Source organism: Pseudomonas sp. R2-7-07, from assembly GCF_003852355.1.
Classification (GTDB): Bacteria; Pseudomonadota; Gammaproteobacteria; order Pseudomonadales; family Pseudomonadaceae; genus Aquipseudomonas.
Genome location: NZ_CP027759.1, coordinates 2,296,465 through 2,411,807, shown reverse-complemented (window position 1 = coordinate 2,411,807; position 115,343 = coordinate 2,296,465). Strand labels below are relative to the sequence as shown.

General features: G+C 61.3%; 88 protein-coding genes and 1 pseudogene (1 of these 89 running past the window's edge). 54 read left to right on the top strand and 35 right to left on the bottom strand.

Going from position 1 to position 115,343, the window contains the following annotated elements; all coding sequences use genetic code 11:
* The first annotated feature begins 3 nt into the window (after window positions 1–3).
* Window positions 4–813, top strand: coding sequence for an ABC transporter permease (locus C4J86_RS11060; RefSeq protein ID WP_124370405.1), 810 nt, complete (start codon window positions 4–6; stop codon window positions 811–813).
* Window positions 814–830: 17 nt separating this feature from the next.
* Window positions 831–1,985, top strand: coding sequence for an ABC transporter ATP-binding protein (locus tag C4J86_RS11055; RefSeq protein ID WP_124366692.1), 1,155 nt, complete (start codon window positions 831–833; stop codon window positions 1,983–1,985).
* Between the two features lie 194 nt (window positions 1,986–2,179).
* On the opposite strand, the gene C4J86_RS11050 is transcribed toward C4J86_RS11055, so the two are convergent.
* Entirely contained in the window at window positions 2,180–3,586 is a 1,407-nt protein-coding gene (locus C4J86_RS11050; RefSeq protein ID WP_124370404.1) for a cytosine permease, read from the bottom strand.
* A gap of 318 nt (window positions 3,587–3,904) precedes the next feature.
* On the opposite strand from C4J86_RS11050, the gene C4J86_RS11045 reads away from it, so the two are divergent.
* The 4 genes from C4J86_RS11045 to C4J86_RS11025 all read left to right on the top strand — a co-directional run bounded on the left by C4J86_RS11045 (window position 3,905) and on the right by C4J86_RS11025 (window position 9,582).
* Window positions 3,905–4,390, top strand: a complete 486-nt coding sequence (locus C4J86_RS11045; protein ID WP_124362446.1) for a flavin reductase family protein — start codon at window positions 3,905–3,907, stop codon at window positions 4,388–4,390.
* Between the two features lie 61 nt (window positions 4,391–4,451).
* Window positions 4,452–5,495, top strand: coding sequence for an LLM class flavin-dependent oxidoreductase (locus tag C4J86_RS11040; RefSeq protein WP_124370403.1), 1,044 nt, complete (start codon window positions 4,452–4,454; stop codon window positions 5,493–5,495).
* 357 nt (window positions 5,496–5,852) lie between these two features.
* Window positions 5,853–8,261, top strand: a complete 2,409-nt coding sequence (locus C4J86_RS11030) for a glucose/quinate/shikimate family membrane-bound PQQ-dependent dehydrogenase (RefSeq protein WP_124370402.1) — start codon at window positions 5,853–5,855, stop codon at window positions 8,259–8,261.
* Window positions 8,262–8,316: 55 nt separating this feature from the next.
* A complete protein-coding gene (locus C4J86_RS11025; RefSeq protein ID WP_124370401.1) occupies window positions 8,317–9,582 on the top strand; it encodes a carbohydrate porin in 1,266 nt (421 codons plus the stop codon).
* Here the strand turns inward: C4J86_RS11025 and C4J86_RS11020 are convergent.
* Window positions 9,579–10,754, bottom strand: coding sequence for a XylR family transcriptional regulator (locus C4J86_RS11020; RefSeq protein ID WP_124370400.1), 1,176 nt, complete (start codon window positions 10,752–10,754; stop codon window positions 9,579–9,581). The genes C4J86_RS11025 and C4J86_RS11020 overlap by 4 nt on opposite strands.
* A gap of 139 nt (window positions 10,755–10,893) precedes the next feature.
* Between C4J86_RS11020 and xylA the strand changes: the two genes are divergently transcribed.
* The 4 genes from xylA to C4J86_RS11000 all read left to right on the top strand — a co-directional run bounded on the left by xylA (window position 10,894) and on the right by C4J86_RS11000 (window position 16,226).
* Window positions 10,894–12,210, top strand: coding sequence for a xylose isomerase (gene xylA / locus C4J86_RS11015; protein WP_124370399.1), 1,317 nt, complete (start codon window positions 10,894–10,896; stop codon window positions 12,208–12,210).
* A 169-nt stretch (window positions 12,211–12,379) separates the two neighbouring features.
* Window positions 12,380–13,381, top strand: a complete 1,002-nt coding sequence (gene xylF / locus C4J86_RS11010) for a D-xylose ABC transporter substrate-binding protein (RefSeq protein WP_124370398.1) — start codon at window positions 12,380–12,382, stop codon at window positions 13,379–13,381.
* A 163-nt stretch (window positions 13,382–13,544) separates the two neighbouring features.
* Window positions 13,545–15,089: a D-xylose ABC transporter ATP-binding protein gene (gene xylG, locus C4J86_RS11005; RefSeq protein WP_124370397.1), complete on the top strand. Its 1,545-nt coding sequence runs from the start codon at window positions 13,545–13,547 to the stop codon at window positions 15,087–15,089.
* Window positions 15,090–16,226 carry a sugar ABC transporter permease gene (locus C4J86_RS11000; protein WP_124366683.1) on the top strand — a complete coding sequence of 379 codons (1,137 nt, stop codon included), beginning with the start codon at window positions 15,090–15,092 and terminating at the stop codon, window positions 16,224–16,226.
* 160 nt (window positions 16,227–16,386) lie between these two features.
* Here C4J86_RS11000 and C4J86_RS10995 read toward each other — a convergent pair whose 3' ends face one another.
* From C4J86_RS10995 to tpx, 5 genes are all read right to left on the bottom strand, one after another.
* Window positions 16,387–17,814 carry an efflux transporter outer membrane subunit gene (locus tag C4J86_RS10995; RefSeq protein WP_124370396.1) on the bottom strand — a complete coding sequence of 476 codons (1,428 nt, stop codon included), beginning with the start codon at window positions 17,812–17,814 and terminating at the stop codon, window positions 16,387–16,389.
* Between the two features lie 155 nt (window positions 17,815–17,969).
* On the bottom strand, window positions 17,970–21,077 hold the full coding sequence (locus C4J86_RS10985) for an efflux RND transporter permease subunit (protein WP_124370395.1): 3,108 nt from the start codon (window positions 21,075–21,077) through the stop codon (window positions 17,970–17,972).
* A complete protein-coding gene (locus tag C4J86_RS10980) occupies window positions 21,074–24,175 on the bottom strand; it encodes an MdtB/MuxB family multidrug efflux RND transporter permease subunit (RefSeq protein ID WP_124370394.1) in 3,102 nt (1,033 codons plus the stop codon). The genes C4J86_RS10985 and C4J86_RS10980 overlap by 4 nt, the downstream gene beginning before the upstream one ends.
* The gene (locus tag C4J86_RS10975) at window positions 24,172–25,470 is read right to left on the bottom strand and encodes an MdtA/MuxA family multidrug efflux RND transporter periplasmic adaptor subunit (RefSeq protein ID WP_124370393.1); all 1,299 of its coding nucleotides are present in this window, start codon (window positions 25,468–25,470) and stop codon (window positions 24,172–24,174) included. Before C4J86_RS10975 ends, C4J86_RS10980 begins: the two co-directional genes overlap by 4 nt.
* Before the next feature lie 231 nt (window positions 25,471–25,701).
* Entirely contained in the window at window positions 25,702–26,202 is a 501-nt protein-coding gene (tpx, locus tag C4J86_RS10970; protein WP_124370392.1) for a thiol peroxidase, read from the bottom strand.
* 159 nt (window positions 26,203–26,361) lie between these two features.
* Here tpx and C4J86_RS10965 point away from each other — a divergent pair, with 159 nt between their 5' ends.
* The 3 genes from C4J86_RS10965 (at window position 26,362) to C4J86_RS10955 (ending at window position 32,513) form a co-directional block, all read left to right on the top strand.
* Window positions 26,362–27,651 carry a glycosyltransferase family 4 protein gene (locus C4J86_RS10965; protein WP_124370391.1) on the top strand — a complete coding sequence of 430 codons (1,290 nt, stop codon included), beginning with the start codon at window positions 26,362–26,364 and terminating at the stop codon, window positions 27,649–27,651.
* Window positions 27,652–27,723: 72 nt separating this feature from the next.
* Complete coding sequence (locus tag C4J86_RS10960; protein WP_124362431.1) at window positions 27,724–28,629, top strand: AraC family transcriptional regulator; 906 nt, start codon at window positions 27,724–27,726, stop codon at window positions 28,627–28,629.
* A 110-nt stretch (window positions 28,630–28,739) separates the two neighbouring features.
* On the top strand, window positions 28,740–32,513 hold the full coding sequence (locus tag C4J86_RS10955) for a hypothetical protein (protein ID WP_124370390.1): 3,774 nt from the start codon (window positions 28,740–28,742) through the stop codon (window positions 32,511–32,513).
* Window positions 32,514–32,598: 85 nt separating this feature from the next.
* Here the strand turns inward: C4J86_RS10955 and C4J86_RS10950 are convergent, their stop codons facing one another.
* On the bottom strand, window positions 32,599–32,868 hold the full coding sequence (locus tag C4J86_RS10950) for a chitin binding peritrophin-A domain-containing protein (protein ID WP_164487769.1): 270 nt from the start codon (window positions 32,866–32,868) through the stop codon (window positions 32,599–32,601).
* Between the two features lie 310 nt (window positions 32,869–33,178).
* On the opposite strand from C4J86_RS10950, the gene C4J86_RS10945 reads away from it, so the two are divergent.
* The 8 genes from C4J86_RS10945 (at window position 33,179) to C4J86_RS10910 (ending at window position 44,271) form a co-directional block, all read left to right on the top strand.
* The gene (locus C4J86_RS10945; RefSeq protein ID WP_372238014.1) at window positions 33,179–34,462 is read left to right on the top strand and encodes a sugar ABC transporter substrate-binding protein; all 1,284 of its coding nucleotides are present in this window, start codon (window positions 33,179–33,181) and stop codon (window positions 34,460–34,462) included.
* Between the two features lie 149 nt (window positions 34,463–34,611).
* Complete coding sequence (locus C4J86_RS10940; RefSeq protein WP_065952553.1) at window positions 34,612–35,502, top strand: carbohydrate ABC transporter permease; 891 nt, start codon at window positions 34,612–34,614, stop codon at window positions 35,500–35,502.
* A 10-nt stretch (window positions 35,503–35,512) separates the two neighbouring features.
* Window positions 35,513–36,343 carry a carbohydrate ABC transporter permease gene (locus C4J86_RS10935; protein ID WP_003233033.1) on the top strand — a complete coding sequence of 277 codons (831 nt, stop codon included), beginning with the start codon at window positions 35,513–35,515 and terminating at the stop codon, window positions 36,341–36,343.
* Between the two features lie 23 nt (window positions 36,344–36,366).
* Window positions 36,367–37,470, top strand: coding sequence for an ABC transporter ATP-binding protein (locus tag C4J86_RS10930; RefSeq protein ID WP_124370387.1), 1,104 nt, complete (start codon window positions 36,367–36,369; stop codon window positions 37,468–37,470).
* 19 nt (window positions 37,471–37,489) lie between these two features.
* The gene (locus tag C4J86_RS10925) at window positions 37,490–38,971 is read left to right on the top strand and encodes a mannitol dehydrogenase family protein (RefSeq protein ID WP_124370386.1); all 1,482 of its coding nucleotides are present in this window, start codon (window positions 37,490–37,492) and stop codon (window positions 38,969–38,971) included.
* Between the two features lie 139 nt (window positions 38,972–39,110).
* A complete protein-coding gene (xylB, locus tag C4J86_RS10920) occupies window positions 39,111–40,592 on the top strand; it encodes a xylulokinase (RefSeq protein ID WP_124370385.1) in 1,482 nt (493 codons plus the stop codon).
* A gap of 12 nt (window positions 40,593–40,604) precedes the next feature.
* Window positions 40,605–41,543 carry a carbohydrate kinase gene (locus C4J86_RS10915; RefSeq protein ID WP_124370384.1) on the top strand — a complete coding sequence of 313 codons (939 nt, stop codon included), beginning with the start codon at window positions 40,605–40,607 and terminating at the stop codon, window positions 41,541–41,543.
* A 118-nt stretch (window positions 41,544–41,661) separates the two neighbouring features.
* A complete protein-coding gene (locus C4J86_RS10910) occupies window positions 41,662–44,271 on the top strand; it encodes an autotransporter outer membrane beta-barrel domain-containing protein (protein ID WP_124370383.1) in 2,610 nt (869 codons plus the stop codon).
* A 66-nt stretch (window positions 44,272–44,337) separates the two neighbouring features.
* Here C4J86_RS10910 and C4J86_RS10905 read toward each other — a convergent pair whose 3' ends face one another.
* The gene (locus C4J86_RS10905; protein WP_124370382.1) at window positions 44,338–44,604 is read right to left on the bottom strand and encodes a DUF1652 domain-containing protein; all 267 of its coding nucleotides are present in this window, start codon (window positions 44,602–44,604) and stop codon (window positions 44,338–44,340) included.
* 358 nt (window positions 44,605–44,962) lie between these two features.
* Between C4J86_RS10905 and C4J86_RS10900 the strand changes: the two genes are divergently transcribed.
* Both C4J86_RS10900 and map read left to right on the top strand, forming a co-directional pair.
* Window positions 44,963–45,166, top strand: a complete 204-nt coding sequence (locus C4J86_RS10900) for a ParD-like family protein (protein WP_124362422.1) — start codon at window positions 44,963–44,965, stop codon at window positions 45,164–45,166.
* Window positions 45,163–45,918 carry a type I methionyl aminopeptidase gene (gene map, locus C4J86_RS10895; RefSeq protein ID WP_124370381.1) on the top strand — a complete coding sequence of 252 codons (756 nt, stop codon included), beginning with the start codon at window positions 45,163–45,165 and terminating at the stop codon, window positions 45,916–45,918. The genes C4J86_RS10900 and map overlap by 4 nt, the downstream gene beginning before the upstream one ends.
* A gap of 3 nt (window positions 45,919–45,921) precedes the next feature.
* On the opposite strand, the gene sfnG is transcribed toward map, so the two are convergent.
* Window positions 45,922–47,007 carry a dimethylsulfone monooxygenase SfnG gene (gene sfnG / locus C4J86_RS10890; protein WP_124370380.1) on the bottom strand — a complete coding sequence of 362 codons (1,086 nt, stop codon included), beginning with the start codon at window positions 47,005–47,007 and terminating at the stop codon, window positions 45,922–45,924.
* Between the two features lie 268 nt (window positions 47,008–47,275).
* On the opposite strand from sfnG, the gene C4J86_RS10885 reads away from it, so the two are divergent.
* Entirely contained in the window at window positions 47,276–48,514 is a 1,239-nt protein-coding gene (locus C4J86_RS10885; RefSeq protein ID WP_124370379.1) for an acyl-CoA dehydrogenase family protein, read from the top strand.
* Between the two features lie 677 nt (window positions 48,515–49,191).
* Here the strand turns inward: C4J86_RS10885 and C4J86_RS10880 are convergent.
* The 4 genes from C4J86_RS10880 to C4J86_RS10865 form a co-directional block, all read right to left on the bottom strand.
* Window positions 49,192–49,977 (bottom strand): sulfite exporter TauE/SafE family protein, encoded by a 786-nt coding sequence (locus C4J86_RS10880; protein ID WP_124370378.1) that lies wholly within the window; start codon window positions 49,975–49,977, stop codon window positions 49,192–49,194.
* Window positions 49,978–50,059: 82 nt separating this feature from the next.
* Entirely contained in the window at window positions 50,060–50,839 is a 780-nt protein-coding gene (locus tag C4J86_RS10875) for a class I SAM-dependent methyltransferase (RefSeq protein WP_124370377.1), read from the bottom strand.
* 52 nt (window positions 50,840–50,891) lie between these two features.
* The gene (locus C4J86_RS10870) at window positions 50,892–52,208 is read right to left on the bottom strand and encodes an ATP-binding protein (RefSeq protein WP_124370376.1); all 1,317 of its coding nucleotides are present in this window, start codon (window positions 52,206–52,208) and stop codon (window positions 50,892–50,894) included.
* A gap of 3 nt (window positions 52,209–52,211) precedes the next feature.
* Window positions 52,212–52,913 (bottom strand): response regulator transcription factor, encoded by a 702-nt coding sequence (locus tag C4J86_RS10865; RefSeq protein WP_124362415.1) that lies wholly within the window; start codon window positions 52,911–52,913, stop codon window positions 52,212–52,214.
* A 288-nt stretch (window positions 52,914–53,201) separates the two neighbouring features.
* Here C4J86_RS10865 and C4J86_RS10860 point away from each other — a divergent pair, with 288 nt between their 5' ends.
* The 5 genes from C4J86_RS10860 (at window position 53,202) to C4J86_RS10840 (ending at window position 59,783) form a co-directional block, all read left to right on the top strand.
* Window positions 53,202–54,344 (top strand): efflux RND transporter periplasmic adaptor subunit, encoded by a 1,143-nt coding sequence (locus tag C4J86_RS10860; RefSeq protein ID WP_124370375.1) that lies wholly within the window; start codon window positions 53,202–53,204, stop codon window positions 54,342–54,344.
* 6 nt (window positions 54,345–54,350) lie between these two features.
* Window positions 54,351–57,449: an efflux RND transporter permease subunit gene (locus C4J86_RS10855; protein ID WP_124370374.1), complete on the top strand. Its 3,099-nt coding sequence runs from the start codon at window positions 54,351–54,353 to the stop codon at window positions 57,447–57,449.
* A 138-nt stretch (window positions 57,450–57,587) separates the two neighbouring features.
* Window positions 57,588–58,229 carry a DUF1345 domain-containing protein gene (locus C4J86_RS10850; protein ID WP_124362412.1) on the top strand — a complete coding sequence of 214 codons (642 nt, stop codon included), beginning with the start codon at window positions 57,588–57,590 and terminating at the stop codon, window positions 58,227–58,229.
* A 72-nt stretch (window positions 58,230–58,301) separates the two neighbouring features.
* Window positions 58,302–59,141, top strand: coding sequence for an AraC family transcriptional regulator (locus tag C4J86_RS10845; protein WP_124370373.1), 840 nt, complete (start codon window positions 58,302–58,304; stop codon window positions 59,139–59,141).
* A gap of 54 nt (window positions 59,142–59,195) precedes the next feature.
* Window positions 59,196–59,783: a LysE family translocator gene (locus C4J86_RS10840; protein WP_124370372.1), complete on the top strand. Its 588-nt coding sequence runs from the start codon at window positions 59,196–59,198 to the stop codon at window positions 59,781–59,783.
* Window positions 59,784–59,836: 53 nt separating this feature from the next.
* Here C4J86_RS10840 and C4J86_RS10835 read toward each other — a convergent pair whose 3' ends face one another.
* The 3 genes from C4J86_RS10835 to C4J86_RS10825 all read right to left on the bottom strand — a co-directional run bounded on the left by C4J86_RS10835 (window position 59,837) and on the right by C4J86_RS10825 (window position 66,484).
* Window positions 59,837–62,092 (bottom strand): autotransporter outer membrane beta-barrel domain-containing protein, encoded by a 2,256-nt coding sequence (locus C4J86_RS10835; protein ID WP_124370371.1) that lies wholly within the window; start codon window positions 62,090–62,092, stop codon window positions 59,837–59,839.
* 237 nt (window positions 62,093–62,329) lie between these two features.
* Window positions 62,330–64,357, bottom strand: a complete 2,028-nt coding sequence (locus C4J86_RS10830) for a hypothetical protein (RefSeq protein ID WP_256681732.1) — start codon at window positions 64,355–64,357, stop codon at window positions 62,330–62,332.
* A gap of 138 nt (window positions 64,358–64,495) precedes the next feature.
* Window positions 64,496–66,484: a hypothetical protein gene (locus C4J86_RS10825; RefSeq protein ID WP_124370370.1), complete on the bottom strand. Its 1,989-nt coding sequence runs from the start codon at window positions 66,482–66,484 to the stop codon at window positions 64,496–64,498.
* Between the two features lie 261 nt (window positions 66,485–66,745).
* Here C4J86_RS10825 and C4J86_RS10820 point away from each other — a divergent pair, with 261 nt between their 5' ends.
* From C4J86_RS10820 to C4J86_RS10800, 5 genes are all read left to right on the top strand, one after another.
* Window positions 66,746–67,801, top strand: coding sequence for a LacI family DNA-binding transcriptional regulator (locus tag C4J86_RS10820; protein WP_124370369.1), 1,056 nt, complete (start codon window positions 66,746–66,748; stop codon window positions 67,799–67,801).
* Window positions 67,802–67,891: 90 nt separating this feature from the next.
* Window positions 67,892–68,674, top strand: a complete 783-nt coding sequence (locus C4J86_RS10815; RefSeq protein ID WP_124370368.1) for a sugar phosphate isomerase/epimerase — start codon at window positions 67,892–67,894, stop codon at window positions 68,672–68,674.
* A complete protein-coding gene (locus tag C4J86_RS10810; protein WP_124370367.1) occupies window positions 68,667–69,608 on the top strand; it encodes a sugar kinase in 942 nt (313 codons plus the stop codon). The genes C4J86_RS10815 and C4J86_RS10810 overlap by 8 nt, the downstream gene beginning before the upstream one ends.
* Before the next feature lie 54 nt (window positions 69,609–69,662).
* The gene (locus C4J86_RS10805) at window positions 69,663–70,958 is read left to right on the top strand and encodes an MFS transporter (protein ID WP_124370366.1); all 1,296 of its coding nucleotides are present in this window, start codon (window positions 69,663–69,665) and stop codon (window positions 70,956–70,958) included.
* A complete protein-coding gene (locus C4J86_RS10800; protein ID WP_124370365.1) occupies window positions 70,958–71,932 on the top strand; it encodes an NAD(P)-dependent oxidoreductase in 975 nt (324 codons plus the stop codon). Before C4J86_RS10805 ends, C4J86_RS10800 begins: the two co-directional genes overlap by 1 nt.
* Window positions 71,933–72,049: 117 nt before the next feature.
* Here the strand turns inward: C4J86_RS10800 and C4J86_RS10795 are convergent, their stop codons facing one another.
* Window positions 72,050–73,675, bottom strand: a complete 1,626-nt coding sequence (locus C4J86_RS10795; protein ID WP_124362401.1) for a methyl-accepting chemotaxis protein — start codon at window positions 73,673–73,675, stop codon at window positions 72,050–72,052.
* 232 nt (window positions 73,676–73,907) lie between these two features.
* Between C4J86_RS10795 and C4J86_RS10790 the strand changes: the two genes are divergently transcribed.
* Together C4J86_RS10790 and C4J86_RS10785 are read left to right on the top strand one after the other, a co-directional pair.
* Window positions 73,908–75,338: a nucleobase:cation symporter-2 family protein gene (locus C4J86_RS10790; RefSeq protein WP_124370364.1), complete on the top strand. Its 1,431-nt coding sequence runs from the start codon at window positions 73,908–73,910 to the stop codon at window positions 75,336–75,338.
* Between the two features lie 12 nt (window positions 75,339–75,350).
* The gene (locus C4J86_RS10785; RefSeq protein WP_124370363.1) at window positions 75,351–75,812 is read left to right on the top strand and encodes an LEA type 2 family protein; all 462 of its coding nucleotides are present in this window, start codon (window positions 75,351–75,353) and stop codon (window positions 75,810–75,812) included.
* Window positions 75,813–75,943: 131 nt separating this feature from the next.
* Here C4J86_RS10785 and C4J86_RS10780 read toward each other — a convergent pair whose 3' ends face one another.
* On the bottom strand, window positions 75,944–76,870 hold the full coding sequence (locus tag C4J86_RS10780) for a carbon-nitrogen hydrolase family protein (protein WP_124370362.1): 927 nt from the start codon (window positions 76,868–76,870) through the stop codon (window positions 75,944–75,946).
* A gap of 92 nt (window positions 76,871–76,962) precedes the next feature.
* Between C4J86_RS10780 and C4J86_RS10775 the strand changes: the two genes are divergently transcribed.
* Window positions 76,963–77,862, top strand: coding sequence for a LysR family transcriptional regulator (locus tag C4J86_RS10775; protein ID WP_124372416.1), 900 nt, complete (start codon window positions 76,963–76,965; stop codon window positions 77,860–77,862).
* Here C4J86_RS10775 and C4J86_RS10770 read toward each other — a convergent pair.
* A complete protein-coding gene (locus C4J86_RS10770; protein ID WP_003190904.1) occupies window positions 77,855–78,109 on the bottom strand; it encodes a hypothetical protein in 255 nt (84 codons plus the stop codon). The two genes, C4J86_RS10775 and C4J86_RS10770, sit on opposite strands and share 8 nt — an antisense overlap.
* Before the next feature lie 162 nt (window positions 78,110–78,271).
* Between C4J86_RS10770 and C4J86_RS10765 the strand changes: the two genes are divergently transcribed.
* Window positions 78,272–78,592, top strand: coding sequence for a YqjD family protein (locus tag C4J86_RS10765; protein WP_124362397.1), 321 nt, complete (start codon window positions 78,272–78,274; stop codon window positions 78,590–78,592).
* Between the two features lie 32 nt (window positions 78,593–78,624).
* Here C4J86_RS10765 and C4J86_RS10760 read toward each other — a convergent pair whose 3' ends face one another.
* Window positions 78,625–79,662 carry an Ldh family oxidoreductase gene (locus tag C4J86_RS10760; protein ID WP_124370361.1) on the bottom strand — a complete coding sequence of 346 codons (1,038 nt, stop codon included), beginning with the start codon at window positions 79,660–79,662 and terminating at the stop codon, window positions 78,625–78,627.
* 178 nt (window positions 79,663–79,840) lie between these two features.
* Between C4J86_RS10760 and C4J86_RS10755 the strand changes: the two genes are divergently transcribed.
* The 8 genes from C4J86_RS10755 to C4J86_RS10720 all read left to right on the top strand — a co-directional run bounded on the left by C4J86_RS10755 (window position 79,841) and on the right by C4J86_RS10720 (window position 91,063).
* Window positions 79,841–84,961, top strand: a complete 5,121-nt coding sequence (locus C4J86_RS10755; protein WP_124370360.1) for a dermonecrotic toxin domain-containing protein — start codon at window positions 79,841–79,843, stop codon at window positions 84,959–84,961.
* 137 nt (window positions 84,962–85,098) lie between these two features.
* Window positions 85,099–86,094 (top strand): FecR family protein, encoded by a 996-nt coding sequence (locus C4J86_RS10750; RefSeq protein ID WP_124370359.1) that lies wholly within the window; start codon window positions 85,099–85,101, stop codon window positions 86,092–86,094.
* A gap of 292 nt (window positions 86,095–86,386) precedes the next feature.
* On the top strand, window positions 86,387–86,836 hold the full coding sequence (locus C4J86_RS10745; RefSeq protein WP_124370358.1) for a hypothetical protein: 450 nt from the start codon (window positions 86,387–86,389) through the stop codon (window positions 86,834–86,836).
* A complete protein-coding gene (locus C4J86_RS10740) occupies window positions 86,836–87,384 on the top strand; it encodes an adhesin (protein WP_124362393.1) in 549 nt (182 codons plus the stop codon). Before C4J86_RS10745 ends, C4J86_RS10740 begins: the two co-directional genes overlap by 1 nt.
* A gap of 68 nt (window positions 87,385–87,452) precedes the next feature.
* Window positions 87,453–88,190, top strand: a complete 738-nt coding sequence (locus C4J86_RS10735; protein ID WP_124370357.1) for a hypothetical protein — start codon at window positions 87,453–87,455, stop codon at window positions 88,188–88,190.
* A 61-nt stretch (window positions 88,191–88,251) separates the two neighbouring features.
* Window positions 88,252–88,932, top strand: coding sequence for a C39 family peptidase (locus C4J86_RS10730; RefSeq protein ID WP_124366640.1), 681 nt, complete (start codon window positions 88,252–88,254; stop codon window positions 88,930–88,932).
* A gap of 37 nt (window positions 88,933–88,969) precedes the next feature.
* Entirely contained in the window at window positions 88,970–89,716 is a 747-nt protein-coding gene (locus tag C4J86_RS10725; RefSeq protein WP_124370356.1) for a hypothetical protein, read from the top strand.
* 48 nt (window positions 89,717–89,764) lie between these two features.
* Window positions 89,765–91,063 carry an autotransporter outer membrane beta-barrel domain-containing protein gene (locus C4J86_RS10720; protein ID WP_124370355.1) on the top strand — a complete coding sequence of 433 codons (1,299 nt, stop codon included), beginning with the start codon at window positions 89,765–89,767 and terminating at the stop codon, window positions 91,061–91,063.
* 514 nt (window positions 91,064–91,577) lie between these two features.
* Here C4J86_RS10720 and C4J86_RS10715 read toward each other — a convergent pair.
* On the bottom strand, window positions 91,578–92,903 hold the full coding sequence (locus C4J86_RS10715; protein ID WP_124370354.1) for a sigma-54 dependent transcriptional regulator: 1,326 nt from the start codon (window positions 92,901–92,903) through the stop codon (window positions 91,578–91,580).
* Between the two features lie 322 nt (window positions 92,904–93,225).
* Between C4J86_RS10715 and C4J86_RS10710 the strand changes: the two genes are divergently transcribed.
* Window positions 93,226–93,486, top strand: a complete 261-nt coding sequence (locus C4J86_RS10710; RefSeq protein ID WP_124370353.1) for a hypothetical protein — start codon at window positions 93,226–93,228, stop codon at window positions 93,484–93,486.
* A gap of 54 nt (window positions 93,487–93,540) precedes the next feature.
* Here C4J86_RS10710 and C4J86_RS10705 read toward each other — a convergent pair whose 3' ends face one another.
* The 3 genes from C4J86_RS10705 to gnd are packed head-to-tail and all read right to left on the bottom strand — an operon-like array spanning window position 93,541 to window position 96,865.
* Complete coding sequence (locus C4J86_RS10705) at window positions 93,541–94,365, bottom strand: HAD family hydrolase (RefSeq protein WP_124370352.1); 825 nt, start codon at window positions 94,363–94,365, stop codon at window positions 93,541–93,543.
* The gene (zwf, locus tag C4J86_RS10700) at window positions 94,362–95,885 is read right to left on the bottom strand and encodes a glucose-6-phosphate dehydrogenase (protein WP_124362385.1); all 1,524 of its coding nucleotides are present in this window, start codon (window positions 95,883–95,885) and stop codon (window positions 94,362–94,364) included. Before zwf ends, C4J86_RS10705 begins: the two co-directional genes overlap by 4 nt.
* The gene (gene gnd, locus C4J86_RS10695; protein WP_124362384.1) at window positions 95,882–96,865 is read right to left on the bottom strand and encodes a phosphogluconate dehydrogenase (NAD(+)-dependent, decarboxylating); all 984 of its coding nucleotides are present in this window, start codon (window positions 96,863–96,865) and stop codon (window positions 95,882–95,884) included. The genes zwf and gnd overlap by 4 nt, the downstream gene beginning before the upstream one ends.
* Before the next feature lie 257 nt (window positions 96,866–97,122).
* Between gnd and C4J86_RS26840 the strand changes: the two genes are divergently transcribed.
* The 4 genes from C4J86_RS26840 (at window position 97,123) to C4J86_RS10680 (ending at window position 101,914) form a co-directional block, all read left to right on the top strand.
* Window positions 97,123–97,299, top strand: a complete 177-nt coding sequence (locus tag C4J86_RS26840; RefSeq protein ID WP_163003427.1) for a DUF6026 family protein — start codon at window positions 97,123–97,125, stop codon at window positions 97,297–97,299.
* Between the two features lie 154 nt (window positions 97,300–97,453).
* Window positions 97,454–99,196, top strand: coding sequence for a phosphoethanolamine transferase CptA (locus C4J86_RS10690; RefSeq protein ID WP_124370351.1), 1,743 nt, complete (start codon window positions 97,454–97,456; stop codon window positions 99,194–99,196).
* A gap of 126 nt (window positions 99,197–99,322) precedes the next feature.
* Complete coding sequence (locus C4J86_RS10685; protein WP_124370350.1) at window positions 99,323–101,560, top strand: TonB-dependent siderophore receptor; 2,238 nt, start codon at window positions 99,323–99,325, stop codon at window positions 101,558–101,560.
* A 141-nt stretch (window positions 101,561–101,701) separates the two neighbouring features.
* A complete protein-coding gene (locus C4J86_RS10680; RefSeq protein WP_124362381.1) occupies window positions 101,702–101,914 on the top strand; it encodes a hypothetical protein in 213 nt (70 codons plus the stop codon).
* Between the two features lie 99 nt (window positions 101,915–102,013).
* Here C4J86_RS10680 and C4J86_RS10675 read toward each other — a convergent pair whose 3' ends face one another.
* The 9 genes and pseudogenes from C4J86_RS10675 to C4J86_RS10635 form a co-directional block, all read right to left on the bottom strand.
* On the bottom strand, window positions 102,014–102,505 hold the full coding sequence (locus C4J86_RS10675; protein WP_124370349.1) for a GNAT family N-acetyltransferase: 492 nt from the start codon (window positions 102,503–102,505) through the stop codon (window positions 102,014–102,016).
* A 147-nt stretch (window positions 102,506–102,652) separates the two neighbouring features.
* Window positions 102,653–103,762, bottom strand: a complete 1,110-nt coding sequence (gene zapE, locus C4J86_RS10670) for a cell division protein ZapE (RefSeq protein WP_124370348.1) — start codon at window positions 103,760–103,762, stop codon at window positions 102,653–102,655.
* 56 nt (window positions 103,763–103,818) lie between these two features.
* Window positions 103,819–104,949, bottom strand: a pseudogene (locus tag C4J86_RS10665) (5-methyltetrahydropteroyltriglutamate--homocysteine S-methyltransferase); the annotation flags it as partial.
* A gap of 132 nt (window positions 104,950–105,081) precedes the next feature.
* Complete coding sequence (locus tag C4J86_RS10660) at window positions 105,082–105,915, bottom strand: phosphodiesterase (RefSeq protein WP_124370347.1); 834 nt, start codon at window positions 105,913–105,915, stop codon at window positions 105,082–105,084.
* Between the two features lie 10 nt (window positions 105,916–105,925).
* Window positions 105,926–106,957, bottom strand: a complete 1,032-nt coding sequence (locus tag C4J86_RS10655; protein WP_124370346.1) for an ABC transporter ATP-binding protein — start codon at window positions 106,955–106,957, stop codon at window positions 105,926–105,928.
* Window positions 106,954–107,748, bottom strand: a complete 795-nt coding sequence (locus tag C4J86_RS10650; RefSeq protein ID WP_124366629.1) for an ABC transporter permease — start codon at window positions 107,746–107,748, stop codon at window positions 106,954–106,956. Before C4J86_RS10650 ends, C4J86_RS10655 begins: the two co-directional genes overlap by 4 nt.
* The gene (locus C4J86_RS10645; RefSeq protein WP_124370345.1) at window positions 107,745–108,563 is read right to left on the bottom strand and encodes an iron ABC transporter permease; all 819 of its coding nucleotides are present in this window, start codon (window positions 108,561–108,563) and stop codon (window positions 107,745–107,747) included. The genes C4J86_RS10650 and C4J86_RS10645 overlap by 4 nt, the downstream gene beginning before the upstream one ends.
* Complete coding sequence (locus tag C4J86_RS10640) at window positions 108,564–109,568, bottom strand: ABC transporter substrate-binding protein (RefSeq protein ID WP_124370344.1); 1,005 nt, start codon at window positions 109,566–109,568, stop codon at window positions 108,564–108,566. It lies immediately after the preceding gene.
* Window positions 109,552–110,571, bottom strand: a complete 1,020-nt coding sequence (locus tag C4J86_RS10635) for a LacI family DNA-binding transcriptional regulator (RefSeq protein ID WP_124370343.1) — start codon at window positions 110,569–110,571, stop codon at window positions 109,552–109,554. Before C4J86_RS10635 ends, C4J86_RS10640 begins: the two co-directional genes overlap by 17 nt.
* Before the next feature lie 352 nt (window positions 110,572–110,923).
* Here C4J86_RS10635 and C4J86_RS10630 point away from each other — a divergent pair, with 352 nt between their 5' ends.
* Window positions 110,924–112,021 (top strand): carboxynorspermidine decarboxylase, encoded by a 1,098-nt coding sequence (locus C4J86_RS10630; protein ID WP_124370342.1) that lies wholly within the window; start codon window positions 110,924–110,926, stop codon window positions 112,019–112,021.
* A gap of 28 nt (window positions 112,022–112,049) precedes the next feature.
* A complete protein-coding gene (locus C4J86_RS10625) occupies window positions 112,050–113,294 on the top strand; it encodes a saccharopine dehydrogenase family protein (protein ID WP_124370341.1) in 1,245 nt (414 codons plus the stop codon).
* Window positions 113,295–113,638: 344 nt separating this feature from the next.
* Here C4J86_RS10625 and C4J86_RS10620 read toward each other — a convergent pair whose 3' ends face one another.
* On the bottom strand, window positions 113,639–115,138 hold the full coding sequence (locus tag C4J86_RS10620) for a CoA-acylating methylmalonate-semialdehyde dehydrogenase (RefSeq protein WP_124370340.1): 1,500 nt from the start codon (window positions 115,136–115,138) through the stop codon (window positions 113,639–113,641).
* 108 nt (window positions 115,139–115,246) lie between these two features.
* On the opposite strand from C4J86_RS10620, the gene C4J86_RS10615 reads away from it, so the two are divergent.
* Window positions 115,247–115,343: the 5' end (the start) of a LysR family transcriptional regulator gene (locus C4J86_RS10615; protein WP_124370339.1), read on the top strand. 842 nt of this gene lie beyond the right edge of the window; the window shows 97 of its 939 coding nt (coding positions 1–97); it begins with the start codon at window positions 115,247–115,249; its stop codon lies beyond the right edge, outside the window.

Sequence of the window (115,343 nt, the reverse complement as noted above, 5' to 3'; positions counted from 1 at the left end):
GTCATGCTCCTGACCCCCAACGCCATGAGCCGCAGGATGCGCCTGGGCCTCTACACCACCACCGGTTTGATTGGCCTGTTCCTGCTGTTGCCGATCGTGTTTATCGTGTTGCTGTCGTTCGGTTCGTCGCAATGGCTGGTGTTCCCGCCACCGGGCTGGACACTGAAATGGTACGGCCAGTTCTTCTCCAACCCCGACTGGATGAACGCGGCAATGGCCAGCCTCAAAGTGGCGGTGCTGACCACGCTGTTCGCCGTCGCGCTGGGGCTGCCGACCGCCTTTGCCCTGGTGCGCGGACGCTTCCCCGGCCGCGAGCTGCTCTACGGCCTGTTCACGCTGCCGATGATCGTGCCGCTGGTGATCATCGCCGTGGCGGTGTACGCGCTGTTCCTCAAGCTCGGCTATACCGGCACGATGTTCGCCTTCGTGGTCAGCCATGTGATTGTCGCGCTGCCGTTCACCATCATCTCGATCATCAACTCGCTGAAGCTGTTCGACCAGTCGATTGAAGACGCGGCGGTGATCTGCGGCGCCTCGCGCGTGCAGGCGGTGTTCAAGGTGACCTTCCCGGCGATTCGCCCAGGGATGGTCGCCGGTGCGCTGTTCGCCTTTCTCGTCTCGTGGGACGAAGTGGTGCTCAGCGTGATGATGGCCAGCCCGACCCTGCAAACCCTTCCCGTCAAAATGTGGACCACCCTGCGCCAGGATCTGACGCCTGTGATCGCCGTCGCCTCGACGTTGCTGATCGGCCTGTCGGTACTGGTCATGGTGATCGCCGCCGCCCTTCGTCGGCGCACTGAAACCAGCGCCTAAGCGCCCAGGAGCAGAACATGAGTGCAGTGATCCAAGATGTCGCGCAGAACCCCGGCCAACCCCTGGTCAGCCTGCGTAACCTGAACAAGTACTACGGCGACTTTGCCGCCGTGGACAACATTTCCCTGGACATCCAGGACGGCGAGTTCCTCACCTTCCTCGGCTCCAGCGGCTCGGGCAAGAGCACCACCCTGTCGATGCTCGCCGGTTTTGAAACGCCAAGCAGCGGCGAGATCCTGGTGAGCGGGCAATCCCTGGTCAACGTGCCGCCGCACAAGCGTGACATCGGCATGGTGTTTCAACGCTACTCGTTGTTTCCGCACTTGTCGGTGCGCGACAACATCGCCTTCCCCCTGGCCATCCGCAAACTGGCCAGCGCCGAACGCGAGAAACGCGTGGACGCCATGCTCAAGCTGGTACAGCTGGAACCGTTCGCCCATCGCCGCCCTTCGCAACTCTCCGGTGGTCAGCAACAGCGAGTGGCCATCGCCCGTGCGCTGGTGTACGAGCCGCGTATCCTGCTGATGGACGAGCCCCTCGGTGCCCTCGACAAGAAGCTGCGTGAAGACCTGCAGGACGAACTGCGCCAGCTGCACCGGCGCCTGGGCATCACCATCGTCTACGTGACCCACGACCAGGAAGAAGCCATGCGCCTGTCCCAGCGCATCGCGATTTTCAGCCACGGCAAAATCGTCGGCCTGGGCAGTGGTTTCGACCTGTACCAGAACCCGCCGAACGCGTTCGTCGCCTCGTTCCTGGGCAATTCCAACTTCCTCAAGCTCAAGGCCCAGGGCAATGCGGCAGCGTCGTTCGAAGGCCAGTCGCTGTCGATCCGCCTGACCAGCGGCCTGCAAACCGAGCAGGATGTATTGCTGATGGTGCGCCCGGAAAAGGCCCTGGCGCTGAGCGTCGAACAGGCCATCGAGCAACCGTTGGCCGCAGGCTGGAATGAGGTCTCGGCGATTGTCGGGGAGGTGCTGTTTCTGGGCGAGAGCCAGACCTGCGCGGTGAAGACCCTCGGCGGTACTTCGATGACGGTCAAGGCGCTCTCGGCGGCGGGCATGCCACTCAAGGCCGGCGATCCGGTGCGGGTGCGTTGGGCCGCGGCGGATGCGTGTGTGTATACGGAGTGGGCGGAGAGTGATTTGAATAAGGCGGCCGGAGCGCACTGAGCCTGCCTTGTAAGACTTCATGTGGCAGCGGCTGGCTCCCGATAGCGGAATATCCGCCAGTTAGTTTGTAGCTGACAGTTCCGCCATCGGAGCGTCGCATCAAGTCTGTACCAAATGATCCAGACTACGTCGCCAGGAAAAACCGACTACAAAAAAATACCCGGCAGCGCCGGGTATTTGATTTGACGTGATGATCAGTCCGAATAACCCAACTTCACCGCTCGGACCTTCTGCGTGTGCTTGCGCGTCGCCAGGCAATAATACAACGGACACGTCACCGCCAACCCCACCAGCCACGACAAATCCGCGCCGTCTACCAGGTTGGCCCAGGGCCCCACATACAACGACGTATTGGCAAACGGCAGTTGCACGATGATCCCAATGAAATACGCCACGATCGCATGCAGGTTAAACCGCCCATACACCCCGCCATCCGCCTGGAAGATCGAGGCGATGTCGTACACCCCGCGTTTGATGATGTAGAAATCGATCAGGTTGATCGAGGCCCACGGCACCAGCACCAGCAACAGCGCGAGGATCAGTCCGATAAATTGCGCGATGAAGTCCGCCGACGCGCCCAGCGCCACCACACAGCAACCGGCGAGGATAATGCCCGAGAGCACCACGCGCACCTTGATGCTGGGGGTCCAGTGGCTGGCGAAGGTCTGGATCGAGGTGATGATCGAAAGCACTGCGCCGTACAGGTTTAGTGCGTTGTGGCTGATGATATTGAGCAGGAACAGCACCATCAGGATCGGCCCCAGCGCGCCGGTGGCTTGTTTGACCGCGACCATCGCTTCGGTGCCTTCCGGTGTCGCCAGCGCTGCCACCAGGCCGAAGGCGAACGACAGGATGGTGCCCAGCGTTGCGCCCAGATAGGTGGCAATAAACGGTCGGGTGATGCCGATGTCCGCCGGCAGGTAACGCGAATAGTCGCTGGTGTAGGGCGAGAAGCTGATCTGCCAGATGATCCCGAGCGACACCGTGGCCAGCCATCCGGCGGCGTTGAAACCGCCGCGGGTGAGGAAGTCGGCCGGCAGGTCATGGGCAAAGATGTAGGCAAAACCGGCGAGCAACGCGCTGCCCATCACCCAGGTGCCGATGCGGTTCAAGGTATGGATAAAGCGGTAGCCGATCACGCCGATGGCCGTGGCGCTGAGAGCGCCGATCAGGATGCTCGCCGGCACCGGGACCGAGGGCACGATGCCGACGATGGATTTGCCGGCCAGCACGATGTTGGAAATGAAAAAGCCGATGTAGATCAGCGCTGCGAAAAACACGATCAGCAGCGCGCCATAGCGCCCGAACTGGCCGCGGCTCTGCACCATCTGCGGGATGCCCATGCGCGGGCCCTGGGCCGAGGCAAGGGCGATCACTACACCGCCCAGCAGATGCCCGAGGGCAATCGCCAGCAGCCCCCACAGCAGGTTGAGATGGAACACTTGGGCCACCATCGCGCCGGTGACGATGGGCAGCGGCGCGATATTGGTACTGAACCACAAGGTGAACAGGTCGCGGGCCTTCCCGTGGCGCTCTGCGAGGGGGACGTAATCGACCGTATGATGCTCGATCAGGGGGTCTTGCCGGGACATCTGAGGCATAGGAATAACTCGCGTTTGTCTGATCTTATAGTTGTTTGACGCCAACCGAGGGGGCTCTACAGCCGCCCAAGATGAACACCATATTATGGTATTCCAACTATTTAACAAGATTGATTCGCTTTTTTCGCCCCGCCTCTGATCCGGTAATCCCGGTCCTTGAAAAACCGCTACCAGAGGATAAACCCCTGTAATAGAGGGCTCTGGTGGTCAGAGACACGTTTTATCGCCCTGTCCAAAAAAGCCCTTGCAACTGCTGTATTACGGTATACCATCAGACCTATAAAATTAAAAACCCGCTTCATAGCAGAGGACCATCCCATGATCGATGCCGCCATCTACAAACAAGTGATGGGTTCGTTTCCGTCCGGGGTCACCGTGATTACTACGCTGGACGACGACGGGCAAATCGTCGGCCTCACCGCCAGTGCGTTCAGCTCGCTGTCCATGGACCCGGCCCTGGTGCTCTTCTGCCCCAACTACAGCTCTGACTCCTACCCCGTACTGATCAAGAACAAGCGCTTCGCCATCCATGTGTTGTCCGGCGGGCAGCAAAGCGAAGCCTATGCCTTTGCGCGCAAAGGCAAGGACAAAGCCCAGGGCATCGAGTGGACCCTGAGTGCTTTGGGCAATCCGATCCTGGCCAACGCCACGGCGGTCATTGAATGCCAGTTGTGGCGCGAATACGAAGGCGGCGACCACGCAATCATGGTTGGCTCGGTCAAGAACCTGATCGTGCCGACACAGCCCAATGGGCCCCTGGTGTATTGCCACGGCAAGATGGGTACCCTGCCGGTGCCTGCCTGATACCCCCCGCCAAAGCCGTTCTTTTTTCGCGGAAAATAACAATAGATCCGAGGTATGCGTCATGAAATTTTCGCTGTTCGTACACATGGAACGCTGGGATGAAAGCGTCAGCCACCGTCAGTTGTTCGAAGACTTGACCGAGCTGACCCTGATGGCCGAAGCCGGTGGCTTCAGCACCGTGTGGATTGGCGAGCACCACGCCATGGAATACACCATATCGCCAAGTCCAATGCCGCTGCTGGCTTACCTCGCGGCCAGGACCACCACTATTCGCCTGGGCGCCGGCACCATCATCGCGCCGTTCTGGCACCCGCTGCGGGTGGCGGGGGAATGCGCGTTGCTCGACGTGATCAGCAACGGACGCATGGAAGTGGGCCTGGCCCGTGGTGCTTACCAAGTGGAATTCGACCGCATGGCCGGCGGCATGCCCGCCTCGAGCGGCGGCCAGGCCCTGCGCGAAATGGTGCCGGTAGTGCGCGCCTTGTGGAAAGGCGACTACGCCCATGACGGCGACATCTGGAAATTCCCCACCTCCACCAGCGTGCCCAAGCCGATCCAACAGCCCACCCCACCGATGTGGATCGCCGCCCGCGACCCCGACTCCCACAATTTTGCAGTGGCCAACGGCTGCAACGTCATGGTCACGCCGCTGATGAAGGGCGACGAAGAAGTCCTGGACCTTAAAAACAAATTCCAGGCCGCCCTGGACAACAACCCTGGCGTGCCCCGCCCACAATTGATGGTGCTGCGTCACACCCACGTGCACGCCGCTGATGACCCGCAAGGCTGGGAAGTCGGGGCCAAGGCGATCTCGAAGTTCTATCGCACCTTCGATGCCTGGTTCGGCAACAAGAACGTGCCGGTCAATGGTTTCCTGGAGCCAAGCCCGGAAGAGAAGTTCGCCGCACGCCCAGAGTTCGAACTGGAGAGCCTGCACAAAACCGCAATGATCGGCACCGCAGCAGAGATCATCCCGCGCATTCGGTACTACCAGGAACTGGGCGTGGATGAGTTCAGCTTCTGGTGCGACAACAGCCTGCCCCATGCCGAGAAAAAGAAGTCCCTGGCACTGTTTATCGAGCAGGTGATGCCCGCGTTTCGTTGACCGGCTGCAGGCGCCCGCTCATCAACCACATCATGAGAGCGGGGTTGCCCGAATGCCAGTCAGTTAAGAAGTAGCAGAAGCGAGAACTAACTTGTGGCGAGGGAGCTTGCTCCCGCTGGGGCGCGAAGCGGCCCCAAACAATGGGACTGCTGCGCAGTCCAGCGGGAGCAAGCTCCCTCGCCACAGGTTCGGTGTCGCCTTAACTGACTGGCATCAGGACTTGCCCGCACCCCAGTGTTTTGGCCTCAGCCCATCATCGCAGCATCGGTAACAGTCTATTGCGCTGCACAATGTACTAACTGGTTACTTATCTTGCTAAAATCGCGCTTTGCCCTCTCTCACTCGAGTCTTTTCGACATGAAACGAGCATCGCGCGCCGCTGGCGTCTCACGTTTTCTTCTGCTGGGCCTGGGCGTAATCATCGCCCTGCTCGGCCTTGCGCTCGCTGTCGGCGGCGCCAAACTGGTCAGCCTGGGAGGTTCCTGGTACTTCCTGGTCGGTGGCGTGGTCATGGCCATTGCCGGGCTGTTGATTGCCCGGCGCAAGCCGGCGGGCGCCTGGTGGTTCGCCGCGTTTCTGGTCGGCACGGCCGTCTGGGCCGTGGCCGATGTAGGCCTGGTGTACTGGCCGCTGTTCTCGCGACTGTTCATGTTCGCGGTGATCGGCATCGTGGTTGCGCTGGTCTATCCATTGCTGGTCGGCAAACCGGCGCGCGGCGCGTATGGCGTTGCTGCCGTGCTGGCGCTGGGCGCGGCGGTGGCGGCGGGCAATATGTTCGTCGCTCACCCAAGCGTAGCGCCGACCGGCGCCGGCCCTGGCATCACCCCGGTGGCTGCGGCCGATGCCCAGAAAGACTGGGCACACTACGGCAACACCGAAGGCGGCAGCCGCTTCGCCGCGCTGGACCAGATCAATCGCGACAACATCGACAAGCTCAAAGTCGCCTGGACCTACCGCACCGGTGACGTTGCCATCAGCGACGGCAACGGCGCAGAAGACCAACTCACGCCCCTGCAGATCGGCAACAAAGTATTCATCTGCACCCCGCACAACAACCTCATCGCGCTGGACGCCGACACCGGCAAGGAGCTGTGGAAGAACGAGATCAATGCCCAATCGGCGGTCTGGCAGCGTTGCCGTGGCATGGCGTATTTCGATGCCAGCGCGCCGATTGCCCAGCCGACCCAACCCAACAGTTCGCCGGTGATCGCCGCCAGCGTGCCCGCCGGTGCGCAATGCCAGCGGCGCCTGCTGACCAATACCATCGATGCACGCCTGATCGCCGTGGATGCCGACACCGGCAAATTCTGCGAAGACTTCGGCAACCACGGCCAGGTAGATCTGAAAGCCGGGCTGGGCAATGTCCCGGACAGCTACTACCAATTGTCTTCCGCGCCGTTGATGGCCGGTACCACCGTGGTGGTGGGCGGACGCGTGGCCGATAACGTGCAGACCGATATGCCGGGCGGCGTGATCCGTGGCTTCGATGTGATCAGCGGCCAGATGCGCTGGGCTTTCGACCCTGGCAACCCGCAAGACAAGCAGGCGCCAGCCGACGGCAGCACCTATGTGCGCAGTACGCCCAACAGCTGGGCGCCGATGTCCTACGACCCGCTGATGAACACGGTTTTCCTGCCGATGGGCAGCTCATCCACCGACATCTACGGTGTTGAGCGCACCGAGCTCAATCATAAATACGGCGCTTCGGTACTGGCGCTGGACGCCTCCACCGGCGCAGAGAAATGGGTGTACCAGACGGTCCACAATGACCTGTGGGACTTCGACCTGCCGATGCAACCGAGCCTGATCGATTTCACCCCGCCAGGCAGCGACAAGGCGGTACCCGCGGTGGTAATCGGCACCAAGGCCGGGCAGATCTATGTGCTCGACCGCGCCACCGGCAAGCCGTTGACCGACGTGCAGGAAGTGCCGGTGAAAGCCGCGAACATTCCCAACGAGCCGTATTCCCCCACCCAGCCTAAATCGGTGGGCATGCCGCAGATCGGCGCGCAGACCCTGACCGAATCGGACATGTGGGGCGCGACGCCCTATGACCAGTTGCTGTGCCGCATCGACTTCAAGGGCATGCGCTACGATGGCCTGTATACCGCGCCGGGCACCGATAAATCCCTGAGTTTCCCGGGCTCTCTGGGCGGCATGAACTGGGGCAGCATTTCCACCGACCCGGTGCACGGCTTTATCTTCGTCAACGACATGCGCCTGGGCCTGTGGATCCAGATGGTGCCGTCGCAGAACAAGGCCCTGGCAGCGTCCGGGGGTGAAGCGCTGAACACCGGCATGGGCGCCGTGCCGCTCAAGGGCACGCCGTATGCGGTGAACAAGAACCGCTTCCTGTCGGTGGCCGGCATTCCGTGCCAGGCGCCGCCGTTCGGCACCTTGACCGCCATCGACATGAAGACGCAAAAAATCGCCTGGCAAGTACCGGTCGGCACCGTTGAAGACACCGGCCCCCTGGGCATCCGCATGCACCTGCCGATCAAAGTAGGCCTGCCGACCCTCGGCGGTACGCTGTCGACCCAGGGTGGCCTGATCTTCATCGCCGGCACCCAGGACTTCTACCTGCGCGCCTTCAACAGCGGCAACGGTGATGAAATCTGGAAAGCCCGCCTGCCCGTTGGCAGCCAGGGCGGCCCGATGACCTACGTGTCGCCGAAAACCGGCAAGCAATACATCGTCGTCACCGCTGGCGGTGCGCGCCAGTCCACCGACCGTGGCGACTACGTGATCGCCTACGCCTTGCCGTAACCACCCTCTGTTCGCGCGGTGCGCCCGCACCGCGCTTTGTGTCTGGAAATCCCCCATGAACCCTACTTCTCATATCGCCCTTGGGCGCCTGGTGCTGGGCCTGGCCTTTGCTGCCGCCCTGCCCGTCCAGGCCGACGACACCACCCTGACCGGCGACTGGGGCGGCCTGCGCCGTGAACTCGACGAACGCGGCGTGCGTTTTACCGGCGACTACAGCGGTGAGACCGCCTACAACGCCCACGGCGGCCAGCATCGCTCGGCGCGCTATTCGCAGAATCTCAAACTCGGTGCGCAGTTCGACCTGGGCAAGCTCTACGGTTTCACCCATGGCGACCGCATCCAGCTGACCGTCAACGATCGGCGCGGCAACAGCGCCTCCGATGACCTGGTGGGCAACCGCCTGCCGATCCAGGAAAATTATGGCGGCCTGTATACGCGCCTCACCGAACTGAGCTATGAGCGCACGCTGTTCACCCCGGGGCTCAACATCAAGCTCGGCTACATGGCCATGGGCAATGACCTCGGCGGCCTGGACAGCGGCATCCTGTGCAATTTCATGAACGCCGGTTTCTGCGGGCATCCGCTGAACATGTCGGGCGGCAGCGGCTGGGCCAACTACCCGAACGCGCACCTGGGCGCGCGGGTTAAATACGACTTTTCGCCGAGCTGGCAACTGCGCGTGGCGGCGTTCAATGTCGACCCGTCCAGCAACGGTAATTCCAGCCGCGCCTGGCACCTGGGGCCCAAGCACACCACCGGCACCGTGGTGCCCATCGAGCTGATCTACAAACACGCCGGCAGCCTGCCGGGGGAATACAAGCTGGGTTACTACTACGACAGCTCCGATGTAAAACGCATCGGCAGTGATAAGGAGGTCAGCGGTCGCGGCGGCCATTACCTGTTGATCGATCAAGCCGTGTGGGCTTCCCGGTCATCCCAGGGCCGCAGCCTGCACGCCTTCGGTCAGTATTCGGCGGCCAGCGAGGCGGCGTCACCGTTCAGCAAGTGGTATGGCGCCGGAGTGGTGCTGTACAAACCGTTCGAGGGCCGCCCGCATGACACCATCGCCCTGGGCTATGGCCGCGCAGTGCCGAACCCGCGCAGTCGCGACGTACAGGCGCTTGCGGCGTTCAATGCCGACCGGCCCTACCCTGGCCTCGACAGCGCCGAGCAGTTGATCGAACTCAGTTATGGCTATCAGGCCACGCCCTGGCTGACCCTGCGGCCGGACGTGCAATACATCATCGAACCCGGCGCGTTTTCCGGGCAGAGCATCGACAATGCACTGATTCTGGGTTTGCAAGTCAAGGCGGTGTTCTAAGCCTCGCCTTTCTGGTACTGCCTCGGCGTACACCCGTACTCACGACGAAACACCGTGTGCAGGTATTGCGCCGATGTAAACCCGCAGGTCTGCGCGATATCGGCAATCGCCAGCGCCTGGTTTTCCAGGCCCTTGGCGGCGGCGGCGAGTTTGAAGCGCAGGATCTCATCGTGCACGCTGCACCCGCGCACCTTGCGAAAGTGCGACTCCAACGATGAACGCGACACCCCGACATACGCCGCCACCTGCGCGGTCTTGATGCCCTGGCACGCATACTGGCGAATGAACAGCAGGGCCTGCATCACATAGGGATTGCCCAACGGTTGATGCAGGCTGGAGGCCTGCACGTTGATCGCGTCCGGCGGCACCAGCACCTGCGTACCTGCACAGGGTTTGCCATGCAGCATCTGGTGCAGCAGCGCGGCGGCGGTGCGGCCCATGGTCTCGGTGCCCTGGATCACCGAACTGAGCGGCACCCGCGTCAGGGTGCGGGTCAACGGGTCATTGTCGATACCGATCAGCGCCACTTCCTCAGGCACTGCAATGCCCGCCGTCAGGCAAGCTTGCAGCAGTTGCCGGGCGCGGGCATCGGTCACCGCAATAATGCCGATGGGCTTGGGCAGGCTGTGCAGCCAGGCGATCTGCTGCTCCACCGCGCTGTCCCATAACGGCGCGCTGGTACCCAGGCCACGGTACACCTCGACATGCAGGCCATCGCGCTGCATCAAGCGGCGAAAGGCCTTCTCACGCTCCTGGGCCCAGCGATTGGCCTGGGCTTCGGGCAGGCTGAAACAGGCAAACCGCGTCAGCCCGGCCTCGATCAGGTGCTCGTAGGCCAACTTCATCAACGCATGGTTATCGGTCGCCACATAGGGAATGCCCTTGGGGTATTGGCCGGCGTCCTCATACGAACCGCCCACCGCCACCACCGGTATTCGGCTCCCGGCCAACGCCTCGCCGATCAGCGGGTCATCGAAGTCGGCGATGATGCCGTCGCCCTGCCAACGCTCGATGCCGCGCAACCGGCAGAGAAAATCTTCTTCCAGAAACAAATCCCAGGACGCCCGGGTGCTGCTCAGGTAATTGCCGATGCCGGCGATGATGCCACGGTCGTAGATTTTGCTGCCGTTGAAGAGCAAGGCGATGCGGTGAACGGGCGGTAGGGTTTTCATTGTTTTTGTCCTGGGGCCGGTTGAGACAGACTAGACCTGACTGCACAAAATCGCACCATCCCTTGGTGATTTTCATAATCAGCAGCCCCAGTGCCGTTGCTAGTATCCAGACACCGCCAAGAACAATAAGGAAAACGCCATGCCGTACTTCCCCGGTGTCGAGCAGGTTCGCTTCGAAGGTCCTGCCAGCGATGCCCCTCTCGCCTTTCGCCACTACGACGCCAACAAGTTGATCCTCGGCAAACCCATGCGCGAGCACCTGCGTATGGCCGCCTGTTACTGGCACACCTTTGTGTGGCCAGGGGCGGATATGTTTGGCGTGGGCACCTTCAAGCGACCGTGGCAGCGCAGCGGTGATCCGATGGAGTTGGCCATCGGCAAGGCGGACGCGGCCTTCGAGTTCTTCTCCAAGTTGGGCATCGATTACTACAGTTTTCACGATACCGATGTGGCGCCCGAAGGCAGCTCGCTCAAGGAATATCGCAACCACTTTGCGCAGATGGTCGATCACCTGGAGCGTCATCAGGAACAGACCGGTATCAAGCTGCTGTGGGGCACCGCCAATTGCTTCAGCAACCCGCGGTTTGCCGCCGGTGCCGCGAGCAACCCCGACCCAGAGGTGTTCGCCTACGCCGCTGCCCAGGTGTTCAGCGCGATGAATGCCACGCTGCGGCTCAAGGGCTCCAACTATGTGCTGTGGGGCGGCCGTGAAGGCTATGAAACCCTGCTCAATACCGACCTCAAGCGCGAGCGTGAACAGCTCGGCCGGTTCATGCGCATGGTGGTGGAACACAAACACAAGATCGGCTTCAAGGGCGACCTGTTGATCGAGCCCAAGCCCCAGGAGCCGACCAAGCACCAGTACGATTACGACAGCGCCACGGTGTTCGGCTTCCTGCATGAGTACGGCCTGGAACACGAGATCAAGGTGAACATCGAGGCCAACCACGCGACGCTGGCCGGGCACAGCTTTCATCATGAGATCGCCACCGCCGTGTCCCTGGGGATTTTCGGCAGCATCGACGCCAACCGTGGCGACCCGCAGAACGGCTGGGACACGGACCAATTCCCCAACAGCGTCGAGGAAATGACCCTGTCCACCTATGAGATTCTCAAGGCCGGCGGGTTCAAGAACGGCGGCTACAATTTCGATTCCAAAGTCCGCCGCCAGAGCCTGGACGATGTGGACCTGTTCCACGGCCATGTAGCGGCTATGGATGTACTGGCCCTGGCCCTGGAACGCGCGGCGGCGATGGTGCAGAACGACCGGCTGCAGCAGTTCAAGGACCAGCGTTATGCCGGCTGGGACCAGCCGCTGGGCAAAGCCGTATTGGCGGGCGAGTTCAGCCTGCAATCCCTCGCCGAACACGCGTTTGCCAACGAACTGGACCCGCAGGCCGTGAGTGGGCGCCAGGAGATGCTGGAGGGTGTGGTCAACCGGTTTATCTACACCTGACTGTGGCGAGGGAGCTTGCTCCCGCTGGGTCGCGAAGCGGCCCCGTCTACAGGTTCTGCGGTTTACCTGATATACCGAGGTGTCTGGTTTTGGGGCTGCTTCGCAGCCCAGCGGGAGCAAGCTCCCTCGCCACAGTGTCTTTCCAACAACAATAAAAGGACGCACCACCATGAAGTCATTCAAACGTACCCTGCTCGCCACCGCCCTGGCCCTGCTCGCCCTGCCGGTGATGGCCGATTCGGCGCACCCGAAAATCGGTTTTTCCATCGACGACCTGCGCCTGGAACGCTGGTCCCGAGACCGCGATTACTTCGTCGCGGCGGCGGAAAAGCTCGATGCCAAGGTGTTCGTGCAATCGGCCGATGCCAACGAGCAGAAGCAGATCTCGCAGATCGAAAACCTCATCTCACGTGGCGTCGACGTGATCGTTATCGTGCCGTTCAATGCCACGGTGTTGACCAACGCGGTCGCCGAAGCCAAGAAGGCCGGGATCAAAGTCGTGTCTTACGACCGGCTGATTCTCAACGCGGACATCGACGCCTACATTTCCTTCGATAACGAAAAGGTCGGCGAAATGCAGGCCAACGGCGTGCTGCAAGCGGCGCCCAAGGGCAATTACTTCCTGCTCGGCGGCGCGCCGACCGACAACAACGCCAAGGTGCTGCGCGAAGGCCAGATGAAAGTGCTGCAGCCGGCCATCGACAAGGGCGATATCAAGATTGTCGGCCAGCAGTGGGTCAAGGAATGGAACCCCACCGAGGCGCTGAGCATCGTCGAGAACGCCCTGACCCGCAATAACAACAAGATCGACGCCATCGTCGCCTCCAACGACGCCACCGCCGGCGGTGCGATCCAGGCGCTGGCCGCGCAGAAGCTGGCAGGCAAGGTGCCGATTTCCGGGCAGGACGCTGACCTGGCGGCGATCAAGCGCGTGATCGACGGTACCCAGACCATGACCGTCTACAAGCCGCTCAAGTTGATCGCCACCGAGGCGGCCAAACTGTCGGTGCAGCTGGCGCGCAATGAAAAACCCACCTACAGCTCGCAATACGACAATGGCAGCAAGCAGGTCGACACCATCCTGCTCACGCCGACGCCGCTGACCAAGGCCAATATCGACGTGCTGGAAAAGGACGGGTTCTACACCAAAGAGCAGATCGCCGGGCAATGATGACTGCCTCGATAAAACCTCGCCCCCTGTAGGAGCGAGCTTGCTCGCGAAAAACCCGAGAGAGCCGCGTTTATCCAGGAAGCGCGCATTATCGTTGACGTTTTTCGCGAGCAAGCTCGCTCCTACAGGGGTGGGGGCCAGCCTATTTGTGTGAGCCTTTCCCATGTCCGACTACTTGCTGCAAATGAACGGCATCGTCAAAAGCTTTGGCGGTGTCAACGCCCTCGACGGTATCGACATCAAGGTACGGCCGGGGGAATGCGTCGGCCTGTGTGGCGAAAACGGCGCCGGCAAATCCACCTTGATGAAGGTGCTGTCGGCGGTGTACCCGTATGGCACCTGGGAGGGCGAAATCCTCTGGGACGGGCAGCCGCTCAAAGCCCAGTCGATCAGCGAAACCGAAGCCGCCGGCATTGTCATCATTCACCAGGAATTGACCCTGGTGCCCGACCTGTCGGTGGCCGAGAACATCTTCATGGGCCACGAGCTGACCCTGCCCGGTGGGCGCATGAATTACCCGGCGATGCTGCACCGCGCCGAGGCGTTGATGCGCGAACTCAAGGTGCCGGACATGAACGTCGCGCTGCCGGTGTCGCAGTACGGCGGCGGCTACCAGCAACTGGTGGAGATCGCCAAGGCCCTCAACAAACAGGCGCGCCTGCTGATCCTGGACGAGCCCTCCTCGGCCCTGACCCGCTCGGAGATCGAGGTGCTGCTCGACATTATCCGCGACCTCAAGGCCAAGGGCGTGGCCTGTGTGTATATCTCGCACAAGCTCGATGAAGTGGCCGCCGTGTGCGACACCATTACAGTGATTCGCGATGGCAAGCACATAGCGACCACCGCCATGGCCGACATGGACATCCCACGGATCATCACGCAGATGGTCGGCCGCGAGATGAGCAACCTCTACCCCACCGAACCCCACGAGGTGGGCGAGGTGATCTTTGAAGCGCGCAACGTCACCTGCTACGACGTCGACAACCCCAGGCGCAAACGCGTCGACGATATTTCGTTTGTACTCAAGCGCGGTGAAATCCTCGGCATCGCCGGGCTGGTGGGCGCCGGGCGTACGGAACTGGTGTCGGCGCTGTTCGGCGCCTACCCCGGCCGCTACAGCGCCGAGGTATGGCTGGAGGGCCAGGTGATCGACACGCGCACGCCGCTCAAGTCGATCCGCGCAGGGCTGTGCATGGTGCCCGAGGACCGCAAGCGCCAGGGCATCATTCCCGACCTGGGCGTGGGCCAGAACATCACCCTGGCGGTGCTTGACACCTACGCCCACCTGACCCGCATCGACGCCGAGGCCGAACTGGGCAGCATCGATCAGCAGATCGCCCGCATGCACCTCAAGACAGCCAGCCCGTTTCTGTCGATCACCAGCCTGTCCGGTGGCAATCAGCAAAAAGCCGTGCTGGCGAAAATGCTGATGGCCAAGCCCAAGGTGCTGATCCTCGATGAGCCCACGCGCGGGGTGGATGTGGGCGCCAAGTACGAGATCTACAAACTGATGGGCGCGCTGGCGGCCGAGGGAGTATCGATCATCATGGTGTCGTCGGAGCTCGCTGAAGTGCTCGGCGTGTCCAACCGCGTGCTGGTGATCGGCGACGGCCAGCTGCGGGGTGACTTCATCAATCAGGGGCTCACCCAGGAACAGGTGCTCGCCGCTGCGCTCAGCCAAAATAACAATGATCGGAAGACCGCGTAGATGAATCAGGTCAAACACCTTTTCACCCGCTACAAAATGCTCGCCCTAGTGATCGCCGTGGCGTTCATCTGGCTGTTTTTCAGCTGGCAGACCGACGGCGGCTTCCTCACGCCGCGCAACCTGTCCAACCTGCTGCGGCAGATGTCGATCACCGGGATCCTGGCGTGCGGCATGGTGCTGGTGATTATCAGCGGCGAAATCGATTTGTCGGTGGGTTCGTTGCTGGGTTTGCTGGGTGGGCTGGCGGCGATCCTGGATGTGGTGTACCACATCCCGCTGCTGGCCAACCTGAGCCTGGTGGCGTTGTGTGGCCTGATGATCGGCCTGGCGAATGGCTACATGACCGCCTACCTGCGCATCCCCTCGTTCATTGTCGGCCTGGGCGGGATGCTGGCGTTTCGTGGGATCCTGCTGGGAATCACCGGCGGCACCACCATCGCACCGGTGTCGCCGTCGCTGGTGTACGTCGGCCAAGGGTACCTGCCGCACACCGTGGGCATCGGCCTGGGTGCAGTGCTGTTCGCGCTGACCCTGTTCCTCACCTGGAAACAACGGCGCAACCGCGCCCTGCATGGCCTGGCCGCGCACTCTCTGATGCGCGACGTACTGCGCGTGGTGCTGATCGGCGCGGTGCTGGCCGGGTTTGTCACCACCCTCAACAGCTATGACGGCATTCCGGTGCCGGTGTTGCTGCTGCTGGTACTGCTCGGCGTGTTCAGCTACGTCACCAGCCAGACAGTCTTCGGCCGTCGCGTGTATGCGGTGGGCAGCAATATGGAAGCCACGCGGCTGTCCGGCATCAATGTGCAGGCGGTGAAATTGTGGATCTTCGGCATCATGGGCGTGATGTGCGCCCTCGCCGGCCTGGTCAACACCGCCCGCCTGGCCGCCGGCTCACCGTCGGCGGGCAATATGGGCGAGCTGGACGCCATCGCAGCGTGCTTCATCGGCGGCACCTCGATGCGCGGCGGGTCGGGCACGGTATATGGCGCCTTGCTCGGGGCGTTGGTGATTACCAGTTTGGATAACGGCATGTCGATGCTGGATGTGGACAGTTACTGGCAGATGATCGTGAAGGGCAGCATCCTGGTGCTGGCGGTGTGGGTGGACGTGAGTACACGGGCGGGACGCCGGTAGACCCTGTGGGAGGGGGCTTGCTCCCGATGGCGGATTGCCAGTCGATATTCATTCAGCTGATACACCGCTATCGGGGGCAAGCCCCCTCCCACATTGTCCTCATTTTTCCACGGGGATGATCGTTCCAACGCAGGAGCGCGGAAACGATCGGTGTCTGCGGTCAATCCTTCTCGACCAGAGCAGTGTTGCCGTCCCATCCGCCACCCAGCGCCGCAATCAATTGCACGCTCGCTACCAGCCGCGACTGCAGCAAGGTCAATACCGTGCGCTCGTTGCTCAAGGCAGTCGCCTGTACGGTGACCACGTCCAGATAAGCGATCAACCCGGCCTTGTACTGGTTTTCGGTCAACCGCAACGACTCGCGGGCAGCCTCCAGCGCTTCGTTGCTGACCACCGCTTCGTCCGCCAGCACTTTGAGCTGCACCATGTAGTTTTCCACTTCGCGGAACCCATCCAGCACGGTCTGACGGTACTTGGCCACGGTCTCGTCATAACTGGCCACGCTGCGGTCGACTTCCGCCGAGCGCTGGCCGCCGTCGAACAGGGTCATGGCCAGCTTCGGGCCCACCGACCAGAAGCGGTTCGGCAGGCTGATCCAGTCTGCATAGGTGCTGCTGGAATAGCCCCCCGCCAGGCTCAAGGTCAAGTCGGGGTAATAGGCAGCCTTGGCTACGCCGATATTGGCGTTGGCCGCAATCACCGAGCGTTCCGCCGAGGCGATATCCGGGCGGCGCTCCAACAGGTGCGACGGCAGGCCGACGGGAATCTGCGGCAGCGCCGGGATGTCTTTGCTCACGGCCAGGCTGAAATTGGCCGGCGCTTCACCGATCAATACCGCAATGGCGTTTTCCAGCTGCGCGCGCTGCCAGATCAGGTCGATCAGGCTGGCCTGGGTGGTCTTGAACTGGGTTTGCGCCTGGGCGATGGCGTCCTTGCCGGCCACACCGGCGCGGTATTGGTTTTCGGTCATTTGCAGCGAGCGCTGGTAGGTGTCCAGGGTGGCTTGCAGCAAACGGGTCTGTTCGTCCATGACCCGCAACTGCAAATAGCTCTGCACCAGCTCCGACTGTTGGCTCAGGCGCATTGCGGCCAGGTCGGCCGAGCTGGCCTCGGCGCTGGCTTCGTTGGCCTCCAGGCCTCGACGCAATTTGCCCCAGACATCGGCTTCCCAGCTCACGCCCAACTGCGCATTGAGGGTGTCGCGAATACCACTGCTGGAACTGCTGAGGCTGGCGCTGCTGCTACCGGTGCCCTGGCTGGCGCGGGTTTTACCGACGCTCAGGTCGACGCTGGGGTAAAACGCCCCGCGAGCACTGCGTACCAGTGCCTGGGCCTGGCGAAAACGCGCCTCGGCCTGGGCGACGGTCTGGTTGGAGGTGTTGAGGCGCACCACCAAGTCGTTCAATTGGCGGTCGCCGTACAGCTCCCACCATGCGCCACGGGCCAGGGAATCGCTTGGATTGGCCTGACGCCAGCCTTGGGCTTGCTTGAATTGTGCCGGTTCGACCACAGGCGGCCGCTGGTAATCAGGGCCGATGGCGCAGGCGCTGAGTAGCACACCAGAGATAACCAGGGTAAGCACCCTCATACCCTTGCCGAGACTGGCGCTGTGGCGAGGGAGCTTGCTCCCGCTGGAGGGCGGAGCACTCCCAGGCGCTTTTGGGGCCGCTGCGCAGCCCAGCGGGAGCAAGCTCCCTCGCCACAACAAGCGGGAGCCTACCGGTGAGGGATTGGTTGAATCGGTCATAGCGCAGTGTCCAGGGCAGCATCGGTACGCACGCCGCGCCAGGCATTGAAGCGGTGGCGCGCGCGGTCAAGATAGAGGTAAACCACCGGAGTGGTGTAAAGGGTCAGGATCTGGCTGAACACCAGGCCGCCGATAATGGTCAGGCCCAGGGGCTGGCGCATTTCCGCGCCGTCGCCGGCGCCGAGCAGCAATGGCAAGGCCCCGAGAATCGCCGCCAGGGTGGTCATCAGGATCGGCCGCAGGCGCAGCAGGCAGGCGCTGCGAATCGACTCCAGCGGGCTCATGCCGTCATGACGCTCAAGCTGCAGCGCCAGGTCGATCATCAGGATCGCGTTTTTCTTCACCACCCCGATCAGCAGGAACAGCCCCAGCAGCGAGATCAGGCTGAACTCCCCGCCCAGCAGGTAAATAGACAGCAACGCGCCAACCCCGGCCGAGGGCAAGGTCGACAGAATCGTCAGCGGGTGGATATAGCTTTCATACAGAATGCCCAGCACCAGGTACACCGCCACCAACGCACCGAGAATCATGAACGGCTGGCCCTTCTGGGTCGCGGCGAACGCGTCGGCGGTGCCGGCCATCTTCGCGATCACATCTTCCGGCAGGCCGACCTTGGCAATCGCGCGTTCGATGGCAGCGGTGCCCTGCTCCACCGTGACGCCGGGAGCCATGTCGAACGCGATGTTTTCCGAGGCGAACTGCCCTTCATGGCTGACGCGGTCATCGGCCAGGCTGTTCTCATAATGGGCAATGGTCGACAGCGGCACGCGCGCGCCATCGGCGGTGATCACCTGCACCTGATTAAGGGTGATCGGGTCCTGAGCATATTTAGGGTTGACCTCCATCACCACCTGATACTGGTTGAGGCTGTCGTAGATCGTGGAAATCTGCCGCTGGCTGTAGGCGTTATTCAGCACCGAGGTGACCATGTCCATGTCGATACCCAGGCGCTTGGCCTGATCGCGGTCGACGATCAGCGTGACCTGGGCCGCGCCGCGTCCTTCGCGGGCGTCGATGGCGGTCAGCTCCGGCAGTTCACGCATGGCGGCCACCACTTTCGGGTACCACAGGCGCAACGCGGCCAGGTCACCGCTTTGCAGGATGTAGGAGTACTGCGCGCTGGTCTGGTCGCGGCTACCACCAAACTGCAGGTCCTGGTCGGCCATCAGGAACAGGCGCCCGCCGGGCACCAGCGGTACCTCCTTGCGCAAGCGCTCGATCACCGCCTGGGCCGAGACCTTGCGCTCACCGATGGGTTTGAGGCGCACCAGCATCACCGCATTGTTGATGCCGCTGTTGCCGCCGATAAAGCCAGCCACGCTGAGCACCGCCGGGTCCTTGAGCACGGCCTGGCGAAAAATTTCCATCTTCGGCTGCATCACATTGAACGACAGCCCGTCATCGCCGCGCACAAAACCGATCAACTGGCCGGTGTCCTGCTGGGGCATGAAGGTTTTCGGCACCACCACGTACAGCGCGATGTTCACGCCCACGGTGACCAGCAGGCTGAGCAGGGTCAGGCGTCGATGGCGCAGCACCCAGTCCAGGCTGGTGGCATAGGCGGCGACCATGCGCTCGTTGATGCGGTGGCTCCAGCGCTGCAACCCGGTCATCTGCCCTTTGACATGGGGCTTGAGCCAGCGCGCGCAGAGCATCGGGGTCAGGGTCAGCGACACGATCAGCGAGACGATGATCGCCGCCGACAAGGTGATGGAAAACTCACGAAACAGGTTGGTGACAATGCCGCCCATGAACAGGATGGAGAGAAACACCGCCACCAGCGATACGTTCATCGACAGCAAGGTAAAGCCGACTTCCTCGGCGCCCAGGTAGGCAGCCTTCATCGGCGGCACGCCCTCGTCGATATGCCGGGAAATGTTCTCCAGCACCACAATGGCATCGTCCACCACCAGGCCGGTCGCCAGGATCAGCGCCATCAGCGAGAAGTTGTTCAACGAAAACCCGTACAGGTACATCACCGCAAAAGTGCCCACCAGCGACACCGGCACCGCCAGGGTGGGGATCAACGAGGCGCGGAAGTTGCCCAGGAACAGGTACACCACCAGCACCACCAGGGCCACGGCAATCAGCAGGGTCATTTCGGCTTCGTGCAAGGTGGCGGTGATGACCGGCGAACGGTCCATGGCCAGGTTGAGCTTGACGCTGGACGGCAACACCGCCTGCAACGCCGGCAACTGCGCCTTGATCTGCCGCACCGTCTCGATGATGTTGGCGCCGGACTGGCGGTTGATCACCAGCAGCACTGCCGAATCATTGTTGAAAAAACCGCTGTTGTAACGGTCTTCGACGCCATCGCTGATCTTCGCCACATCGCTCAGGCGCAGCGCCGCACCGTTCTGGTAGCGAATCAGCAGCGGCTCATAGTCCTTGGCCTTTTCCAACTGGTCATTGGCCTGGATCTGCCAGTTACGCTCGCTGTCTTCCAGGGAGCCCTTAGGCCGGCGCTGGTTGGCGTTGGCGATGGTATTGCGCACATCGTCCAGGGCCACGCCGTACTGGTCGAGGGCCTTGGGCTCCAGTTCGATGCGCACCGCCGGCAGCGAACTGCCGCCGATCTGCACTTCTCCCACCCCCGGCACCTGGGACAGGCTCTGGGACAGGATGGTCGAGGCCAGGTCGTACAGCTGGCCCTTCTGCAGCACGTCCGAGGTCAGCGACAGCACCATGATCGGCGCCTGGGACGGGTTGATCTTCTTGTACGTGGGCATGCTGCGCATGCCGCTGGGCAGCAAATTGCGCGACGCATTGATCGCCGCCTGCACTTCCCGCGCCGCGCCGTTGATATCGCGGTCGGAATCGAACGCCAGGATCACCCGCGTAGAGCCCTGGCTCGACGAACTGCTCATGGTGGTGATGCCGGCAATCGCGCCGAACGAGCGCTCCAGCGGCGTGGCCACGGTAGACGCCATCACCTCGGGGCTGGCGCCGGGCAAGCTGGCCGACACCACGATCACCGGGAAGTCGATCTGCGGCAACGGCGACACCGGCAGCAGGTTGAAGCTGACGCCGCCGAGCAGCATGATCGCCAGGCTCAGCAGCATCGTGGCTACCGGCCGGCGAATGAACGGTCCGGACAGGTTCATGACTCAACCGGCTCCAGGCTCTGTGGCTCTTTGCGCCAGCGCCGTCCCAACCGATCGAAATACAGGTAGATCACCGGCGTGGTGAACAGCGTCAACACCTGGCTCACCAGCAACCCGCCGACCATCACCAGGCCCAGGGGCTGGCGCAGCTCGGCACCGGAACCGCTGGCCAGCATCAACGGCACCGCACCGAACAAGGCGGCCAGGGTGGTCATCAGGATCGGCCGGAAGCGCAGCAGCGCCGCCTGGTAGATGGCGGTCTGCGGGTCAAGGCCCTGGTTGCGCTCGGCGTCGAGGGCGAAGTCGATCATCATGATCGCGTTCTTCTTGACGATACCGATCAGCAAAATGATGCCGATGATCGCGATCATGCCCAGGTCATTGCCACTGAGCAGCAAGGCGAGCAAGGCCCCCACCGCCGCCGAGGGCAAGGTCGAGAGAATGGTGATCGGGTGGATATAACTCTCGTAGAGCACGCCGAGCACGATGTACATGGTCACCACCGCCGCCAGGATCAGCAGCAAGGTGCTCGACAGCGAGGCTTCGAACGCCTGGGCCGCGCCCTGGAACTGGGTCTGCACGCCGACCGGCATGCCGATGTCCTTCTGGGTCTGATTGATCAGCTCGACGCCTTTGCCCAGCGCAACGCCGGGGGCCAGGTTGAACGACATCATCACCGCCGGGAACTGGCCGATATGGGCAATCGCCAACTGTGCCTGGCGCTGCTCCACATGGGCCAGGCTCGACAGCCGTACCTGGCCGCCGTCGGTGGTCTTCACATGGATCTGGTTGAGCGCGGCCGGGCCCAAGGTTTCGCCCGATTGGGCCTGCAATACCACGCGGTACTGGCTGGCCTGGGTGTAGATGGTGGAAATCTGCCGTTGGCCGAAGGCGTCGTACAGCGCGTCGGTGATGGTCGAGACGCTGACGCCCAGGCGCGAGGCGGCATCGCGGTCGATCACCAGGTACACCTGCAGGCCTTTGTCCTGCAGGTCACTGGCCACGTCGGTGAGTTCCGGCAACTGGCTGAGGGCGTGCACCAGTTTGTCGCTCCACAGGGCCAACAGCTCGGCGTCCGGCGAGGACATGCTGAATTGGTACTGGGTGCGGCTGACACGGTCTTCAATGGTCAGGTCCTGCACCGGCTGCATGAACAGGCGGATGCCCACCAGCTTGTCGATTTCCGGTTGCAGGCGCGCGATCACCTGCGTCGCGCTCAAGTCGCGCTGCCCGTGGGCCTTGAGGTTGATCAGCAAGCGGCCGCTGTTGAGCGTGGCGTTATCACCGTCCACGCCAATGTAGGACGACAGGCTTTCAACCGCCGGATCGGCCAGGATGATCTTCGCCAGTTGCTGCTGGCGCTGGCTCATCGCCGCAAAGGAGATCGACTGCGGCGCTTCGGAAATCCCCTGGATCACCCCGGTATCCTGCACCGGGAAAAAGCCCTTGGGCACCACCAGGTACAGCACCACCGTAAGACCCAGGGTGGCGATGGCCACCAGCAAGGTCAGCGGCTGGTGCTTGAGCACCCACTGCAACTTGCGCCCGTAGGCTTCGATCAGCCAATCGATCCAGGCGCCGCTGGCCTTGTAGAAACGGCCCTGCTCCTCTTCTTTCGGCTCACGCTTGAGCAAGCGCGCGCACATCATCGGCGTGAGCGTGAGGGACACCACCAGGGAAATCAGGATCGCCACGGCCAGGGTAATGGCGAACTCGCGGAACAGGCGCCCGACCACGTCGGCCATGAACAGCAGCGGGATCAGCACGGCGATCAGCGACAGGGTCAGGGAAATCAGGGTGAAGCCAATCTGTTTGGCGCCCTTGAGCGCGGCGGCCATGGGCGTCTCGCCTTCCTCGATGTAGCGGGAGATGTTCTCCAGCATCACGATGGCATCGTCCACCACGAACCCGGTGGCAATGGTCAGGGCCATCAACGTCAGGTTATTGACCGAGAACCCCGCCAGGTACATCACGCCAAAGGTGCCGATCAGCGACAGCGGCACGGCGATGGATGGAATAAGCGTGGCGCTGACTCGGCGCAGGAACAGGAACGTCACCATCACCACCAGGACAATGGCGATCAGCAATTCGTGCTGCACGTCCTTCACCGACGCACGGATGGTCTGGGTGCGATCGGTGAGCACCGTCACGTCCAGGCCCGCCGGCAGGTTGTCGGTGATGCTCGGCAGCAGCGCCTTGATACGGTCCACCACCTCGATCACGTTGGCGCCCGGCTGGCGCTGGATATTGAGCAGCACGGCCTGGTTTTCATTGGCCCAGGCGGCAAGCCGTTCGTTTTCGGCGCCGTCGACAATTTGCGCCACGTCTTTAAGGCGCAGCGGCGCGCCGTTGCTGTAGGCCAGAATGAGTTCGGCATATTGCTGGGGCGAGACCAACTGGTCGTTGGCGTCGAGCATCGACACCCGGGTGGGGCCGTCGAAATTGCCCTTGGGCTGGTTGACGTTGGACGCGGCGATCAAGGTGCGCACGTCCGACAGGTTCAAGCCGTTGGCCGCCAGGGCCTCGGGGTTGACCTTGATGCGCACGGCCTGGCGCTGGCCACCGGCGATGCTGACCATGCCGACACCGCTGATCTGCGCGATCTTTTGCGCCATGCGCGTGTCGACCAGGTCATTGAGCTTGGGCAGCAGCATGGTCTTGGAGGTGATGGCCAACGTCAGTACCGGCGTATCCGCCGGGTTGACCTTGTTGTACACCGGCGGCGCCGGCAAATCTTTGGGCAGCAGGTTGGTGGCGGCGTTGATTGCGGCCTGTACCTGTTGCTCGGCGACATCCATGTTGATGTCGAGGTTAAAGCGCAGGGTCAGCACCGACGCGCCGCCGGAGCTGGTGGACGCCATCTGGGTCAGGCCGGGCATCTGCCCGAACTGGCGCTCCAGCGGCGCGGTGACTGCGCTGGTCATCACGTCGGGGCTGGCGCCGGGGTACAGCGTCATCACCCGAATCGTCGGGTAGTCCACCTGGGGCAAGGCCGACACCGGCAACAGGCGATAGGCGATGAGGCCGGCCAATACAATGGCCAGCATGCTCAGCGTAGTGGCGACCGGGCGAAGGATGAACAGGCGCGACAGGTTCATGCGCCGACCTTTTGCGCCTTGCCGCCGTCAGTACCCGTCTCCCCTTTTGCCGCGGGCTTGCCTTGCAGGTGTTCGGTCGGGGTGGTCGGCACTTCGCTGCTGTCGTTGACCACTTCGATTTCACTGCCGTCCTTGAGACGGTCGGTGCCTTCCATGACCACCCGATCACCTGCCGCGAGGCCTTGCTTGATCACGGTGTTGTTGCCATCGGTGTCGCCCACCACCAGCGGCTGGACCTTGACCTTCTTGTCGCCATCGAGCTTGTAGACGAAGGTGCCGTTGTTACCGAACTGGATCGCAGCGGAAGGTGCCAGCACCACGTTGTGCAAGGTGTCGGCCAGCAGATGCACATTGACGAACTGATTGGGGAACAGCGCCTGATCCTTGTTATCGAAGCGCGCCTTGAATTTCAGGGTGCCGGTGGTCACGTCGATCTGGTTGTCCAGGCTTTGCAGCACGCCCACCGCCTGCTTTTTCGCGTCGCCACGGTCCCAGGCTTCCACCGGCAGTTTGTTGCCGGCGTGGTAACGGGCCAGCACGGTTTCCAGGGTATTTTCCGGCAGGGTGAAGGCCACGCTGATTGGTTGGGTCTGGGTGATCACCGCGAGGGCGGTGGTGTCGTTGGCGGCTACCAGGTTGCCGACATCGAGCTGACGCAGGCCGACGCGACCGGCAATCGGTGCGCGGATCTTGGTGAATTCAAGGTTCAGCTTGGCATCGTCGACCGCGCCCTGGTTGGTCTTGACCGTGCCCTGGTACTGCATCACCAGCGCTTCGGCGGTGTCCAGGGTCTGCTTGGCGATGCTGTCCTGGGCATACAGGCCGCGATAGCGCTCGACGTCGACCTGGGCGTTTTTCAGCTGGGCCTGGTTCTGCAACAACGTGCCCTGGGCCTGGAGCAAGGCGTTCTGGTAGCTGCGCGGGTCGATTTCCGCCAGCAAGTCGCCGGCCTTGACCATCTGCCCTTCTTCAAAGGCAATCTTCACCAGCTCGCCGCCCACCCGGCTGCGCACATTAATGGTGTTGAGCGCCGTCACCGTGCCCAACGCCTTGTAGTACACCGGAAAGTCCCCCAGCGCCACCGATGCCACACGCACCGGAATCGGGCCGGTAGCACCGCCGAAACCCGGGCGCGCCATGCCGGTTTTACCGGTGTGCCCGGCCGGAGCGTCCTTATGGGCCGCGCTGCCGGGCCAGAATTTCCAGCACAGGCCGGCGATAACCAGCAGCACGAGCAGGCCGAACAGCCAGCGACGGGAGTTGCGGGGGGAGGATTGCATGGAGTGATCAACCATTGGGCGCGAGAGCTTCTTCTTTGGGAGGCTGAAAGATAAGCACTGGGGTGCGTTTAGAAAAGCACCTTTACCGGCTATTTACCTTGGGCTTACAACTTTTAACTATTGATCTTAGTCCACCGGCTATTTCGCTAAACCGCTGACGCTCAAATAAAAACGGCCTGGACTAGGCCAGGCCGCAATCATGCATCATACGTGTTACTGCCAAACGACAGTCACGCGCAGATACAGTTACTTCAACACCGCCAGGGCGGCGTCGTAGTTTGGCTCTTCAGCGATTTCCTTGACCAACTCGCTGTGCAGCACAGTGTCGTTTTCGTCCAGCACCACCACCGCGCGAGCGGTCAGGCCCTTGAGCGGGCCGTCGGCAATCGCCACACCGTAATCAACGGCGAAATCCGAATCGCGGAAGTCGGACAGGTTCTTCACGTTTTCCAGGCCTTCGGAACCGCAGAAACGCGCCTGGGCGAATGGCAGGTCGGTGGAGATGCACAGCACCACGGTGTTTTCCACATCGTTGGCCTGGGCGTTGAACTTGCGCACCGAGGTCGCGCAGGTTGGGGTGTCAACGCTTGGGAAGATGTTCAGCACTTTGCGCTTGCCGGCAAAGGTGGCCAGGGTGGCGTTGGACAGATCGCCGGCGGTCAGGGTGAAGTCTGCAGCTTTGGCGCCGACTTTCGGCAGTTCGCCTTCAACCTGGACCGGGTTGCCTTTGAGGGTAACTTGAGCCATGAACGGAATCCTTATGCTGGGTTTTGGTTAAACGAAATCGAGAGGCCGAAGTTAACCACAAAGTCCGTTGGCTACCTACCGCCAGACACAAATTGTCATGCCATCTGGTTGTGGTTTAATTGCGCGCTTTTCGCCTGCCCTTCAAGGAAATCAACGCCGATGAATCATCCCGCCACCAAAGTCCTGGTCATCGGTTACGTCTGGCCGGAGCCGCGTTCTTCGGCTGCCGGCGGGCATATGATGCAAATTCTGCAGAGTTTTCTTACACAAGGTTGGGACATAACCTTCAGCAGCCCGGCCACCATCGGCGAGCACAAGGCCGACTTGCCGGCGCTGGGCATCCGTGAATGCGCCATCGCGCTCAATAACAGCAGCTTCGACGACTTCATCCGTGAGCTGGCGCCGGACATCGTGCTGTTCGACCGCTTCATGATGGAAGAACAGTTCGGCTGGCGCGTGGAAAAATGCTGCCCCGAGGCCCTGCGAGTGCTGGAAACCTCCGACCTGCAAAGCCTGCGCGACGCCCGGCACGTGCGGCTCAAGGCGGCGCTCAAAGCCGATCCGGAGGGTGACGACTTTACCGCCCTGTTCGCCCCGGACCTGGAGCAAGAATTCCAACGGATGGCCGACACTGACCTGGCCAAACGCGAAATTGCCGCGATCTACCGCTGCGACATCAGCCTGATGATCTCCGACGTGGAAATCCGCCTGCTCACCGAGCAGTTCAAGGTGCCTGCCGCCCTGCTCCACTGGTGCCCGTTGATGATGGAGCCGCCAACCGCAGCCTTTGCGCCGTTCGAAGACCGCGCGCACTTTCTCAGCATCGGCAACTTCCGCCACGCGCCCAACTGGGACGCGGTGCTGTGGATGAAGCACAGCCTCTGGCCGCTGATCCGCCAGCAATTACCGGGCGCCCAGTTGCACATCTATGGCGCCTACACCCCGCCCAAGGCCACCGCCCTGCACAACCCAACGCAGGGCTTTCATGTGATGAACTGGGCCGAAGATGCGCTGCAAGTGATGACGGCCGCACGCATCTGCCTGGCGCCGCTGCGCTTTGGTGCGGGGATCAAAGGCAAGTTGGTCGACGCGATGCTGTGCGGCACGCCCAATGTCACCACCCCAATCGGCGCCGAGGCCATGGGCGATGACCAGCCCTGGCCCGGCGTGATCGAACACGACGCCCCGGCTCTGGCCGCTGCCGCCGTGAGCCTCTACCAGAACCGCCAGCGCTGGACCGAAGCCCAGGAACACGGTCGCCAGCTTCTGGCCCGGCGTTATGACCAGGCTATTCATGGGCCCGCTCTGGTAGCGTGCCTGGAGCAATGCCGCGGCAACCTCGCCGCCCATCGCCGGGACAATTTCACCGGCAGCATGCTGCGCCATCATGCGCACAAGAGCACCCAGTACATGTCTCAGTGGATCGAAGCAAAAAACCGCAGCCTTTAACGCGCGACGCTGGCAGGGTCGCGCGCAACGGGGCATTATCCTACGCGGCACCCACAATAAAGCGACGGCAACATGACCCGAGCAACGCGCATCACCGACCCTTCCTACGAGTTGATGGACGACCATAACGGCCTGTCCATCATCTATCGCCAGCACGGCTTTCCCTGCCCGCTGGTGCGCTGGCACTTCCATAAGGAATACGAGCTGCACCTGATCGTCGCCAGTTCCGGCAAGGTGTTCATTGGCGACTACATCGGCAACTTCTATCCCGAAAGCCTGTTCCTGACGGGCCCCAATTTGCCGCATAACTGGATCAGCCAGGTGGAGGCCGATGAGACAGTCCCCAAGCGCGACATGCTGGTGAACTTTACCGACGAGTTGCTGGAAAACGGCAGTCAGATCTTCACCGAACTCAGAAGCCTGGCGCCGCTGCTCGAACGCGCCCAGTACGGCATCGAATTCCGCTGCAAAACCACCATCGCGCGAGCCATGGATCTGATGCAGCGCATCGAAGACACCCAGGGCATGGCGCGGCTGGGGCACTTCTTTATCTTGCTGGAAGTATTGAGCGCCTGCGAGGACTACCATCTGCTGTCGGGTGCCACTACACCGCAGCTGGCCGATGAGCACAGCATCGACCGCACCAACCGCGCGGTGGATTATATCTTTGCCCACTACGCCCGCGAGCTACCGTTGGAGGAAGTGGCAGACTACCTGGGCATGAAGCCCACCTATTTTTCCCGCGTGTTCAAACAGGCTACCGGGCGCACGTTTATCGAGTTCGTCAACCGGCTGCGCATCAGCAAGTCCTGCGAGTTGCTGGCCGATGGCGACAAGGCGGTGACGGATGTGTGCTTTGAGTCGGGCTTCAATAACATTTCCAACTTCAACCGGCGCTTTCAGCAGCTCAAGGGCATGACCCCATCGCACTATCGGCGCCTGGCCGTACAACGGTTGACTGAGCGTAACCAGGCCTGAGCCTGACGCAACCCCTCGTCGCTTCTGTCAACTTTGACAGCTATCCGCTCTGCTGCCAGGGGTGTGTGATTTCCTTGCCCGGTCTCACCACTGTACAAGGAGCGCCCACGATGAAAGAACCAACGTCCTCCAACCTGCCCATTCCCCTGTGTGAATCCCCGCCCCACGAACCCCCATCGCCCTCCGCCGTCAACCTTGACCCGCCTTATGTCAACGGCGCACTGCAGCCGAATCTGGATGCTGACGTAGGATTGGGCATTCGACAGATCGATCCGTGGCTGATTGTGACTTTTGAAAAATGGGCGGACTTCAATGTCGGTGACACCTATAAATTTTTCGCCGGCAGTACCAACTATGCTTTGGGTGCAGGCGAGGTTTACCCGGAAGATTTGTACAAGGACCGTGTGCAGTTGGTCATTCCCGCATCGCTGGTGCCCGAAGGCACGATTTATCCCTGCTTCGGTGAAGTGATCAGAGTGGGCAGCGCCACGCCCAGCACATCCCCACCTCAGACCTGGTACACCAAAACCTCACGGCCAGGTGGTCGCAGCATCTACCCATGGTTCCACTCGAACCTGGTAATACACCTGCCTGAAGACCTGGAATACACGCCGCTGGACGCCGAGCGTGCCAAGGCAGGAGTGGACTTGACCTGTGACTTTTATCCGTTCTGCACGGCAGGCGACACTATTGAAGTGTGGTGGAACGGTATCGCTGTTTTTCAAAAAATCGATCAGCAACACGTCGATGGCACCAAGCCCATCATCGTGCATGTACCTGAACAAACGATTATTTCAGGGGGCAGCGGCGCAGTCTCGATTCTCTTCCGGGTGTTTGACCGCGTACTCAACTATTCCGGGGAAGACCCGCAGTGGTCGAAGGTGGTCAAGCTGGAGACCGACCTTGAACCCGGTTTGCTTGATCGGCCGCACTTCGTGGTCGGCGGTGAGTCCGTCGACGAGCTGAATTTTGATACCCATGGAGACGAGGTGTTCACCGCGGAAATGGTCGTTCCTCGGACGCTACCCGCTACGCCCAATGATACCGCCAGACCTACCCCCGCCGGCGCGCTGATCCATGTAACCCTGACCCAGTTTTACCCGGATGGCTCATCCAGCGTGGTGACGCTGCCTGGTTTTCCTGCACGCATCGGCCTTTCGTCCTCCATCGTGCTGGACAATAAGTACCTTGAAGACGTGATCGATGGCCAACTGCGCATCGAATATATCCTGACAACGGCCAGCGGCGCCTTCCTGCGCGCTTCTCGACGCCTGAGTATTCGCGTGTTCGGCACGAAAAAAATGATGCCCCCGATGCGAATCGAGCAGGACGAGGGCGGCCTGATTGATCCGGAACACCCTTTCATCAGAGCCATTTTCCCGGTCTACAGCCCTTACGCCCCCAGCAACAGCGTGACCTTTCGCATGGAAGCACCGCGACCTGGCGGCGGACTGATTGAATACGAAGAAACCGTGAATGCCGGCGCCCCACCGCCACCTGACCGCTTTCGCATCGTACTGCAGGAGGATTTTGCGCCCTTCATTGGCGTGGGACCGGTCAAGGTCTACTACCTCGTCAATGACCATCAAATGCGCGCGCTTGGCCCAGGCGTACAGACGGTGCGCAAGTCCGAAGTGTTGGAAGTCATTTTCGGATCGGTCGTCGCCGAGTTGCCGGCGCCGCAATTGCAGTATGTCGACGTGTTCGACAACCTGGACCCTGCCAGCGTGATCGGAGGTCAGCTCAAGCTGACGTTGCCCTACACACGCACGTTCCCTGGGGACAAGTTCATCTGGGCATGGCTGGGCGCCAACGCCAACGGAACCACTGGAGGGGAAGTCGAACTCTATTCCGACACGGCCGGCAAGCCGGTAGTGGTCCTGGTGGACGAAGCGTTCGTCATTGCCAATGACAATAAGGAAATCCGCCTGAGCTACGCCTTGGCACCCAAGGACGGCAGCCGACGCCGTTATTCGGAGCGCCGGACCATTACCGTGGGCCAGGCGCTGACCCTCAAGCGTCCCGAGGTCGTGCAGGCCACGCGCTATCCCGATCAGTTGGCGGCGGTGGCCGCGATAAAGGGCGCGACTGTCGTCGTCGAGTACCCGCAGATGCTGCCTTCCCATCACGTTCGCTGTTGCTGGACCGGCATTGCGGACATCGGCACTTACTGCGAGACCCAATACGGTAGCTCTTCGAAAGTCCTGCACTTTGATATTGACCCGGAGGTGGTGGGCGCCAACATCCAGGCCCAGGGACACGTCATCCACGTGCAGTACTTCGTCATGCGGGGCGAGCACGAGTCCCCTTCGCCTGTGCTGGCCCTGGAGTTGTTGCCACCGCCGCTGCCTGAACCCTACATAGAAGGCCACTCCTATGATGGCGTGCTGAATATCGGCACATTGAACGGTACCGAACGCGCCATTGAAGACCGCTGGCACTTCAGTCATCGGTTCCAGAGAATGTGGTTCGAGATGTCCGGCACCTACGCTGACGGTTATCCCTTCTATCACACTTTTTACACGGCAGACCTGGTGACACAGGACGGCGAATTGAACGGTATTCGGCCACCGGCGCCGGTCGCTGAATTGCGCAAGCTCAAGGACGGTTCGCCACTGAACATGCGCTTCGGGGTAACGTTCGACCGCAGCGCCGAGCTGGCCAATGCGGTCTGGTTCAAGGAGCGGCGCTATACCATTCAGGCCTTGCCCGCGCAGTTCCCGGTGCCGACGCTGATCGAGGCAACCGGCTCCGGCACACTGGTCACCCTGGCCCCCTTGAACGCACAGTACGGGGCGCATGTGCAAGTGTCCACCAGCCCGATGTATACCAGCGACGTCATCTTCGTGGAGATCGTGGGTAAAACCGCTGCAGGCTCGGCAGTGATCGGGCCGAAGTATGGCGAAACCGATGGCACCGTCATCGTCGACGTGCCCGCTTCAGTGATCGCCGCGAATATCGGCAACACGCCTACGCAGTTCACGATCAGGTATACGGTGACACGAGGCGGGCAAACCCGGCCCTCGGTACCGCTCACGGTCAATCTTGAAAGCCTGCCGCTGAGCGAACTGAGAAAAACCGTGATTCGTATCGATCAAGCATCCGCCAGCGGCGTGATCGATGTGGACGCCCTGCCCGGCAACGCCACCGCAAGGGTGACGACCTTCCCATTCATTGCCCCACACCTGCCCGTATGGCTGTATTTGTACGGTTTCAGAGCCGACGGTACGCCGCATAACCTGACCCTGATGAATGGTTCGAACAAGGCCGAGGTCGACTCGGCCTGGATCAGCCAGGGTTATCACCTGGAAACCGTATTGATCAATTACCTGCGAGACCTTGGCAATCGCAGCCAGCTGACCCTGCAATTCAAAGCGGCGCTCAATGGCGTAAGGGATGAATTGCAAGCGATTGAATTTCCACCCACCCGTTACACGCTGCAAAGCGTGATGATCAAGGAGTGTACGACGTTCAATGACAATTACATGAACTACTGGCTCAGTGAATGGCCGGACGCAGGCATTCGCCGCGAGTCGAATGGCAACTATTTCTGGCAGTCGACACCGACTACCGGCAGGGGCGTCAGTCTGTACAAAGTGCTGACGCCCGCCGCCGAGGGCTACTACCGCGTCAGCTTCCGCTACAGGATCAGCAAGTTTGCCGCGATTGGGGCGCCGACCTTTGTCGAGATTCATCTGGGCACGTTGAAATGGACGCAAAACGTGCCCACGTTGAATACCTGGCTCAGCGTCAATGTGCCGCTCGGTTATTTGCCCGGCAAACCGTTCGAGGCCTCCGTTTCGGTCAGAAACCCAACCACCGGCGGGGTGTATGACATCGATGATATCTGTATCACACAGACGCCGTATCCGACCGTGATGTAGAGGTGAAAAAGGGATCGGTACCTGGGTACCGATCCCTTTTCAATGGCTTGCTGCGGCTTGAAAATGTTGGGGACAGGCAGTTCCGTCAGGGTCTTACACAGGTACGCACGGACTCATCGAACTCCAGCCCGGCCGGGCAGTTAAACGGGTATTGAATATACCGCTGGATGTTGGCGTTATAAACACACCGATGGTATCCACCTACCACATTGGTGCTTTTGAAATAGCCTTCTTTCGTACATGCCGGTTCTCGTGATGCCAACGGCGATTCGGTGCTACAAGCGCTGATAAAACCTGCAATCATCAAGACTAATAGGGCTTTATTGCTTTTGAGGTCTACACGGAAAGGATTCATAAACATCTCCAGGTGGGTGTATGCCACGCCATTAACTCCCCGTTGTTTTTCTGCGTCTACTGTCAGAATTAACAGGTGAGCGCGCCATGACGCTGCGCTACCGCCGTGCCCGTGCAGTGCAAAAAAGTATCAGTCTCAGTGCTCCCAAGGATTTGTCACCGGCGCATTTGAGGGCTGTAATCAACGCACACTCTTCCTGACTCCCTGTGGGAAGACACAACAACAATAACCGTCCTTCTGTAGCCCTCTGGGCGCGGAAATGGAGTGCGCGATGAAGTTCACAGCAAAAGCTCTGCTTGTCTCAACCTGCATGATGACCTGCATGACCCTCAGCGCCGTCAGCCTCGGCGCGCAAACCCTGACCATTGCCACCGTCAACAACAGCGACATGATCCGCATGCAGAAGCTCTCGAAAACCTTCGAGGCCGAGCATCCAGAGATCAAGCTGAACTGGGTGGTGCTCGAAGAAAACGTGCTGCGCCAGCGCCTGACCACCGACATTGCCACCCAGGGCGGCCAGTTCGACGTGTTGACCATCGGTATGTACGAAGCCGCACTCTGGGGCGCCAAGGGTTGGCTGGAGCCGATGAAGGACCTGCCAGCTTCCTACGACCTCGATGACGTGTTCCCTTCGGTACGCGACGGCCTGTCGGTCAAAGGCTCGCTGTACGCCCTGCCGTTCTATGCCGAAAGCTCGATCACCTATTACCGCACCGACCTGTTCAAGGACGCCGGGCTGAGCATGCCCGAGCATCCGACCTGGAGCCAGATCGGCGAATACGCGGCCAAACTCACCGACAAGAGCAAAGAGCAATACGGCCTGTGCCTGCGCGGTAAAGCCGGCTGGGGCGAAAACATGGCGCTGATCACCACGTTGGCCAACGGCTACGGCGCACGCTGGTTCGACGAGAAGTGGCAGCCGCAATTCAATGGCCCCGAGTGGAAAGACGCGCTGAACTTCTACGTCGACAACATGAAAAAATCCGGCCCGCCGGGTGCGTCCAGCAACGGTTTCAACGAAAACCTGGCGCTGTTCAACAGCGGCAAGTGCGCGATCTGGGTGGACGCCAGCGTGGCCGGATCGTTCGTCACCGACAAGAGCCAGAGCAAGGTCGCCGAGCATGTCGGCTTCACCTTTGCCCCACACGAGAAGACCGACAAGGGCACCTCGTGGCTGTACTCCTGGAGCCTGGCGATCCCCACCAGCTCCAAGGCCAAGGACGCCGCCAAGGTGTTCACCACCTGGGCCACCTCCAAGGAATATGGCGCATTGGTCGCCAAGACCGACGGCGTCGCCAACGTACCGCCAGGTACCCGCCAATCCACCTACAGCGACGCGTACATGAAGGCCGCGCCGTTCGCCAAGGTGACCCTGGAATCGCTGAAAGTCGCGGACCCGACCAAACCCACCGAAAAACCGGTGCCATATATCGGTATTCAACTGGTGACCATTCCTGAATTCCAGGCGATCGGTACCCAGGTCGGCAAGTTCTTCTCCGGCGCGCTGACCGGCCAGCAGACGGTGGATGCCGCACTGACGGCCGCACAGACCACCACCGAGCGGGAAATGAAGCGGGCCGGTTACCCCAAGTAGCCCTGCCTCACCACAGTCAAATGTGGGAGGGGGCTTGCTCCCGATAGCACTCTATCAGTTGAAGATTGTGTGACTGACACACTGCTATCGGGAGCAAGCCCCCTCCCACATTGACCGCGTTTGCATGTACCTGACTGGTCTCGAATACCATGAATACAACACCCAAAAACCGCCTGGCCAACCCCGGCTGGTTCCTCGTCAGCCCCTCAGTGGCCTTGCTGCTGCTGTGGATGATCGTGCCCCTGGGCATGACCCTGTACTTCTCCTTGATCCGCTACAACCTGCTCTACCCCGGCGAAAACCAGTTCGTGGGGCTGGAGAACTTCACCTACTTCGTCACCGACTCAGGCTTCCTGCCCGGCGCTACTAACACCCTGTTGCTGGTGGGCAGCGTGCTGCTGATCAGCGTGGTGTTCGGCGTGTTGATCAGTGCGCTGCTGGAGGCCAGTGAGTTCTTCGGTCGCGGCCTGGTGCGGGTGTTGTTGATTTCGCCGTTCTTCATCATGCCCACCGTCGGCGCGTTGATCTGGAAGAACCTGATTTTTCACCCGGTGTCGGGGATTCTCGCTGCGGTGTGGAAGTTCTTTGGCGCAGAACCCGTGGACTGGCTGGCGCACTACCCGCTGCTGTCGATCATCATCATTGTGTCGTGGCAATGGCTGCCCTTCGCCATCCTGCTGCTGATGACCGCCATGCAGTCCCTCGACCAGGAACAAAAGGAAGCCGCACGCCTGGACGGTGCCGGCGCCATCGCGATTTTCTGGCACCTGACCCTGCCGCACCTGGCCCGTCCGATTGCCGTGGTGGTGATGATTGAAACCATCTTTTTGCTCTCGGTGTTCGCCGAAATCTTCACCACCACCAACGGTGGCCCCGGTTACGCCTCGACCAACCTCGCCTACCTGATCTACAACCAGGCGCTGGTGCAGTTCGACGTGGGCATGGCCTCGGCCGGCGGCTTGATCGCCGTGGTCATCGCCAATATCGCGGCGATCATCCTGGTGCGGATGATCGGCAAAAACCTGACTGACAAGCCTTGAGGGCCGCGCCATGACGCTTCAACAATCCCGCCGCCTGCAAAGCCTGTTGCTCGGCACCCTGGCCTGGGCCATCGCCATCCTGATTTTCTTCCCGATCTTCTGGATGGTGCTGACCAGCTTCAAGACCGAAATCGACGCATTCGCCACGCCGCCGCAGTTCATCTTCACGCCGACGCTGGAGAACTACCTGCACATCAACGAGCGCAGCAACTACTTCGCCTACGCCTGGAACTCGGTGCTGATCTCGTTCAGCGCCACCGCTCTGTGCCTGCTGATTTCGGTGCCGGCCGCCTACTCCATGGCCTTCTACGAGACAAAGCGCACCAAGGGCACGCTGCTGTGGATGCTGTCCACCAAGATGCTGCCGCCGGTGGGCGTGTTGATGCCGATCTACCTGCTGGCCAAGAGCTTTGGCCTGCTCGATACGCGCATCGCGCTGATCATCATCTACACCCTGATCAACCTGCCGATCGTGGTGTGGATGGTGTACACCTACTTCAAGGACATTCCCAAGGACATCCTCGAAGCCGCACGTTTGGATGGCGCCACCCTGTGGCAGGAAATGGTGCGGGTGCTGCTGCCGATCGCCAAGGGCGGCCTGGCCTCCACCGTGCTGCTGTCGCTGATCCTGTGCTGGAACGAAGCCTTCTGGTCGTTGAACCTGACGTCATCGAGCGCCGCGCCGCTGACCGCGCTGATCGCCTCCTATTCCAGCCCCGAAGGCTTGTTCTGGGCCAAATTGTCCGCCGTGTCGACCCTGGCCTGCGCGCCGATCCTGATTTTCGGCTGGATCAGCCAGAAACAGCTGGTGCGCGGCCTGTCCTTTGGCGCAGTCAAATAATAATTCCAAGCGGAGGGCCCATCATGGCCAACCTGAAAATCAAGAATCTGCAAAAAGGCTTCGAAGGTTTTTCCATCATCAAGGGCATCGACCTGGAAGTGAACGACAAGGAATTCGTGGTATTCGTCGGCCCGTCGGGCTGTGGCAAATCCACCCTGCTTCGGCTGATCGCCGGCCTTGAGGAAGTCAGCGAAGGCACCATCGAGCTGGACGGGCGCGACATCACCGAAGTGACCCCGGCCAAGCGCGACCTGGCGATGGTGTTCCAGACCTACGCCCTGTACCCGCACATGAGCGTGCGCAAGAACATGTCGTTCGCCCTGGACCTGGCCGGCGTCGACAAGCAACTGGTGGAGAGCAAGGTCAACGAAGCGGCGCGCATTCTGGAGCTGGGCCCGCTGCTGGAGCGCAAGCCCAAGCAGCTCTCCGGCGGCCAGCGCCAGCGCGTGGCGATTGGCCGGGCGATTGTGCGTAACCCGAAGATCTTCCTGTTCGACGAGCCGCTGTCCAACCTCGACGCCGCCCTGCGCGTGCAGATGCGCCTGGAGCTGGCACGCCTGCATAAAGAGCTGCAAGCGACCATGATCTACGTGACCCACGACCAGGTCGAAGCCATGACCCTGGCCGATAAAGTCGTGGTGCTCAACAGCGGGCGCATCGAACAGGTCGGCTCGCCGCTGGACCTGTACCACCAGCCGGCCAACCTGTTTGTGGCGGGCTTTCTCGGCACGCCGAAGATGGGTTTTCTCAAGGGCAAGGTCACGCGTGTCGAAGGCCAGGGCTGTGACGTGCAGCTCGACGCCGGCACCCTGATCAGCCTGCCGCTCAGTGGCCCGACCTTGAGCGTGGGCAGCGCAGTCACCCTGGGCATTCGCCCGGAACACCTGGAAATCGCCACGCCGGGCCAGACCACCCTGACCGTTACCGCCGACGTCGGCGAACGCCTGGGCAGCGACACCTTCTGCCACGTCATCACCGCCAACGGCGAGCCTTTGACGATGCGCATTCGCGGCGACATGGCCAGCCAATATGGCGAAACGCTGCACCTGCACCTCGACCCGGCCCACTGCCATCTGTTCGACACCGACGGCGTGGCCGTGGCCCGTCCCCTGCGCGCCGCCGCCTGATTTCGCGAGTATTGACGCTATGAAGCTGAATAAACAGAACCTCACCCAGTTGGCACCCGACGTGAAAGTGCCGGCCTATGCCATCGCCAATACATCCCAGGGCATTGCGCATATCGGCGTCGGCGGTTTCCACCGCGCGCACCAGGCGTTTTACACCGACGCCCTGATGAACACCGGCGAGGGCCTGGACTGGAGCATCTGCGGCGTTGGCCTGCGGGCCGAAGACCGCAAGGCCCGCGATGATCTGGCCGGCCAGGATTATCTGTTCACCCTGTATGAACTGGGCGACACCGACGACACCGAAGTACGCGTGATCGGCGCCATCAGCGACATGTTGCTGGCAGAAGACGGCGCCCAGGCCCTGATCGATAAACTGGCCGAACCGGCCATCCGTATCGTGTCGCTGACCATCACCGAAGGCGGCTACTGCATCGACGACAGCAACGGCCAATTCATGGCTCACCTGCCGCAGATCCAGCATGACCTGGCGCACCCCGGCGCACCAAAGACCGTGTTCGGCTTTCTCTGCGCCGCGCTGACCCAACGCCGCGCCGCCGGCACCCCGGCGTTCAGCGTGATGTCCTGCGATAACCTGCCCCACAACGGCGCCGTCACCCGCAAGGCCCTGCTCGCATTCGCCGCGCTGCACGATGCGCAACTGCATGACTGGATCGAAGCCAATGTGAGCTTTCCGAACGCCATGGTCGACCGCATCACGCCAATGACCAGCACCGCCCACCGCCTGCAACTGCATGATGAGCACGGCATCGACGATGCCTGGCCAGTGGTGTGCGAACCCTTTGTGCAATGGGTGCTGGAAGACAAGTTCGTCAACGGCCGCCCGGCCTGGGAAAAGGTCGGCGTGCAGTTCACCGATGACGTGACGCCTTACGAAGAAATGAAGATCGGCCTGCTCAACGGCAGCCACCTGGCCCTGACGTACCTGGGCTTTCTCAAGGGCTACCGGTTTGTTCACGACACCATGAACGACCCGCTGTTCGTCGCCTACATGCGCGCCTACATGGACCTCGACGTCACGCCACACCTGGCGCCGGTGCCGGGTATCGACCTGACGGCGTACAAGCAGACCCTGGTCGACCGCTTCTCCAACCAGGCAATTGCCGACCAGTTGGAACGGGTGTGCTCGGACGGTTCGTCGAAGTTTCCCAAGTTCACCGTGCCGACCATCAACCGCCTGATCGCCGATGGGCGTGAGACTGAACGCGCGGCGCTGGTGGTGGCCGCCTGGGCCTTGTACCTGAAGGGTGTCGACGAAAATGGCGTGGCCTACACGATTCCCGATCCGCGTGCCGCGTTCTGCCAGGCGCTGGTCAGTGATGACGCCCTGATCAGCCAGCGTCTGCTGGGGGTTGAAGAGATTTTCGGCACGGCTATTCCCAACTCGCCTGCATTTGTGGCAGCGTTCGAGCGGTGTTATGTGAGCCTGCGTGACAACGGCGTCAGCGCGACCCTACAGAACCTCCTGAACAAACTGGCTTAAAACTGTGGGAGGGGGCTTGCTCCCGATAGCGGTATATCAGTCACAGATTTATCAACTGAACCACTGCAATCGGGAGCAAGCCCCCTCCCACATTTGACTGTATTACCACTCCAACAATAAGACTGCTGAGCAAATCATCATGACCCAGCAAAACCTGTTCCTCGGCATCGACTGCGGCACCCAGGGCACCAAAGCCATCGTCCTCGACGCTTCCAGCGGCAAGGTGCTGGGCCTGGGCGCCGCCGCGCACACCTTGATCAGCGGCGCCAACGGCCGGCGTGAGCAACACACCCAGGAATGGCTGGACGCCTTCACCGAAGCCACCCACCGCGCCCTGCAACAGGCCGGGGTGGACGGCCAGGACATCCTCGGCATCGGTGTTTCCGGCCAGCAACACGGCCTGGTGTTGCTCGATGCCCAGGGCCAGGTGCTGCGCCCGGCAAAATTGTGGTGCGACACCGAAACCGCCGCGGAAAATGAGCGCCTGTTGCACTACCTGGGCGGCGAAAGCGGCTCGCTGGAGCGTCTGGGCGTGGCCATTGCGCCGGGCTACACGGTGTCCAAACTGCTCTGGACCCGCGAACAGCACCCGGACCTCTTTGCGCGCATCGCCCATATCCTGCTGCCCCACGACTACCTCAATTACTGGCTCACCGGCCGCGCCGTCGCCGAATACGGCGATGCCTCGGGCACCGGCTACTTCAACGTGCGCCGCCGTGAATGGGACGTGGCGCTGCTTGAGCACATCGACCCCAGTGGTCGTCTGCAGGCGGCGCTGCCTGAGCTGATTGAAGCCGATCAAGCCGTGGGCACGATCCTGCCGGCCATCGCCGAGCGGCTGGGCATCAACCCCAACGCGGTGGTCGCCAGCGGCGGCGGCGATAACATGATGGGCGCCATCGGCACCGGCAACATCGCCCCCGGGGTGATCACCATGAGCCTGGGCTCATCGGGCACCGTCTACGCCTTTGCAGACCAGCCCAACGTCAGCCCCCAGGCGTCGGTCGCCACCTTCTGCGCATCCAGCGGCGGCTGGTTGCCGTTGATCTGCACCATGAACCTGACCAACGCCACCGGGGTGATCCGCGAGCTGTTCGAGCTCGACCTGCACGCCTTCAACGCCCTGGTCGAGCAGGCCCCCATCGGCGCGGACGGCGTAAGCATGCTGCCGTTCCTCAACGGCGAGCGGGTGCCCGCCCTGCCACAGGCCACCGGCAGCCTGCACGGCCTGACCATGACCAACCTGACCCGCGCCAACCTGTGCCGCGCGGTGGTCGAAGGCACCACTTTCGGCTTGCGCTACGGCCTGGACCTGCTGCGCCAAACCGGCCTGCAAAGCCTGCGCATCCGCTTGATCGGCGGCGGTTCGAAAAGCCCGCTGTGGCGGCAGATGGTCGCCGATATCATGAACACCGAAGTGGTCTGTACCGAACAGAGCGAGGCCGCGGCCCTGGGCGCGGCGATCCAGGCGGCGTGGTGCCAGTCCGGCGAATCCCTGGCCAGCCTGTGCGACAAATGCGTGAGTCTTGACCCGGCCAGCCGTACCGCGCCGGTGCCGGCCAACGTGAGCGCCTATCAACAGGCCTATGAGCGCTATCAACAGCTTGTGGCAACCCTTTAAGAGCGAGTGACTATGTATCTGGTGTGTGGTGAAGCGCTGTTCGATTTTTTCAGCGAGGAGGATGCCGACGGGCGGGCTGCCAAGCTCAATTACACGGCGATTGCCGGTGGTTCGCCGTTCAACGTGGCGGTGGGCCTGCGCCGCTTGGGGATCGAGTCCGGGTTCTTCGCCGGGATCTCCCATGACTACCTGGGCCGGCGCTTGCTACAAGTGCTCAAAGACGAAGGCGTGAGTGAAGATTTCCTGGTGCCCTTCGACGCGCCGACCACCCTGGCCATGGTGGCCGTGGGTGCCAATGGTTCACCGCAATACAGCTTTCGTGGCGAAGGCTGTGCAGACCGGCAACTGCAGATGACGCACCTGCCGCCCCTGGGTGATGAGATTCGCGGGCTGCATGTGGGCTCGTTTTCCCTGGTGGTACAGCCGATTGGCGACACACTGCTGGCGCTGGTCAAGCGCGAAAGCGGCAAGCGCCTGATCAGCCTCGACCCTAACGTACGGCTGAACCCGCAACCGGACATCCAGCTGTGGCGCGACCGTGTGACGGAGTTGGTCAAGCATGCGGATTTGATCAAGGTCAGCGATGAAGACCTGCACCTGCTCTACCCCGAGCAGTCGCCGGAAAGCGTGCTGCAAGGCTGGCTGCAACACCGCTGCCAGTTGGTATTTCTCACCCGTGGCGGCGATGGCGCCAGCGTGTTCAGCCGCCGCCACGGCAACTGGTCGCAACCGGCAATCGACATCGTGATGGCCGATACGGTGGGTGCCGGCGACACCTTCCAGGCGGCGCTGATCGCCTGGTTGACCGAGCACCGCTTGGACTCGGTCGCAGGGCTGCAACAGCTCAGCCGCGAACAGATCGACGCCATGCTCGGCTTTGCGATTCGCGCCGCAGCGCTGACCTGCACCCGCACCGGGCCGGACCTGCCTTACCGCAGCCAGCTCGGCTGAGCGCTCCACAGGCCACGCACTGCGTGGCCTGCAACCTTTTGTCAGAAATTTCACCGATGAACGAGGTGTGTGCTAGACCAAAGAACAGCAGTAATAAAAACACAACGTAGGACACGTTATGACCAAGGTCTCAGGCTTTCCAACCCGAGCCGTTATTGCTGTCGGCATCCTTTCACTGCAGTACATCACCCCCCAGGCCGCGCATTCCGCGTGTGCCTTTACCCCAGGTTTAGGCGACGATACCTACGTCTGCGACAGCGGCACCAGCACCGCCGGACTCACCGATCTTCAGGGCAACAATCGTCTGTCGCTGCCCGCCGGTGGTACGGGAACCGTCAACGGCCCTGTCACGTTCGGCGCGGGCGAAGATCGAATCCGGATTGATGCCGGCAGCATCCTGGGTGCTGTGCAACAAGGCTCCGGCATCGATGACTTCGTTATGAACGGCGGGCGAATTCCTTCTCTGGCCCAGGGCGATGGCCTCGACACCTTCCTGATGACCAACGGCGTCATCGAAAGAGAATTCGTCGACGGTGACGTGGCGAGACAAACCGGCGGCACGATTGGCCGGGTCGACATGAAGCTGGACGATAACGTATACGAGATGACCGGCGGCGAGATCCTCGGCAACCTGGTCACCGGGTTCGGCAAGGACAGGGTCGACATCTCGGGAACAGGCAGCGTAGGCGGCAACATCAGCACCAGCGGCGGCGATGACATCATCAGGGTGAGCGGCGGCGTGACCAAAGGTGAAATCCGCGCCAGTTTCGGCAACGACACGTTCACCTGGCGCAACGGCGGTGAGATCCAGTCTTCAGTATTGATGGGCGATGGTGACGATACCGCCTTGCTCAGCGGCCTTACTGAAAGCCGGTTGGCCGCTACGCCGTCGATTGACGGTGGTCTGGGCAATGATCAGCTGACATTGGATAACACCACCTCCGGCAACGCTGCGCGCTATGTCGGCTGGGAGACGGTCAACCTCAATAACGCCTCGCGTTTTGACCTGGCCGGGGATTTTTTCCTCGGCGACGGCACCAGCAACACCGGTACGTTCAACATCGATGGCAGCAGTACCCTGGCCGTGACGCAAGGCGCCATTCGCCCTTACACCACCGGCCAATTGGCCACGCTGAACAACGCCGGCACGATCGACATGACCACCGGCAGCGCCAGTGCCGCCGATGCGCTCACGGTGCATGGCAATTACGTGGGCAACAACGGTCAACTGTGGCTGCAAACCGTGCTCGGTGACGACAACTCCGCCACCGACAAGCTGGTGGTGTCCAATGGCACGCTCAGCGGCCATACCCAGTTGGCCGTGACCAACCTCGGCGGTGCCGGTGGCTTTACCCAGAACAGCGGCATCGAGGTGGTCCAGGCCGTCAACGGCGCGGTGAGCAGCACGGATGCCTTCGCCCTCAAGGGCTCGGTGTCGGCCGGTGCTTATGAATACCGGCTGTTCAAAGGCGGCGTGACCGCCGGCACGGAAAACAACTGGTACCTGCGCTCCTCGGTGGTGGCCGTGCAGCCACCCGCCGTGCCGCCAGTGCCACCCACTCCGCCGGTGGTGGTGCCGGTTCCGCCGATTCCGCCGACGCCGCCGGTGGTCGACCCCGATGAACCCCCGGTGGAGCCACCGACCGCGCAGCCGGTCGCGCCGATCGAGCCCCCGGCGCCGGCGCCGAGCCAAGTCGCGGCAGCCACTTCACCGCAATCGGCCGCCAGCAACCCGGCCGTGCCGACGGCGGTGCCCGGTGCCGAACCTATCGCGCTGTACCGTTTGGAAGTGCCGGTGTACTCGATAGTGGTCCCCGCCGCGCAAGTCATGACCCGCATGGCCCTGGGCACCTTCCACGAGCGCCAGGGCGAGCAAAGCCTGCTCAGCGAAACCGGCGCGGTGCCGGCGGGCTGGGCGCGGGCCTATGGCAGCGACTTCAACAAGCGTTGGTCGGGCACCGTATCGCCAAGCTTCGACGGCAGCGTCAAGGGCTATCAGGTGGGGCACGACCTCTACGCTGCGCACACCAGCGGTGGGCAACTGCAACGGTTTGGCTTGTTCGTCGGGCAGAGTCGCTTGAACGGCGACGTCAAGGGATTTGCCGAAGGCTTCCAGGACCGGCGCTCGGGACGGGTGAAACTGGATGGCGACAATTTCGGCGCCTACTGGACCCTCACCGGCTCCGAAGGTGGGTACGTCGATGTGGTCACGATGTTCACGCGCCTGGACGGTGAAAACAAATCCGACCGTGGCGTGAAGATGAACACCAAGGGCCATGCCCTGGCGCTGTCCGCGGAAGCGGGTTATCCGATCACCCTGTCCGAGCAGTGGGTGGTGGAGCCCCAGGTCCAGGTGATCCGCCAGACCATCGACCTGGACAGCCAGCACGACGGCATTTCCAAGGTAGCGTTCGATTCCCAGGAATACTGGACCGGCCGTCTTGGCGCACGTCTCAAAGGCCGCTACCTGGTGGGCAACACCCCCGTCGAACCCTACGTGCGCGCCAATGCCTGGCGTACCTTCGGCGGCAGGGACACGGTGACTTACGATGATGTGGACCGCATCAAGAGCGATCACAAGGCGTCCACCGCCGATCTCGGCGTGGGGCTTGTCGCCCGATTGTCGTCAACGGTGAGCGTTTACCTGGCGGCGGACTACACCACCAACCTGGATGGCAACGCCCAGGAGGGCGTGAGCGGCAATGCCGGGGTGCGTATGAGTTGGTAAAGACCGTGTGGTTTGAGGGCCTGGTCAATACCAGGCCCACAGGTCAGCGTTGAACGAAGCACACCCTTAAAATCTGCGCCCTCCTGCTCGTTGCAGGACGGGCGTGTGGCTGTGCTTGAGGTCTTCACGCAGTTCAGCGATCAGGTTGCAAATGGCGCGACTGCTGTCGAGTTTGTCGGCGTTTATACCCTTGACCTCCAAGTCCACTCGATCACGGTCGCGGTCGTCGTACACCTTGATTGTCAGTGAAGCGTCTTCGGCTTTGGTGCACTCACACCGCTTAGGCAGGAAACTTCCTTCAATAATGCTGCGAAGCTCTAGTTCCGAAAGCATGGCTAACCTCTCCTTTGTTGAGACTGCCAATGGTTTTATAAGTATCCGGCAGGCACTTGCCTGCCACGTCTTGCCGGCCCTGGAAGACGCCTACAGAAATAAGCCTACTCGGCAAAATCTCCTGCTGTTGTAACCATTCTTCATAAGCGCTGACGGCGCTTATATATGAAAAAACTGACTGTCTGCATCCTCGTCGAACCACTTCGATTAAACGTTTAACCCACAGGATGCGTGCGCAGGCCGGTTTTTCCAGCAACATATGGCAACCAATTTATCTGTCGCCGTTGGGTCGAGAGGGACTTACGCAAACCATACGAAACATATACGCTTCGTATATCAACCCAACACAGTGAAGCTTATGGGCATCGTCAAGATCACCGACCAACTGCACGAACAGCTGCGCTTGGCCAGCGCCGCGATGGACCGCTCCATCAACGCCCAGGCCGAGTTCTGGATCAAGATCGGCCTGCTGGCTGAACTCAATCCCCACCTGCCCTACAACGAGCTGATCAACAAGCTGTTGCTGGACAAACCCGACCTGATCCGAGGGCGCAGCCAATGATCAAGACGCCACAACAGCTGGTGGTCATGCGCGAAGCCGGGCGCCTGCTGGCCCAGGTGTTCAGCATGCTCGACACCTTTGTCGTCGCCGGCCGCTCCACCCTGGAGCTGGACAGCGCCGTCGAAACCTTCATCCGCCAGGAGCTCAAAGCCCGCCCGGCCAGCCTCGGGCAATATGACTACCCCTTCTGCATCAATACCTCGATCAACGAAGTGGTGTGTCACGGCATGCCCAGCGCCACGCAATTGCTCAAGGATGGCGACATCATCAATATCGACATCACCCTGGAAAAAGGTGGCTTTATCGCCGACTCCAGCAAGATGTACATGATCGGTAATGTCTCCCCCAAGGCGCGGCGCCTGGTAGAGATGACCTTCGAGGCCATGTGGGCGGGCATCCGCCAGGTGCGGCCCGGCGCCCGCCTGGGTGATATTGGCCATGCGATCCAGCACCATGCGCATACCAATGGCTACAGCGTGGTGCGTGAATACTGCGGCCACGGCATTGGCCAGGAAATGCACGAAGAGCCGCAAATCCTGCACTTCGGCCGCCCCGGCACCGGGCTGGAGCTGCGTGAAGGCATGGTGTTCACCATTGAACCGATGCTCAACCAGGGCAGCGCGAAGGTGCGCAGCCTCAAGGATGGCTGGACGGTGGTGACCAAAGACAACAGCCTCTCGGCGCAATGGGAACACACGGTAGCGGTCACGGCCGATGGGTTCGAAGTATTGACGCTGCAAGCGAGCGCTTGAACCTCAAGCCACCTGCTTGATCGCGGCCTTGGCCTCCAGCTCACGCACCAGTGGCAACACGCGTTTGCCGAAGTACTCCACCTCTTCCTGGAAATGCAGGAAACCGGCCAGCACCAGGTCCACGCCCACCGCCTTGAGCGCCACGATGCGCTCGGCGATCTGCTGCGGCGTGCCAATCAGGTTGGTCTTGAAGCCGTCGTTGTACTGCACCAGGTCTTCAAAGCTGGACTTGGCCCAGTTGCCCTCGCCTTCCGGCGATGCCTTGCCCGCTTGTCTGGCCGCGTCACCGAAGGCGTTGACCGCTTCCGGGTCGGCTTGGTCGATGATCTCGGCGAGCACGGCACGCGCTTCTTCCTCGGTGTCGCGGGCGATCACGAAGGCGTTGACGCCGACTTTGACCGAATGGTTATTCGCCGCCGCCTTGGCGCGGATGTCATCGACCTGGGCCTTGATGCCTTCCGGGGTATTACCGTTGGTGAAGTACCAGTCCGACACCCGCGCGGCCATGTCCCGCGCCGCCCGCGAACTGCCGCCCTGGAACACCTCGGGCTGGCCCAGCGGCTTGGGCTTGAGGGTGTAGTTGTTGAAGCGGTAGAAATCGCCCTTGAAGGTGAAATCGTCCTGGGTCCAGATGCCTTTCAAGGCGCGGATGAATTCTTCGGAGCGGCGATAGCGCTCATCGTGTTCCAGCCAGGGTTCACCGATGGCCTGGAACTCGCCCTTGAACCAGCCGCTGACGATATTCACCGCGATACGCCCGTTGGTGAGCTGGTCGATGGTTGCCAGTTGCTTGGCCGCCAGCGCCGGTTGCCACGGACCCGGCAGGATCGCGGCAATCACCTTGAGGGTGGTGGTCGCCGCCAGCAGCGCGTGGCTGAAGGCCACTGATTCGTGCTGGTTCTCGGCGCCGTAGCCGGCAGTGAAGCGGATCTGGGTTAGGCCATATTCGAAGCCGGCGGCTTCGGCCAGTTGCGCCAGTTTACGGTTGTAGTCGATGCCCCAGTGGGTACGTTGTTCGATCTTGCTGACCACCAACCCACCGCTGACGTTGGGCACCCAATAGGCAAATTTCACGGCTTGCTGACTCATTGAACGGTTCCTCGCACACAGGGATGTACCCAGGGCTTGAGCAGCAAGCGTGCCAGCCACGGTTAAACGCCCTGGCCGTGCGGGTCGCGGCGCAAAACCCAGGGTTTGCACGGCGTGCCGCGACTGTCATGGATCGCTGCGCTTTGTCCAAACGCTGTTGCTGGAGCAACAGCGGCGGGCGTCCCCGCGCCGTAAACACGGGCCGGCGTGCCCGGCACGGAGTGTGCAACCACCCTGGGACTTGATCACTGCCCAGGAGCCCACCCCCATGACCGAGCAACACGTCATCAACCCGCTGTCCATCGGCGTCGACTACACCACCCTGGCCGAGCGTTTCCGCCCTATTTTCCAGCGCATCGCCGACGGCGCGGTTGAACGCGAGCACAGCCGCACCCTGCCCCATGAGCCGATCCGCTGGTTGAAGGAAGCCGGCTTTGGCGCGGTGCGAGTGCCGGTGGAATATGGCGGTGGCGGCGCGTCCCTGCCGCAGCTGTTCGAACTGCTGATCGAACTCGCCGCCGCCGACTCCAACGTGCCCCAGGCCCTGCGCGGGCATTTCGCGTTTGCCGAAGACCGCCTGAACGCGCCGCCGGGCGCGGGGCGCGACCTGTGGTTCAAGCGCTTTGTCGACGGCGATCTCGTCGGCTGTGCCTGGACAGAAATCGGCATTGTCGCGATCGGCGACGTGGTGACCCAGGTCAGCCCCAACGGCGACGACTGGGCCCTCAACGGTGAAAAGTTCTACAGCACCGGCAGCCTCTTTTCCGACTGGATCGACGTGTACGCCCGGCGCAGCGACACCGGCGGCGACGTGATCGCCGCCACCCGCACCCGCCAGCCAGGCGTGGTGCAAAGCGATGACTGGGACGGCTCCGGCCAGCGCACCACCGGCAGCGGCACCACGCGCTTTACCGATGCGGTGGTCGAAGCGCACAACGTGATCGACTTTGCCGAGCGCTTCAAATACCAGACCGCGTTCTATCAACTGGTGTTGCTGGCCACCCTGGCCGGCATCGGCCGCGCGGCGCTCAACGACGTGGCCCAGCAGGTACGCAGCCGCAAGCGCATCTACAGCCACGGCAATGCCCCGCACGTCAGCCAGGACGCGCAGGTTCAACAGGTAGTCGGCGAAGTCGCTGCGCTGGTTTACGCCGCCCAGGCCAGTGCGTTGAAAGCCGCGCTGCCGGCGCAACGGGCTTATCTGGCACGTTTCGGTGGGGATGAGGTGGCCGAGCGCGAGGCCAACGTGGCGGCCGAGATCGAATCGGCGACGGCCCAGGTGGTGGTCTCGGAGCTGATCCAGCGTGCCACCAGCCAACTGTTCAACGCGTTGGGAGCCTCGGATGTGCGCCAAGGCAAGGCCCTGGACCGGCACTGGCGCAATGCGCGGACGGTGGCGTCGCACAATCCGCTGATCTACAAGGCGCGGATCGTCGGTGACTGGGTGATCAACGGCACTGAGCCGCCGTTTGTCTGGCAAATCGGCAACGGCCCGTCCAAGGCCTGAGGCCGGTTCCACATGTGGAGGGGCTTGCTTCCGATAGCGGTGGGTCAGTCATGGGTGTGTTGCTGACATCCCCTCATCGGGGCATAGGTATCTACACAACTTTGGCGTAGCCCTGAACCTGTGACGGCTCAGCAGCCGAAGCCTCTCTAACTGCCGCCCCGCGCTCCAAATGTGGGAGGGGGCTTGCCCCCGATGGCGGCCTGACAGCCGACCAGGATGTTGGATCAAGGCGAGTACATATCCGTTGCTGCGGTAACGGCGGCTTAGGGTTCCGCCCTTACGGCGTCTCACTTTTGAAAAGCGCAAAAGTAAGCAAAACGCTCTTGCCCCACCACTCGGCACCTCGCCTAGGCTCGGTGTGCCCGTAATCCGACATTGATTTGGGGGGCCGCCGCCACGCGCCATCCATGGCGCGGGGCGGCTAAACCGGCATCCCTGCCGGTTTACCCCCCAAATCACTGTCGAATTCCGGCCAGCGTGGTTTAACGGGGCGCTTAAGATCAAGATCAAGAGCAAGATCAAGAGCGGCTCGCTTCGCATCGTGGTTAGCGTAGGCTGCTGCTATACAGTTGTGTAGATACGTATGCTCATCGGGGGCAAGCCCCTCCCACATTTGGAACGCGGGGCTTCAGTCAGAAAGGCTTCGGCTCCCGAGCTGTCGCGGGACCGCGCCCCTCTTAGAACGCCAGTTTGTAGCCCACCGCCATCAACATCACCGCCAGGCACGGGCGCAGCACAGCGTCCGGAATCTTGCCGGTCATGTGGCTGCCCAGGTAAATGCCCGGCAGCGAGCCCATCAGCAAAAAGCCCAGCAGGTGCCAGTCCATATTGCCCATGCTCGCATGGCCCAGGCCCGCCACCAGGGTCAGCGGCACGGCATGGGCGATCTCGGTGCCCACCAGGCGGCGGGTGGCGAGGAACGGGTACAGGATGAACAGCGCCACGGTACCCAGCGCGCCGGCACCGATGGAGGTAAGCGCAACCATGGTGCCGAGGACGACGCCCGTCACTACGGTCAGCGCATTCAGGTTGCGCGGGCGCATGTGGTAGTCGTCACCGGCATGGCGCTGGGCGAACGCCAGCAAGCGTTGCTTGAACAGGATCGCCAGGGCCGTCAGCAGCAACACCACACCCAGCGCCTGTTTGATCACCGCGTTCATGGCGCTGGGGTCGGTGTGCAGGCTGGCGAGGAACCACAGGGTCAGCAACACCGCAGGCACACTGCCGAGAGTGAGCCAACCGGTGATGGTCCAGTCGATGTTCCGGTTCTTGCTGTGCACCAGCACACCACCGGATTTGGTAATGGCGGCATACAACAGGTCCGTGCCCACGGCGGTAGCCGGGTTGATGCCGAACCACAACAGGATCGGCGTCATCAGCGAGCCGCCACCCACGCCGGTCATGCCCACGATAAATCCTACGATCAGGCCGGCAACCACGAAACCCACATTACCCACATCCATTACAGCTACCTGCGGCCTTATAAAATTCTGGCGGCAGGATAGCGATTTTTCTTATAACCACTTATATCAATATGATCTGACTTTATGCCTTTCCTGCTAATCGCTGGCAGGCATACGCCTGGGTCTGATACGCAAAAGCCACGGTGTCACGGCCCTTCAAGGCGGGATGGGTGTCGATCAGTTGCTGCAATTGCGCCGTGACGCCAGCTTTTTCTGCAGGAGGCAATGCGGCGATAAAGCTGACCGACAGGATGCGGTCCATGATCACTTCCTTCGGGCTGCCGACATGGTGATAGGCAAAGCAGGTCAGTTCAGGGGCGGAAAAATACTCACCGGTGAAGGCCTCGCGCCAACGTCCGCTATGAAAACGCGGGGTGTCGCCCTCGTAGGGGGTAATGATGGCCGTGATGGCAGCGATCCAGTCCACCGACTCATCGCGCACATTCCACACCAGCCCCAGGCGCCCTTCGGGTTTGAGTACACGGTGGATCTGCGCCAGCGCCGCCTCACTGGAAAACCAGTGGAAGGCCTGGGCGCAGACCACCGCATCGGCGCTCGCCGACGCCAAAGGCATGGACTCGGCCGTGCCATTGACCAGCCGTACGCCCGGCAGCAGCTTGACCAACTGGGCGCCCATTTCCATCACCGGTTCGACGGCGATCAGCGTCGGCGCCAGGCTGCTGAGCAAGCGCGTGAACTTGCCGGTGCCGGCCCCCAGGTCGATCACGGTCGAGTGGGCATCGATGCCCAGCGCGTCGGCCAGCCAGCCGGTGAGTTGTCGCGGGTAGCCGGGGCGGCCTTGCGCGTAAGTACGGGCCTGGGTAGAGAAACCTTGCTGAGCGGACGTGTGGACACCAGTCATTGCCAATCTCTCTTCGGGTAAAGCGGGGGCCACAGTGTGCGCCGTCCCGCGGTTATTTTCTAATCGCTGGATCGACGGCAGGCAACCACACACGAAACCGCGCGCCGCCCAAGGGTGAAGCCTCGGCGGTCAAGCTGCCGCCCTGGGCTTGCAGGGCCCGCCGGCTGATGGCCAGGCCCAGGCCGAAACCACCGGTGGCGCGGTCGCGGCTACGGTCCAGACGGTAGAACGGTTCGAAGATGCGCTCGCGCTGGTCCGGCGGAATGCCGATGCCATCATCCTCCACGAAGATTTCACAGCCGTTGGGGCAGACCCTGACGCCGACCTGGATGCGCTTGTCGCAGTAACGCGTGGCGTTGCGCAACAGGTTCTGCAGGGCGCGGGCGGTCAGGCGCGGGTCGAGACTGAAGCGCTCCACGGCGCAGTCAAGCGCCACGTCGATAACAATCTCGGGGTTCTCCAGTTCATCGTCGACACTGCCCAATACGCTGTCGATGAATTCGTCGAGCACCACCTCCACGCGCTCCGGCTCCTGCGCCGGGTTTTGCAGGCGGCTGTAGGAAAGCAACTCCAGCACCAGCTCATCCAGCTCACGAATATGCGCCACCAGGCTTTGCAAGCGCTCCCGGCTGGCCGCAGGCAAGTCCTCCGCCAGGGCCAGGGCCAGGCCGAAATCCAGGCGGGTCAGCGGCGTGCGCAGTTCATGGGACACCGCGTTGAGCAGGTCGCGCTGTTGATTGAGCAGGTGTTCGATGTCGTTGGCCATGGTATCGAACACCGAGGCGAGGCTGCCGATGCTGGAACTGGCGGGGATCAGCGTGCGCTCGGCCAGGTTGCCCCGCCCCAATTGCGCGGCGGTGCTTTTCAAGCGTTCCAGGTCGCGCCAATGCGGGCGTAGCCACACCAGCAGGCACGCGAGCAGCGCCGCGACGATCAACACGTTGATCGCCCAATACAGCACGTTCATGTCCAATGGATCGGGCGGTACCGTCAGTTTGACCACGAATTGCTCATTGATCGGCGAGCTGATTTCCTCCATCCAGCCCCACTCCCCCAGGCGCACCACCGATTTGCCCTGTTCCAGCAGTTTTTCTTCCGCCGGGGTATAGCGCGCATCCTGGCGCAGCAGCAATTGCACCTTCAACGGCGCAAAATCGCGGCCCAACTGCTCGGTGACCTGTGACCAGCGCTCCACCGGTGCGCGCACGTATTGCTTGACGATCAGCTTCTGCTGGCCGCGGGTCTGCTCGATGTTGTAGTTCATGTAACGGTGTTCGAACAGCTGGATCACCAGGGAGGGGATCAAGTAGATCGCCGCGCTGTAGGTGACGATGGTGATCAGGTAGAGGCGCAGCAAGACTCGAAACATGGCTCAGCATTCCCACTCGGAACGGCTGAACAGGTAGCCCTTGCCCCACACGGTCTTGATCTTGCGCGCTTCGCCGGCGTGGTCGTCGAACTTGCGGCGCAGCTTGGAGATGGCCACGTCCACCGAACGGTCGGTGCCATTGAATTCGATACCGCGCAGGCGCTGCAGAATCTGGTCGCGGCTGAGCACTTCACCGGCATGTCGCGCCAGCACCACCAGCAGGTTGTACTCGCCGCTCGACAGCTCCACCGCCTGCTCGCGCCAGGTCACGGTACGCTCGCACAGGTCGATGCACAGGTTGCCCATGATGATGCGGTCGCTGGCCACCTGGGGCTCCGACAGGCTGCTGCGGCGCAGCAAGGTGCGCACACGGGCGAGCAGCACCCGTGGCTCGCAGGGTTTGGTCACATAATCGTCGGCGCCCATTTCCAGGCCCAGCACCTGGTCGTGGCTGTCGTCACGGGCGGTGAGCATCAGGATCGGCAGGCCCGCCGAGTCGGCGCGCAGCAAGCGGCAGACCTGCAGGCCGTCGAGGCCGGGCAGCATCAGGTCGAGGATGACCAGGTCCGGCGGGTTCAGGCGCGCGCGTTCGCGCACCTGGTCGCCACGGCTGAGCACGCTGACGTGGTAGCCATTGCGTTCCAGGTAGCTGGCAATCAGCTCGGAGAGCGCGGCATCGTCTTCCACCAGCAGGATGTTGGGCATGAAGGTGTTTCCAGAAAATACAGTGAGGTGTCGTACACAAATCCCATGTGGGAGGGGGCTTGCTCCCGATGAGGGAGTGTCAGTAATACATCTGTGACTGACACACCGCCATCGGGAGCAAGCCCCCTCCCACATTTGGTCTTTGTTGTCAGCGAGGTTGTGCAAGGATATACGCCCCCGAGGCCAAGCGCCCCGGCCCTTACATTTCTTCACAGACGCACTACACAGCTTCACAGCACCACGGCGCAGGTGACCTTAGGATGCGCCAGTCAATATTGGGATAAGAGCATGTCGAAGAATCTGTTTGCGCCGTTTTGCCTGTTGGCGCTCACCCTGGCGCTGAGCGCGTGTGACAACTCCACAGCCGAGGCGCCGCACGCGCCGCTGGCCAAAGTGCGCATCGAGACGCTGCAGGCCAAGCCCCTGTCCATCACCAGCGAATTGAGCGGGCGCATCTCTGCGCCGCGTATGGCCGAGGTGCGCGCACGGGTGGCCGGGGTGGTGATGCAACGGGTCTTCAACGAAGGCCGTGACGTGAAACAGGGCGACGTGCTGTTTCGCATCGACCCGGCCCCGTTCAAGGCCGACCTCGATAGCGCCCAGGCCAACCTGAGCAAAGCCGAGGCCAATGCGTTCCAGGCGCGCCTGCAGGAGCAGCGCTACAGCCAGTTGGTGGAAGGCAACGCCATCAGCGGCCAGGAGTACGACAACGCCCGCGCTGCCCTGCGCCAGACCAACGCCGAGGTCGCCGCCAACAAGGCCGCCGTCGAGCGGGCCCGGTTGAACCTGGGTTACGCCACAGTGACTGCACCGATTTCCGGGCGCATCGGCCGGGCGCTGGTGACGGAAGGCGCCCTGGTCGGCCAGAACGAAGCCACGCCGCTGGCGATCATCCAGCAACTGGACCCGATCCACGCCGACCTCACTCAGTCGACCCGCGAGCTGAATGACCTGCGCCGCGCGTTTCGCGCCGGTCGCTTGCAGCAGGTCGGCCAGGACCAGGCCAAGGCCACCCTGATCCAGGATGACGGCAGCCTGTACCCGCTGCCGGGCAAGTTGCTGTTCGCCGAGATCAGTGTCGACCCGGGCACCGGGCAGATCATTCTGCGCAGCGAATTTCCCAACCCGGACCTCGACCTGCTGCCCGGCAGCTTCGTGCGGGTGCGCCTGGAACAAGCCGTCGACCAGCAAGGCCTCAGCGTGCCGCAGCGCGCCATCACCCGCGACAGCGCCGGCATCCCGATGGTGCTGTTGTTGGACGGCGAGCAAAGCGTGCGCCAGCAGCCGGTGGAGTTGGGCGCGGTAATCAACGATCGCTGGGTGGTCAGCAGCGGCCTCAAGCCCGGTGACCGCATTGTCGTCGAGGGCCTGCAACATGCGCGCCCCGGTGAAAAAGTTGAAGTGGACGACAGCCCGCTCGTAAAGGAATAACCCGCCATGCCGCAGTTCTTTATCGACCGCCCGATTTTCGCCTGGGTGGTGGCCCTGTTCATCTTGCTGGCCGGCTTCCTGGCGATCCCGCAATTGCCGGTGGCCCAATACCCCAACGTAGCGCCGCCAAAGGTGGAAATCTACGCGGTATACCCCGGCGCTTCGGCCCAGACCCTCGACGAAAGCGTGGTCAGCCTGATCGAGCAGGAGCTCAACGGCGCCGATCATTTGCTGTATTTCGAGTCCCAGAGCAGCCTCGGTTCGGCGACCATCACCGCCACGTTCCAGCCGGGCACCAACCCGGAAATGGCCCAGGTGGATGTGCAGAACCGCTTGAAGGCGGTGGAGCCGCGCCTGCCGCAAGCAGTGACGCAACAAGGCTTGCAGGTGGAGAAAGTCTCGGCCGGCTTCCTGCTGCTGGTCACGCTGACGTCCAGCGACGGCAAGCTCGATGACGTGGCGCTCAGCGATTACCTGGCGCGCAACGTGATGAACGAGCTCAAGCGCCTGGACGGGGTGGGCAAGGCCCAGCTGTATGGCGCCGAGCGCGCCATGCGTATCTGGATCGATCCGCAGAAGCTGATCGGTTTCAACCTCACCCCAGCCGACGTGAATGCCGCCGTCAGCGCGCAGAATGCCCAGGTGTCGGCGGGCAGCATCGGCGACTTGCCTGGCACCAACACCCAGGAAATCACCGCCGCCATTCTGGTCAAGGGCCAACTGTCGACGCCGGCGGAGTTCGCCGACATCGTGCTCAAGGCCAACCCTGACGGCTCCACCGTGCGCATCGGCGATGTGGCGCGGGTCGAAGTCGGCAGCCAGGAATACCAGTTCTCCACGCGCCTGAACGGCAAACCGTCCACCGCCGTCAGCGTGCAGCTGGCGCCGGGGGCCAACGCGCTGAACACCGCGACCCTGGTGCGGGCGAAGATGGACGAACTGTCGCGCTATTTCCCGGCCAACGTGGAATACAAGATCCCCTACGACACCTCACCGTTCGTCAAAGTCTCGATCACTAAGGTGGTCTACACCTTGCTGGAAGCGATGGCGCTGGTGTTCGCGGTAATGTTCCTGTTCCTGCAGAACGTGCGCTACACCCTGATCCCCACGCTGGTGGTGCCGATTGCGCTGATGGGCACCTTTGCCACCATGCTGTTGCTGGGTTTTTCGATCAACGTGCTGACCATGTTCGGCATGGTGTTGGCGATCGGCATCCTGGTAGACGATGCGATTGTGGTGGTGGAGAACGTCGAACGGATCATGGCCACTGAAGGCCTGTCGCCCAAGGAGGCGACGAAAAAGGCCATGGGCCAGATCACCGGCGCCATTGTCGGTATCACCCTGGTGCTGGTCGCGGTCTTCCTGCCGATGGCGTTCATGCCAGGCTCGGTGGGGGTGATCTACCAGCAGTTCTCGTTGTCGATGGCCACCTCGATCCTGTTCTCGGCCTTCCTGGCCCTGACCTTGACGCCAGCGCTGTGCGCCACCTTGCTCAAGCCGATTGCCCAGGGCGAGCACCATGCCAAGGGTGGCTTTTTCGGCTGGTTCAATAAACGCTTTGAACAGCTCACCGACCGCTACGAAGGCTGGGTGGCCTATGCGCTCAAGCGCAGCGGCCGTTACCTGCTGATCTACCTGGTATTGCTGGTGGGCCTGGGGCTGCTGTTCAGTCGCCTGCCCTCCTCGTTCCTGCCGGTGGAAGACCAGGGCTACACCATCACCGATATCCAGCTGCCACCAGGCGCCAGCAAAAACCGCACGGTGCAGGTGGCCGAGCAGATCGAGGCGCACAACGCCGGTGAGCCGGGCGTGGGCGATACCACCATGATCATGGGTTTCAGTTTCTCTGGCTCCGGGCAGAACGCGGCGCTGGCGTTCACCACGCTCAAGGATTGGTCCGAGCGCGGCAGCGATGACTCCGCGGCGTCGATTGCCGACCGCGCGAACATGGCCTTCAGCGGGCTCAAGGATGCGATTGCCTATGCGATCCTGCCGCCGCCGGTAGACGGCCTGGGCACCTCCAGCGGCTTCGAGTTCCGTCTGCAGGACCGCGGCGGCGTCGGCCATGCGGGGCTGATGGCCGCGCGCACCGAGCTGCTGGAGGCTGCCGGCAAAAGCCCGGTGCTGGCCAACGTGCGCGAAAGCGCCCTGGCCGAAGCGCCGCAGGTGCAGCTGGAAGTGGACCGCAAGCAGGCCAATGCGCTGGGCGTGTCGTTCGCCGATGTGGGCAATGTGCTGTCGTCGGCCATCGGTTCGGCTTATATCAATGACTTCCCCAACCAGGGCCGTATGCAGCGCGTGGTGGTGCAGGCTGAAGGCGACCAGCGCAGCCAGGTGGCGGACTTGATGAAGATCAACGTGCGCAACAACGCCGGGAAGATGGTGCCGTTGTCTGCCTTTGTCGAAGCCAAATGGACCCAGGGCCCGACGCAATTGACCCGCTACAACGGTTACCCGGCCATCGCCATCAGCGGCGAAGCGGCGCCGGGGCACAGTACCGGCGAGGCGATGGACGAAATCCAGCGCCTGGTCAGTCAGTTGCCGGCGGGCCTGGGCCAGGAATGGACGGGGTTGTCGTTGCAGGAACGTTTGTCCGGCTCCCAGGCGCCATTGCTGCTGGGCCTGTCGCTGTTGATCGTGTTCCTGTGCCTGGCGGCACTGTATGAAAGCTGGTCGATCCCGACCTCGGTGTTGCTGGTGGTGCCGCTGGGTGTGCTCGGCGCGGTGATAGCCGTGAGCCTGCGCGGCATGCCCAACGATGTGTTCTTCAAGGTCGGCTTGATCACCATCATCGGTTTGTCGGCGAAGAACGCGATTCTGATCATCGAGTTCGCCAAGGACCTGTACGAGCAGGGTGAAGATCTGATCGACGCCACCCTGAAGGCCGCGCGGCTGCGCCTGCGCCCGATCATCATGACATCGCTGGCGTTCATCCTCGGCGTGGTGCCGCTGGCGATTGCCACCGGTGCCAGCTCGGCGAGCCAGCAGGCGATTGGTACGGGGGTGATTGGCGGGATGATCACCGCGACATTGGCGGTGGTGTTCGTGCCGGTGTTCTTTGTGGTGGTGATGAAACTGGTGCGCAAGCGCCACAACAAAGATTAATCCAATGTGGGAGGGGGCTTGCTCCCGATGGCGGTGTGTCAGTCAGCATATTTGGCACTGATACACCGCCATCGGGAGCAAGCCCCCTCCCACAGGATCAGTTACAGTCTGCTCAACTATCGCTAGCTGTGAGCACCCATGCCCTTCCTCGCCCGCACCCACCCTCGCCTCTCAGCCGCCGCCGTGCTCGGCCTCGCCGTGGGCATCCTGGTACCCGCCGATACGCTGGCCAGCAAAATTTTGATCGGCTGGAACGCCGGGGTCTGGACCTATCTGGTGCTGATGCTGTGGCTGACCAGCCGTGCCAAGGCAGAGGACGTCAAGCGCATCGCCGAGGTCGAGGACGAAAACGCCGGCCTGGTGCTGTTCACGGTGTGCATCGCCGCCATCGCCAGCCTGGCCACCATCACCTTCGAACTGGTCGGCAGCAAAGACCTGGCGCCCACCGAACGTCTGTTGCACTACGGCTTCACCGGCTTGACGGTGATCGGTTCATGGCTGTTGATCGGGGTGATTTTCAGCGTGCACTACGCCCGGCTCTATTACACCTGGAACGGCAAGGAGCCGGCGTTGCGTTTTGCCGAAGGCTTGCTCACGCCCAACTATTGGGACTTCCTGTATTTCTCCTTCACCATCGGCGTGGCGGTGCAGACGTCCGATGTGGGCGTCGCCACCCGTGGCTTGCGCAAGGTGGTGCTGGGGCAATCGTTGATCGGTTTTCTGTTCAACACGGCGATTCTGGGGTTTTCGATCAATATCGCCGCAGGCCTGTTTGGCTGAGTTGCACAAACCTTCTAGACGCCTGGCCGCCCTTGGGCGCTAATGGCATTACACATTCATCCTCGGTGTTTTATGGCCGCGCACAATTGGATCGACCTGTCCCAGGACGCCGAAACCGGCATCGAGACCCTGCGCGCGCATTTCGAGGGCCACGCCTACGATCCCCACTGGCACGACAGCTACCTGATCGGCGTCACCGAGCAAGGCGTACAGCAATTCAACTGCCGCCGCACGCGCCACAACAGCGTACCGGGCCAAGTGTTCCTGGTGGAACCCGGTGAGTTGCACGACGGCGACGCGCCCACCCCGGACGGCTTCACCTATCACATGTTGTACCTCGACCCGCACTGGTTGGCGCGTGAAGTGAGCGCAGTGTTCGAAGAGGCGCCGCTGGACAGCCAGTTGAGTTTCGCCAGCACCTTGACCGGCGATCCGCGCCTGGCCCTGGCCACCAGCCAGGCCTTTCAAACCTTGCACAGCGGCGAGCTGCGCATTGTGCGGCAACGCGCCATGGACCAACTGCTGGAGCGCCTCACCGGCCACCTCTACTGGCGCATCCGCTACCGCGAGGACCCGCGATTGCCGCAGGTGGCGCACAAGGCCAGGGAATACCTGCATGCCCATCTGCACGCAGACATCGGCATGGACGAACTGGCTCTGGCCTGCGGTGTCGACCGCTTCCGCCTCAGTCGCGCCTTCAAGAGCGCGTTCGGCCTGCCGCCTCACGCCTACCTGGTGCAACTGCGCCTGGCTCACGCTCGGCATTTGCTGGGCAAGGGCGAGCAACCGGCGGATGTGGCGATTGCCCTGGGTTTTGCCGACCAGAGCCACCTGGGCCGCTGGTTCGTGCGCGCCTACGGCCTCACGCCCGCCGCGTACCGCAAGCGTTGCTCAAATGTTCCAGACAGGTAGCGTTCAGGCCTGTGAAGATCGACTCCATCAATCGATTGTTGGGAGTCGCCCGCCATGTTGCCGTTTATCCTGTTTGCCTTTGTCGCCTCCATCACCCCGGGTCCTACCAATATCCTGGTGCTGAGTAACAGCGCACGGTATGGCTTTAAGGCCGCACTGCCGATCATCCTCGGCGCCTGCCTGGGTGCAGCAGGCATTGTGCTGTTGGTGGGCTCCGGTGTGGGCCAGTCACTGGTGCATTTGCCCAAGGTACAAAGTGCGATGCAGTGGGCCGGCGTGGCCTGGCTGAGCTATCTCGCCTGGCAGATTTTCAGCGCGCCAGTGGAGGCCTTGGACGTACAGTCAACGCAAAAGCGACTGGGTTTCAGCGGTGCCGCCAGCCTGCAATTGATCAACCCCAAGACCTGGATGATGGCGCTGGCAGTGGTCAGTGTATTTGCGGGTAATGGTGCAGAACGCCAGAGCCAGGTAATGACCCTGTCGATGGTTTTTTTCCTGATTTCCTTGCCATGCCTGGCAACCTGGGCCGTGCTGGGTGCAGGCTCAAGCCAGTTCCTGCGTTCGCCAAGTGCCATGCAACGCTTCAACCGCTGTATGGCCCTGCTTCTGCTGGGTTCGGCCTGGCTGAGTGTAGTGATCTGAATGTAAAAAAAGGGGGAAGCCATAGCTTCCCCCTGTTCAATCGAACGACAACTTCAGAAGTCGTACCGCACGCCGAAGTTGACGCCCCAAGGCTGGTCGATCTTCTTGCCCTGGCTGGTTTCGAAGTCGGCATGCAGCTTGACGTTCTCCGATACGGCCATGGCTACACCGGCCGCCAGCTCGATGCGCGAGCCGGACAGGTCGTTGTTGAAGCTCTGGTCGTTGATGAACACCTTGTTGCTCTGGTCAAACTCGTGGGCGACCGCAGTACGCAAGTAAGGCTGCAGGATACCGCCGCTCTCCAGTTGGATGTTCTTGCCCGCAGTCACACCCAGCTTACCGACCACCGAACTGGAACGATCACCCTTGGCGTGCAACCCATTGGTCAGGTCGTAGCTTTGCGCCTGGGTGATGGTGGCCGACAACTGCCCATAAGGCTCGACGAAGAAGCCGTCGTCCAGCTTGATATGGCGACCGAACTCAGCCGAGGCACCCACGGCGTTTTGCGCGTAGTTGCCTTTGGCTTTCTTGCCATCGCTCATGGTCACATTGTTGTCGGTGTGCAAACGGTTGAGCTTGGCCACACCGTCGAAGTACAGACCGCTTTCAGCGTCCATCCAGGTGGCATAACCGCCCACATAGTAGCTCTTGACCTCGCCACTGCTGCCACGGTTCAGGCTTAGATCGGAAACACTGTGACCGGCCATCATACCGGCGATCCACTGGCCGTCCCCTCCGGACAACGGCGCGTCGGCACCGATGGTGAAGCCCTTCTGGTTTTGCGTGTAGCCCGCACCGTTCTTGTTGGCCGCCACATCGAATTTGTTGCCGTAGCTGCGCATCCACATACCGTTGCCCGCGCCTTCGCTGAAGCGCAATTCGCCCATGCGCGTACGCAGGATGCTCATCTCGCCATACAGCACGGTCGGCGCGCTGTTGAACAAGGCCAGCACCGAGTGGGCGGTAGTACTGGTGCCGCGACGGGAGGGGTCGAGCAGCCAGTCGGTACCTTCTTTCTTCAAGCCGTAATCATAGGCGCCAATATCAACGGTGCCGCCCGCCAGGGCGAACTGCGCATCACCGCCTTCGGTGTGCACCACCTTGATCGGCTCGCCCTTGGCCAGCTCCGAACCGGTGGCCGCCAGCAGCAGGCTGTGGTTGCCTTCAGCCTTGCCTTGCACGTTGAGGAAGTCGGTCTGGTTGGTGGAAAAGTCGGTGTGCATGATGAAGGTGCCGTTACCGTCCAGGCTCTTCACATCCAGTTGGTAAAACTCGTTCGGCGCGCCGAATTCCACTGAGCCACCGCCCATTTTCAAGGCGTCAACATTGCTGTCGCCGACCAGCACCCACCTGGACGCTTCGTTCACGCTCAATTGGGCGACGTTCTTCAACTGGCCGGTCAGAAAGGCACCGTTATTGAGTTGCACTTTTGCCTGGCTGCCGTCTTCGACCACCACGTCGCCGAACAGTGAGCTGCTGTCCACGTTCAGGTTGGCCGTGGAGCCACCGGTGACTTCGAGGAGATTGCCATTGCCGCCGATCAGGTTGGAACCATTGCGCACCTGGATGTCGGCGTTGCTGCCTTGCCGGGTGAGAATGGCCGCGCCGCTTTTGCCTTCAACGCTCGATCCGTCCAGCACCAGGCTGTTGCCCAGTACGCCGGAGGTGCCGTCTATACCCATTTGCACACCGTTCTGCCCGCCGACAATCTGGCTGTTGGTGGCATAGGCCTGACCGCTGAACAGGGCAATCCCCACACCGGTCGCACCGGTGGCTTCAACCTTGGTATCGACCAGGTCAAGTACGCTGTAGGCGCTGGCACTGGCGCCGCGCTGCGTGCCGGTGATGGTGGAGTTGACCACTCTGATTTTAGAGCCCACTTTGGACCCGTCTTGCCGGCCGGCGACCAGCCCGCTGCCGTTTTTGTTGAGGATATTGCTGTTGGTGATCAACACATTGCTGTCGCTGGACTGCACGGCGGCATTCGCGGTGCTACGCGCAATGACATCGGAACCGTCGATACGAACAGTGGACGCATAGGCAGTAATGTCCTGGGTAGAACTGCCCGGCTCGAGTGTCAAGGTTGCGGACTGACTGGTAATGTTCTTGGTGACGGCACCCTTGACGGTAAAGCCGGAGCCTGGTTTTAACTCAAACGAGTCCGGAGTTGGCCCAGGCACGACGAAATCGTCAGGCTTGGTGATGACACGGGCATCGGCGGCATGCGCTACAAGCATCAACAAGGTGACAGCGTTGACTTTCAACGCCAGACTTAAAGGCGATGGGTTGAAATTGAATACAGTTGACATTGAATGGACCTCTGGGTTGGCATTCCTTCACGGAAAAAATCTGGCCGGTTCCAAAGTGCGTGGGAGCCAGCCGATCGAGCGGTGCCAAGGTATCCAGAGCGGTTACCATTTTATGTAGGATTAGTCTTAAGGTGCCGTATGAATGCGGGTTTGAGCCCGGAGTCAATACATAGTTTTTTTGTCAAAAAAAACCTAAGAGCGGGTCTGCCGCTCTTAGGTCTGGACCGTTACACCCAACTAAACGGGTACGGCAGTTCCATCACAGAAAGTTCCGGGAGTGCCTGGTGCCCCAGCTCTGTGACCACGGGCACGATGGAGCGTCTCATCGGAGTCCAAGGGACCTGGGATGCTGTACCAGAGTTTCATCGAACCCATAAGGCGCGCAGCAGCGTTTGGTTGGATGGTTTTGAAGATAGTCGCGTAAGGTCCCAGATTCATTTCGAACCCTAGGTTTATATCAGTTTCCGTCAGGATGGTCCTGTTAGCCAGGCCAACAGCAGCGCTAACAGGCGTTGTTCCGAGGTCATCGCTATAGCCCTGCGAATGCAGCGTCACCACCATATTGATTCGGAACTCATTGCTGGGTGGAATAAACACCACCAGGTCGCCAGGGGGCGGCCCGACAGGCCTGAAACTGTCACAATTGATGAAGCCGGCTGCGTTGAGGTTTCTCACCCGCGGTGCGTCCAGCGAGATAACGATCGCAGTCACATTGATGGGTGTGAGAGGCGACTGCTGCGAATTGGTAGTGCCTGTCGACTCAATCGTGTAATACGCCAATTTGTTGGTACCGTTTTTACCGTCGAAGATGGCGGCCCACGGAATAACCATATCGACCTCTTCGTTAGCGACACCACCGGTTATCAAGCGGGAATCAACCATATTTCCGTTATAAAAAAGCTTGATCGTAAAGTCGCTGGCGTCAGGTGTCGGTGGTTCATCCCACAGTCTGATTCGCGCGATGGCATCTCTGGACGCATGCGCCGGAGTCAATTGGTTGTCATCCGGCCCTTCAGTGCCGTCCAGCCGCACACCTATCACACGTACCGGATTGAGTTTGGTGTTGATCGGATCGGGACCTTCCGGGGTTGGGCCTACGACAAACAGGTCCAGGTCCGTCGTCGCCGTCAAGCCCGCCGGGTAACTGACCGAGCGGCGCTTGACCGCATAAGAAACCGTCAATGGCAGCAACCCTAGCGTGGCCCCGTAGAGTGCGACCAGCGTCGCGTAATCGACATGCACGGGAATCGGAAAAATTGCGCTTCCAACCGGAAAGCCGGGCAAGGTTTGCGTGCCCAGGCTGGTGGTGAGGGTAATAATCAGTTCATCGTCCGCGCGCAGCACATTATCGTATTGGGGAATACGCACTATCGCGCCGTTAAGTGCCGCCACATCAGCACGGTTGATCAAACCATCGCCGGGAACCGCCAAGTCGATGGTAGGCTCCCGAAAATTGCCGGGTCTGGGAAACAGGCTCACATCCAGGTTAAACGCGCCAGACAACCTCGATTCATTACCCGCCGCATCCACAATCACATAGCGCAAACTATGCAGGGCATCCGGATGGTTTTGAACTACCGACAGCGGTAAAGGCAAACTGAGGTCTGCGGGGATCGTCCAAAACGGGTCCGGGTTACCGGGTACCGGCAAGTACGGTTCATCCGAATTTGCAAAGTAGAGCAGCGCCCTGTCCCCTGGGGCTTTACCTTGCCCCACATAATCGGGGAATCTGAAGATTGCCGTCTGATTGGGCTTGCTCAAGAAATAATCGGCATCTACGCTTTCGGGTAAATCAACCGGGGGAACAGGCGCGGGGATGGTACCCACCCAACTTGCATAGGGCGGTTCAAGATCGATGATGAGCAATTGCGGGCTGGACTCGGTACTGTTGCCAACACTGAAAACATCTATTCTATATTTCAGCTTATTGATACCGACAGGGCGCCGCCCGCGTACAACATTTATTTCCAGCCCGGTGGCCGGGACATTCGCCGCCGGAACGATGATAGGGTTTGCCCAGTCCGCCTGGTCGTTGGGCTGGACCCACAGCGTATAGACATCAGGTTCCAGCGGATTGGTACTGAAATCATCCGGCCGCGGAATGCTTACCATCATGTCTTCGGCGAGAGCGACGGATTTGCTGATCAACCCGGGAAATCCGGGCACCTCCCCCTCCAGCCTGGCGTCAGGCAAGGCAAGCAAGCTAGGGTTGGCTTTGCGTTCATTTTGGAAATTGCGAATAGCGTCCAACGTTTGCCTTTTCATGATATCTCCATGACTCTTCAGGTAAGGGTAACTTCGAGGCGAGAGAATCCGCGCCCTACAACATTGCGAAAATGTCTAGCACTCGCTCAATAACAGCGGCCTGAACTTCAACCTATAAAACACTGCAGTAGCTTTAACTTATTCAGGCAGGACGCGGGTGGCTTGCCCCGTCGTTGAACAGCTAATAATGTCACCCGCCTTACAATAGCCGCCGGCGGAATAGTTTAAATCGATACGAATTTTTCTGGGCACGGACTCGCCGATCAATAGGCCATGACGCCTGACTTGATAAAACACTTGAGCGGAACCAAAGTCATGCATCGGTACAACTTTCTCTTCATAGGGCGCTACCGTAAAGTCCAATCCATTGATCAAGTCATAATCGCTATCAAAGGATTTACTTTCAGCATAGCGAGATTCTTCAATCACCGGCCCCTCCCAATTATTCGTGTGGTATCCAGCCCAAAAAAATCTCACGACATCATTAAGTTCAAAGCGTTGATCATTGGCTATATGCCAATGCACGCCATGAAACACCTCGGGCTTTGAGCAACAGGCTAAATAACCGGCTCCGCCCACCAGGGTATGTTTGAGGATCGGCGCTGGAAATGAGATCAGCATGCCGGTATTGACATTGACGAAGGTGTTTTCAGACTGTTGCTCATTCACACCATTACTGGTGGTGTAGTACACGGGCAAGGCAGGATGAATAAAACCCGCCATGACTGCCCACGGAATGACCGTGGAAAACACCAACTGCCCTTCCACATCCCCCGCTTGCACCGTGTAGGACGCAACCGGCCCGACACCGTCCCAGAAAAACCGCAGCACTTGCCCCGGCTCCGGCTTTTCATACAGGAAGACTCGGGCCCGTGCGCCGGCAGGGTTGTCATCATGGTTGACCACATTCGGGAGGTTGGACACCAGCCCGCGGACCTCTGCCAGGGGTAAATCCGGATTCAGCAGTGCCGGCGCATTGGCGTGGTCCTGCCCGGCGATGGTCAGGTTCACATTCACGCGAATGGCAAACGAAGGAAAGGCGGGCAGCGTGCCGCGAATAATCTCATAGCGTACCGGCACCGTTTCCGGCGCCAGCGTATCCGTCAGAGGTCCGCGCAACACCGGCCATGGAATCGGCACATCGGTGGGGAAGCCGTCAACGGGATGGAGCGATGTGGGCCTGCCTTTCCAATACACCACAACCTGATCGCCCGGCGCCCAGCCGGTATAGCTGCCGATCCGCACAAAAATTCCGGCCCTGGCGTCTTCGCGATTGATCAACAAGTCGGTGTAAAGCTCTGGAGGATAGATTTCGGGAGGCGGCAGATCAGAAGGCAAAGGGATCAGGCCCAGTTGAAACGGAAGGCCCGCACTGCGATCACTGAAATTGCCGGCCTTGTCGAAAATGCGAAAAAAGATATAAGCGGCACCATTGGCCAGATGCCGAAATACGTCGGCGGGCAGATACGCGATCAGGGGCTCGCCACTCGATACCCACTCGTACACGCCGTCCTCACGCGCGACCGGTGGGTTGGCCAGATTGGAGGTGTAAAAGTGAAGGACGTCGCCATCGCTGCGCCCCCTGTAAGCCGGCACATGAAACGCCACCAGAGGGTTGGCGAGCAGATAAGCCTCGTCCATCACAGGTGAAGGGGGCACCACGAATTCCAGATGATCCGCCGGATCCAACAACTGCGGCTCATCCATATCCACAGTGAGTGTGCGTTTGGGGTCCAGCACAGTCTCGCCGCCAAATGAGTCCGTGACTGAGTAATAGAGCTCAACGGGGCCCGATAAGGCGCGCAGTACCACCAGCGGGACAAACATCTGATGCTCGATCGGCAACGGGGGGGGCGGCGCATTGATCGTCAGGAAGTCGCGATAGACCACCGCACCGCCCCGTGCCCAAAACAGCGTCAGGATATGGGGTGTATCCAGCGGTTCTGGTGGCGGCCCCCACTGGGGAATAAGCACTTCAAGCGGTGCAAGCATCAGCGCCGCCGGAATCAGGCCCTCCGGATCCAGCGGGTCCACCCCGGGAATAATCATCGGGGCCAATGCCAGAGGCCCGTTGTCATACAGCCTGGAACTGTCGGCGGTGATAGCTGGTTCGTCGGTATCGGACATAAATATTTCCTCAACATTGCAGCCGGGAATAACCAGCGATCACCGTATAAGCCGGCCTGGGTGGAAGAAATTAAAGCCTCAATCACACCCGTTCGATACTGTCAGAACTCACAGGTGCAGCTATCCATTCGTCGGATTTCAGCCGGTCAGAAACGCAAATCCATTAGGTTTTTTCTTGACGACTCGCACGGTGTGGTGTCTTCTGAAACCGGTTTCAGCCTGACCCCAAATTTTCTATTCCAATAAGAAAGGCCCGCCACCGTGAGTTCATTTTCCGCCGCCCAGCGCAGCCGCGTGACCATGCTCGATGTCGCCGAGCGCGCAGGTGTGTCCAAGGCCAGCGTGTCGCGTTTTATCGGCGATGACCGCGCCCTGCTCTCCGATGCCATCGCGCTGCGCATCGAGCAAGCCATCGATGAACTTGGCTACCGTCCCAACCAGATGGCCCGTGGCCTCAAACGTGGGCGCACGCGCCTGATCGGCATGCTGGTGGCTGATATCCGCAACCCCTATTCCATTGCCGTGATGCACGGCGTCGAAACCGCCTGCCGCCAGCACGGCTATAGCCTGGTGGTATGCAACACCGACCGCGATGACGAACAAGAGCGCCAGCACTTGGCGGCGCTGCGTTCGTACAACATCGAGGGGTTGATCGTGAACACCCTCGGCCATCACCTCGACCAACTGCTGGAACTGCAACGGGAAATGCCCCTGGTGCTGGTGGACCGCAAGGTCGAGCCGCTGCACAGCGACCTGGTGGGGTTGGACAACCCGGCGGCGGTGCGTATGGCGCTGGAGCATCTTGAGCAGCAGGGTTATCGCGAGGTGCTGCTGGTGAGCGAGGCGCCTGACGGCACCAGTTCACGGCTCGAACGCCTGCACAGTTTCAAAACTGAAGTCGCCAACCGCCCGGACATGAACGGCGCCGTACTCGAGTTGAACGACGCGCTGGAAAATCACCTGCGCATCTTCCTGGCCAAACCCGCGCGCAAAGCGCTGTTCTGCGCCAACGGCGTGGCCGCGCTGGCGTGCAGCCGTGCGCTCAAGGCGTTGGGCTGCCATCTGTTCAACGATATCGGCCTGATTGCCCTGGATGACCTCGACTGGTATCCGCTGGTAGGCAGTGGCATCACAGCGCTCGCCCAGCCGACCGAGGCGATTGGTGCCAGCGCGTTCGACTGCCTGCTCAAGCGTTTGCGTGGCGATACAGCCCCCACGCGTACCCTGGATTTTTTGCCCCAACTGATCATCCGAGGCTCGACCCAACTCCTTGTGGAAGGGGGCTTGCCCCCGATTGCGGTATATCAGCCAGCTTAGCTGTAGCTGACCCAACGCTATCGGGGGCAAGCCCCCTCCCACATTTTGTTCTGCGCATAAAATTGAAACCGGTTTCAGAGGTAAACAACAATGCATGAATATCCCGTCTCTATCAGCCTTTCCAGCTACGGCGCCGAGCTGGTCCGCCAGCAGGGCCAATTGAGTTTTGTCGCGCTGCTGCACGCCGCCGGTGCCCGGCGCATCGAATGGCGTGAAGAACTGCTGACCACCGAACCGCCTGGCACCCTGGCCCAGGCCGCCGCCGAGCAAGGCCTGGAATCGGTATTTTCCTCGCCCCTGGAACTCTGGGTCGCCGGCCGTGCCCAGCCCAATGCAGACTTGGCCGCGACCCTGGACCGCGCCCAGGCCTTCGGGTCGCGCTGGCTGAAAGTGTCCCTGGGTTACTTCACTGACACCAACGACCTCGAAAGCCTGCACGCCCTGCTCAATCGCCACGCGGTCAAGCTGCTGGTAGAAAATGACCAGACCCTGCACGGTGGGCGGATCGAGCCGATGCAACGGTTTTTCACCGAGGTCGACCGCCTGGGCCTGCCGGTCAGGATGACCTTCGACATCGGCAACTGGCAATGGCAGGACCAATCCGCGCTCACCGCCGCGCGCCTGCTGGGCCGGCACGTGGACTACTTGCACTGCAAGGCCGTGGCCCGTCGCCCGGACGGCAAGCTGGTAGCCCAGCCGCCTGGCGCCACCGACCTGCATCTGTGGGAACAACTGCTCACGCACATGACCCAAGGTATTACCCGGGCGGTGGAATTTCCGCTGCAGGGCGACGACCTGATCCAGGCCACCGCGCAACAGGTCGCCACCCTCGCCCGCCTTGGCCAACCCCGCGTGGAGAATGCCCATGTCTGAGATCGATATCCTGTCGTTTGGCGAGACCATGGCGATGTTCGTCGCCGAGCAGACCGGCGACCTGGCCCAGGTCGGCCAGTTTCACAAGCGCATTGCCGGGGCCGACAGCAATGTCGCGATTGGCCTGTCGCGCCTGGGTTTCAATGTCGCGTGGTTGAGCCGGGTGGGTAACGACTCCCTCGGGCGCTTCGTGGTCGATACCCTGGTCAACGAAGGCCTGGACTGTAGCCACGTAGCCATCGACCCGCTGCACCCCACCGGTTTCCAGCTCAAGTCCCGTGAAGAAGCTGGCGCCGATCCTCAGGTGGAGTACTTCCGCAAAGGTTCGGCGGCCAGCCATCTGTCGATTGCGGCCATCAGCCCGACCCTGTTGCAAGCCCGGCACCTGCATGCCACCGGGATTGTGCCGGCGTTGTCCGAGGCCACCCGCGAATTGTCCGTGGAGTTGATGACACAGATGCGCAAGGCCGGGCGCAGCGTGTCCTTCGATCCGAACCTGCGTCCATCCCTGTGGGCCAGCCAGGCGCAGATGATCCGCGAAATCAACGCCCTGGCCGGCCTGGCTGACTGGGTATTGCCAGGCCTGGGCGAAGGCCAGCTGCTTACCGGCTTCGATGACCCGGCGGATATTGCCGCGTTCTACCTCGACCAGGGCGCCGAAGCGGTGGCAATCAAACTCGGGCCCGATGGCGCGTATTACCGCACCCAGATGGACCAGGGGTTCGTCGCCGCCGTGCGCGTGGACAAGGTGGTCGACACCGTGGGCGCCGGCGATGGTTTTGCCGTGGGCATGATCAGCGCCCTGCTGGAAAACGCCAGCTTTCCCGAGGCGGTACAACGCGGCAACTGGATCGGCAGCCGCGCCGTACAGAGCCGCGGCGACATGGAAGGGCTGCCCACCCGCGCCGAATTACCCAGCCGATCCGTTGCTTGACCCATTACCCACTCTCCCTGTTGCCACAACTACAACAAGCTCAGGAGCAACCTTATGGAAACCGTGAAACTCGCCACCCGCCGTTGGTGGTACATCATGCCCATCGTGTTTATCACTTACAGCCTGGCCTACCTGGACCGCGCCAACTACGGCTTCGCCGCCGCCTCGGGGATGGCCGAAGACCTGATGATCACGCCGGGCATGTCGTCCCTGCTCGGCGCGCTGTTTTTCCTCGGCTACTTTTTCTTCCAGGTGCCGGGGGCGATCTACGCGCAGAAGCGCAGCGTCAAAAAGCTGATTTTCGTCAGCCTGATCCTGTGGGGCGGCCTGGCTACCCTGACCGGGGTGGTCTCCAACGCCTACATGCTGATCGTCATTCGCTTCATGCTCGGGGTGGTCGAGGCGGCGGTGATGCCGGCGATGCTGGTGTACCTGTGCCACTGGTTCACCCGTGCGGAACGCTCGCGGGCCAACACCTTCCTGATCCTCGGCAACCCGGTGACCATGCTGTGGATGTCGGTGGTCTCGGGCTATCTGGTGCAGCATTTCAGCTGGCGCTGGATGTTTATCATCGAGGGCCTGCCGGCGGTGTTATGGGCATTTATCTGGTGGAAGCTGGCCGACGAGCGTCCCAAGGACGCCAAGTGGCTGAGCGACACGGAAAAGCACAGCCTGGAAACTGCCCTGGCCGCCGAGCAAGTCGGGATCAAGGCGGTGAAGAACTACGCCGAGGCCTTTCGCTCGCCGAAGGTGATCATCCTGGCGCTGCAGTTCTTCTGCTGGAGCATTGGCGTATACGGCTTCGTGCTGTGGCTGCCGTCGATCCTCAAGGCCGGCCTGAAGATGGACATGGTCGAAGCCGGCTGGCTGTCAGCCCTGCCCTACCTGGCGGCGGTGATCGGCATGCTGGCGGTGTCCTGGGGTTCGGACAAGCTGCAAAAGCGTAAACGCTTCGTCTGGCCGCCGCTGTTGGTTGCCTCGATCGCGTTCTATGCCTCCTACGCGCTCGGGGCGGAACACTTCTGGTGGTCCTACACCCTGCTGGTAATCGCCGGGGCGTGCATGTACGCGCCTTATGGTCCGTTCTTCGCCATCGTTCCGGAAATCCTTCCGGCCAACGTCGCCGGCGGCGCCATGGCGCTGATCAACAGCATGGGCGCACTGGGCTCGTTCGGCGGTTCGTACCTGGTGGGTTACCTCAATAGCAGCACCGGTTCGCCGGGCGCTTCGTACCTGTTGATGAGCGGTGCGTTGATGCTGTCGGTGGTGCTGACGATTTTCCTCAAGCCCGGCGCCAGCGACCGCGTACGCGAGCCCGTGGCTACCCTCGAAATGAAGGCCAATTCCTGATGAAAAAATCCGTGGTTTTATACAAGAAACTCTCCGCGCCGCTGATGGCCCGCCTGCATGAGCAGGCCGACGTAACGCTGATCGATTCACTGGACGAGGCCGGCCTGGCCCAACTGCGCAGCGCCCTGCCCCATGCCGATGGCCTGCTGGGCGCCAGCCTGCGCCTGGATGCGGGGCTGCTCGACCTTGCGCCGAAGCTTGCGGCGGTGGCGAGCGTTTCCGTGGGGGTGGACAACTACGACATCGACTACCTCACCCAGCGCGGCATCCTGCTCAGCAACACGCCGGATGTGCTCACCGAAACCACCGCCGACACCGGCTTTGCGCTGATCCTGGCGACCGCCCGACGCGTGGTGGAACTGGCCGACATGGTGCGCGCCGGCCAATGGAACAAGAACATCGGCCCGGCACACTTCGGCAGCGATGTGCACGGCAAGACCCTGGGCATCATCGGCATGGGACGTATCGGCGAAGCCTTGGCCCAGCGTGGGCATTTTGGCTTCGGCATGCCGGTGATCTACCACAGCCATTCGCCCAAGCCTGCGGTAGAGGCGCGTTTTGGCGCGCAGTACCGCAGCTTGCCGGAACTGCTCAAAGAGGCCGACTTTGTCTGCCTGACCTTGCCGCTGACGGCTGAAACCGAGAAGCTGATTGGCGCTGAAGAGTTCGCGTTGATGGGGCCGGAGACGATCTTTATCAACATTTCCCGGGGCAAGGTGGTGGACGAAGCGGCGCTGGTCGAGGCCTTGCAACAGCGCACTATTCGGGCGGCCGGGTTGGATGTGTTCGAGAAAGAACCGCTCGACCACGCATCGCCGCTGCTGCGGTTGAACAACGTGGTGGCGACGCCGCACATTGGTTCGGCGACCCATGAGACACGCGAGGCGATGGCCAAATGTGCGGTGGATAATCTGCTGCAGGCGTTATCCGGCGAGCGCCCGCAGAACCTGGTGAACCCAGGCGCCTGGAAATAGTGAACTCATGTGGGAGGGGGCTTGCTCCCGATAGCGGTGGGTCAGCTAAAAATAGACTGACTGACACACTGCCATCGGGGGCAAGCCCCCTCCCACATTTGGATTGCATTTCAGATTCTAGATAACGAACTTGGCCACCATCCCATTCAAATCCACCGCCAACCGCGACAGCTCATGGCTGGCCGCGCTGGTCTGGTTGGCGCCCGCTGCCGACTGCGTCGCCAGGTCACGGATATTCACCAGATTGCGGTCCACTTCGCGCGACACCTGAGCCTGCTCTTCCGAGGCGCTGGCGATCACCAGGTTGCGTTCGTTGATCAGGCTGATCGACTGGGTGATCTGCTCCAGCGCCACGCCAGCGGCGCGGGCCAGTTCCAGGGTGTGTTGGGTACGCTGGTTGCTCTGCTGCATGGATTGCACGGCTTCACCGGTGCCGTTCTGGATGCCGGCAACCATTTTCTCGATTTCCTGGGTGGACTGCGCGGTGCGATGGGCCAGCGCCCGCACTTCGTCGGCCACCACCGCGAAGCCACGTCCGGCTTCACCGGCACGCGCCGCCTCGATCGCAGCGTTGAGCGCCAACAGGTTGGTCTGCTCGGCAATCGCACGGATCACGTCCAGTACCTTGCCGATGTCACGCCCTTGCGCTGCCAGCCCTTCGATCATCGCCGCCGTGTTCTGCACATCCTGGGTCATGGTCTGGATTGCCCCGACCGTCTCCACCACCCGGTCGCGCCCTTCCCGCGCCGCCTGGTTGGACTGGCCGGACGCTTCGGAGGTGGACACCGCATTGCGCGCCACCTCTTCCACGGCTGCAGTCATCTCATTGACCGCCGTGGCCGCCTGGTCGATTTCATTGTTCTGCTGTTGCAAGCCACGGGAGGCTTCTTCGGTGACTGCGCTCAGTTCTTCGGCAGCCGACCCAAGCTGCGTGGCCGAGCCTGCAATGTGCTGGATGGTTTGGCGCAGGTTGGCCTGCATGGTCGACAAGGCACTGATCAGGCGCGCCGGTTCGTCCTTGCCGTCGTCCTCGATGGTTGTCGTCAGGTTGCCGCCGGCGATGCTTTCAGCCGCTTGCACGGCCTTGCGCAACGGCGTGACGATGCTGCGGGTCAGCAGCCAGGCCAGCAATACCGTCAGCAACGCAGCGGCGACCGACACCACTATGACGCCGGTAATGGCGCCTTCGTAACTGTGTTCTGCCTGGGTATCGGCAGCCTTGGCGCCGGCGGCGTTGAGGGCGATCAGTTTGTTCAATTGCTCGCCCATCTGGTCGGTGCCTTCCTTGATACGGCTGTTGATCAGGGCGCGCATTTCATCGACCTTGTCTTGCCTGGACAGGGCAATCATGTCGGCCTGGGCCTTGACGTAGTTGTCCAAGGTAGTGGCGAATGCCTTATACAACACCGCCTCCTCGGCACCTGCCGGCAACGCGGCGTAATGGGTCTGCGCGACCCTGGCCTTGTCTACCAACACGCCGATGCGGGCTTCGGCTTCCTGCAGGGCCGCCGGCTCACGGTTGACCAGCACGCGAAAGGACAGGATGCGCATGCGCAACACGTTTTCCGTCATATGCCCCAGGTACGTCACACTGGGCAGCTGATTGGTGCTCATGTCCAGCGAAGCCTGGCGCATCAGGGTCATGCGGTTGACTGCAAATACCCCCAAAATGACCACCAGGACCGCAATGAAGGCAAACCCGAGAAATGCGCGAGGGGCAATATTCAGATGACGCAGGGACATAAGGGGGCTCTCAGAAGTGATGTTCGCCAGCGGCCTGCCGCGAATCGATCCGTCAGCGCCAACGCGCTGCCCAGACCTTGGCCACCCCTGGTGTAATGGATAGGTTGGCCTATACGGGGTATCGGCTGATGTCGACGTTTTATGCAGGCGCTTTATAAATAATTTATTACACTTCTGACGACTGGCCGTTTCTGGCATCCTGCGCCTCCCTTTTCTGACCCGAGCCTTCATTTTGTCTGACGCTCAAGCCCCCCGCCCGCGCTATAAATCCGACCTGATCTACGGCCTGGAAGACCGTCCGCACTTCACGGCGGCGATATTTGCCGCCTTGCAGCATGTGCTGGCGAGCTTCGTCGGCATTATCACGCCGACCCTGATCGTCGGTGGTGTGCTGGGCCTGGAAAGCGAAGTGCCTTATCTGGTGAGCATGGCGCTGTTTGTCTCGGGTCTCGGCACTTTCGTACAGGCACGTACCTTCGGCCCCATCGGCTCCGGGCTGTTATGCCTGCAAGGCACCAGTTTTTCCTTTATCAGTGTGATCCTGAGTGCCGGCTTCATGGTCAAGGCCCGCGGCGGCGGCACTGATGAGATTCTTTCGACGATCTTTGGCATCTGTTTTTTTGCAGCCTTCATCGAAGTGGTGCTCAGCCAGTTCATCGGCAAGCTGCGCAAGCTGATTACCCCGGTGGTCACCGGCACCATCATCACCTTGATGGGCTTGTCGCTGATCAAGGTAGCGGTCACCGACATGGCCGGCGGCTTTGGTGCTGGCGACCTGGGCGCCGCCAGCAACATGGGCCTGGCGGCGCTGGTGCTGCTGACCATCGTGGTGCTCAATCGCTTCGACAACCCGTTCCTGCGCCTGGGCTCGATCGTGATCGGCCTGACTCTGGGCTTTGTGGTGGCGTGGTGGCTGGGCCGGGTGGACATGACCGCCCTGCCCCAGGTGCCCTTGATCAGCGTGCCGGTGCCGTTCAAGTACGGGTTTTCGTTCGACTGGGTGGCGTTTATCCCGGTGGCGGTGATCTTCCTGATTTCGCCGCTGGAGGCCGCCGGAGATCTGACGGCCAACTCGATGATTTCCCAGCAGCCGGTCAAGGGCCCGCTGTACATCAAGCGCATCAAATCCGGCCTGCTGGCCGACGGGCTCAACTCGGCCATGGCGGCCACCTTCAACAGCCTGCCGATGGTAACGTTCGCCCAGAACAACGGCGTGATCCAACTGACCGGCGTCGCCAGCCGCTACGTGGCGTACTTCATCGCCGGCCTGCTGGTACTGCTGGGACTGTTCCCGATGATCGGCGCGGTGTTGCAATTGATGCCCAAGCCGGTGCTGGGCGGCGCGACCCTGATCATGTTCGGCACCGTGGCCGTGGCCGGCATCAAGATCCTCGCCGAAGCCGGGCTGCACCGACGCAATGTGCTGATCGTGGCGATTTCCCTGGGAATGGGCCTGGGTGTGGCCGCCGTGCCGGAAGTGCTGCGCGACCTGCCCAAGGCGCTGCACAACATTTTCGAATCACCGATCACCGTGGGGGCGTTCTGTGCAATCTTGCTGAACATTTTCCTGCCGGAAGAGTTCATAGAGCTGCAAGAAGATGAATTCAATCCGGAGTCCTCTACCCTCAAGGTCATGCAGGACCCGGACGTTACCAAACACTAGGAGCACCTTTGTATGCGCAAGCTCATGGTTCTATCGCTGTTGCTACTGACCTTGAGCGCCTGCGCGCTGTTCCCCAATCGCGACCCGGTCAACATCAACGTGGTCGGCATCGAACCCCTGCAAAGCCAGGACCTGGAAGTACGCTTCGCCGTGAAGCTGCGGGTGCAGAACCCCAATGAAACGCCAATCGACTACAACGGCGTGGCCCTGGACCTGGAGGTCAACGGCCGCCCATTGGCCTCGGGCGTCAGCGACCAGGCCGGCAGCATCCCGCGCTTTTCCGAAGCCGTTCTGATGGTGCCGGTCAGCGTTTCGGCGTTCACCGTATTGCGCCAGACCCTGGGCTTGAGCCAGACCCAGAGCTTGAACAACCTGCCCTATGTACTGCGCGGCAAACTTGCGGGTGGGCTGTTTGGGACGATGCGCTTTGTCGAGCGGGGCACGTTGGACTTGCCCAACACCGCCACCTGGTGAACGGCGGGCGACAAACGCTGAAGATCCAATGTGGGAGGGGGCTTGCTCCCGATGGCTGTGTACCAGTCAGCCTATCTGCAACTGACCCACCGCTATCGGGAGCAAGCCCCCTCCCACATGTTTAACCGCGTTTAGTCAGTGATATAGCGCACGCCCGGCCTGGCGCGTTCATCCACCACCAATTCGAATATATCCGGCCGGGCATAATGCCCCACCACGTCATAGTCATACCTGGCCCGCACCAACTCATCGGTATCGATCCGCGCTGTCAGCAGGCCCGCCTCACCCACCAGCGGCCCGGCAAGAATGTCTCCCATCGGCCCGACAATCACGCTGCCTCCGGCAATCAACGGTCGATCCGCCGGCCAGTTGGCGACCTCCACGCCCAACGCCGCGGGCGATGCCTGTACCTGGCAGGCGCTCACCACAAAGCAACGCCCTTCATGAGCCACGTGGCGCATGCTTACTTGCCACATCTCGCGTTCATCCACGGTCGGCGCGCACCACACCTGTACACCCTTGGCGTACATCGCGGTGCGTAGCAGCGGCATCATGTTTTCCCAGCACACCGCGCCGCCAATCCGCCCGACTGCGGTGTCGATCACCGGTAACGTCGAGCCGTCGCCCTTGCCCCAGATCAGCCGTTCGGTGCCGGTGGGCATCAGCTTGCGGTGCTTGGCCACAAGCCCGCCCATGGGTTCAACGTACAACACGGTGCAATACAGGGTGCTGCCACTGCGCTCGATCACACCGACTACCAGGCTGGCCCCCGTGCGCGTGGACAACCCGGCCAGCGCATCGGTCTCGGCGCCCGGCACATCAATGGCATTGGCAAAGTAGCGGGCGAAGGCTTCGCGTCCTTGCGGCAGGCGGTAACCCAGTTGCGTGCCAAACCCTTCGCCTTTCGGATAGCCGCCCAACAAGGCCTCGGGCATCACCACCAGTTGCGCGCCGCTGCGCTGAATTTCGTCTTCATAGGCGAGTATCTGTTCGAGGGTTTCGGCCTTGCCGCCCGGTAGCGAGCCAATTTGTAAAGCAGCCACGATAGAAACAGGCATCACAGTTACTCCAAGTCAGTAGGGGTTGCCCATTCTCCGGCCAAGCTTGATCATGAATGAAGCCCCCCTCAGCACTGAATGATATGAGCCAAATCAATATCGCCCAGGTCGACCTGAACCTGCTCAAAACCTTCGAAGCCCTGCACGACGAATCCAGCGCCAGCCGCGCGGCGTTGCGCCTGGGGGTTACGCAATCGGCCATCAGCGCCGGTTTGCGGCGCCTGCGCGAGTTGTATGGCGATCAGTTATTTGTGCGCACGGGCCGTGGACTGGCCCCGACCCTGCGCGCCAATCAGTTGAAACCGGTGATCAGCGAAGCGCTGGAGCGCTGTCGGCAAAGCCTGGCGATGATTGATCCACAGAGCCCGAACTATCAGGGCCGTTCCGTGGTGCTGGGCCTGTCGGATGACTTTGAGATTGCCTATGGCCGTCGCCTGATGGACAGCGTCGCACAGCGTCTGCCGAAGCTGCGGGTGATCTTCCGCCAGACCCACAGCCAGATCGTCGCCGACGCCCTGCTCGACCGCAGCCTGGACCTGGCGATCACCGCCGGCGGGTTTGCCGAGCGGCGCCTGAGCCGGCAAGTGCTCGGGGAAGGTGACTATCGCTGCCTGGTGGATCCGGACAGCCTGGCGCCCGGCCAGCAACAGCTCGACCTGACGGAGTTCGTCGCGCGCGAACATGTGCTTGTGTCGTCGGGTGGGTTTATCGGCATTACCGATGAAGGCTTGGCAGCGCACGGTTTGAGCCGCCAGGTGTGCGCGTCCACCAGCCACTTTGCCGCCTTGGCGTTTCTGCTCAAGGGCAGCGCGGCGGTGGCGACGATCCCTGGGCATGCCGCCGAGGCCATCGCCCGCCTGACCGGCTTGCGCGTACTGCCCTGCCCACTGGCATTGCCCCGCTATCCGGTCGAGCTGGGCTGGCGCACCCAGGCCCAGCTCGACCCCTTGCTGTTGAAGGTTCGCGAGGCGATCGAGGCGTGCTTTATTTAGCCGCGGCCATCAGCTTGTTGACTTCGCTGCGCACCATGTTGGAAAACTCCGGCGGCGACATGCCGTCCAGTTCCGCGCGCACCCACTCGGCCCATTTGCCCTTGCGCTTGGCGCGCTCGCCGAACAAGCGCGCGGCTTCGCCCTTGGCCTTGCCCAGGTTGGTTTGCCACAGGTCGTAGAGACGGGACTTTTCATCTTCCAGCTCGGCGCGTTCGGCGAGGGTCTTGTTGGCGAGATTGAAGCTCATGTTGAATTACCTGCTGCACAAATAGGTGACATCTTACACTGTAGGTCGAAAAGACCTGATTTCGATTTTGCCGCAAATGGGCAACCCGCAAAATAACTGCAACTTTTGCCAGCGCCCGATACTCCATTGTTCACTGTCACCTACACTTGCAAGGAGTCACACATGGCCCGCAAAACCGCCGCCCAATCCGTCGAAGATCAAATCAAGGATCAAGCCTTCAGCGAACTGACTTCGCTGATTGAAGAATCCGACAAACTGCTCAAGAGCAGTGCATCACTGGTGGGTGAGGAAGGCGAAACCCTGCGCGAGCAGGTCGCCATCAAACTCAAACAAGCCCTGGACTCAGTGTCCAACGTCCGTGAGCGCAGCAAGCCGGTAGTCGATGCCACCGAGACTTATATCGGTGGTCACCCCTGGCAGACCGTGGCGATTTCCGCAGGCTTTGGCCTGGTGGTAGGCCTGCTGCTCGGTCGCCGTCACTGATAAGTACGGGCTGCGCCCAAGGCGCAGCCCCTTCAACCCGCGGCCAGCGCTTGCAGCTGCTGCAGCTCCTGTACCTCAAGTTCAATCCCCGTTTCCTGCGACTTCGCCCGTGCGCGATGCCGCCGATCCCCCGGCAACCGCCGCAACCCCGCCGCATGCATCTGTCGCACCAGTTCCTGGCTGCGCACAGCAAAGCTTTGCCCGGCGGTCTTGCTCGGGTCGATCACGATCAGCAGCTGGCCTGTCCACGGTGTACGCGCCCCCGGATGATCAGCCCAACTGAATTCGAACGAAAAATTACCGCCCGTTAACGCGGCCGCCAGCAACTCGACCATCATCGACAGCGCCGAGCCCTTGTGCCCGCCAAACGGCAACAGTGCGCCGCCTTCCAGAATGGCTTTAGGATCCTGGGTCGGCTGGCCCAGGCTGTCTACGCCCATGCCCGGTGGCAGGCGTTCGCCCTTGCGCGCGGCGATCTGCACGTCGCCATGGGCGATGGCGCTGGTGGCCAGGTCGAACACGATCGGCGGGCCGTCGGCACGCGGCGCGGCAAAGGCGATGGGGTTGGTGCCGAATAACGGGCGGTCGGCACCATGGGGCACCACACAGGTCATGCTGTTGACCACGCTCAAGGCCACCAGCCCTTCTTCGGCGAAGGGCTCGACATCCGGCCACAGGGCGGCAAAGTGATGGGAATTGTGAATCGCCAGCAGCGCGATGCCGGCGCTACGGGCCTTGTCCACCAGCAACGCTCGCGCCGCTTCAAGGGCGGGCTGGGCAAACCCGTTGCCGGCGTCCACCCGCACGAAGCCGGACGCGACATCGGTCACCACCGGCACGGCCTGGCCATTGACCCAGCCACTGGCCAGGCTACTGAGGTAACCGGGGATGCGGAAAATGCCGTGACTATGTGCGCCGTCGCGCTCGGCGCTGGCGCAATTGTGCGCCAGGATCGCAGCTACTTGTGGCGAGGTGCCGTGCTTCACGAACACCGCTTGCAGCAACCCCACCAGGTCGTTGAAACCGATGAGCGCTGTCGCGTTGTCAACTATCGGGGACTGGGCAGACATCTGTAGCTCCGATTTTGTAATTGGAAGAGGCAACAAGAATCCAGACCGACGATTAAACAACGCCTTCCGTGCCTGCTGTCAACGGGCGCTTGACGTCTGAGCCAGTTATCTACCACAGCACGCCCGCCGCCGCCCTCTACGTTGACGGTTCATAACCGCGCAACAATGGAGATGCCGGATGGCGAATGTGACCGTGCCCTACTTTTTCGATGAATTCCTGCATCCTGTCAGCCGCAAGGAGCCCACGCCACGGGAGCGTGCGCTGGGCTTCACGGTGAAAGATCTGAATTGGCTGCACACGCTGTACTACGCCACTGACACGGCACGCAGGGACACGACCTTAAACGAGTACCCCATGCTGGTGGAAAGGTTGCTGATCAACCCCACCGGCAAACACCCCACCCCACTGGCAGGCGCCTTTGTCATCAGCCCGACGCCGGACGAGGCAAAGGCCGTGCTCTACACCCCGTACACAGGGCTGGAGTTGTTCGACAGCCACACCGCCCTGCTCAATGAAGTGGACGAGCGGCTGAGGCAACCTGCACAACGCAGCGATTTGCTGCGCTTTTTGTCTATCGACGAGCAGGATGCGCTGCCGCTGGCGGTGCGCCTGACCGCGACCACCTCCGTCATCCAGGGTGCGGTGATGGAGGACCAGCAGCAAGCCATCCTGGACGGCCAGCAGAAAAACGTAGCAGTCATGCTCGACGAGTTGCGCAAACTCCCAAGCCTGCACGGGATGCTCGACACCTTGCTCGGCATCATGGCCCGCCCCTATTTCCCGGGCCTGAACCAGCGCGATACACGGGTGAGCTTCTTCAGCCGAGAGTCGGCCGCAGAAGACCGTCGATGGGTCACCTCCGAGCCCCTGCGCGATGCGCTGTTGCGTTTTTATGTGAATCACGCGTGGCCGACGGAGCAGACGCATACTTTTTCCAATATCGGTCTCGACACCGCCGCCCATACCCCGGAGCAACAGGCTCAAGACCAGCAGCGTTGGGACAGCGTGATCGAACAAACCAGCGGCATACTTTCAACGTTGTTGAACAGCCTGTTGCAGACCTACTGGAACGAGGACTTCAACGGCCGCCAGTCACGCCGACGCTTTTTCAGCCGGGTTATCAGTGACAAATGCCGCGTTGACCTGCTGTTGAAGCAACAGGAAATGATTCTGTCCGCCGATCAAAGTCAAAAACTGAGGACGCTGTTCCTTCCCGACCAAGCCGCGCGTACCGCCTCCGACAGTCGGCTGAGCGTAGAAAAGGTGCGCATACATGCGCCGTTTCAACATTACGTCGATCTGGCCAGCACCCTGATGATCAGCAATTCCCAAGCTTACCTCTACACCCAATCACGGGGTTTGCAGGTACTCGCAGACCTGAACGACCTTAACGATGCCCTGTTGAGCATGCTCAAAACCGCAGGACACGAAGATGAGCTGCTCAATTTCCTGTCCGTGGATGAGCGCAGTGTGTTTGTCGGCATGGATCACATTCAGGTGACCGGCAAGCCCGTCGCTGGCGATGTGTTCCAGGAAATCATCGAGGACATCATCGCCAAGCAATTCGACAACCTGGAAACGGCGCTGGGACTGTTTCGGCGCAGCGCGGGCGGGGTCGACCTGGCCGCACAAGTCGAAAGTGCCCTGGACGTACGGACCATGCTCGACAGCCGTTTGCTGGAGCAGGAGACGGACGGGCGCTGGAGCGTCCATCCCATCACCACTGACAGTGGCCGCCCCACCACGGTCCAGGCGGAAAAGTCCAAGTTGCACCTGCAGCGATTGCAGGCGATCGAGGCGGCAATGGCCGAGGAGCGCAGCCGGTATCTGACCTTGCGCGAACTGGCGGCCCATGCACTGGACGCCGAGTTGGCCAAGCGCCAATTGGCGCTGAAGGCCGACGAGGTTCATATCAATACCTACCCCACCCAGGCCCTGGAGCGCGAAATCCGCCCGCCCCTGGCCTCATCGAGCATGGTCGAGCACTTCATTGCCCGCCTGGCCCGGCAAACCGATGCGCTGAGCGAGTCCAGCCTGACCTGGTTCTACGGCGACCGCCATGCCGGTGTCGCCTATAAGCTGCATAACCTGAGCATCGCGACCTTCAATTCGATCATCGAGCGAGTCCTGGGCACGTTTGCACGTGACGACCTGCGTGCACTGCCCAATCTCCTCCTGGAGAATAACCAGGCGCACCTGAGCCTGGGCATGTTGCAGGGTTTGAGCGGTGAGGCGCAGTTGAGACGGCTGCACAAGAGTTTGCCGGCCCAAAGCCTCGCCCTGCTGGACAGCGTTCTGAACGCCAACAGCATGACCCGAATGACCCGTCACGGCCTGAACGGGTTCATACCGGATGCCTTTGGCCTGACCCTCAAAACCGGCGCGCAGAGCACGCCTCAGGCCCTGGCTAACTGTTTTGTGCTGACCGAACGTGGCGGCACGGACCCCATTCATTCAGGAACGGCGCTGCTGTGGACGCCACGTAACGGCTACGAGGCCTATGGGTCGATCAAGGCCCTGCGCCAAGCAGTGGAGCAACGCTTGCAAGACCCCCTGAAGCGATTAACCCTGCTGGAGAACCTGCCGATCTCCAAGCGTGTCCCCCATCAGGCCTGGCAGTTCGGCCCACTGCGGCGTATCGACGACCACCTGCTGCACGACCGGCAACAGAGCTACAGTGACTTCACGCGAGACGAGATAGACCATTTATTCTCGATGAAATTGAACGCAGAGCGCTTTCAGGACTGCATGGACAGCATCATCCGCCGGGCACCACCAACCAACCTGCCCAGGTCCATTGCCATTGCGCGGGCCCTGATCAACCTGCAAGCGCTGCCGGTATGGCTGGGCATGGCAAGCCCCCGCGAGCAACGCCTGCACGCCGAACTGCTCGAGCAATACCGCATCAGCGCGCCGGACGAGCGTGACTACCTGCACAGCATCACGCCTCTGCGCGACGCGGCCAGGAGCACCCTTTCAACCTTGCTCGATAAGCGTTTTCCAGGGCAATCGATCAACCCGGACGACGTACTGATACCGAGTCGTATCGACTTGAAGGGCAGCGCGCAGACCCTGACCGACTTCGCCCTGCGGCACTTGCCCGAGCTGCACGCCGAAGACATCAAGCCACTGTCGCGTACAGCCACCGAGCTACCGGCGGGACTGGACGGCGATGCCATCGTGCAACTGGTTCGACAACTGGATTTGAAAAGTACCTTCCAGAAGCTACTGACCACCCACCTCAAAGACCAGACCGAGGATAGCCGCGAGCGTCGTCAATTGTTCTGTCGGCAATTGCCCTGGCAGTTGCTGCACTATGCCCATCAACAAACCCTGGATGAGCGGCTGTCCGCGTCGGCCTGGGGCTTCATCCGGCATGTCTTCGATATGCCCGACGCGCTGGCGCGTGCCGCCGTGGCGGGCGTAACGGCGATCATTCGGCCCCTCGAACTGCTCGCCACCCCAGGCGCGGCGCTGGTCAAAGCGTTGGGCTGCTACTTGATCGGTCCCAAGGCCGGCGCTTCTGGCCCCCTGATCCTGTACGCCCCCTACAGCCCCACACATGGCTTGAAGGAATATGCCAATGAAGCGGCGTTCCTCAACGAGTTGACCACGCCCGGTGCGCTGCAGGACTGGGTAGTCGGCCAGTTGGAGGCGCCCGAGCAAGCCACTTACCGCAATTTGCTCAACGAAAAACCGCGCCATGAGCGCTCGGAGATCAGTTTTGGGGCAACGCCTATCACCGGCAACCTGCTCAAGCGGCTGTTTGAAGACAATGCCGAGATGCTCCTGGGAATGCTGGCCTCCCAGTTCTCGCGATCAGGCCAGGCAGCATGGGATGCGGTCACCAGCCTGCTCACCCAGGAAATCCCCAAAAGCCTGCAGTTCCTGGCCGGCAAGCTGGCCTACCCGTTGGCGGTGTGGCGCAGCCACAAACTGTTCAAAACCTCCGCCGAAGACTTGCAGCAACACCGCTGGCAACAGGCGCTCAAAACCTTCATCGCAGGCGTGGCTGCATTAGCCTCCCTGCGCGAGGGCCTGGACCAACTCTTGCCGCAAACGCCCGCCCCAAAGGCAGACGTGAAGCTGGATGTGGTGGATTTGACGGCACCCTGGCGCACAGAGCTGCAAGCCTTTGAACAGCACGATATCGCCTTGCGCGATCTGGAGCTGAGCGCGCAAAGCCACCTCTATCGGGGCAAGACGGACATCCAGCATTTCGTGCCGTTGGCGGGCAAGGTGTACCCGGTGAAAAGTGCCGGTGAGCGTTGGCGCCTGAACCAGGGCGAGCTGCAAGGCCCCTATATACAACGCGACGCCCAGGGCGCATGGGTGCTGGATCTCGACCGGCATCATCCACTTTACGGCAAAACGTTGAGTCGCTTCTCAGACAAGGTTCAGACGCGAGGAGCCGAACGCGACTCCATCAATATCCAAGCGGTGGGGATGAGGCAAATTGCCGCGTTATCCAGCTGGAAAGCACAGTGCATTGATGAAGCGCTCAACGTGGCGACTTATTACACGGTCACCTGCAAACGCAACCTCCTCCACTACGCGACACACCTGGATCCCCTGAGCCGGCTCGGGCGGATTTTCGGTGAGTTGTTCGGCGTGGTCACATTGACGCTCGATCAGGTGGGAAGAATCGAGCGGCGCATCGATGAGGTTCTCAACGAGTTGACCAACCACACCTTGATCAACCCCGACTCACAGCGTTTTGTCTGCGGCACCCATCGCTACAATCCGCGACAATCCTTTGCTTTCGTGATTCCCAAGGATGCGGACCAGAAGATCTATTTGCTGGACCGCTTCTTCGACCCGCCCATGGACATCTATCAAAATCATCTGAACATCCCCTTCGACATCTCGGCCCATGCACGAGCTACCATATTGATTCACGAGATAACCCATCTCAAATCCCAGACCGAGGACCTGGCCTACCTGGACAGCATGCGGCCGTTCCCAGACCTGATCAAAGTCAGCACCCCGCGTACCAAGCTGATGCAGACCGACCTTTCGGACCTGCGCTTAAACGCGCTGTCCCTCATGACGCCGGTCAGGCTGCTGTTCAAGACATGGGACGATTTCAGTCAGGCATGGGAAGATTTCGGCAGCAGTGACGCCACGTCGGCGCAAAAGGCAAAGGTACTGAGCACCACCGGTGGCCGAACGCTGGATGACGCCCGGTCGATCTTCATGAGCAATGCCGACAAACGTATCGACACGATCCTGGCCAATGCCGACTCCGTCACTTACATGATCAGTGAACTCGGCCGAAAGCTGGATATAGGAGCCTGAACAGGCTCCCGGCGGGAATGTGCTGATTTTCAGGTCACGCCAAACGAGAACAAGTTCCAATTGATATGCAATTGCCATGACGGCTGTTCTCGCTGTCCGCCTCGGGAGGTTAGAATGTGCGAAATCAGGATGAGTTAATGAGCGAAAAGTCCCTTACAGAAGCCGAATATGACGCCATCACCGACGCCGCCGCGCATTGGTGCATGCGCATGCATGCGGGCGACTGCACGGCGGCGGAGCGTCAAGCCTTTACCCAATGGCACGATGCGCACCCGCTGCACGCTTTCGAATACGCCGCCATGCTGGAAATCTGGGAAGTCGCCGACCACCTGCCCCGCAGCCCGGCGCCGCCGCTGGTGTTACCGTTCAAGCCACGCTCGCGTTGGCGCACCTACGCGGTCGCAGCCGCGATTTGCCTCGCCGCGTTGCCCCTGGCCGCGTTCACTGGCTGGGAAGCCGGCTGGTTGCCCAGTTCCTATAAGCGTTTCGAAGCGGTCAACGGTTTGCGCAACATCACCCTCGGCGATGGCAGCCAGGTGGAGTTGAACCTGGGCACCGAGCTGGTCTACAGCGACTACAAGGACCAGCGACGCGTTACGCTGAAAAAGGGTGAAGCATTTTTCAAGGTCAGCCATGACAGCGCCCACCCCTTCATCGTGCGCGCAGGGGAAGGCCAGGTGCGGGTGACCGGGACTCAGTTCAACGTGTGGAAATACGAAGACAAGGTCCGGGTGATGCTGCTCGAAGGCTCGGTGCAGATCGCCAGTGACAACCTGCACCCCGGCGTACAACTGAGCCCGGGCATGCAGGCCAGCTATCATCAGGGCGACACCACGCCCGAGGTCCAGGCCTTCAACCCCAATGACAGCGCGCTGGCGTGGCGCACGGGCAAACTGGTGCTCGATAACCTGGCCCTGGCCGACGCCCTGCCGCTGATCAACCGCTACCTGGACAAACCCGCGATGCTGGCGGACGCGGGCACCGGGACCATTCGCATTGGCGGTATCTATAACCTCAGTGAGGTCAACAACCTCATCCCCTCCCTGCCCAAGGTGCTGCCGGTCTACCTGACCCAGAACCAGGATGGCAACCCTGTACTCAACTCCATTCCGCGTAAAACGCCCAAAGGCTGAGCCTGCGGCTACCTGTCCATTTTTGAAACACTCAACTGCGCTGAATCGCCCAGTGGCTGCGGATTCATGATTTTGTCATGGGCACTGTTTCATCAGTGATACAACTGGCGCGTGCAGCGGGGCATATCGCGCCGCAGGGCGACTGTCTCACGCCTGAAACACCCCAGCCGATCAATCCTCCCGCGCAACTCGCAATACACTGAATCCAGAAGAAAAATAAAAAGCGGCACGCCTTCTGCTCTTTCCCTGACAACGCTGTTTAGGGTCAGCGTGAATAACAAGGACTGCCGCCGTGAACGCACTCACTCATGCCTCGATAAACGCACTGCTGATCAGTTGCGTGCTCAGTGCTGGCATCAGCCTGCCGAGCCAGGCGGGTGATGGCATGATCGTGACAGGGCGCACCGTGCAAGGTCATATGTACGGGCGCACCTCCCTTCCGGACCCCTACCCCAACACCGCCAACGCCAACCCCAGCAAAGAAGTGAACAGCGCCATTTCCGGCGAACTCAGCGATGTGGACATCGGCGGTATTCGCAGCGGTTCGAGCCTTGCGCGTTCCCTCCAGCCCAGCGGTAATCAGGCGGGCTTGAGCGCCACGCAAAACGGCATGTCGACCCTGGGCACCGGCGCAGCCGCCGGCCACGGCGCGGGCAGCGGTATGGGTGGGCAGATCAGTGATTCGATCCAGCGCGGCATGACCCCCTTGAATAACCTCGGCAGCATGATGGGGGGCAAGTAATGAAGCGCCTCGTGCTGATGGTGGCGCTGCTGGGCAGTGCGTCGACGATGGCTGACAACACCGCCGTGATCCAAGGCAGCGGTAACCAGTACGAAGGCGTGCTGTCGATCAACCAGGCGGCCGGTAACCAGCAACAGATGTCCAACAGCCGCGCCATTGTCCTAGGCGGCCAGGCCACCAACCTCAACATCCAGAAACTCGACGGCAACGTCGACCCGTCCTTGAACGCCAAGGCGGCGATCCTGGGCACCTCTTTCAGCAACGGCAACGGCGTGCTGGGCATCAACCAGTCGGCCGGGGCCAATAACCAATCGATCAATGCCGTGCGGATCAGTCTCAATCCTGGCCCGCAAAGCATCGATGACAGCGTCCTGTTGCAACAGAACACGACGCAGTTGACCGACTCAGGGCTCACCCCCACCACTGGCAGCCGCCAGGTCGTGACCAGCGACCAGGCCTTCACCGGCAGCCGAGGAGTGATTCAGGTGAACCAGAGTGCCGGGGTGGGGAACCGAGTGGCTAACACCCTGGGTATCACTATCAAGTGAACGCTTGGTAGCACTGGCTGGACCGTACCAACACTTAACCCAACTAATCAGAAGCAAGGAGAAACACCATGAAACCTCAAATGGCTCTGAAACCATTGGTTTTCGCTCTCGCCGCGCTCATGGCTGCCGCCGCTCAAGCAGGCGGTGGCTGGCATCCGGCGCCTCAACCTAGCGGTACTGTTGCCGCTGTGGTCACTGATGTGCAAAAAAGCCAGCACAACAAATTCGACGACACCAACACCGAAAACAACGCCTCTGCCGACGGTTCGGTCACCAGCAACAGCGGTAACGTGGGCGTGAACGTGCAGTCGGGTTCCGGCAACCAGGCTGACAACGCCGGTGCCATCTCCAGTGCCAAGGGCGACTTTGCCACCGTGTTCGCGGTGATCGATGTGGATCAAGGCAGCAGCAACAACAATTTCGTCAACAAAGGCACGCAAAACAACGCCTCCCTGGACAGCTCGGTGAACGGCAACTCCGGTAACGTGGGTTACAACGGCCAGGCCGGGCAAGGCAACCAGGGTAAAAACAACCTGGCAATCACCACCGCTGACGGCAAGAACATCGCAGCGGCTTCCAACACCGAGCAGAACTCGCTCAACAACAGCTACCTCAATAGCGCCACCAGCAGTCATGGCTATGGCAAACCGCAATACGTGTCCAACAACGCCAGCCTCGACAATTCGGTTAACCGCAACTCCGGCAACGTGGGTGTGAACCTGCAGTCCGGCGCCGGCAACCAAGGCAGCAACAGCCTGTCGATCGGTCAAGGTTGCAGCGTCTGCGCCAGTGGCGTGCGCTTCTGAGCCAACGGGGCCTTGGCGACAAGGCCCCTTTTTATTCCAGTGTCCAACAGGTCATTCGATCATGCGCCTCGCGACCCTCACCCTCCTGATGTTACTCACCGGCCCCGCGTGGGCAGGCACCATGGCGATCTCCGCCATGCCTGGCGGTGCGGTGATTTTCAAGAAGGTCGAGAGCATCCGTGAACGCCGGTTCGCCAACCTGGTGGAACAGAAAACCGATTTCAGCTGCGGTGCCGCGGCACTCGCCACCATCCTGCGCCAGGCCTATTGGCTGGACGTCGACGAAGATCACCTCATCAAAGGCATGCTGCTCACCGCCGATCAGGACCTGGTGCGTACCCAGGGTTTTTCCATGCTGGACATGAAGCGCTACCTCGAAAGCATCGGCATGCGTGCCCGGGGCTACAAGATCGCGCCAGACACCCTGATAACCGTGAAAATCCCGGTGGTGGTGTTGCTGGAAATCCGTGGCTACAAGCACTTCGTGGTGATGCAGCGGGCCGACAAGGACTGGGTGTATATCGGCGACCCGGTGCTGGGCCATAAGCGCTATTCGCGGGATGACTTCGTCAAGGGTTGGAATGGCATCGTGTTCGCCGTATTGGGCGAAGGCTACGACAAGACCAACGTGTTGCTCGACCCGCCTGCGCCGCTGACCGCCAAGAACCAGTTGAACGAGTTCCGGCCTGTAGGCGACGCCGAGCTGATGGATTTCGGTTTTATCCAGAGCGACTTCTTCTAGAAGCGCAATAAGGAGCAGGACGCTCCAGGAGCAAAAGATGAACACTTCCCGTTGGCTGACGGTTTTGTGTCTGGCAGCCTCGATGCCCGCTTATGCTTCATCGGGTTTCAAACCGATCGAACTCAAGGATTCGGAAATGGCCGAGCTGCGCGGCCGCTATGTGATGCCGGGGCGAATCATCAGCTTCGGCATTGTCATGAGCAGCACCTGGACCAATGCCGTGGGCGACAGCATCACCGGCAAGGCCAGCCTGCAGCTCGACAAGGCCACCATCACCCCGCAGTTCTACGTACAAACCACCGGTTCGGCGGGGGCTGGGAGCAACCAGGACATCGGCGCCGGCAATGTGGTCGGCGGCGCGGGCCTTGGCAGTGGCCAGGGTGTGATCCAGAGCGTGCGCACCGCTGGCGATGGCAACACCGCCCACAACACGGTGGGCATCAACGTCACCCAGGACGGCTTTGCCCCTGCCAACATCGTGCAGTCCGGGCAGGTATTGGTGGCCGGCGGCATCGTCAGCGGCGACAGCCCGGCAGGTCATGTCAGCGTGTCGGCCAACCAAGGCGGCTTGCAGATGGCGATCCAGGCCAACCACAACCAAGGCAACAGCCTGCAGCAGATCGGCGGCGGGAATGTGCTGCAAGGGACGGTTTTGACCGGCAATAGCAACTTCGTCAACAACATGACCCAACTCAACGTCGTGATGAACAATAACGGTTTGAACAACGGCGCGTTGAACTGCAACCTGGATCAACTCAAAGGCCTACGCACGCTCGGTTATTGAACTACGCTGACCCTCGACACTTACGCATCAAAAAGGACGGCTTATTTCATGCATAGATCGATATCGCTCCGCGCGGTGGTCTGTTTAAGTACGCTCTTGCCCGCCTCCGTGCTGTATGCCGCACCGGATGCCGATATCGAAACCCTCAAGCGGGAACTCCTGGAACTCAAGCAACGCTACGACGTGCAGCAAAAGGCCCTGGCCGTGCTGGAACAACGCGTGCGCCAGGTGGAAGATCAACCGCAGACGCCAGCGCCCAGACGCCTGGCCAAATCCCCCGCCGACTTCAAGAAAGGCGGCACCGTCGTCGCCGGCACGGGCGCGGCTGCGGCATCGGGTGGTGCCGGCGGCGGCAGCTCCTACGGCCAGTCACTCAAGGACGACTCCGCCCCCGCGCAGAGCGTGAGCAACCTCTACAACGAGGCCAGCGGCTTTTTCGGCAATGGCAAGTTCAGCTTGGAAACCGGTGTCACCTATGCCCGTTATGACGCCCGCCAGCTGACCCTCAACGGCTTCCTCGCGCTGGACTCGATCTTCCTCGGCAACATCAACCTGGACCGGATCAAATCCGACAGTTGGACCCTGGACCTGACCGGGCGCTACAACGTCGACAATCGCTGGCAGTTCGACCTCAACGTGCCGGTGGTCTACCGCGATTCGACCTATCAGTCCGGCGGCGCCGGCAACGATGCCACGGCCACCTCGGAAGGTTCTGTCACCCGCGACCCGACCATCGGCGACGTCAACTTTGGCGTGGCGTACAAATTCCTCGATGAAACCCCCACCCTGCCGGATGCGGTGGTATCGGTACGGGTGAAGGCGCCGACGGGTAAAGAGCCGTTTGGCATCAAACTGGTCAAGCAGCCCAACAACGACAACCTGTACATACCGGAAAGCCTGCCGACGGGCAACGGCGTCTGGTCGATCACGCCGGGCATTTCCCTGGTCAAGACCTTCGACCCTGCCGTGCTGTTCGGCTCGCTGTCGTACACCCACAACTTCGAAGACTCGTTCGATGACATCAGCAGTGAGGTCAATCAAAAGGTCGGCGGCAAGGTGCGCCTGGGTGACAGCTTCCAGCTCGGCGTCGGCGTAGCCTTTGCGCTTAACGAGAAGATGAGTATGTCGTTCTCGGTATCGGACCTGATACAGCGCAAAAGCAAACTCAAGCCCGACGGCGGCGACTGGCAGTCGGTGGTCTCCAGCGATGCCAACGCCGGCTACTTCAATGTGGGCATGACGATTGCCGCATCGGGTAACCTGACCATCGTGCCGAACCTGGCGATCGGGATGACCGATGATGCGCCGGACTTTACCTTCAGCCTGAAATTCCCGTATTACTTCTGATTGAGAGCCGTGCGCTTTTAAATGTGGGAGGCCCCACTACCTCTTCGACGTAGCGCTGTCGCGCAGCAAACTGGGGGCGCCTACAAATATTCTTGGCGCTGAGGTGATCGTTCCCGCGCTCTGCGTGGGAATGCCTCCTGGGACGCTCCGCGTCCCGCCAAGCGCTGCAAGTTTCGGCGATTGCGCACAGGTGACGCGGAGCGTCACGGGCTGCAATCCCACGCAGGAGCGTGGGAACGATCTTTGAATGGGAAATTTCAGTTTTTAACTGAAAAATAATCCTTTAAAATCAGCGAGTTATTTTAAGTTTGATAAGAGGGGGCTTGCCCTAATGCCGGTCAGTTAAGAAGTAGCAGGAGCGAGAATTAACTTGTGGCGAGGGAGCTTGCTCCCGCTGGGGCGCGAAGCGGCCCAAAACAATGGGACTGCTGCGCAGTCCAGCGGGAGCAAGCTCCCTCGCCACAGGTTCGGTGTCGCCTTAACTGACTGGCATTAGGGCTTGCTCCCGATGGCCCTAGCGAATCTGGTGTTTATGCAGCAACCGGTAGAACGTCGGCCGCGAAATGCCCAGCACGCGGGCGGCGACGCTGAGGTTATCGCTGTGCCGATGGAGCACATCACACAACGCCTGACGTTCGGCGCGGTGTTTGTAATCTTCCAGTGTCGCCATCGGTGGTGAAGCCGCCTGCTCGCCTTGCAGCCCCAGATCCACCGCTTCGATCTGGCGCCCTTCGGCCAACACCAGGCCACGGCGCACGCGGTTGGCCAACTCACGTACATTGCCTGGCCACAGGTGCTGCCCCATCGCCACCAATGCATCTTCGCTGAAGCTGCGCGGGCGGCGGCCGGTTTCCTGGCTATAGAAGCGCGAAAAGTGATTGGCCAGCATCGCCACGTCACCATGGCGTTCACGCAAGGGTGCCGTGACCACTTGCAGGACGTTCAGGCGGTAATACAGGTCTTCGCGGAAAGTGCCCTTCTCGACAGCGGCCTCAAGATCCACGTGGGTAGCAGCCAGCACCCGCACATCCACCGGGATAGGCTGGCTGCCGCCGACGCGCTCGATCTGTTTCTCCTGGAGAAAGCGCAACAGGTTGGCTTGCAGTTCCATCGGCAGATCGCCGATTTCATCGAGGAACAGCGTGCCACCGTGGGCGGCCTCGATGCGTCCGACCTTGCGCTGGTGCGCACCAGTGAAGGCACCCTTTTCATGGCCGAAGAGTTCCGACTGGATCAGGTGTTCCGGAATCGCCCCACAGTTGATCGCCACAAACGGCTTGGCGTGCCGCTGGGATTGCCGGTGCAGGGTTTTGGCCACCAGTTCCTTGCCGGTGCCGCTGTCGCCCCGAATCAGTACCGGGGATTCAGTCGGCGCCAACTTCGACAACAACTTGCGCAGTTCACGAATGGGCCGGCTGTCGCCCAGCAGCTCATCCCCAGGCCCACCCACGGGGGTGTTGCCCTTGCCGCGCAGACGCGCCATGCCGAAGGCGCGTCCCAGGGTGACCTGCACCCGCGACACGTCGAACGGCAAGGTGTGGAAGTCAAAGAACCATTCGCAGACGAAATCGCCGACGTTCTGCAGACGTAATACATCCTGGCTGAGTACCGCGATCCACTCGGTGCCGCTACGGCCAATCAGTTCCTTGACCGCTTCGGGGCGTTCCAGATGACACGGCTGCAGCCGCAGCAGGCCGACATCGCAGGACCTATCCCCCACCGCTTCCAGGGCACAGCTGTCCACGTCCCATCCGACCGTGCGTAAGCCCGGTAGCAACCCATGGCAATCCGCACACGGGTCGACCACCAGCAAGCGGCGTTGGACGGGGGACACAATCATGAATATTCCTTGGCGTCAGAACATTATCGTTATTAGAAACAACTGTTTGTGATGACTGACAGGGACCTTAGCAAAATTTTGACGCAGCCTTTGTAACCATTCGCTATAAGTGCGGGCAAAACGCCACCTATCTTTGAACCGTTAACGCCCGGGTTGAGCTTTTAAAACAGCGACTTACATGACGTTAGTCAGGAAACATTAAAATTTGTTGCTCTAGCATGTGACCCGTACCCCACCATCGCGCATCAGTACAAGTAACCCACCGCACGGTCAGCCCAACCGCCGGTACTCACTTGAATGGGCATAGAGAGAGACGACCCACATGAACGCTCCGCTGCGCATCAACGAAGCTCTTTTGATTGCAGACCGCGCTTTCCAACCCTTTCAGTGCGTGGCCTGGCACGATGGCAATGGCGCCCTCAGCCTGAGCGTCATTGACCGCACCAATACCCGCATCGGCTGCAAACAGCTGTCCTCGAACACTTACACCGACCCGGCGCAACTGGAAAACCTGTTGTTGCAGGCGCGTGCCGAGCTCGACAAAGATGGCTACAAGTTGCAGCAGTGGGCAATGCCCAAGTAAGTCGGCAGGTTAACTTCCGATCACTGCACTCGCGTGATCGGAAGTTTGACTTACTTATCGCGCGGTCAGAATAAATCGCTCGAACGCTTCAGCAGCGCCGTCTTCGACATTACTGCCGGTGACGACACTGGCCTGACGCTTGACGGTTTCTTCCGCCTGGCCCATTGCGATCGATAAACCGGCCACCTGGAACATCGCCGGGTCGTTGCCGCCGTCACCAATGGCCGCCGTTTGCGCAAGCGGCACCCCAAGGTGCGCCGCAATGGTCTTCAAGGCCTCGCCCTTATTGGCCAGCATCGCCGTCACATCCAGGTAAACCGGCTGCGAACGCGACACCTGGGCCAAGCCCTGTACCTTGGGCTGCAATTGCGCCTCCAGCTCCACCAACAACTGCGTGTTGTTGCTGGCGGCGACGATCTTGTCGACCCGGTCCAGGTACGGCTCGAAACTCTCGACCACCACCGGCCCGTACCCCAGGCCATCGGCTTCGCGCTGCACCATCGGCCCTGGCGGGTCACGGCGCAGCCAATCGCCGTCGGCGAACACCCACACTTCCACGTCCGGCTCGGCGGAAAACAGCGCCAACGTCATCAGGGCTGCTTCCGCCGGCAGATGGTGGGCCACCAGGATGCTGCCATCCGGGTTGATCAAGGTACCGCCATTGAAGCCCGCCACCGGCACGTCGATGCCAAAGGTCTCGATCAAATGCAGCATGGCCTTGGGTGGCCGTCCGCTGGCCAGGCTGAAAAACACCCCGGCCTCACGCAGCGCGCGCACCGCATCGGCGGTGCGCTGGCTCAGGCTGTGATCCGGATGCAGCAACGTGCCGTCCACGTCACTGAGGATAAAGCGGATGGGATGAATCGCTGCATCACTCATCCGAGGCTGTGCCAGGTGCGACCATCACGGGCCAGCAAGGTGTCAGCCGCCGCCGGGCCATCTTCGCCAGCCTTGTAAGTCTGGATACCGTCATCTTCTTTCCAGGCATCCAGGAACGGCTGCACGGCACGCCAGCCGTTCTCGATGTTGTCGGCGCGCTGGAACAACGTCTGGTCGCCGGTCATGCAGTCGTAGATCAGCGTCTCGTAACCGGTCGACGGTTGCATCTCGAAGAAGTCCTTGTAGTCGAAGCCCAGTTCGATATTGGCCATTTCCAGGGTCGGCCCAGGCTTTTTCGCCAAAAGGTCGAACCACATGCCTTCGTTCGGCTGGATCTGGATCTTCAGGTAAGTGGGCTTGAGCTCGTCGACCTCGGTGTCGCGAAATTGCGCGTAAGGCGCCTGTTTGAAGCAGATCACGATCTCGGTGTCGCGGATGCTCATGCGCTTGCCGGTACGCAAGTAGAACGGCACGCCGACCCAGCGCCAGTTGTCGATCATCACCTTCAGAGCAACGAAGGTCTCGGTGCTGCTGTCGGGCGCGACGTTGGCTTCTTCACGGTAACCCGGCAGCGACTTGCCGGCGATTTCACCGGCGGTGTACTGGCCGCGAACGGAATTGGCCCGCGCATCTTCCAGGGACCAGGGGCGGATTGCCCCCACCACCTTGGCCTTCTCCCCGCGCACCGCGTCGGCACCGAAGGCAGCAGGCGGTTCCATGGCAACCATGGCCAGCAACTGGAACAGGTGGTTGGGCACCATGTCTCGCAGGGTGCCGGTTTTTTCGAAGAAACTGCCACGGGTTTCCACGCCGACCGTTTCCGCAGCGGTGATTTGCACATGATCGATGTAGTGATTGTTCCAGAACGCTTCGAACAGCACATTGGAAAAACGGCTGATCAGGATGTTCTGCACCGTTTCCTTGCCCAGGTAATGGTCGATGCGATAGATCTGTTTCTCGCTCATCACCTTGAGCAGGCACGCATTCAAGGCTTCGGCGGAGGCCAGGTCGGAACCGAACGGTTTCTCGATGACCACGCGGCGAAAGCCCTCCTCGGTTTCATTGAGCAACCCGGCGCTGCCCAGGCGTTGCACCACTTCACTGAAGAAGCGCGGTGCGGTCGCGAGGTAGAACACGGCATTGGCGGTGCCGCTGTCGGCAATTTTCTGCGCGATATCCGCGTAGGTGCTGTCGTCGAGGAAGTCGCCCTCGACGTAGCTGATGCCTTTGGCCAACTGGGCCCACAGGTGTGGGTCCAGCGCATTGTCGGCATTCCCCCGGACTTTGCTGGCCGCCTCGGTGCGAATGAAATCCTCGAGCTTCTTGGCAAAGTCCGCGTCGCTGACGGCGTTGTGATCAACGCCCACGATACGCAGGCCATCGCCCAGCAACCCGTCGCGGCTCAGGTTGTACAGCGCCGGCATCAGCAGGCGCTTGACCAGGTCGCCATGGGCGCCAAACAGGAACAACGTAGTGGGTGGAGCGGGTTCGGCCTTGGGTTTCTTGCCGTTGGCGGTCATTTTTTGGAAGTCTCCACGTGGCCGCCAAAGCCGAAGCGCATGGCCGAGAGCATTTTGTCACCGTAGGTGCTCTGCTGGCGCGAACGGAAACGGGCGAACAGCGAGGTGGACAGCACCGGTACCGGCACCGCTTGCTCCATGGCCGCTTCGATGGTCCAGCGGCCTTCGCCACTGTCGGCCACGGAGCCGGAGTAGCCGTCGAGTTTCGGGTCGGTGGCCAGGGCATCGGCGGTCAGGTCCAGCAGCCACGACGACACCACGCTGCCACGGCGCCAGACTTCGGCGATGTCGGCCACGTTCAGGTCAAAGCGCTGATCTTCCGGCAGGTTTTCCGAGTTCTTGGTCTTGAGGATGTCAAAACCTTCGGCAAACGCCTGCATCATTCCGTATTCAATGCCGTTATGGATCATCTTGACGAAGTGACCGGAGCCCGCTGGGCCAGCATGGATATAACCCTGCTCGGCACGTGGGTCGGCAGAAGCCGAACGGTCCTTGGTGCGAGGGATGCTGCCGATACCGGGGGCGAGGCTCTTGAAGATCGGGTCGAGGCGCTGCACGGTTTCCACGTCGCCGCCAATCATCATGCAGTAGCCGCGTTCCAGGCCCCAGACACCGCCGGAAGTGCCGACGTCAACATAGTGCAGGCCCTTTTCCGCCAGGGCCTTGCCGCGACGCACGTCGTCCTTGTAATTGGTATTGCCGCCGTCGATGATCACGTCACCGCTTTCCAGCAGCTCACTGAGTTCATTGATGGTGTCTTCGGTCGGCGCGCCCGCCGGCAGCATCACCCATACCGCGCGCGGCTTTTGCAGGCCGGCCACCAGGGCCTCCAGCCCGGCGACGCCGGTGGCGCCCTCCTCGCTCAAGCCCTTTACGAATGCTTCATTACGGTCATAAACAACGGTGGAATGCCCATTGAGCATCAGGCGCCGCGCAATATTACCGCCCATGCGGCCTAGTCCGATAATCCCCAGTTGCATGTGCTGATGCTCCTAACTGCAAAAAAATGTGTGACATAGTTTATAGCGCAATGAGGCTAATGAGGGTTAGTCCAGAGCGGATCCGTGTAGTTTCATGGCAAAAAAGTTGCCATCATTTCACCATCAACCCTGTAAAAGTCACACGACCACCAAAAATAAAAAAGTTCCCTTGATGTGAAAAAGAATTCAGACTTACCTCCGACTGTTGCCGCGAACCGATTCGGCAGCGCCGTTGACCGCCATTTGCGAGGTAAGCAATGAGCACAGCACAGATGACCCGACCGCCTCAGACCCTCTACGTCAGCATCCGCCGCGATGAATTGCGCCAGTTGAAGGACGAGCGCGATCAGTTGCAACAGGAAGTCCTGCGTCTGCGTTCACATCTGCAGGCCCAGCTTGAACTGCCGTCCGGCGCCAAGCCCGCGCTCTGCTGAGCCGCCCTGGCGAGCCCGTAAGGCAATACCTACAGAAAACTCACAAAGTTTTCACACACTTATCCCGATACTCCCGCCCGCGATGCCGCTCACTTTCTGGGCGGCCCGATGTCGCGCGCCTGTGCGCGACGATTATTTTCTGATGGGGCGCTGGATGGCGATGTTCAAACGCAGCACGACGACTGCGAAAGGCTTTGATTGGGCCGGCCTTGGCTGGTTATTCCTGTTTTTCTGGTATTTCTCTGGGATTACCCAACTTCTTATCCAACTGACCGGCACGTCCGGCTTCAGTGGTTTCCGCCAGGCGTTCTTCATGAGTGCGCTGTGGCTGGCGCCGATGTTGCTGTTCCCCCGGCAAACACGCCTGCTCGCTGCCTTGATCGGCGTGGTGCTGTGGGCCTGTTCCATGGCCAGCCTGGGTTATTTCTTCATTTACCAGCAGGAATTTTCCCAGAGCGTCATCTTCATCATGTTCGAGTCGAACATTTCTGAAGCGGGCGAATACGCCACCCAGTACTTTGCCTGGTGGATCGTGCTGGCGTTCATCGCCCACACTGCCTTCGCGGTTTTCCTGTGGACACGCCTGCGCCCGGTGTACTTGCCTCGCGGTCAGTCGATCGTGGCGGCGATCGCCATTGTGTTGGCCGTGGTCGGCTACCCGCTCGTCAAGCAGATCGCCACCAGCGAAACCATGGAACTGGCCATCGACCGCTTCGAAACCCGGATCGAACCGGCCGTGCCGTGGCAGATGATCGTCGCCTACCGCCGTTACACCGAACAGCTGGACAATATGCAAGGCATGCTGACCAGTGCCAGCCAGATCCCACCGCTGAAGAACCTCAAGGACAGCATGGCCGGCCAGCCGTCCACCCTGGTGCTGGTGATCGGCGAGTCCACCAACCGCCAGCGCATGAGCCTGTATGGTTACCCGCGTAACACCACGCCGGAACTGGACAAGCTGCGCGACCAACTGGCGGTGTTCGACAACGTCATTACACCGCGCCCGTACACCATTGAAGCGCTGCAGCAGGTACTGACCTTCGCCGACGAAGAAAACCCGGACCTGTACCTCAAGACGCCGTCGATCGTCAGCGTGATGAAACAGGCCGGCTACAAGACCTTCTGGATCACCAACCAGCAAACCATGACCAAGCGCAACACCATGCTCACGACCTTTTCCGAACAGGCCGACGAGCAGGTGTACCTCAACAACAACCGGAACCAGAACGCCCGTCAATACGACGGCGATGTACTGGCCCCGTTTTCCAAGGCCCTGGCCGATACCGCCGAGCGCAAGTTCATCGTGGTGCACCTGTTGGGCACGCACATGAGCTACCAGTACCGTTATCCGCAGACGTTCGACAAGTTCACCGACCGCCAGGGCGTGCCGCCCGGTGTCAGCGATGCACAGCTGCCGACGTACAACAGCTATGACAACGCGGTGCTGTACAACGACTTCGTGGTGTCGAGCCTGATCAAGGACTACGCCAAGACCGACCCCAACGGCTTCCTGCTGTACCTGTCGGACCACGGCGAAGACGTGTTCGACTCGGCCGGCCATGACACCCTGGGCCGTAACGAAGGCAAGCCGACCGCGCCGATGTACACCATTCCCTTCATGGCCTACGCCTCGCCCAAGTGGCGCGAAAGCCACGATTGGAGCTTCGCCGGCGACCTGCAACGGCCTTACAGCAGTTCGCAGTTGATCCACACCTGGGCGGACCTGGCAGGTTTGAGTTTCGATGAACTGGACCACAGCAAAAGCCTGGTCAGCGACAGCTTCAAACCACGCCCCTTGCTTATCGGCAACCCTTACGAGACCAAGCAAAAGGCGTTGATTGATTTCAGTCTGATCAAGCCGAAAAAGGCCGACAGCACCGACGTGGTGGCCAAGTAACCAGCGGCTCGTAACAAGAAGATAACAATCATTCTCGTTTAAACCTAAAGATCCGCGCCTCCTTTCGTCTTTGAGCCATGCCCACCCCATCCGGGGCGGCTCAAAGACGACAAGGAGTTTGCCGCGATGCTCGCGCCGTTTACCCGTTCCATCACCTTTACCCTTGGCCTGTTCAGCCTTGCGCTGAGCCCTGAACTGCTGGCCGAAACCGATCCCGAACACACCCCCGCCAACGCTCTCGAACTGGGCGCCACCACTGTCACCGCCGAAGGCCTGGGTGCGACCACCGAACACACCGGCGCTTACACCACCGGCTCCATGAGCACCGCCACGCGCCTGAACCTGTCGATCAAGGAAACCCCGCAATCGATCTCGGTGATCACGCGCCAGCAGATGGACGATTTCAACCTCAACACCCTGACCGATGTGTTGCGCCAGACCACCGGTGTCAACGTCCAGCACAATGATTCGGACCGCGTGTCCTATACCGCCCGTGGTTACGGCATCAACAATTTCCAGATTGACGGAATGCTCAACACCTTCGGCTACATGAAGAGCGACGCCGACACCATTATCTATGACCGTATCGAAGTGGTGCGTGGCGCCACCGGCCTGACAACCGGCGCGGGCGACCCCTCGGCCACCGTCAACATGGTACGCAAGCGCCCTACCGCCCAATGGCAGGCGAAAACCGGGATCAGCGGCGCTACCCATGACAACTACTACAGCTACCTCGACGTCGGCGGCCCGCTGGCCTTCGACGGCAAACTGCGCGGGCGCAGCGTCCTGGCCTACCGTGACAGCAAATCCTTTCGCGACAACTATGCCCTGCAGCGGGCGGTCGGCTACGGCATTCTCGAGGGTGACCTTTCCGACGACACCGTGCTGGCCGTAGGCTTTGATTACCAGGACAAGCAGGTACAAGGCACCTCCTGGGGCACCGTGCCGTACTGGAACAGCCAGGGCGGCAAGGCCGGACTGTCGCGCTCCACCAATATGGCGGCGCACTGGAGTTCCTGGCCATTGACCGACAAAACCACCTTCGCCACCCTCGATCATCGGTTGGGCGGCGACTGGCACCTGAAGGCGGCCTACACCCATCGCCAGAGCGATACCGATGGCAAGGTGTATTACGGCGGCGCGGGGTTCCCCAATGCCGACCGCAGCGGCATGACCGCCTGGGCCAGCCATATGCGCGGCACCTCGAGAATGGAAGCCATCGACCTCAACCTGGCCGGCAGCTACGCGTTGCTGGGCCGTGAACACGCGCTGATGATGGGTTATGGCGAGGCCGCGCAGCGGGACAGTTCGCCCTTCATGCGCACCGACCTGCCCTCCAGCTACTACTCCATCGAGGACTGGAAACACATGGGCGGCATCGGCAAGTTCAGCGATTACGTCACCGACCTCAAGGGTGAACACAGCAAGAAACAACAGAAAGCCGGTTACCTCGCGACTCGACTGAGCCTGACTGACCGCCTGCACGCCGTACTCGGCAGCCGCTACGGCAGTTGGGAGCTGGAAAGCGCTACCCCCAAATACGACTCCAACGATCAACTGACCGCGTCCGGCAAAACCGGGCAAACCCATAATGACATGTGGACGCCCTACGCCGGGCTGCTTTACGACATCACGCCGCAATACACCGTCTACGCGAGCTACACCGACATTTTCAAGCCGCAGGATGCGCGTGATGCCAACAAGAAATACCTGGAACCGGTGGTGGGCAGTAACTATGAGGTGGGGCTCAAGGGCAGCGTACTCGACGAGCGTCTGAACCTGGCCGCCGCGTATTTCTGGAGCACCCAGGACAACGTCGCCGAGCGGGACGACTCGGTGCCGCGCAACCCGGCCACCGGCGAGGAGTACTACAAGTCCGGCGGCAAGGGCAACAAGGTGAAGGGCTTCGAGCTGGAAGCGGCCGGGGAAATCACCCCGGACTGGAACCTGACTGCGGGCTACACCTACACCCATTCGGTGAATGGCGCAGGCACGCGCAACAACACCGGCCAGCCGTTGAGCCTGTTGAAGTTATCCAGCGCTTACCGCCTGCCGGGGGCCTGGCGCAACCTGACCGTGGGCGGCGCGGTGAATTGGCAGAGCGAGATGTATGACTTCGGCGACCGGCCCACGGGGGCGCGCAACAGCGAAGGCAGACCGATAACCACGCGGGAGAAAATCACGCAACAGGGCTACACCGTGGTCAACCTGATGTCGCGCTACCAGTTCGATGAACATGTTACGGCGTCGGTTAACGTCAACAATTTATTTGATAAGAAATATTACGAACGCGTTGGCTTTTATAACGGCGTGTATTGGGGCGATCCACGTTCAGTCACGCTGGCACTTGACTGGCGGCTATAACGCCCCCTCGCGAAGTTAACAAAATTGTTAACTTCGCAGGTGAACTTCGTTAATTCCCACTTAATAGGATAACGCCATAGTCGCCCCACGATCAGATCAGGGAGTGACCGATCACCTATCAATCTAAATGGGAATACCGCCATGAAACTTTCGACCTTGATGCTCGCCAGCCTGATGACCCTGACCTCTGCCGCCGCCTTTGCAGAAGGCGGCTCAGAGCGTTCGAAAGAGTTCTACAACAACTTCAGCTTCATTCAGGAAAAAACCCACGGCAAGGCTGAACAACAAGTTGCGTCCGCCGATGGTAAACCGGTTAAAGCCACTACTGCCGAAACAGCACAACCCAATAGTTAATTAATGTTGAGTTAATCCGCAACACCCTCTGCCATTCCGCTCCCTTGGCAAAGGTTTATCAGGCGCCATTCAATGGCGCCTTTTTTTACCCTGTTTTTATTACAGCGCCTTGCTCCAGAACAACATGCGGCCATGGGCGGGATCAAATACCGAATCGTCGAAACCGAACTTGCGATACGCCGACTGTGCCAGCTCATTGCCTTCAAGCACTTCCAGGGTGATTTTGCAGCATCCGCGCTGCCGGGCGATTTCCTCGACTTTCTGCAGCATCTTCTGGCTCAATCCCAAGCCACGAAACTGTTTCGCCACCACCACATCATGAACGTTGACCAAGGGCCGACAAGCGAATGTCGAGAAGCCTTCGAAGCAATTGACCAGCCCGGCTGGCTCACCCCCGACGAACGCCAGCACACTGAACGCATAGGGGCGCTTGGCCAGTTCCCCAGGCAGTTGCTGCAACAGGTCGGCTTGCAAGGTGTGCCCGCCGCCCATTGGATCTTCAGCATAGTGGTTGAGCAACGAGCCGATGGCGTCGGCGTGCACCGCGTTGGTGTAGCTGGCTTGCAGCACCAGGATGTCAGGGGTGTCCATTTCCGTCCTCGATAACGACAACCAGGGAATCGAATCCCTTTGAGAGGGGTGATTGTAGGCATGGAGTCGGCGGCAGATGAAGGCGATTAACGACAAATGCCTGACAGAAAACGCCCAGGTTGCAGGCATCCAAAGCCCTGGCCGAGGTCAGGCGCCGAAGCGCTGCAGCTGCATTTCTCGCAAGCGGCTCAAGGTGCGCCGAAAAGGAAACGCCAGGTAGCCTTCGGTATACAGACGGTCCAGTGGCACTTGGGCCTCGATGAACAACGGCACCTTGCGGTCGTAACATTCATCCACCAACGCTATAAAGCGTCGCACGCTGTCGTCGTGCACCGACAGCTCCGGCAAGTGACGGTCCCCTGCGACAACGCGCTCGGCCCCGTCTTCGGTACCCCGGGCGATTCGCCCCGGGCGCTGCGGTGCGCTGAGGTTGGGCACCTGCGCCAACAGGATGGCCTTGAAGCGATCACACAGCAGCATGAAATCCATCGCGGCCAGCGGCTGCTCGCAGAGTTCGGCGTAACGGCACCACAGTACCGCGTCACTGGCCTGCACCGCCGTAATAGTGCGATGACCCACGTTCACCACCCTCCCCTCGCTGACCGTTTGCCCCGCGCTCAGTTGCCTGAACACCGTGGCCAGTGCCTCCGGCTGATTCACCCAGTAGCGCTGCAGGCCCACACCGGCGTGCAAGCGATGATCCTCGCCACCGTCCACCGCCACCACCTGCATATGCTGCTTGATCGCCGCGATCCCCGGCACGAACCGGTCGCGGTTGAAACCCTCGGCGTACAGCTGCTCAGGCGGTTGATTGGACGTACAGACCATGACCACGCCCTCCTCGAACATCACCTGGAACAGACGGCCGAGAATGATCGCGTCACCGATGTCATTGACGAACAACTCATCGAAACACAGCACGCGCACGTCCCGGCTCAGTTCCCGCGCCAACGCCTGCAGCGGGTCCTTGATACCGCTGAGCTGGAACGAGCGCTGGTGTACCCAGCCCATGAAGTGATGAAAATGCTGACGCCGCGCCGGCACGCGCAGGCTTTGATAGAACTGGTCCATCAACCAGGTCTTGCCGCGCCCCACCGGCCCCCACAGGTAAACGCCGGCAATCGGCGAATGGCTCTGGTGCAACGCCTGGTGACAGGTTTGCAAGGCCTGCACCGCCGCGTGCTGGGCGTCGTCGGGCACGAAACCCTGCTGGGCGATGGCATCTTGATAAGCGGCGAGCGGCGAGTCGAAAGTCATGGCGCCAGTATGACCTACTACGCGAAGGCCAGCCGCGCAGTTTTCGCCGTCAACCCAGCTCCGCAGGCGCTTGGCATCTGAGGAGGGTCGACGGCCTCGGCCAGCGCTGCGACTTGCGCGCACGTTTGCAAGGCGCAGGTCAGCCAACTGCCCGGCCCGACGTTCAGCCGGTCGTCACGCTCCGGGCCCACCGGGCTGTACAGCAGCGGGCAAGACGGCGCCACCCACAAACGATCGCCCAGTTTTTCGTGGGCGCGCTGCAAGGTCGCCAGGACCTTTTCCAAGTCGCAGCGCCCTAGGTTGAGACCGTCGACCACGCCCAGGGACAGCACCTTGTACGCCGGCAGGCGGTCGAGGATGGTCGGGTATTGCTCCGGCGCCCGCACCAGATCGATGTGCAGGCCATCGACCGGCAGGTTGGCGGCCAGGCCGAGGTTTTCCTCCAGCCCGCCAAAGTAGGTGGCGACCAGCTTTTTCAGCGGGTCGCGCTGGATCAGGTTATAGGCGCGCTCAAAAGCATTCTTCCAGGCCTGCGGCAGGTCGAGCACCAGGATCGGCTCGTCGATCTGCACCCACTCCACGCCCAGCTCGGCCAGGCGCTGGAAGATCTGACCATACAGCGGCAGCAGGCGGTCGAGCAGCTCGAGCTTGTCGAAGTCAGCGCCCTTGGCCTTGCCCAGCCACAGGTAGGTCAGCGGGCCGATGACGACCGGCTTGACGCTGTGCCCGAGATCGCGCGCTTCCTGGACTTCTTCGAACAACTGTTCCCACCCGAGGTGGAATTGCTGGTCGACGCTGAACTCCGGCACCAGGTAGTGATAGTTAGTATCGAACCACTTGGTCATTTCCTGAGCGTGAGCACCGCCGCAGCAGTTATCGCTGACGCCACGCGCCATGCCGAACAACGTCTGCAACGTGGCTTGACCATCGGCTGGGCGAAAACGCTCGGGGACTACGCCAAACATCAGCGAGTGGGTCAGCACCTGGTCGTACCAGGCGAAATCACCTGCGGGCAGCAGCTCAATGCCCGCTTGTTTTTGCAGCGCCCAGTGGGCCTTGCGCAAGTCACGGCCCACGGCACGCAGGCCGGCTTCGTCGAGTTCGCCCTTCCAGAACGCTTCCTGCGCTTTCTTCAGTTCACGGTCGCGTCCAATGCGCGGGAATCCGAGGGAATGAGCGACTGCCATGACTTACAACTCCACTGTAGGTATTCAATGGCAGCCATTGTCGGCAGATGCCGATAGTGAGACAAACTCATTTTATTTTAGATGATCACAAGTTCCACTCATGTTTAAACCGGGAGTGATCAGTCAATCGGATCAGTCAATCAACCCATGAGCGTCATAGAACGGATACGGGCCGGGGTAATCCCCGAACACGCCGTTGTGGCTGAGCAACCCCTGTTGCGCGTCCCAGCGATGCAACAGATATCCCGCCGGCTCCAGGTTGAAATGCGCGGGCGCGGCGTCTTGCAAATCCAGCACGATCTGATGGGAGGTGCCGGGGCACACGCAGCTCAAGCTGCCACCAAAGCGTCGCTGCATCGGCCGGTGCAGGTGCCCGCACAGCAGGCGTTCAACTTGCGGGTGGCGCGCCACGACTGTTTCCAGGGCGGCGGCATTGATAAATGGTTCGCGGTCCATATGGCCGATGCCGCTCATAAACGGCGGGTGGTGCAGAATCAGCAAGGTCGGCGCATCCCGGCGTCGCGCCAGTTGCTCGTCCAGCCATTGCAACTGGCTGTCCAGCAATTGCCCGCCATGGCCACCGGGGATGGTCGAGTCCAGGCCGATCAAACGCAGCGGATGCTCGTCCACCACCCAGTCCAGCGGGCCCTCTGCCGACGTCGGCAAATAGGCGTGATCACGGAATGCTTCGAGCAACGGACCGCGTGTGTCGTGGTTGCCTGGCACCAAGTAGCACGGCATGTGCAGGCGTGCGAGTTCGGGGTGCAGCACGGCGTACTCATTGGGGCGACCGAAGTCCACCAGGTCGCCGCTGACCACCACGATATCGGGCCGTGGATGGCTGGCGTTGAGGTGGTCGACGGCACGACGCAGCGCGCCCAGGGTATCGACGACGCCATAGGTGAGGCGCTCGCCGGCTTTAAGGTGCAGGTCGCTGATCTGTGCAACAAGAAACGTACGATTCACAAACAGACTCTCACGCATTCAGGGTGAACAACATGTGCGGCGCGATCGCCAGGGCAATCGGCGCGCCGACGGCGTACAGCTGGTTGTCGCTGCTGTCCACCAGCAGCGGTTGCCGACCCCCCACCTCCACCAGCAGGCGGCTTTGCGCGCCCTGGAAAAACTGTGCGAGCAGATGGCCGTGCAGGTGCCCTTCGCCTTCCATGACCCGCAGGTGTTCGGGGCGGCAGTACACCGTGGTGGGTTGACTGGCCGCGTGCCACGGCAGCACACCGCCGCTCACCTTCAAGCCATGGACCGACTGGTCCAGCACGTGAAAGGCATTCAGGTTGCCGACAAAACCGGCGACAAATGCATTCGCCGGTTTCTGGTAAATGTCCCGTGGGCTGGCCAGTTGCGCGACGCGGCCGTGCTCCATCACCAGGATGCGATCACCCAGGGCCATGGCTTCGCCCTGGTCGTGGGTGACGAACACCGAGGTGATGCCCAGGCCACGCAGCAATTCATTGAGCTCACTGCGCAGGCGCTCACGCAGTTGCGCATCGAGGGCTGCCAGCGGTTCATCCAGCAACAGGACCTTCGGGCGCGGCGCCAGGGCACGGGCCAGGGCCACGCGTTGACGCTGGCCACCGGACAATTCGTGGATGCTGCGCTTGCCATGCTGTTGCAGGCCCACCAGCTCCAGCAATTCGTCGCAGCGCTTGTTGCGCGCAAGCACCGACATCCCGCGAATCTTCAAGCCGTAGACGATATTGCCGGCCACATCCAGGTTGGGAAACAGCGCGTAATTCTGGAACACCATGCCCACGTCGCGACGCTCGATGGGCAGGCGCGTGACGTCGTCGTTGCCGAAAAACACCTGGCCCACATCCGGGCGCTCCAGCCCGGCGATCAGGCGCAAGGTGGTGGTTTTGCCACAGCCCGATGGGCCAAGAATCGCCAGGGTTTCGCCGCCTTCGACGGTCAGGTCCAGGTCATGCACGGCCACGGTGCCGTCGGCGAATGCCTTGCGACAGCCTTGCAGGCGGATAGTGATAGCGGTCATCGACGCTCTCCACGGGATAAACGGGCACTGATGGCCTGCAATGCAATCAGCAGCGGTACGATCATCAGCAAAAAGATAAGGGTATAGGCGCTGGCGATTTCCAGGCGCGCCGAGGCGTAGCTGTCGGCCAGGCCGACCGGCAAGGTCTTGGTCATCGGTGTGTGCAGCATCCAGGTCAGGTTGAACTCACCCAGGGACAAGGTGACCACCATCAGCACACCCGCCAGAATCCCTGCCCGGCTGTTGGGCACCACCACGCTGAAAAAGCGTTTGATGGGCCCGGCGCCAAGGCTGGCCGCCGCCTCTTCCAGCACCGGCAGATGCTGGCGCTGCATCACCGCCATCACCGGGCGCACCAGGAACGGCAAGGTGAACAGCACATGCCCCACCAGGATGAACAACCAACTGCTGCGAAACGTGCCGAACTGGCCGTAGGTGAGCAGCAAGGCCAGCGCACTGGCCAGGCCCGGCATCGCCACCGGCAGCACCATCAGTTCCTCGAAGGCGCGGCTGAAGCGGTTGTTCATGCGCACCAGGGCGTAGGCCGCCGGCACGCCGATCACGCAGACGCACACCGCGCAGGCCAGGGCCAGTTGCAACGATAGCCATACGGTCGGCGAATAGGCCTGCCATACCTGCACCAGCCAATCGAAGGTCAGTCCACTGGACACGCCGACGAAGAAATTGCGCGTCAACCCGGCCAGCAACGACATCAGCACCGGCACCAACATGAACGCGCACACCAGCAAGGTGAACAGCAGTTGAATCACAAACAGCGATGAGCGCTTCACAAGACCGTCCCCGCGTTTTTCACCAGGCGTCGCGTGAGCAACAACACCGCCCAGGTCACCGCGCCAAGCACCACCGACAACGCGGCGGCGACGGCAAAGTTGGCGTAATTGGTGAACACGTTGTAGATCGCCACCGGGGTGACGTTCAGCCGCGTGCCCAAGGTAAAGGCCGTGCCGAAGGCGCCCATGGACGTGGCAAAACAGATTGCCCCGCAGGACGCCAGCGCCGGCGCCAGGCCCGGCACGATCACGTCGCAGACCACGCGCCAATGCCCGGCGCCCAGTGAATGCGCGGCTTCTTCCAGGCTACGGTCGAGGCTTTCGCAGGCCGCCATCACCGTGAGGATTACCCGTGGAATCGAGAAATACAGGTAGCCGACAAACAACCCGGCCAGCGAATAGGCAAAGATCCAGCGCTCACCGGCCAATTGCAGGCCGAGCGACGCCAGCAGCCCCTGGCGCCCGGCCAACAGGATGACCAGGAAGCCCACCACCACCCCGGGAAACGCCAGGGGAAACGTGAGCAAGGCCACCAACGCCGAGCGCCCGAAAAACCGCTGGCGCGCGAGAAACACGCCGCTGATGCCGCCAATCAATAACGCCGTGAACGTCACGACGATGGCCAGCACACAGGTCTGCGCCAGGCTGCCCAGGTACTGCGCGCTGCTGAGCACCTGCCAATAGCCGCTGCCGTGGCTGTCGCGGCTTTCGCCGCCGAGCACGATCAAGTGCGCCAGCGGCAGCATCCAGAATGCGAACAGCACCGCAAAGGCCGGAGCCAGCGCCCAGGCCGCACGTTTTGCCGATGTGGCCACTTACTTGACCTCGTTCAGATAACGGGCCGCGAAGGCTTCCTGCACGGCGGCCATTTTCTGGTAGTCCACCACGCCGGCGCGCGCATAGTCGCTGTCGGGCAGGAACTGCGCGGCGACCTCAGCCGGCATCTGCACCGGGCGTACCGGACGCAAGTAAGCCTTGGCCCAGAGTGCCTGGCCTTGATCCGACAGCACGAAGTCCAGCACCTTCTCACCATTGGCGCGGTGCGGCGCGTTGGCCACCAGGCTCATCACGTAGGGCACACTGATGCTGCCCTCTTTGGGGATCACGAAGGCAACGTTGGCGTTGTCCTTATAGCGGGCGCGGTAGGCGTTGAAGTCGTAGTCCACCAGGATCGGCAATTCGCCGGACAGCACCCGCGCATAGGCGGTCTGCTTGGGCACGATGGGCGCGTTTTTCGCCAGTTTCTGGAAGTAGTCGATAGCCGGGGCGAAGTTGTCCAGGTCGCCGCCCATTGCGCGGTTGATCGCCACGGCAGAGACGTAACCGACGAAGGCGCTGGACGGGTCCAGGTAGCCGACCATGCCTTTGTATTGCGGCTTGAGCAGGTCGGCCCAGCTTTGCGGCACCGGCAGGCCACCCAATGCATCGACGTTGACCATGATGCCCAAGGTGCCGGAGTGAATTGCGAACCACTGGCCCGCCGGGTCTTTCAGGCCGGCGGGGATCTGCTCCCAGCCCTTGGGTGTGTAGCCGTCGACCACGCCGGCTTTTTGCGCCTGCAGGCCAAAGGTCACCCCGTAGTACACCACGTCGGCGACGGGTGCAGCCTTTTCGGCCACCAGTTGCGCCAGCGATTGGCCGGAGTTCTTGTTATCCAGCGGCACTTGCACGCCGGTGCTGGCGGCAATGGCCTTGAGTTGGGTGCCCCAGTCGGCCCAGTCCGGCGGGCAGTTGTAGCAAATCGCGGTGTCGGCGGCCTGGGCCAGGCTGGCCATACCACACAGCAGCACGGCGGCCAGGGTTTTACGCAATGCGCGCATCAAGGGATTCCTCGTGGGGTTGAGTGCTTTCGCCCGGCCGGATATGGCAAGGCAGGCAATGGGAAATCGGGGCGTTGCCGGCGATCTGCGCCAGCAATTGGTCAATCACTGTGCTGGCGAGCAGCGCGATGGGCTGCACCACGCTGCACAGGGTTGGGTGCATCTGGGTGCCGAGGTCAATGCCGTCAAAGCCCATCACCGAGAGTTGCTCGGATACGTGCCAGGCGTTGCGACGCAGTTCGGCGATCAGGCTGATGGCGAGGAAGTCGTTGGAACACACCAGTGCCGTGGGCGCCGCGGGGCCTTCAAGGTACGGCTGGATGGCGACGAATTCAGCCTGGGTGTGCGCGGGCATTTCGATCACCGGGCGGCTCTTGAGACCGTAGGCTTGCATCGCGTCGCAGTAACCGGCGTAACGCAGGCGCGCACGGTCGGACTGCAACGCGGGGCCCGCAACCATGCTGATGCGCCGGTGCCCTGCTTCCAGCAGATATCGGGTGGCCATGGCCATGCCGGCGCGGTTGTCGACCGACACGGCGCTGTAGCTGGGGTTGCTCGGTTGGTGGTAGGCCAGCACGAATGGGGTCTGTTCGCTGGCGAGGCTGTTGAGCACGCTGTTGCTCTCGGCATCGGTGACCGTCAGTACCAGGCCGTCGACACGTTGGCGCAGCAGTTCTTCCACCACCATGCTTTCGCGTTCAGCGCTGTAGTCGGTAGTCGCCAGCACCAGGCTGTAGCCGCGCAACCGCGCGGCACGTTCCATGGCCTGGAACTGTTCGGCGAACACCGGATTGAGCAAGTTGGGCACCACCACGCCAATCAACCGGGTTGTTTGCAGGCGCAGTTGGCGACCGAGCAAGTTGGGCCGAAAGCCCAACTCACGGGCAGCGGCAAACACCTGCTCGCGGGTGGCCGGGCGCACCTGGTCGGGGGAGGCAAAGGTGCGGGCGGCAGTGGCGCGGGATACGCCAGCCAGCTGCGCAACGTCTTTCAGGTCAGTCATCGTCACTCGCTTGAGATCGATCTCATTGGCGAGGACAGTAACGGGGGAATGTGGCAGGAAGGTGGTGGGGAGATGACGGTTTGATGTCAGTGAAGCCTGGCTACACAGCGTTGATCGTTCCCACGCTCTGCGTGGGAACGCCGCCTGGACGCTCTGCGTCCCGCTTGTGAGGTGACGCGGAGCGTCATGGGATGCATTCCCACGCAGAGCGTGGGAACGATCAGTAGTCATACTCAGTGGTTAAGATCGTAAAACCGGCGCAGCAAAATCCGCCGGCTAACCTTTCGATTCGATCCAAGTGCGGGCACAATGCGTGTCCTTTTTTGGCAGGCACCGCCGCAGGCTCTCAAAAATGATCAAAACGCCGTACTACCTCATCGATAAACAGAAGCTTCTGGTCAACATGCAGAAGATTGCCTACGTGCGCGAGCAGTCCGGCGCCAAGGCTCTGCTGGCGCTCAAGTGCTTTGCCACCTGGTCGGTGTTCGACCTGATGCAGCAATACATGGACGGCACCACCTCGTCGTCGCTGTATGAGTTGAAGCTCGGTCGCCAGAAGTTCGAAGGTGAAGCGCACGCCTACAGCGTGGCCTGGGCCGACGATGAAATCGAAGAGATGCTGGAGAACTGCGACAAGATCATCTTCAACTCCATCAGCCAACTGCAGCGTTTTGCCGAACGTTCCGAAGGCAAGACCCGTGGCCTGCGCGTCAACCCACAGGTGAGCAGCTCCGATTACCTGCTGGCCGACCCGGCGCGTCCGTTCAGCCGCCTGGGCGAGTGGGACCCGGTGAAGATCGACGGCGTGATCGATCAAATCTCCGGTTTCATGTTCCACAACAACTGCGAGAACGGCGATTTCAGCCTGTTCGACAGCATGCTCGGCACCATCGAAGAACGCTTCGGCGCGCTGCTGCACAAGGTCCAATGGGTCAGCCTCGGCGGCGGCATCCATTTCACCGGTGAAGGCTATGCGCTGGATGCGTTTTGCGCACGGTTGAAGGCATTCTCCGAAAAGTATGGCGTGCAGGTATACCTGGAGCCCGGCGAAGCGGCGATCACCAACAGCGCGTCCCTGGAAGTCACCGTGCTCGACACGCTCTACAACGGTAAAAACCTCGCCGTGGTCGACAGCTCCATCGAAGCCCACCTGCTGGACCTGCTGATCTACCGCCTCAACGCCAAGCTGGCGCCGAGCGAGGGTGAGCATACCTATATGGTGTGCGGCAAATCCTGCCTGGCCGGCGACATCTTCGGCGAGTATCAATTTGATCGTCCGCTGGCCATCGGCGATCGGCTGTCGTTCATCGACACCGCTGGCTACACCATGGTCAAGAAAAACTGGTTCAACGGCCTGAAAATGCCGTCCATCGTAGTGAAACAACTCGACGGTACAGTCGAAGTGGTTCGTGAATTTGGTTACGACGACTACCTGTCCAGCCTTTCGTAAGCTGGCGGATATAGGAGAAATAAAGCAATTGAAAAAGAACGTTCTTATCATTGGTGCAGGAGGTGTCGCCAAGGTGGTGGCCCACAAGTGCGCGCAGCACAACGACGAACTCGGTCGTATTGCTATCGCGTCGCGCAACATCTCCAAATGCCAGGCCATCATCGACAGCGTCAAGGCCAAGGGTAGCCTCAAGGTACCCGCCGACATCCAGGCCTTCGCGCTGAACGCCCTAGACGTGGAAGCGACCAAGGCCCTGATCCGCGAGACCGGCTCGCAGATCGTCATCAACGTGGGTTCCGCGTTTCTCAACATGTCGGTGCTGCGTGCCTGCATCGATACGGGCGTGGCTTACCTCGACACCGCCATCCACGAAGAGCCGGGCAAGGTCTGCGAGACCCCGCCGTGGTACGGCAACTACGAATGGAACCACCTGGAAGAATGCAAACAGAAGAACATCACGGCCATCCTTGGCGTGGGCTTCGACCCGGGTGTCGTCAACGCGTACGCCGCGCTGGCGCAGCAACAGCATTTCGACCGCATTGATTCGATCGACATTCTCGACGTCAATGCCGGCTCCCACGGCAAATACTTCGCCACCAATTTCGACCCGGAAATCAACTTCCGCGAGTTCACCGGACAGGTGTGGAGCTGGCAGAACAGCCAGTGGACCAGCAACACCATGTTCGAAGTCAAACGCACCGACGACCTGCCGGTAGTCGGTTCGCAGAACCTCTACCTCACCGGCCACGATGAAGTGCACTCGCTGTCGAAAAACCTCGACGTGCCCAATGTGCGTTTCTGGATGAGTTTCGGTGAACACTACATCAACGTATTCACCGTACTGAAAAACCTCGGCCTGCTTTCCGAGAAGCCCGTCAAAACCGCTGAAGGCCTGGAAGTGGTGCCGTTGAAAGTGGTCAAGGCGGTACTGCCTGACCCGTCATCGCTCGCACCGGGCTATACCGGCAAAACCTGCATTGGCGACCTGGTCAAAGGCACCCGGAACGGCCAGCCGCGCGAGATGTTCATCTACAACGTGGCTGATCACGAAGAAGCCTTTGCCGAGACCGACAGCCAAGGCATCTCGTACACCGCAGGCGTCCCACCGGTAGCCGCTGCGCTGCTGGTGGCGCGCGGCGAGTGGGATGTCAAACACATGGCCAACGTCGAGGAACTGCCGGCTGAGCCGTTCCTCAAAGCGCTGGACGTGATGGGCTTGCCGACTCGGATCAAAGACGAGCACGGTGATCGCGCCTGGGATGCGATTGCCTGACCGGCGATAGCTGACCGAACAAAAGAATGCGCCCGATTGGGCGCATTTTTTTTGTGGGAGGGGGCTTGCCCCCGATGGCGATGCATCAGCTACAACTGAGCCGGCTGACACACTGCATCTGGGCCAAGCCCTAATGCCAGTCAGTTAAGGACGAACACTGTACCTGTGGCGAGGGAGCTTGCTCCCGCTGGGCCGCGAAGCGGCCCCAAAAATGGAACTGCTGCGCAGTCCAGCGGGAGCAAGCTCCCTCGCCACAGGTTACTTTTTACCCTTTCTACTTCTTAACTGACTGGCATTAGGGCAAGCCCCCTCCCACATCAGGTTTTGTGGTGCAGGGGTAAACCTTACTTCGACACCGGCATCGCAAACTCCGCGCCCTGCTCGATGCTCTCCGACCAACGCTGCATGATCGATTTCTGCTTGGTATAAAAACGCACGCCCTCGGTGCCATAGGCATGCATGTCGCCAAACAGGCTTTTTTTCCAGCCACCAAACCCATGCCAGGCCATCGGCACCGGGATCGGTACGTTGATGCCGACCATGCCCACTTCGATGCGCCGCGCAAATTCGCGGGCAATGTTGCCGTCGCGGGTGAAGCAGCTGACGCCGTTGCCGAACTCGTGGTCGTTGACCAGTTTCACTGCGGCGGCGAAATCATCCACGCGCACGCAGGCCAGCACCGGGCCGAAGATTTCTTCGCGGTAGATACTCATTTCCTTGGTGACGTGGTCGAACAGCGTCGCGCCAAGCCAGAAGCCGTTTTCCAAACCCGCTTCGGTGGGCACGTAGTCGCGGCCATCAAGCAGCAGTTGCGCGCCGGCTTGCACGCCTTGCTCGATATAGCCGCTGATCCGCTCCAGGGCAGCGCGGGACACGATCGGGCCCATTTCGGCCTTGAGGTCGCGGCCATCGGTAATGCGCAGTTGCTTGGCGCGTTCGGTCAAGGCAGCGATGACCTTGTCACCCACATCGCCCACCAGCACCGCCACCGAGATTGCCATGCAACGCTCGCCGGCACTGCCGTAGGCGGCGCCCATCAGGGCATCGACGGTGCGTTCGATATCCGCGTCGGGCATCACCACCATATGGTTTTTCGCGCCGCCCAGGCCTTGCACGCGTTTGCCGTTACGCGCACCGCTTTCGTAGATGTACTGGGCAATCGGCGTGGAACCGACAAAACTCACGGCCTTGACGTCCGGGTGTTCGATCAGCGCGTCCACCGCTTCCTTGTCGCCCTGCACCACGTTGAACACGCCCTTGGGCAGGCCCGCTTCGCGCAGCAGCTCGGCCATGAACAACGAGGCGCTCGGGTCGGTGGGGCTTGGCTTGAGAATGAAGGTATTACCCGCCGCAATCGCGATCGGGTACATCCACATCGGCACCATCACCGGGAAGTTGAACGGCGTGACGCCGGCCACCACGCCCAGCGGCTGGCGCATTGTCCAGTTGTCCATGCCACGGGAAACCTGGTCGGAATGTTCGCCCTTGAGCAGGTTGGGAATGCCGCAGGCGAACTCGAGGATGTCGATACCACGGTCGACTTCGCCCTGGGCATCGGTAAACACCTTGCCGTGTTCGGCGACGATGATGCGTGCCAGGTCATCCTTGCGTTCACGCAGCAGGTGCAGGTATTCGAACAGCACACGGGCTCGGCGGATCGGCGGGGTGTCGGCCCAACCGGCAAAGGCGGCCTGGGCGGCGGCGACGGCTTCAGCCACGGTCTGGCGGCTGGCCAGGGCCACGCGCGCGGTGACTGCGCCGGTGGCCGGGTTGTAGACGTCCTGATAGCGATCATCGCGGCTCACGCGCTGGTCGTTGATGTAGTGCTCAAGGGTAATCGGCATGGCAGGCGATCCAGGTGGTTGGCGTTGGTACACACCTTAGGCTTTCGCTTTGTTCCGAACCAGAGCAGAATCTTGAACTTATTGTGCATCCTGGCGAACAATACTCCCATGGAAAAAGCAGAGATCGAAGGGCTGTGGACCCACATCCATTGGCTTTCAGTGCTGGAAGAACACGGCACCTACACCGCCGCTGCCGCGCGCCTTG

What these genes read in the sequence shown, in the direction of transcription:
- xylG (WP_124370397.1), top strand. Translation starts at nt 13,545, where the DNA reads ATGTCCGACTACTTGCTGCAAATGAACGGCATCGTCAAAAGCTTTGGC.
- C4J86_RS10875 (WP_124370377.1), bottom strand. Translation starts at nt 50,839, where the DNA reads ATGACTGGTGTCCACACGTCCGCTCAGCAAGGTTTCTCTACCCAGGCC.
- C4J86_RS10945 (WP_372238014.1), top strand. Translation starts at nt 33,179, where the DNA reads ATGATGACCTGCATGACCCTCAGCGCCGTCAGCCTCGGCGCGCAAACC.
- C4J86_RS10810 (WP_124370367.1), top strand. Translation starts at nt 68,667, where the DNA reads ATGTCTGAGATCGATATCCTGTCGTTTGGCGAGACCATGGCGATGTTC.
- C4J86_RS10690 (WP_124370351.1), top strand. Translation starts at nt 97,454, where the DNA reads ATGGCGATGTTCAAACGCAGCACGACGACTGCGAAAGGCTTTGATTGG.
- C4J86_RS10845 (WP_124370373.1), top strand. Translation starts at nt 58,302, where the DNA reads ATGGCCGCGCACAATTGGATCGACCTGTCCCAGGACGCCGAAACCGGC.
- C4J86_RS10655 (WP_124370346.1), bottom strand. Translation starts at nt 106,957, where the DNA reads ATGACCGCTATCACTATCCGCCTGCAAGGCTGTCGCAAGGCATTCGCC.
- C4J86_RS10965 (WP_124370391.1), top strand. Translation starts at nt 26,362, where the DNA reads ATGAATCATCCCGCCACCAAAGTCCTGGTCATCGGTTACGTCTGGCCG.
- C4J86_RS10730 (WP_124366640.1), top strand. Translation starts at nt 88,252, where the DNA reads ATGCGCCTCGCGACCCTCACCCTCCTGATGTTACTCACCGGCCCCGCG.
- C4J86_RS10825 (WP_124370370.1), bottom strand. Translation starts at nt 66,484, where the DNA reads ATGTCCGATACCGACGAACCAGCTATCACCGCCGACAGTTCCAGGCTG.
- C4J86_RS10770 (WP_003190904.1), bottom strand. Translation starts at nt 78,109, where the DNA reads ATGAGCTTCAATCTCGCCAACAAGACCCTCGCCGAACGCGCCGAGCTG.
- C4J86_RS10800 (WP_124370365.1), top strand. Translation starts at nt 70,958, where the DNA reads ATGAAAAAATCCGTGGTTTTATACAAGAAACTCTCCGCGCCGCTGATG.
- zapE (WP_124370348.1), bottom strand. Translation starts at nt 103,762, where the DNA reads ATGACTTTCGACTCGCCGCTCGCCGCTTATCAAGATGCCATCGCCCAG.
- C4J86_RS11055 (WP_124366692.1), top strand. Translation starts at nt 831, where the DNA reads ATGAGTGCAGTGATCCAAGATGTCGCGCAGAACCCCGGCCAACCCCTG.
- C4J86_RS10925 (WP_124370386.1), top strand. Translation starts at nt 37,490, where the DNA reads ATGAAGCTGAATAAACAGAACCTCACCCAGTTGGCACCCGACGTGAAA.
- C4J86_RS10785 (WP_124370363.1), top strand. Translation starts at nt 75,351, where the DNA reads ATGCGCAAGCTCATGGTTCTATCGCTGTTGCTACTGACCTTGAGCGCC.
- gnd (WP_124362384.1), bottom strand. Translation starts at nt 96,865, where the DNA reads ATGCAACTGGGGATTATCGGACTAGGCCGCATGGGCGGTAATATTGCG.
- C4J86_RS11040 (WP_124370403.1), top strand. Translation starts at nt 4,452, where the DNA reads ATGAAATTTTCGCTGTTCGTACACATGGAACGCTGGGATGAAAGCGTC.
- C4J86_RS10795 (WP_124362401.1), bottom strand. Translation starts at nt 73,675, where the DNA reads ATGTCCCTGCGTCATCTGAATATTGCCCCTCGCGCATTTCTCGGGTTT.
- C4J86_RS11000 (WP_124366683.1), top strand. Translation starts at nt 15,090, where the DNA reads ATGAATCAGGTCAAACACCTTTTCACCCGCTACAAAATGCTCGCCCTA.
- C4J86_RS10980 (WP_124370394.1), bottom strand. Translation starts at nt 24,175, where the DNA reads ATGAACCTGTCGCGCCTGTTCATCCTTCGCCCGGTCGCCACTACGCTG.
- C4J86_RS10715 (WP_124370354.1), bottom strand. Translation starts at nt 92,903, where the DNA reads ATGATTGTGTCCCCCGTCCAACGCCGCTTGCTGGTGGTCGACCCGTGT.
- C4J86_RS10975 (WP_124370393.1), bottom strand. Translation starts at nt 25,470, where the DNA reads ATGGTTGATCACTCCATGCAATCCTCCCCCCGCAACTCCCGTCGCTGG.
- C4J86_RS10685 (WP_124370350.1), top strand. Translation starts at nt 99,323, where the DNA reads ATGCTCGCGCCGTTTACCCGTTCCATCACCTTTACCCTTGGCCTGTTC.
- C4J86_RS10760 (WP_124370361.1), bottom strand. Translation starts at nt 79,662, where the DNA reads ATGTCTGCCCAGTCCCCGATAGTTGACAACGCGACAGCGCTCATCGGT.
- C4J86_RS10905 (WP_124370382.1), bottom strand. Translation starts at nt 44,604, where the DNA reads ATGCTTTCGGAACTAGAGCTTCGCAGCATTATTGAAGGAAGTTTCCTG.
- C4J86_RS10735 (WP_124370357.1), top strand. Translation starts at nt 87,453, where the DNA reads ATGAAACCTCAAATGGCTCTGAAACCATTGGTTTTCGCTCTCGCCGCG.
- C4J86_RS10855 (WP_124370374.1), top strand. Translation starts at nt 54,351, where the DNA reads ATGCCGCAGTTCTTTATCGACCGCCCGATTTTCGCCTGGGTGGTGGCC.
- C4J86_RS10955 (WP_124370390.1), top strand. Translation starts at nt 28,740, where the DNA reads ATGAAAGAACCAACGTCCTCCAACCTGCCCATTCCCCTGTGTGAATCC.
- zwf (WP_124362385.1), bottom strand. Translation starts at nt 95,885, where the DNA reads ATGACCGCCAACGGCAAGAAACCCAAGGCCGAACCCGCTCCACCCACT.
- C4J86_RS10750 (WP_124370359.1), top strand. Translation starts at nt 85,099, where the DNA reads ATGAGCGAAAAGTCCCTTACAGAAGCCGAATATGACGCCATCACCGAC.
- C4J86_RS10675 (WP_124370349.1), bottom strand. Translation starts at nt 102,505, where the DNA reads ATGGACACCCCTGACATCCTGGTGCTGCAAGCCAGCTACACCAACGCG.
- C4J86_RS10900 (WP_124362422.1), top strand. Translation starts at nt 44,963, where the DNA reads ATGGGCATCGTCAAGATCACCGACCAACTGCACGAACAGCTGCGCTTG.
- tpx (WP_124370392.1), bottom strand. Translation starts at nt 26,202, where the DNA reads ATGGCTCAAGTTACCCTCAAAGGCAACCCGGTCCAGGTTGAAGGCGAA.
- C4J86_RS11025 (WP_124370401.1), top strand. Translation starts at nt 8,317, where the DNA reads ATGAACCCTACTTCTCATATCGCCCTTGGGCGCCTGGTGCTGGGCCTG.
- xylA (WP_124370399.1), top strand. Translation starts at nt 10,894, where the DNA reads ATGCCGTACTTCCCCGGTGTCGAGCAGGTTCGCTTCGAAGGTCCTGCC.
- C4J86_RS10935 (WP_003233033.1), top strand. Translation starts at nt 35,513, where the DNA reads ATGACGCTTCAACAATCCCGCCGCCTGCAAAGCCTGTTGCTCGGCACC.
- xylF (WP_124370398.1), top strand. Translation starts at nt 12,380, where the DNA reads ATGAAGTCATTCAAACGTACCCTGCTCGCCACCGCCCTGGCCCTGCTC.
- C4J86_RS11045 (WP_124362446.1), top strand. Translation starts at nt 3,905, where the DNA reads ATGATCGATGCCGCCATCTACAAACAAGTGATGGGTTCGTTTCCGTCC.
- C4J86_RS10805 (WP_124370366.1), top strand. Translation starts at nt 69,663, where the DNA reads ATGGAAACCGTGAAACTCGCCACCCGCCGTTGGTGGTACATCATGCCC.
- C4J86_RS10710 (WP_124370353.1), top strand. Translation starts at nt 93,226, where the DNA reads ATGAACGCTCCGCTGCGCATCAACGAAGCTCTTTTGATTGCAGACCGC.
- C4J86_RS10780 (WP_124370362.1), bottom strand. Translation starts at nt 76,870, where the DNA reads ATGCCTGTTTCTATCGTGGCTGCTTTACAAATTGGCTCGCTACCGGGC.
- C4J86_RS10835 (WP_124370371.1), bottom strand. Translation starts at nt 62,092, where the DNA reads ATGTCAACTGTATTCAATTTCAACCCATCGCCTTTAAGTCTGGCGTTG.
- C4J86_RS10950 (WP_164487769.1), bottom strand. Translation starts at nt 32,868, where the DNA reads ATGAATCCTTTCCGTGTAGACCTCAAAAGCAATAAAGCCCTATTAGTC.
- C4J86_RS10985 (WP_124370395.1), bottom strand. Translation starts at nt 21,077, where the DNA reads ATGAACCTGTCCGGACCGTTCATTCGCCGGCCGGTAGCCACGATGCTG.
- C4J86_RS11060 (WP_124370405.1), top strand. Translation starts at nt 4, where the DNA reads ATGCTCCTGACCCCCAACGCCATGAGCCGCAGGATGCGCCTGGGCCTC.
- C4J86_RS11030 (WP_124370402.1), top strand. Translation starts at nt 5,853, where the DNA reads ATGAAACGAGCATCGCGCGCCGCTGGCGTCTCACGTTTTCTTCTGCTG.
- C4J86_RS10930 (WP_124370387.1), top strand. Translation starts at nt 36,367, where the DNA reads ATGGCCAACCTGAAAATCAAGAATCTGCAAAAAGGCTTCGAAGGTTTT.
- C4J86_RS10915 (WP_124370384.1), top strand. Translation starts at nt 40,605, where the DNA reads ATGTATCTGGTGTGTGGTGAAGCGCTGTTCGATTTTTTCAGCGAGGAG.
- C4J86_RS10705 (WP_124370352.1), bottom strand. Translation starts at nt 94,365, where the DNA reads ATGAGTGATGCAGCGATTCATCCCATCCGCTTTATCCTCAGTGACGTG.
- C4J86_RS10765 (WP_124362397.1), top strand. Translation starts at nt 78,272, where the DNA reads ATGGCCCGCAAAACCGCCGCCCAATCCGTCGAAGATCAAATCAAGGAT.
- C4J86_RS10960 (WP_124362431.1), top strand. Translation starts at nt 27,724, where the DNA reads ATGACCCGAGCAACGCGCATCACCGACCCTTCCTACGAGTTGATGGAC.
- C4J86_RS10620 (WP_124370340.1), bottom strand. Translation starts at nt 115,138, where the DNA reads ATGCCGATTACCCTTGAGCACTACATCAACGACCAGCGCGTGAGCCGC.
- C4J86_RS10755 (WP_124370360.1), top strand. Translation starts at nt 79,841, where the DNA reads ATGGCGAATGTGACCGTGCCCTACTTTTTCGATGAATTCCTGCATCCT.
- C4J86_RS10680 (WP_124362381.1), top strand. Translation starts at nt 101,702, where the DNA reads ATGAAACTTTCGACCTTGATGCTCGCCAGCCTGATGACCCTGACCTCT.
- xylB (WP_124370385.1), top strand. Translation starts at nt 39,111, where the DNA reads ATGACCCAGCAAAACCTGTTCCTCGGCATCGACTGCGGCACCCAGGGC.
- C4J86_RS26840 (WP_163003427.1), top strand. Translation starts at nt 97,123, where the DNA reads ATGAGCACAGCACAGATGACCCGACCGCCTCAGACCCTCTACGTCAGC.
- C4J86_RS10910 (WP_124370383.1), top strand. Translation starts at nt 41,662, where the DNA reads ATGACCAAGGTCTCAGGCTTTCCAACCCGAGCCGTTATTGCTGTCGGC.
- C4J86_RS10630 (WP_124370342.1), top strand. Translation starts at nt 110,924, where the DNA reads ATGATCAAAACGCCGTACTACCTCATCGATAAACAGAAGCTTCTGGTC.
- C4J86_RS11020 (WP_124370400.1), bottom strand. Translation starts at nt 10,754, where the DNA reads ATGAAAACCCTACCGCCCGTTCACCGCATCGCCTTGCTCTTCAACGGC.
- sfnG (WP_124370380.1), bottom strand. Translation starts at nt 47,007, where the DNA reads ATGAGTCAGCAAGCCGTGAAATTTGCCTATTGGGTGCCCAACGTCAGC.
- C4J86_RS10740 (WP_124362393.1), top strand. Translation starts at nt 86,836, where the DNA reads ATGAAGCGCCTCGTGCTGATGGTGGCGCTGCTGGGCAGTGCGTCGACG.
- C4J86_RS10720 (WP_124370355.1), top strand. Translation starts at nt 89,765, where the DNA reads ATGCATAGATCGATATCGCTCCGCGCGGTGGTCTGTTTAAGTACGCTC.
- C4J86_RS11050 (WP_124370404.1), bottom strand. Translation starts at nt 3,586, where the DNA reads ATGCCTCAGATGTCCCGGCAAGACCCCCTGATCGAGCATCATACGGTC.
- C4J86_RS10870 (WP_124370376.1), bottom strand. Translation starts at nt 52,208, where the DNA reads ATGTTTCGAGTCTTGCTGCGCCTCTACCTGATCACCATCGTCACCTAC.
- C4J86_RS10995 (WP_124370396.1), bottom strand. Translation starts at nt 17,814, where the DNA reads ATGAGGGTGCTTACCCTGGTTATCTCTGGTGTGCTACTCAGCGCCTGC.
- C4J86_RS10815 (WP_124370368.1), top strand. Translation starts at nt 67,892, where the DNA reads ATGCATGAATATCCCGTCTCTATCAGCCTTTCCAGCTACGGCGCCGAG.
- C4J86_RS10840 (WP_124370372.1), top strand. Translation starts at nt 59,196, where the DNA reads ATGTTGCCGTTTATCCTGTTTGCCTTTGTCGCCTCCATCACCCCGGGT.
- C4J86_RS10850 (WP_124362412.1), top strand. Translation starts at nt 57,588, where the DNA reads ATGCCCTTCCTCGCCCGCACCCACCCTCGCCTCTCAGCCGCCGCCGTG.
- C4J86_RS10940 (WP_065952553.1), top strand. Translation starts at nt 34,612, where the DNA reads ATGAATACAACACCCAAAAACCGCCTGGCCAACCCCGGCTGGTTCCTC.
- C4J86_RS10880 (WP_124370378.1), bottom strand. Translation starts at nt 49,977, where the DNA reads ATGGATGTGGGTAATGTGGGTTTCGTGGTTGCCGGCCTGATCGTAGGA.
- map (WP_124370381.1), top strand. Translation starts at nt 45,163, where the DNA reads ATGATCAAGACGCCACAACAGCTGGTGGTCATGCGCGAAGCCGGGCGC.
- C4J86_RS10640 (WP_124370344.1), bottom strand. Translation starts at nt 109,568, where the DNA reads ATGCGCGCATTGCGTAAAACCCTGGCCGCCGTGCTGCTGTGTGGTATG.
- C4J86_RS10860 (WP_124370375.1), top strand. Translation starts at nt 53,202, where the DNA reads ATGTCGAAGAATCTGTTTGCGCCGTTTTGCCTGTTGGCGCTCACCCTG.
- C4J86_RS10635 (WP_124370343.1), bottom strand. Translation starts at nt 110,571, where the DNA reads ATGACTGACCTGAAAGACGTTGCGCAGCTGGCTGGCGTATCCCGCGCC.
- C4J86_RS10830 (WP_256681732.1), bottom strand. Translation starts at nt 64,357, where the DNA reads ATGAAAAGGCAAACGTTGGACGCTATTCGCAATTTCCAAAATGAACGC.
- C4J86_RS10865 (WP_124362415.1), bottom strand. Translation starts at nt 52,913, where the DNA reads ATGCCCAACATCCTGCTGGTGGAAGACGATGCCGCGCTCTCCGAGCTG.
- C4J86_RS10725 (WP_124370356.1), top strand. Translation starts at nt 88,970, where the DNA reads ATGAACACTTCCCGTTGGCTGACGGTTTTGTGTCTGGCAGCCTCGATG.
- C4J86_RS10885 (WP_124370379.1), top strand. Translation starts at nt 47,276, where the DNA reads ATGACCGAGCAACACGTCATCAACCCGCTGTCCATCGGCGTCGACTAC.